125 protein-coding genes, 3 tRNA genes, 4 rRNA genes and 1 pseudogene (2 of these 133 running past the window's edge) are annotated in these 111,556 nt (G+C 50.8%); 89 read left to right on the top strand and 44 right to left on the bottom strand.

Going from position 1 to position 111,556, the window contains the following annotated elements; all coding sequences use genetic code 11:
- On the bottom strand, positions 1–776 hold the 5' end (the start) of the coding sequence (igaA, locus tag LG381_RS02525) for an intracellular growth attenuator protein IgaA (protein WP_000104495.1). The gene continues 1,360 nt to the left of window position 1, outside the view; only the first 776 of its 2,136 coding nucleotides appear in the window; the start codon lies at positions 774–776; its stop codon lies beyond the left edge, outside the window.
- A gap of 321 nt (positions 777–1,097) precedes the next feature.
- On the opposite strand from igaA, the gene nudE reads away from it, so the two are divergent.
- Positions 1,098–1,658, top strand: coding sequence for an ADP compounds hydrolase NudE (gene nudE / locus LG381_RS02520; protein ID WP_000045734.1), 561 nt, complete (start codon positions 1,098–1,100; stop codon positions 1,656–1,658).
- A gap of 166 nt (positions 1,659–1,824) precedes the next feature.
- Here nudE and mrcA read toward each other — a convergent pair whose 3' ends face one another.
- Positions 1,825–4,377, bottom strand: a complete 2,553-nt coding sequence (mrcA, locus tag LG381_RS02515) for a peptidoglycan glycosyltransferase/peptidoglycan DD-transpeptidase MrcA (RefSeq protein WP_016159535.1) — start codon at positions 4,375–4,377, stop codon at positions 1,825–1,827.
- Positions 4,378–4,496: 119 nt separating this feature from the next.
- On the opposite strand from mrcA, the gene hofM reads away from it, so the two are divergent.
- The 20 genes from hofM (at position 4,497) to LG381_RS02415 (ending at position 22,200) form a co-directional block, all read left to right on the top strand.
- Positions 4,497–5,276: a DNA utilization protein HofM gene (hofM, locus tag LG381_RS02510; RefSeq protein WP_105281184.1), complete on the top strand. Its 780-nt coding sequence runs from the start codon at positions 4,497–4,499 to the stop codon at positions 5,274–5,276.
- Entirely contained in the window at positions 5,276–5,815 is a 540-nt protein-coding gene (locus LG381_RS02505; protein ID WP_222680812.1) for a PilN domain-containing protein, read from the top strand. Before hofM ends, LG381_RS02505 begins: the two co-directional genes overlap by 1 nt.
- On the top strand, positions 5,799–6,239 hold the full coding sequence (gene hofO, locus LG381_RS02500) for a DNA utilization protein HofO (protein WP_001093899.1): 441 nt from the start codon (positions 5,799–5,801) through the stop codon (positions 6,237–6,239). The genes LG381_RS02505 and hofO overlap by 17 nt, the downstream gene beginning before the upstream one ends.
- Positions 6,229–6,633 carry a DUF2531 family protein gene (locus LG381_RS02495; protein ID WP_001264128.1) on the top strand — a complete coding sequence of 135 codons (405 nt, stop codon included), beginning with the start codon at positions 6,229–6,231 and terminating at the stop codon, positions 6,631–6,633. The genes hofO and LG381_RS02495 overlap by 11 nt, the downstream gene beginning before the upstream one ends.
- The gene (gene hofQ, locus LG381_RS02490; RefSeq protein WP_225761982.1) at positions 6,545–7,783 is read left to right on the top strand and encodes a DNA uptake porin HofQ; all 1,239 of its coding nucleotides are present in this window, start codon (positions 6,545–6,547) and stop codon (positions 7,781–7,783) included. The genes LG381_RS02495 and hofQ overlap by 89 nt, the downstream gene beginning before the upstream one ends.
- A 400-nt stretch (positions 7,784–8,183) precedes the next feature.
- Positions 8,184–8,705, top strand: a complete 522-nt coding sequence (gene aroK / locus LG381_RS02485) for a shikimate kinase AroK (protein WP_000818618.1) — start codon at positions 8,184–8,186, stop codon at positions 8,703–8,705.
- Positions 8,706–8,761: 56 nt separating this feature from the next.
- A complete protein-coding gene (aroB, locus tag LG381_RS02480; RefSeq protein ID WP_000439868.1) occupies positions 8,762–9,850 on the top strand; it encodes a 3-dehydroquinate synthase in 1,089 nt (362 codons plus the stop codon).
- A 90-nt stretch (positions 9,851–9,940) separates the two neighbouring features.
- On the top strand, positions 9,941–11,242 hold the full coding sequence (damX, locus tag LG381_RS02475) for a cell division protein DamX (RefSeq protein ID WP_225761981.1): 1,302 nt from the start codon (positions 9,941–9,943) through the stop codon (positions 11,240–11,242).
- 106 nt (positions 11,243–11,348) lie between these two features.
- Positions 11,349–12,185 carry an adenine-specific DNA-methyltransferase gene (dam, locus tag LG381_RS02470; protein WP_000742146.1) on the top strand — a complete coding sequence of 279 codons (837 nt, stop codon included), beginning with the start codon at positions 11,349–11,351 and terminating at the stop codon, positions 12,183–12,185.
- Between the two features lie 17 nt (positions 12,186–12,202).
- Entirely contained in the window at positions 12,203–12,880 is a 678-nt protein-coding gene (gene rpe / locus LG381_RS02465) for a ribulose-phosphate 3-epimerase (protein WP_000816280.1), read from the top strand.
- A complete protein-coding gene (gene gph / locus LG381_RS02460; protein ID WP_000032690.1) occupies positions 12,873–13,631 on the top strand; it encodes a phosphoglycolate phosphatase in 759 nt (252 codons plus the stop codon). The genes rpe and gph overlap by 8 nt, the downstream gene beginning before the upstream one ends.
- Entirely contained in the window at positions 13,624–14,628 is a 1,005-nt protein-coding gene (gene trpS, locus LG381_RS02455; RefSeq protein WP_225761980.1) for a tryptophan--tRNA ligase, read from the top strand. Before gph ends, trpS begins: the two co-directional genes overlap by 8 nt.
- A gap of 161 nt (positions 14,629–14,789) precedes the next feature.
- Positions 14,790–15,695: a GntR family transcriptional regulator YhfZ gene (yhfZ, locus tag LG381_RS02450; RefSeq protein WP_225761979.1), complete on the top strand. Its 906-nt coding sequence runs from the start codon at positions 14,790–14,792 to the stop codon at positions 15,693–15,695.
- Positions 15,696–15,711: 16 nt separating this feature from the next.
- The gene (locus tag LG381_RS02445; protein WP_010348351.1) at positions 15,712–16,074 is read left to right on the top strand and encodes a hypothetical protein; all 363 of its coding nucleotides are present in this window, start codon (positions 15,712–15,714) and stop codon (positions 16,072–16,074) included.
- Positions 16,075–16,157: 83 nt separating this feature from the next.
- Positions 16,158–17,321 carry a YhfX family PLP-dependent enzyme gene (locus tag LG381_RS02440; protein WP_225761978.1) on the top strand — a complete coding sequence of 388 codons (1,164 nt, stop codon included), beginning with the start codon at positions 16,158–16,160 and terminating at the stop codon, positions 17,319–17,321.
- Positions 17,322–18,548, top strand: coding sequence for a phosphopentomutase (locus LG381_RS02435; protein ID WP_225761977.1), 1,227 nt, complete (start codon positions 17,322–17,324; stop codon positions 18,546–18,548). It begins immediately after the preceding gene.
- Positions 18,545–19,423 carry a phosphotriesterase-related protein gene (locus LG381_RS02430; protein ID WP_032226647.1) on the top strand — a complete coding sequence of 293 codons (879 nt, stop codon included), beginning with the start codon at positions 18,545–18,547 and terminating at the stop codon, positions 19,421–19,423. The genes LG381_RS02435 and LG381_RS02430 overlap by 4 nt, the downstream gene beginning before the upstream one ends.
- A 10-nt stretch (positions 19,424–19,433) precedes the next feature.
- Positions 19,434–19,787 carry a DUF2620 domain-containing protein gene (locus tag LG381_RS02425; RefSeq protein WP_024212436.1) on the top strand — a complete coding sequence of 118 codons (354 nt, stop codon included), beginning with the start codon at positions 19,434–19,436 and terminating at the stop codon, positions 19,785–19,787.
- A gap of 11 nt (positions 19,788–19,798) precedes the next feature.
- Entirely contained in the window at positions 19,799–21,103 is a 1,305-nt protein-coding gene (locus tag LG381_RS02420; protein WP_000366826.1) for a YhfT family protein, read from the top strand.
- Positions 21,104–21,114: 11 nt separating this feature from the next.
- Positions 21,115–22,200 carry an aminotransferase class I/II-fold pyridoxal phosphate-dependent enzyme gene (locus tag LG381_RS02415; RefSeq protein WP_000847117.1) on the top strand — a complete coding sequence of 362 codons (1,086 nt, stop codon included), beginning with the start codon at positions 21,115–21,117 and terminating at the stop codon, positions 22,198–22,200.
- Between the two features lie 150 nt (positions 22,201–22,350).
- On the opposite strand, the gene frlR is transcribed toward LG381_RS02415, so the two are convergent.
- From frlR to tsgA, 11 genes are all read right to left on the bottom strand, one after another.
- On the bottom strand, positions 22,351–23,082 hold the full coding sequence (frlR, locus tag LG381_RS02410) for a DNA-binding transcriptional regulator FrlR (RefSeq protein ID WP_225761976.1): 732 nt from the start codon (positions 23,080–23,082) through the stop codon (positions 22,351–22,353).
- Between the two features lie 99 nt (positions 23,083–23,181).
- Entirely contained in the window at positions 23,182–23,967 is a 786-nt protein-coding gene (frlD, locus tag LG381_RS02405; RefSeq protein WP_175119069.1) for a fructoselysine 6-kinase, read from the bottom strand.
- On the bottom strand, positions 23,967–24,794 hold the full coding sequence (gene frlC, locus LG381_RS02400) for a fructoselysine 3-epimerase (RefSeq protein WP_225761975.1): 828 nt from the start codon (positions 24,792–24,794) through the stop codon (positions 23,967–23,969). The genes frlD and frlC overlap by 1 nt, the downstream gene beginning before the upstream one ends.
- A gap of 50 nt (positions 24,795–24,844) precedes the next feature.
- A complete protein-coding gene (gene frlB / locus LG381_RS02395; RefSeq protein ID WP_105290260.1) occupies positions 24,845–25,867 on the bottom strand; it encodes a fructoselysine 6-phosphate deglycase in 1,023 nt (340 codons plus the stop codon).
- Between the two features lie 21 nt (positions 25,868–25,888).
- The gene (gene frlA / locus LG381_RS02390) at positions 25,889–27,226 is read right to left on the bottom strand and encodes a fructoselysine/psicoselysine transporter (protein WP_233074296.1); all 1,338 of its coding nucleotides are present in this window, start codon (positions 27,224–27,226) and stop codon (positions 25,889–25,891) included.
- Between the two features lie 295 nt (positions 27,227–27,521).
- Positions 27,522–27,689, bottom strand: coding sequence for a YhfL family protein (locus LG381_RS02385; protein WP_001031834.1), 168 nt, complete (start codon positions 27,687–27,689; stop codon positions 27,522–27,524).
- Positions 27,690–27,968: 279 nt separating this feature from the next.
- The gene (gene cysG, locus LG381_RS02380) at positions 27,969–29,342 is read right to left on the bottom strand and encodes a siroheme synthase CysG (RefSeq protein WP_105280498.1); all 1,374 of its coding nucleotides are present in this window, start codon (positions 29,340–29,342) and stop codon (positions 27,969–27,971) included.
- A gap of 18 nt (positions 29,343–29,360) precedes the next feature.
- Entirely contained in the window at positions 29,361–30,167 is an 807-nt protein-coding gene (gene nirC, locus LG381_RS02375) for a nitrite transporter NirC (RefSeq protein WP_225761974.1), read from the bottom strand.
- A 125-nt stretch (positions 30,168–30,292) separates the two neighbouring features.
- Positions 30,293–30,619: a nitrite reductase small subunit NirD gene (gene nirD, locus LG381_RS02370; RefSeq protein ID WP_225761973.1), complete on the bottom strand. Its 327-nt coding sequence runs from the start codon at positions 30,617–30,619 to the stop codon at positions 30,293–30,295.
- Entirely contained in the window at positions 30,616–33,159 is a 2,544-nt protein-coding gene (gene nirB, locus LG381_RS02365) for an NADPH-nitrite reductase large subunit (RefSeq protein WP_000049233.1), read from the bottom strand. Before nirB ends, nirD begins: the two co-directional genes overlap by 4 nt.
- Positions 33,160–33,420: 261 nt before the next feature.
- Positions 33,421–34,602 (bottom strand): MFS transporter TsgA, encoded by a 1,182-nt coding sequence (gene tsgA / locus LG381_RS02360; RefSeq protein WP_222680801.1) that lies wholly within the window; start codon positions 34,600–34,602, stop codon positions 33,421–33,423.
- Positions 34,603–34,869: 267 nt separating this feature from the next.
- On the opposite strand from tsgA, the pseudogene ppiA reads away from it, so the two are divergent.
- From ppiA to argD, 5 genes and pseudogenes are all read left to right on the top strand, one after another.
- Positions 34,870–35,441, top strand: a pseudogene (gene ppiA / locus LG381_RS02355) (peptidylprolyl isomerase A).
- A gap of 104 nt (positions 35,442–35,545) precedes the next feature.
- On the top strand, positions 35,546–35,713 hold the full coding sequence (locus LG381_RS02350) for a YhfG family protein (RefSeq protein WP_000736864.1): 168 nt from the start codon (positions 35,546–35,548) through the stop codon (positions 35,711–35,713).
- A complete protein-coding gene (locus LG381_RS02345; protein ID WP_225761972.1) occupies positions 35,703–36,305 on the top strand; it encodes a putative adenosine monophosphate-protein transferase Fic in 603 nt (200 codons plus the stop codon). Before LG381_RS02350 ends, LG381_RS02345 begins: the two co-directional genes overlap by 11 nt.
- A gap of 31 nt (positions 36,306–36,336) precedes the next feature.
- The gene (pabA, locus tag LG381_RS02340) at positions 36,337–36,900 is read left to right on the top strand and encodes an aminodeoxychorismate synthase component 2 (RefSeq protein WP_000601866.1); all 564 of its coding nucleotides are present in this window, start codon (positions 36,337–36,339) and stop codon (positions 36,898–36,900) included.
- 85 nt (positions 36,901–36,985) lie between these two features.
- A complete protein-coding gene (argD, locus tag LG381_RS02335) occupies positions 36,986–38,206 on the top strand; it encodes a bifunctional acetylornithine/succinyldiaminopimelate transaminase (protein ID WP_225761971.1) in 1,221 nt (406 codons plus the stop codon).
- Between the two features lie 91 nt (positions 38,207–38,297).
- Here argD and LG381_RS02330 read toward each other — a convergent pair whose 3' ends face one another.
- Both LG381_RS02330 and crp read right to left on the bottom strand, forming a co-directional pair.
- Positions 38,298–40,388 (bottom strand): YccS/YhfK family putative transporter, encoded by a 2,091-nt coding sequence (locus tag LG381_RS02330; protein ID WP_000269296.1) that lies wholly within the window; start codon positions 40,386–40,388, stop codon positions 38,298–38,300.
- A 50-nt stretch (positions 40,389–40,438) separates the two neighbouring features.
- Positions 40,439–41,071, bottom strand: coding sequence for a cAMP-activated global transcriptional regulator CRP (gene crp / locus LG381_RS02325; RefSeq protein WP_000242755.1), 633 nt, complete (start codon positions 41,069–41,071; stop codon positions 40,439–40,441).
- 301 nt (positions 41,072–41,372) lie between these two features.
- Here crp and LG381_RS02320 point away from each other — a divergent pair, with 301 nt between their 5' ends.
- Complete coding sequence (locus LG381_RS02320) at positions 41,373–41,777, top strand: OsmC family protein (protein ID WP_225761970.1); 405 nt, start codon at positions 41,373–41,375, stop codon at positions 41,775–41,777.
- Positions 41,778–41,831: 54 nt separating this feature from the next.
- On the opposite strand, the gene LG381_RS02315 is transcribed toward LG381_RS02320, so the two are convergent.
- The 4 genes from LG381_RS02315 to LG381_RS02300 are packed head-to-tail and all read right to left on the bottom strand — an operon-like array spanning position 41,832 to position 45,902.
- On the bottom strand, positions 41,832–42,701 hold the full coding sequence (locus tag LG381_RS02315) for a phosphoribulokinase (protein ID WP_222680799.1): 870 nt from the start codon (positions 42,699–42,701) through the stop codon (positions 41,832–41,834).
- Between the two features lie 53 nt (positions 42,702–42,754).
- Entirely contained in the window at positions 42,755–42,973 is a 219-nt protein-coding gene (locus tag LG381_RS02310; protein WP_000907080.1) for a YheU family protein, read from the bottom strand.
- The gene (locus tag LG381_RS02305; RefSeq protein WP_225761969.1) at positions 42,967–43,989 is read right to left on the bottom strand and encodes a hydrolase; all 1,023 of its coding nucleotides are present in this window, start codon (positions 43,987–43,989) and stop codon (positions 42,967–42,969) included. Before LG381_RS02305 ends, LG381_RS02310 begins: the two co-directional genes overlap by 7 nt.
- Entirely contained in the window at positions 43,989–45,902 is a 1,914-nt protein-coding gene (locus LG381_RS02300) for an ABC transporter ATP-binding protein (RefSeq protein ID WP_105280494.1), read from the bottom strand. The genes LG381_RS02305 and LG381_RS02300 overlap by 1 nt, the downstream gene beginning before the upstream one ends.
- A gap of 130 nt (positions 45,903–46,032) precedes the next feature.
- On the opposite strand from LG381_RS02300, the gene kefG reads away from it, so the two are divergent.
- The 4 genes from kefG (at position 46,033) to slyD (ending at position 49,284) form a co-directional block, all read left to right on the top strand.
- Entirely contained in the window at positions 46,033–46,584 is a 552-nt protein-coding gene (kefG, locus tag LG381_RS02295; RefSeq protein ID WP_001411441.1) for a glutathione-regulated potassium-efflux system ancillary protein KefG, read from the top strand.
- On the top strand, positions 46,584–48,389 hold the full coding sequence (gene kefB / locus LG381_RS02290; RefSeq protein ID WP_000399133.1) for a glutathione-regulated potassium-efflux system protein KefB: 1,806 nt from the start codon (positions 46,584–46,586) through the stop codon (positions 48,387–48,389). The genes kefG and kefB overlap by 1 nt, the downstream gene beginning before the upstream one ends.
- A gap of 9 nt (positions 48,390–48,398) precedes the next feature.
- Positions 48,399–48,599: a YheV family putative zinc ribbon protein gene (locus LG381_RS02285; protein WP_001007730.1), complete on the top strand. Its 201-nt coding sequence runs from the start codon at positions 48,399–48,401 to the stop codon at positions 48,597–48,599.
- 94 nt (positions 48,600–48,693) lie between these two features.
- The gene (slyD, locus tag LG381_RS02280) at positions 48,694–49,284 is read left to right on the top strand and encodes a peptidylprolyl isomerase (RefSeq protein WP_000861334.1); all 591 of its coding nucleotides are present in this window, start codon (positions 48,694–48,696) and stop codon (positions 49,282–49,284) included.
- Positions 49,285–49,332: 48 nt separating this feature from the next.
- Here the strand turns inward: slyD and LG381_RS02275 are convergent, their stop codons facing one another.
- Positions 49,333–49,551: a protein SlyX gene (locus tag LG381_RS02275; protein ID WP_001153620.1), complete on the bottom strand. Its 219-nt coding sequence runs from the start codon at positions 49,549–49,551 to the stop codon at positions 49,333–49,335.
- A gap of 219 nt (positions 49,552–49,770) precedes the next feature.
- On the opposite strand from LG381_RS02275, the gene fkpA reads away from it, so the two are divergent.
- The 12 genes from fkpA to bfr all read left to right on the top strand — a co-directional run bounded on the left by fkpA (position 49,771) and on the right by bfr (position 60,959).
- A complete protein-coding gene (fkpA, locus tag LG381_RS02270) occupies positions 49,771–50,583 on the top strand; it encodes an FKBP-type peptidyl-prolyl cis-trans isomerase (protein ID WP_000838278.1) in 813 nt (270 codons plus the stop codon).
- Between the two features lie 167 nt (positions 50,584–50,750).
- A complete protein-coding gene (locus LG381_RS02265; RefSeq protein WP_010348315.1) occupies positions 50,751–51,473 on the top strand; it encodes a transcriptional regulator in 723 nt (240 codons plus the stop codon).
- Positions 51,473–51,859 (top strand): sulfurtransferase complex subunit TusD, encoded by a 387-nt coding sequence (gene tusD, locus LG381_RS02260; protein ID WP_001209695.1) that lies wholly within the window; start codon positions 51,473–51,475, stop codon positions 51,857–51,859. Before LG381_RS02265 ends, tusD begins: the two co-directional genes overlap by 1 nt.
- The gene (gene tusC, locus LG381_RS02255; RefSeq protein ID WP_032226629.1) at positions 51,859–52,218 is read left to right on the top strand and encodes a sulfurtransferase complex subunit TusC; all 360 of its coding nucleotides are present in this window, start codon (positions 51,859–51,861) and stop codon (positions 52,216–52,218) included. Before tusD ends, tusC begins: the two co-directional genes overlap by 1 nt.
- A gap of 7 nt (positions 52,219–52,225) precedes the next feature.
- The gene (tusB, locus tag LG381_RS02250; protein ID WP_000903390.1) at positions 52,226–52,513 is read left to right on the top strand and encodes a sulfurtransferase complex subunit TusB; all 288 of its coding nucleotides are present in this window, start codon (positions 52,226–52,228) and stop codon (positions 52,511–52,513) included.
- A 125-nt stretch (positions 52,514–52,638) separates the two neighbouring features.
- Entirely contained in the window at positions 52,639–53,013 is a 375-nt protein-coding gene (rpsL, locus tag LG381_RS02245) for a 30S ribosomal protein S12 (RefSeq protein WP_000246815.1), read from the top strand.
- Positions 53,014–53,109: 96 nt separating this feature from the next.
- A complete protein-coding gene (gene rpsG, locus LG381_RS02240) occupies positions 53,110–53,580 on the top strand; it encodes a 30S ribosomal protein S7 (RefSeq protein WP_001138043.1) in 471 nt (156 codons plus the stop codon).
- A 96-nt stretch (positions 53,581–53,676) separates the two neighbouring features.
- Positions 53,677–55,791: an elongation factor G gene (gene fusA, locus LG381_RS02235; protein WP_000124700.1), complete on the top strand. Its 2,115-nt coding sequence runs from the start codon at positions 53,677–53,679 to the stop codon at positions 55,789–55,791.
- Positions 55,792–55,861: 70 nt separating this feature from the next.
- Complete coding sequence (gene tuf / locus LG381_RS02230) at positions 55,862–57,046, top strand: elongation factor Tu (protein WP_000031784.1); 1,185 nt, start codon at positions 55,862–55,864, stop codon at positions 57,044–57,046.
- 300 nt (positions 57,047–57,346) lie between these two features.
- Positions 57,347–60,046 carry a bifunctional chitinase/lysozyme gene (chiA, locus tag LG381_RS02225; RefSeq protein ID WP_225761968.1) on the top strand — a complete coding sequence of 900 codons (2,700 nt, stop codon included), beginning with the start codon at positions 57,347–57,349 and terminating at the stop codon, positions 60,044–60,046.
- Positions 60,047–60,215: 169 nt separating this feature from the next.
- Positions 60,216–60,410 (top strand): bacterioferritin-associated ferredoxin, encoded by a 195-nt coding sequence (gene bfd / locus LG381_RS02220; RefSeq protein ID WP_000289085.1) that lies wholly within the window; start codon positions 60,216–60,218, stop codon positions 60,408–60,410.
- Between the two features lie 72 nt (positions 60,411–60,482).
- A complete protein-coding gene (gene bfr, locus LG381_RS02215) occupies positions 60,483–60,959 on the top strand; it encodes a bacterioferritin (RefSeq protein WP_000675504.1) in 477 nt (158 codons plus the stop codon).
- A 28-nt stretch (positions 60,960–60,987) separates the two neighbouring features.
- Here bfr and LG381_RS02210 read toward each other — a convergent pair whose 3' ends face one another.
- From LG381_RS02210 to gspC, 12 genes are read right to left on the bottom strand one after another with little or no spacing between them, the layout of a single operon-like run.
- On the bottom strand, positions 60,988–61,665 hold the full coding sequence (locus LG381_RS02210; RefSeq protein WP_225761967.1) for an A24 family peptidase: 678 nt from the start codon (positions 61,663–61,665) through the stop codon (positions 60,988–60,990).
- Complete coding sequence (locus LG381_RS02205) at positions 61,665–62,126, bottom strand: type II secretion system protein M (protein WP_000594195.1); 462 nt, start codon at positions 62,124–62,126, stop codon at positions 61,665–61,667. The genes LG381_RS02210 and LG381_RS02205 overlap by 1 nt, the downstream gene beginning before the upstream one ends.
- Entirely contained in the window at positions 62,123–63,286 is a 1,164-nt protein-coding gene (gene gspL / locus LG381_RS02200) for a type II secretion system protein GspL (RefSeq protein WP_105280489.1), read from the bottom strand. Before gspL ends, LG381_RS02205 begins: the two co-directional genes overlap by 4 nt.
- Positions 63,287–63,300: 14 nt before the next feature.
- A complete protein-coding gene (gene gspK / locus LG381_RS02195) occupies positions 63,301–64,284 on the bottom strand; it encodes a type II secretion system minor pseudopilin GspK (RefSeq protein WP_225761966.1) in 984 nt (327 codons plus the stop codon).
- A 1-nt stretch (position 64,285) separates the two neighbouring features.
- Positions 64,286–64,864 carry a type II secretion system minor pseudopilin GspJ gene (gene gspJ / locus LG381_RS02190; RefSeq protein WP_225761965.1) on the bottom strand — a complete coding sequence of 193 codons (579 nt, stop codon included), beginning with the start codon at positions 64,862–64,864 and terminating at the stop codon, positions 64,286–64,288.
- Positions 64,857–65,234 carry a type II secretion system minor pseudopilin GspI gene (gene gspI, locus LG381_RS02185; RefSeq protein ID WP_001041751.1) on the bottom strand — a complete coding sequence of 126 codons (378 nt, stop codon included), beginning with the start codon at positions 65,232–65,234 and terminating at the stop codon, positions 64,857–64,859. Before gspI ends, gspJ begins: the two co-directional genes overlap by 8 nt.
- Complete coding sequence (gene gspH, locus LG381_RS02180) at positions 65,231–65,740, bottom strand: type II secretion system minor pseudopilin GspH (protein ID WP_001076041.1); 510 nt, start codon at positions 65,738–65,740, stop codon at positions 65,231–65,233. Before gspH ends, gspI begins: the two co-directional genes overlap by 4 nt.
- Before the next feature lie 7 nt (positions 65,741–65,747).
- Complete coding sequence (gene gspG, locus LG381_RS02175) at positions 65,748–66,185, bottom strand: type II secretion system major pseudopilin GspG (protein WP_000543367.1); 438 nt, start codon at positions 66,183–66,185, stop codon at positions 65,748–65,750.
- Between the two features lie 9 nt (positions 66,186–66,194).
- A complete protein-coding gene (gene gspF / locus LG381_RS02170) occupies positions 66,195–67,391 on the bottom strand; it encodes a type II secretion system inner membrane protein GspF (RefSeq protein ID WP_225761964.1) in 1,197 nt (398 codons plus the stop codon).
- Positions 67,388–68,869: a type II secretion system ATPase GspE gene (gene gspE, locus LG381_RS02165; RefSeq protein WP_225761963.1), complete on the bottom strand. Its 1,482-nt coding sequence runs from the start codon at positions 68,867–68,869 to the stop codon at positions 67,388–67,390. Before gspE ends, gspF begins: the two co-directional genes overlap by 4 nt.
- Before the next feature lie 9 nt (positions 68,870–68,878).
- A complete protein-coding gene (gene gspD / locus LG381_RS02160; RefSeq protein ID WP_085461314.1) occupies positions 68,879–70,831 on the bottom strand; it encodes a type II secretion system secretin GspD in 1,953 nt (650 codons plus the stop codon).
- On the bottom strand, positions 70,815–71,630 hold the full coding sequence (gene gspC / locus LG381_RS02155) for a type II secretion system protein GspC (protein ID WP_001142681.1): 816 nt from the start codon (positions 71,628–71,630) through the stop codon (positions 70,815–70,817). Before gspC ends, gspD begins: the two co-directional genes overlap by 17 nt.
- A 180-nt stretch (positions 71,631–71,810) precedes the next feature.
- Between gspC and LG381_RS02150 the strand changes: the two genes are divergently transcribed.
- From LG381_RS02150 to arfA, 33 genes are all read left to right on the top strand, one after another.
- Positions 71,811–73,280, top strand: coding sequence for a peptidoglycan-binding protein (locus LG381_RS02150; RefSeq protein ID WP_225761962.1), 1,470 nt, complete (start codon positions 71,811–71,813; stop codon positions 73,278–73,280).
- A gap of 1 nt (position 73,281) precedes the next feature.
- Positions 73,282–73,701, top strand: coding sequence for a general secretion pathway protein GspB (locus LG381_RS02145; protein ID WP_105290749.1), 420 nt, complete (start codon positions 73,282–73,284; stop codon positions 73,699–73,701).
- A gap of 237 nt (positions 73,702–73,938) precedes the next feature.
- A complete protein-coding gene (gene rpsJ / locus LG381_RS02140) occupies positions 73,939–74,250 on the top strand; it encodes a 30S ribosomal protein S10 (RefSeq protein WP_001181004.1) in 312 nt (103 codons plus the stop codon).
- 32 nt (positions 74,251–74,282) lie between these two features.
- Positions 74,283–74,912, top strand: a complete 630-nt coding sequence (rplC, locus tag LG381_RS02135; protein ID WP_000579833.1) for a 50S ribosomal protein L3 — start codon at positions 74,283–74,285, stop codon at positions 74,910–74,912.
- Positions 74,913–74,922: 10 nt separating this feature from the next.
- Positions 74,923–75,528 carry a 50S ribosomal protein L4 gene (rplD, locus tag LG381_RS02130; RefSeq protein ID WP_000424395.1) on the top strand — a complete coding sequence of 202 codons (606 nt, stop codon included), beginning with the start codon at positions 74,923–74,925 and terminating at the stop codon, positions 75,526–75,528.
- A complete protein-coding gene (rplW, locus tag LG381_RS02125) occupies positions 75,525–75,827 on the top strand; it encodes a 50S ribosomal protein L23 (protein WP_000617544.1) in 303 nt (100 codons plus the stop codon). Before rplD ends, rplW begins: the two co-directional genes overlap by 4 nt.
- 17 nt (positions 75,828–75,844) lie before the next feature.
- Positions 75,845–76,666 (top strand): 50S ribosomal protein L2, encoded by an 822-nt coding sequence (gene rplB, locus LG381_RS02120; RefSeq protein ID WP_000301864.1) that lies wholly within the window; start codon positions 75,845–75,847, stop codon positions 76,664–76,666.
- A 16-nt stretch (positions 76,667–76,682) separates the two neighbouring features.
- Complete coding sequence (gene rpsS, locus LG381_RS02115) at positions 76,683–76,961, top strand: 30S ribosomal protein S19 (protein WP_001138117.1); 279 nt, start codon at positions 76,683–76,685, stop codon at positions 76,959–76,961.
- Positions 76,962–76,975: 14 nt separating this feature from the next.
- Complete coding sequence (rplV, locus tag LG381_RS02110; RefSeq protein ID WP_000447529.1) at positions 76,976–77,308, top strand: 50S ribosomal protein L22; 333 nt, start codon at positions 76,976–76,978, stop codon at positions 77,306–77,308.
- A gap of 17 nt (positions 77,309–77,325) precedes the next feature.
- Entirely contained in the window at positions 77,326–78,027 is a 702-nt protein-coding gene (gene rpsC / locus LG381_RS02105; RefSeq protein WP_000529945.1) for a 30S ribosomal protein S3, read from the top strand.
- A gap of 12 nt (positions 78,028–78,039) precedes the next feature.
- Positions 78,040–78,450, top strand: a complete 411-nt coding sequence (gene rplP / locus LG381_RS02100; protein ID WP_000941212.1) for a 50S ribosomal protein L16 — start codon at positions 78,040–78,042, stop codon at positions 78,448–78,450.
- Positions 78,450–78,641, top strand: coding sequence for a 50S ribosomal protein L29 (rpmC, locus tag LG381_RS02095; RefSeq protein WP_000644741.1), 192 nt, complete (start codon positions 78,450–78,452; stop codon positions 78,639–78,641). The genes rplP and rpmC overlap by 1 nt, the downstream gene beginning before the upstream one ends.
- On the top strand, positions 78,641–78,895 hold the full coding sequence (rpsQ, locus tag LG381_RS02090) for a 30S ribosomal protein S17 (protein WP_000130100.1): 255 nt from the start codon (positions 78,641–78,643) through the stop codon (positions 78,893–78,895). Before rpmC ends, rpsQ begins: the two co-directional genes overlap by 1 nt.
- Positions 78,896–79,059: 164 nt before the next feature.
- Positions 79,060–79,431, top strand: coding sequence for a 50S ribosomal protein L14 (gene rplN / locus LG381_RS02085; protein ID WP_000613955.1), 372 nt, complete (start codon positions 79,060–79,062; stop codon positions 79,429–79,431).
- Between the two features lie 10 nt (positions 79,432–79,441).
- Complete coding sequence (gene rplX, locus LG381_RS02080; protein ID WP_000729185.1) at positions 79,442–79,756, top strand: 50S ribosomal protein L24; 315 nt, start codon at positions 79,442–79,444, stop codon at positions 79,754–79,756.
- A 14-nt stretch (positions 79,757–79,770) separates the two neighbouring features.
- Positions 79,771–80,310, top strand: a complete 540-nt coding sequence (rplE, locus tag LG381_RS02075) for a 50S ribosomal protein L5 (protein ID WP_001096200.1) — start codon at positions 79,771–79,773, stop codon at positions 80,308–80,310.
- 14 nt (positions 80,311–80,324) lie between these two features.
- The gene (gene rpsN, locus LG381_RS02070; protein ID WP_001118930.1) at positions 80,325–80,630 is read left to right on the top strand and encodes a 30S ribosomal protein S14; all 306 of its coding nucleotides are present in this window, start codon (positions 80,325–80,327) and stop codon (positions 80,628–80,630) included.
- Between the two features lie 33 nt (positions 80,631–80,663).
- Entirely contained in the window at positions 80,664–81,056 is a 393-nt protein-coding gene (gene rpsH / locus LG381_RS02065) for a 30S ribosomal protein S8 (RefSeq protein ID WP_000062611.1), read from the top strand.
- Between the two features lie 12 nt (positions 81,057–81,068).
- The gene (rplF, locus tag LG381_RS02060; protein ID WP_000091945.1) at positions 81,069–81,602 is read left to right on the top strand and encodes a 50S ribosomal protein L6; all 534 of its coding nucleotides are present in this window, start codon (positions 81,069–81,071) and stop codon (positions 81,600–81,602) included.
- A gap of 9 nt (positions 81,603–81,611) precedes the next feature.
- Complete coding sequence (gene rplR, locus LG381_RS02055; protein ID WP_000358960.1) at positions 81,612–81,965, top strand: 50S ribosomal protein L18; 354 nt, start codon at positions 81,612–81,614, stop codon at positions 81,963–81,965.
- Positions 81,966–81,979: 14 nt separating this feature from the next.
- Entirely contained in the window at positions 81,980–82,483 is a 504-nt protein-coding gene (gene rpsE, locus LG381_RS02050; RefSeq protein ID WP_000940122.1) for a 30S ribosomal protein S5, read from the top strand.
- 3 nt (positions 82,484–82,486) lie between these two features.
- A complete protein-coding gene (gene rpmD, locus LG381_RS02045) occupies positions 82,487–82,666 on the top strand; it encodes a 50S ribosomal protein L30 (protein WP_001140433.1) in 180 nt (59 codons plus the stop codon).
- 3 nt (positions 82,667–82,669) lie between these two features.
- Positions 82,670–83,104, top strand: a complete 435-nt coding sequence (rplO, locus tag LG381_RS02040; RefSeq protein ID WP_001238917.1) for a 50S ribosomal protein L15 — start codon at positions 82,670–82,672, stop codon at positions 83,102–83,104.
- A gap of 7 nt (positions 83,105–83,111) precedes the next feature.
- A complete protein-coding gene (gene secY, locus LG381_RS02035) occupies positions 83,112–84,443 on the top strand; it encodes a preprotein translocase subunit SecY (protein WP_001118861.1) in 1,332 nt (443 codons plus the stop codon).
- A gap of 31 nt (positions 84,444–84,474) precedes the next feature.
- The gene (gene rpmJ, locus LG381_RS02030; RefSeq protein WP_000868187.1) at positions 84,475–84,591 is read left to right on the top strand and encodes a 50S ribosomal protein L36; all 117 of its coding nucleotides are present in this window, start codon (positions 84,475–84,477) and stop codon (positions 84,589–84,591) included.
- Positions 84,592–84,737: 146 nt separating this feature from the next.
- Positions 84,738–85,094 carry a 30S ribosomal protein S13 gene (rpsM, locus tag LG381_RS02025; RefSeq protein WP_000090775.1) on the top strand — a complete coding sequence of 119 codons (357 nt, stop codon included), beginning with the start codon at positions 84,738–84,740 and terminating at the stop codon, positions 85,092–85,094.
- A gap of 16 nt (positions 85,095–85,110) precedes the next feature.
- Positions 85,111–85,500, top strand: coding sequence for a 30S ribosomal protein S11 (gene rpsK, locus LG381_RS02020; RefSeq protein WP_001029684.1), 390 nt, complete (start codon positions 85,111–85,113; stop codon positions 85,498–85,500).
- A gap of 33 nt (positions 85,501–85,533) precedes the next feature.
- Complete coding sequence (rpsD, locus tag LG381_RS02015; RefSeq protein WP_000135224.1) at positions 85,534–86,154, top strand: 30S ribosomal protein S4; 621 nt, start codon at positions 85,534–85,536, stop codon at positions 86,152–86,154.
- A gap of 25 nt (positions 86,155–86,179) precedes the next feature.
- Positions 86,180–87,169 carry a DNA-directed RNA polymerase subunit alpha gene (gene rpoA / locus LG381_RS02010; RefSeq protein WP_001162094.1) on the top strand — a complete coding sequence of 330 codons (990 nt, stop codon included), beginning with the start codon at positions 86,180–86,182 and terminating at the stop codon, positions 87,167–87,169.
- Between the two features lie 40 nt (positions 87,170–87,209).
- Complete coding sequence (gene rplQ / locus LG381_RS02005) at positions 87,210–87,593, top strand: 50S ribosomal protein L17 (RefSeq protein ID WP_001216368.1); 384 nt, start codon at positions 87,210–87,212, stop codon at positions 87,591–87,593.
- Between the two features lie 106 nt (positions 87,594–87,699).
- The gene (locus LG381_RS02000) at positions 87,700–88,068 is read left to right on the top strand and encodes a DUF1992 domain-containing protein (protein ID WP_137326182.1); all 369 of its coding nucleotides are present in this window, start codon (positions 87,700–87,702) and stop codon (positions 88,066–88,068) included.
- A 10-nt stretch (positions 88,069–88,078) separates the two neighbouring features.
- Entirely contained in the window at positions 88,079–88,504 is a 426-nt protein-coding gene (gene zntR / locus LG381_RS01995; RefSeq protein ID WP_000285607.1) for a Zn(2+)-responsive transcriptional regulator, read from the top strand.
- 55 nt (positions 88,505–88,559) lie between these two features.
- On the top strand, positions 88,560–88,778 hold the full coding sequence (gene arfA, locus LG381_RS01990) for an alternative ribosome-rescue factor ArfA (RefSeq protein WP_000092696.1): 219 nt from the start codon (positions 88,560–88,562) through the stop codon (positions 88,776–88,778).
- Here arfA and mscL read toward each other — a convergent pair.
- The 5 genes from mscL to def form a co-directional block, all read right to left on the bottom strand.
- Positions 88,775–89,185: a large-conductance mechanosensitive channel protein MscL gene (gene mscL / locus LG381_RS01985; RefSeq protein ID WP_000022446.1), complete on the bottom strand. Its 411-nt coding sequence runs from the start codon at positions 89,183–89,185 to the stop codon at positions 88,775–88,777. The genes arfA and mscL overlap by 4 nt on opposite strands.
- Before the next feature lie 129 nt (positions 89,186–89,314).
- Positions 89,315–90,691: a Trk system potassium transporter TrkA gene (gene trkA / locus LG381_RS01980; protein ID WP_000691382.1), complete on the bottom strand. Its 1,377-nt coding sequence runs from the start codon at positions 90,689–90,691 to the stop codon at positions 89,315–89,317.
- Between the two features lie 21 nt (positions 90,692–90,712).
- Positions 90,713–92,002 (bottom strand): 16S rRNA (cytosine(967)-C(5))-methyltransferase RsmB, encoded by a 1,290-nt coding sequence (gene rsmB, locus LG381_RS01975; RefSeq protein ID WP_085461313.1) that lies wholly within the window; start codon positions 92,000–92,002, stop codon positions 90,713–90,715.
- 51 nt (positions 92,003–92,053) lie between these two features.
- Positions 92,054–93,001 (bottom strand): methionyl-tRNA formyltransferase, encoded by a 948-nt coding sequence (fmt, locus tag LG381_RS01970; RefSeq protein ID WP_225761961.1) that lies wholly within the window; start codon positions 92,999–93,001, stop codon positions 92,054–92,056.
- Positions 93,002–93,015: 14 nt separating this feature from the next.
- Positions 93,016–93,525 (bottom strand): peptide deformylase, encoded by a 510-nt coding sequence (gene def, locus LG381_RS01965; protein ID WP_000114984.1) that lies wholly within the window; start codon positions 93,523–93,525, stop codon positions 93,016–93,018.
- Between the two features lie 129 nt (positions 93,526–93,654).
- Between def and dprA the strand changes: the two genes are divergently transcribed.
- From dprA to LG381_RS01935, 6 genes are read left to right on the top strand one after another with little or no spacing between them, the layout of a single operon-like run.
- A complete protein-coding gene (dprA, locus tag LG381_RS01960; protein ID WP_000228513.1) occupies positions 93,655–94,779 on the top strand; it encodes a DNA-protecting protein DprA in 1,125 nt (374 codons plus the stop codon).
- Entirely contained in the window at positions 94,751–95,224 is a 474-nt protein-coding gene (gene smg, locus LG381_RS01955) for a DUF494 family protein Smg (RefSeq protein WP_000460672.1), read from the top strand. Before dprA ends, smg begins: the two co-directional genes overlap by 29 nt.
- Positions 95,225–95,252: 28 nt before the next feature.
- Positions 95,253–95,795: a type I DNA topoisomerase gene (locus LG381_RS01950; RefSeq protein ID WP_010346159.1), complete on the top strand. Its 543-nt coding sequence runs from the start codon at positions 95,253–95,255 to the stop codon at positions 95,793–95,795.
- Between the two features lie 4 nt (positions 95,796–95,799).
- The gene (tsaC, locus tag LG381_RS01945) at positions 95,800–96,372 is read left to right on the top strand and encodes an L-threonylcarbamoyladenylate synthase type 1 TsaC (RefSeq protein WP_010346162.1); all 573 of its coding nucleotides are present in this window, start codon (positions 95,800–95,802) and stop codon (positions 96,370–96,372) included.
- A 4-nt stretch (positions 96,373–96,376) separates the two neighbouring features.
- The gene (gene aroE / locus LG381_RS01940; RefSeq protein ID WP_000409178.1) at positions 96,377–97,195 is read left to right on the top strand and encodes a shikimate dehydrogenase; all 819 of its coding nucleotides are present in this window, start codon (positions 96,377–96,379) and stop codon (positions 97,193–97,195) included.
- A complete protein-coding gene (locus LG381_RS01935; RefSeq protein WP_001070563.1) occupies positions 97,192–97,449 on the top strand; it encodes a DUF1488 domain-containing protein in 258 nt (85 codons plus the stop codon). Before aroE ends, LG381_RS01935 begins: the two co-directional genes overlap by 4 nt.
- Here the strand turns inward: LG381_RS01935 and LG381_RS01930 are convergent.
- The gene (locus tag LG381_RS01930) at positions 97,425–97,979 is read right to left on the bottom strand and encodes a gamma carbonic anhydrase family protein (protein WP_225761960.1); all 555 of its coding nucleotides are present in this window, start codon (positions 97,977–97,979) and stop codon (positions 97,425–97,427) included. The genes LG381_RS01935 and LG381_RS01930 overlap by 25 nt on opposite strands.
- A gap of 471 nt (positions 97,980–98,450) precedes the next feature.
- Here LG381_RS01930 and LG381_RS01925 point away from each other — a divergent pair.
- The 7 genes from LG381_RS01925 to rrf (LG381_RS01895) all read left to right on the top strand — a co-directional run bounded on the left by LG381_RS01925 (position 98,451) and on the right by rrf (LG381_RS01895) (position 103,799).
- A 16S ribosomal RNA gene (locus LG381_RS01925) occupies positions 98,451–99,992 on the top strand.
- A 68-nt stretch (positions 99,993–100,060) separates the two neighbouring features.
- Positions 100,061–100,137 (top strand) — tRNA-Ile (locus tag LG381_RS01920).
- A 42-nt stretch (positions 100,138–100,179) separates the two neighbouring features.
- Positions 100,180–100,255, top strand: a tRNA-Ala gene (locus tag LG381_RS01915).
- 181 nt (positions 100,256–100,436) lie between these two features.
- Positions 100,437–103,339: ribosomal RNA gene (locus tag LG381_RS01910) — 23S ribosomal RNA — on the top strand.
- A 99-nt stretch (positions 103,340–103,438) separates the two neighbouring features.
- A 5S ribosomal RNA gene (rrf, locus tag LG381_RS01905) occupies positions 103,439–103,554 on the top strand.
- A 14-nt stretch (positions 103,555–103,568) separates the two neighbouring features.
- Positions 103,569–103,644, top strand: a tRNA-Thr gene (locus LG381_RS01900).
- A gap of 39 nt (positions 103,645–103,683) precedes the next feature.
- Positions 103,684–103,799, top strand: a 5S ribosomal RNA gene (gene rrf / locus LG381_RS01895).
- The 16S, 23S and 5S rRNA genes sit together here with 3 tRNA genes alongside, the layout of an rRNA operon.
- Positions 103,800–104,060: 261 nt before the next feature.
- Here rrf (LG381_RS01895) and LG381_RS01890 read toward each other — a convergent pair.
- The 6 genes from LG381_RS01890 to acrF form a co-directional block, all read right to left on the bottom strand.
- Positions 104,061–104,819, bottom strand: coding sequence for an amino acid ABC transporter ATP-binding protein (locus LG381_RS01890; protein ID WP_000078344.1), 759 nt, complete (start codon positions 104,817–104,819; stop codon positions 104,061–104,063).
- A gap of 7 nt (positions 104,820–104,826) precedes the next feature.
- Positions 104,827–105,930: an amino acid ABC transporter permease gene (locus tag LG381_RS01885; RefSeq protein WP_032226589.1), complete on the bottom strand. Its 1,104-nt coding sequence runs from the start codon at positions 105,928–105,930 to the stop codon at positions 104,827–104,829.
- Positions 105,931–105,939: 9 nt separating this feature from the next.
- On the bottom strand, positions 105,940–107,121 hold the full coding sequence (locus LG381_RS01880) for an amino acid ABC transporter permease (protein ID WP_010345327.1): 1,182 nt from the start codon (positions 107,119–107,121) through the stop codon (positions 105,940–105,942).
- A gap of 67 nt (positions 107,122–107,188) precedes the next feature.
- The gene (locus LG381_RS01875; protein ID WP_225761959.1) at positions 107,189–108,214 is read right to left on the bottom strand and encodes an amino acid ABC transporter substrate-binding protein; all 1,026 of its coding nucleotides are present in this window, start codon (positions 108,212–108,214) and stop codon (positions 107,189–107,191) included.
- A 430-nt stretch (positions 108,215–108,644) separates the two neighbouring features.
- The gene (locus LG381_RS01870) at positions 108,645–108,866 is read right to left on the bottom strand and encodes a membrane protein (RefSeq protein ID WP_000825639.1); all 222 of its coding nucleotides are present in this window, start codon (positions 108,864–108,866) and stop codon (positions 108,645–108,647) included.
- A gap of 251 nt (positions 108,867–109,117) precedes the next feature.
- On the bottom strand, positions 109,118–111,556 hold the 3' portion of the coding sequence (gene acrF, locus LG381_RS01865; protein WP_225761958.1) for a multidrug efflux RND transporter permease subunit AcrF. 666 nt of this gene lie beyond the right edge of the window; only the last 2,439 of its 3,105 coding nucleotides appear in the window; the start codon falls outside the window, past its right edge; the stop codon is at positions 109,118–109,120.

Raw genomic sequence — 111,556 nt, 5'->3', positions numbered from 1 at the left:
CAGTGGATCTCCCGCAGGGATGATTTTGCCGGTGGCGCAAATAGCCCCCACAGACCTGCGCCCAACAGCAATAACGCGCCGCCAGCCAGCCACGGGACAAATACATCCGGAGTAATCAGGCAGAAAAAGAACATCAGGAAGGAGGCGACAATCAGCAACGCTTCACGCAGCCCACGTGGGCGACTAAGCGCATACTCTTCGTGTGTTTCTTTGCGAATATTGAGCAGTTCGATTTGTTCGCTTTCTTCGCCGCGAATCGACGCCTGCGTTGACGGAACAGGCTGCAACGCATAGCCACGAGTTTCCTGAATGTACTCTTGCAGCGTATGACCGTTGAGAGAAATAACCAGCGGCAGCGAATCGGTATGGATCAGTTCAACGCTATTTTCATCGTTGATGTACTGCTCCCAGAACGGGGGCAGGTGGACTTCCACCGAATCGAGATAATAACGCCATTTGTTAGGATCGTCGGTTGAAATGCCATAACGCGTGATGGCATGTGTCAGCATCATGACGTTGTTGCTTTCCGCGTTCAGCGTCAGTGATACGGGGGCCGTGCTGGCGCCCGTCGGACCAGGAACCTGCAAAACCTGCGTCAGGCTGTCGAGATAATTTTCAACGGCGTTACGTTCTTCAGGCATGAGTTTGCGCGTTTGCGCATCAGCGAAGGCGTTAGTCCAGGGCAGTTGACGCCGCCTGGAGCGCACTTTTATCAGCCATCCCGCAAGTAGTGAGCAGGCCAGCAAAGCAGCTATAAAAATTACAATGGTGCTCATGCTTTCCCCATCTTACTTAATTTGTCAGGTGTGATTAGTCGCATCCTGGACACAATATAGGATCCTGCGGTTGGCTATCGGCAAGCGTGGAGTTGAACTTGAGCATCATTAAGCGCATCCCAGTAACCGGTGATCATAGCAAACCCTCTGAGGGCGGAATATCAGCAAATTCCTGGAGTTATTTCAACCTATTGACTTTTAATTTGATTTGAGAATGATTATTTATTAAGTTGCGTAAATGTAAATAACATGCAATTCACATTGCCGAATGCGTGTCCGATATCGCACAATAACTGCTGATTTCACAGCATAGATTCCACGATGAGCAAATCATTACAAAAACCCACCATTCTGAATGTTGAAACTGTAGCCCGTTCCCGATTGTTTACCATCGAAAGCGTGGATCTGGAGTTCAGCAACGGCGTGCGGCGTGTTTATGAACGAATGCGTCCAACCAACCGGGAAGCCGTGATGATTGTGCCGATTGTGGACGATCACCTGATTTTGATCCGCGAATACGCGGTGGGAACTGAATCCTACGAATTAGGTTTTTCGAAAGGATTAATTGATCCCGGTGAAAGTGTTTATGAAGCAGCAAACCGCGAACTCAAAGAAGAAGTGGGATTTGGCGCAAGGGATCTGACTTTTTTGAAGAAACTCAGCATGGCACCGTCTTACTTTTCCAGCAAAATGAATATCGTGGTGGCGCAAGATCTCTACCCTGAATCGCTGGAAGGCGATGAACCAGAGCCACTACCTCAGGTGCGCTGGCCACTGACACATATGATGGATTTGCTCGAAGATCCTGACTTCAACGAAGCGCGTAATGTCAGCGCGTTGTTCCTGGTGCGCGAGTGGTTGAAGGGGCAGGGGCGGTTGTAAATACGTGGAGCTTGCCTGATGCGCTACGCTTATCAGGCCTACGTGGTTCCTGCAATGTATTGAGTTTCGACGATTTTGTTGGCTGGATAAGGCGTTCACGCCGCATCCAGCATGAACAACGCGCACTTTGTCTGCAAACTGAAAAGGCGCCGAAGCGCCTTTTTAATCAGAACAATTCCTGAGCCTCACCATTATCGATAATGGTTGTCCCTACCTCGCGTACCGCTTGCTGTGTAGGCTGCGTACCTTCGATGAAATACTCTTCGCGGCTGTTACCACCGTTGGCCAGTTGCCCGGTGCTGCGATCGATATTCACCGTCACAATACCCGGCGGCGGCGTCAGCGGTTGTTCCGGTACACCTTCCAGAACGGCTTTCATATAAGCATCCCAGGCTGGCTGGGCGCTCTTCGCACCGCCTTCGTAACCGGAGATCTGATCTTTAATCGCCCCGGAAGCCGTAGTGTGACCGAGATTACGGCGGTGATCGTCAAAGCCAATCCATACCGAGGTCACAACGCCCGGACCGTAACCCGAAAACCACGCATCTTTCGAACTGTTGGTCGTCCCGGTTTTCCCGCCGATATCATGACGTTGCAAATCACGACCTGCGCGCCAGCCAGTGCCCTGCCAGCCAGGTTCACCAAAGATATTGGTGTTCAGGGCGCTCTTAATCAGGAACGCCAGCGGTGTGCTGATGACGTGTGGTGCGTATTCTGGCGCACCAGTCTTCGCCACTAATGCCTGATTAGCCTGCTCCAGTTGTGGCATTGGCACAGAAACATTCTGCTGTTCGCGAGAGATAGCCACGTCTTCAACGTCGCTGTTTTCCAGCACGTTTGATTTTTGCGTATCACCGTAAATCACCGGAATATCACATTCCGGGCAGGCTACTTTCGGTTTCGCTTCGAAAATCACGCCGCCCTGGTCGTTTTCAATTTTGCTGATAAACCAGGGGTCGACCAGGAATCCACCATTAGCCATTACTGCGTACCCGCGCGCCACCTGTAACGGCGTGAAGGAAGCGGAACCCAGTGCCAGCGATTCAGTGTGGACAATGTTTTGTGCCGGGAAGCCGAAGCGTTGCAAATACTCTGCGGCATAGTCCACGCCCATTGCTCGCATTGCGCGTACCATTACCACGTTTTTCGACTGGCCCAACCCCTGACGTAAACGGATTGGACCGGCGTACTGCGGCGGTGAGTTTTTCGGCTGCCAGTCAGAACCCGCGCCTGCGTCCCAGCGGGAAATTGGCACATCGTTCAGCATACTTGCCAGCGTCAGACCTTTATCCATCGCTGCGGTGTAGAGGAACGGCTTGATATTCGAACCCACCTGACGTAGTGCCTGGGTGGCGCGGTTAAACTTGCTCTGATTGAAATCAAAACCACCGACCAGCGCCATAACTGCGCCGTTTTGCGGATTGATCGATACCAGCGCCGAGTTCACTTCCGGCACCTGTGCCAGCCACCAGGCATCGCCCACCTGGCGAACCCAGATTTGCTGACCTGTTTGCACAACATCGGTCACTTTACGCGGCGTCGGTCCCTGCTGAGTATCGGAGCGATAAGGCCGTGCCCAGCGAATCCCTTCCATACGCAGCGTCACAGATGTTCCGTCCGCCAGCATTGCTGTTGCTTCCTGCGGGTTGGCGCGGGTGACTGCGGCAGGTAGCAGCGGACCATAGGTTGGCAGCGCCTTCAGCGTATCGGTAATCTTTTTGTCATCCCACGCTGATTCACCTACTTTCCACAGCACATTGGCCGGGCCGCGATAGCCGTGACGCATGTCGTAGTCCAGTACGTTATTACGCACGGCTTGCTGTGCGGCCTGCTGCACTTTGCGGGTAATGGTAGTGTAAATGCGATAGCCGTCTTCATAAGCGTTTTCGCCGTAACGGTTATACATCTCCTGACGTACCATTTCGGTGAGATATGGCGCTGAGAAGGCGATCTCCGGTGCGTGATAGTTGGCGTTAATCGCTTCGGTGCGTGTCTCATCGAGCTGCTGTTGGGTGATATACCCTTCGTCCAGCATTCGCGACAGCACGACGTTACGCCGCGCGACGGCTCGATCCATTGAATAGAGCGGGTTGAAGGTGGAAGGGGCTTTAGGCAGCCCGGCAATCACCGCCATTTCGTTCAGTGTCAATTGGTCGACGGTTTTACCGAAATAGACTTGTGCCGCAGCACCGACACCATAGGCACGGTAACCGAGATAAATCTTGTTCAGATAAAGCTCGAGGATCTCGTCTTTCGTCAGCAACTGTTCAATACGAATCGCGAGGAAGACTTCCTTAATTTTACGCATTAGCGTGCGTTCTGGACTCAGGAAGAAGTTTCTCGCCAGTTGTTGGGTGATGGTGCTCGCCCCTTGCGATGCGTGACCGGAGAACAGCGCCACGCTTGCCGCACGGAAGATCCCCACTGGGTCAACGCCGTGATGCTCGTAGAAGCGGCTGTCTTCCGTCGCAATAAAGGCTTTCACCATTTCCGGCGGGATTTGATCCAATGTAACCGGAATACGACGTTTTTCACCATATTGAGCAATTAGCTCGCCATCGGCGCTGTAAATCTGCATCGGAATTTGCAGGCGAACATCTTTTAATGTTGCCACATCCGGCAGTTGTGGCTCGATGTAGCGGTATAGGCCATAAATCGAGCCTGCTCCCAGCAGAATGCAACAGACTGCAAGGATCAATAAATACTTTACGAACTTCACTGGAAATTTCCCATTTAGTTTCATTTGGGCAGTTTATAAACAAACGCGCGGTAGTATAAAGGCAAGCCAGACGCATTGATATACCCGTCAGAGTGACGGGGGATAAGGAGATCATCACAATGGCATTTAAGACCTGGCAAATTGGTTTGCATTTACAACAGCAAGAAGCGGTGGCGGTTGCTATCGTGCGTGGCGCGAAAGAATGCTTTTTGCAACGCTGGTGGCGTTTGCCGCTGGCGACCGACATTATCAAAGATGGGCGCATTATTGACGCGGAACGGCTGACTAAAACGTTGTTACCGTGGAGTCGTGAACTGCCACACCGTCATCACATTATGTTGGCATTTCCCGCTAGCCGAACGTTACAAAGGGCATTTCCGCGTCCGGCAATGTCCCTGGGCGAACGGGAGCAAATGGCCTGGTTGACAGGTACGATGGCTCGCGAGCTGGATATGGAACCGGACTCCCTGCGCTTTGATTACAGCGAAGATTCGCTAAGTCCCGCTTATAACGTGACCGCCGCGCAAAGCAAAGAGCTGGCAACGCTGCTTAGCCTGGCAGAAAGATTGCGTATTCACGTTAGTGCGATTACCCCAGACGCCTGCGCTTTGCAGCGATTCCTGCCTTTTTTACCTTCTCATCAGCAATGTCTGGCCTGGCGTGATAACGAACAGTGGTTATGGGCGACGCGTTATAGCTGGGGACGCAAACTGGCGGTGGGGATGACAAGCGCGAATGAACTGGCCGCGACGTTAGCCATTAATTCTGAAAGTCTCGCGATATGCGGCGAAGGCGGATTTGACCCCTGGAATGCGGTTTCTGTGCGTCAGCCGCCACTACCGCCACCAGGTGGAAACTTTGCTATCGCGCTGGGGCTGGCGCTTGGGGAGGGGTACTGATGAATCCGCCAATCAATTTTTTGCCCTGGCGAGAGCAACGCCGGACGGCCTTTCTTCGCTTCTGGTTGCTGATGTTCGTTGCTCCTCTGCTGCTGGCTGTCGGGATAACGCTCATGCTGCGTTTGACAACCAACGCTGAAGTACGCGTTGACGCTGTTTTGCTTCAGGCGGAACAACAACGCGCCAGCACCCTACAAACCAGTAAACCACGTTTGCTGGAACGCCAACAATTACGCGAACAGCGTTTGCAACGTCAGCGCCAGCGACAATTTACCCGCGACTGGCAATCTGCGCTGGAGTCACTGGCGGTACTTTTACCAGAACATGCCTGGCTGACAACGATACGCTGGCAGCAGGGAACGCTGGAGGTAAAGGGACTTGCGACGAACATTACTGTGTTAAACGCACTGGAAAAAGCACTCCGCCAGGATACTTCTTTTCAACTCAACCAGCGTGGAGCCACGCAGCAAGATGCACAAGGACGCTGGCAATTTGAGTATCAGTTAACAAGGACGGTTAGCGATGAACACTCTCTTTGATTGGTGGTTCGCGACATCACTCCGTATCCGCCAGTTTTGCTGGGCAGTCTGGTTGCTGATGTTAGTTACGCTCATTTTTCTTTCCTCGGCACACCAGGAAGAGAGTGACGCATTAATTCGACTGCGGGCAAGTCATCACCAGCAATGGACTGCACTTTATCGCCTGGTAGACACCACTCCCATCAGCGAAGAAAAAACGCTGTCCTTTTCGCCACTGGATTTTCAGTTGCCCGGCGCGCAACTGCTTTACTGGCATCCATCCGCTCAGGGAGGCGAGTTGGCGTTGAAAACGTTCTGGGAAGCGGTGCCGTCGGCATTTACACGGCTGGCAGAGCGCAACGTCAGCGTGAGCCGTTTTTCATTAAGCGTGGAAGGTGATGATCTTTTGTTCACGCTACAACTGGAGATGCCGCATGAGGGTTAAACGCGGGTTGTTGGCAGGTATTGCCTTGTGCCTTTTAACCGGTATGCGTGACCCTTTTAAGCCGCCGGAAGATCTATGCCGGATTAGCGAACTTACCCAGTGGCGTTATCAGGGGATGGTAGGGCGAGGCGAGCGCGTTATTGGCGTAATAAAAGATGGGCAAAAAAAATGGCGACGGGTGGAGCAAAACGATGTGCTGGAGAATGGCTGGACAATTTTACAACTGACGCCAGAAACATTAACGCTGGGAACTGGAAAAAACTGCGAACCGCCACAGTGGTTGTGGCAACGGCAAGGAGATAAAAATGAAGCAATGGATAGCCGCACTACTGTTGATGATGATACCCAGCGTACAGGCGGCAAAGCCGCAAAAAGTGACGCTGATGGTGGATGACGTTCCGGTGGCTCAGGTGTTACAGGCGCTGGCTGAACAGGAGAAGTTAAACCTGGTGGTTTCGCCAGACGTCAATGGTACGGTGTCGTTACATCTCACTGACGTTCCCTGGAAACAGGCACTACAAACCGTAGTGAAAAGCGCCGGGCTGATAACGCGCCAGGAAGGCAACATTCTTTCAGTGCATTCCGTTGCCTGGCAGAATGACAATATCGCCCGTCAGGAGGCTGAACAGGCGCGGGTGCAGGCAAATCTGCCGCTGGAAAATCGCAATATTACTCTGCAATACGCCGACGCCGTAGAGCTGGCGAAAGCAGGAGAAAAGCTACTTAGCGCCAAAGGCAGCATGACTGTCGATAAACGTACTAATCGCCTTTTGCTGCGTGATAACAAAACGGCGTTAAGCGCACTGGAGCAGTGGGTAGCGCAAATGGATTTGCCGGTCGGGCAGGTTGAACTGTTGGCGCACATTGTCACCATTAATGAAAAAAGTCTGCGCGAGTTAGGCGTGAAATGGACGCTGGCCGATGCGCAACAAACCGGCGGCGTTGGGCAAGTGACCACGCTCGGCGGCGATCTCTCTGTGGCAACGGCAACGACGCATATCGGTTTTAACATTGGGCGTATCAACGGGCGTTTACTGGATCTGGAGCTTTCCGCGCTCGAACAAAAACAGCAACTGGATATTATCGCCAGCCCGCGTCTGCTGGCCTCACATCTCCAGCCTGCCAGCATTAAACAGGGAAGCGAGATCCCGTATCAGGTTTCCAGTGGTGAAAGCGGCGCGACGTCGGTGGAATTTAAAGAGGCCGTACTGGGAATGGAAGTCACGCCCACGGTGTTACAAAAAGGTCGCATCCGACTGAAATTACACATCAGCCAGAACGTTCCGGGACAGGTGCTACAACAAGCTGATGGCGAAGTGCTGGCGATTGATAAGCAGGAGATCGAAACGCAGGTTGAAGTAAAAAGCGGAGAAACGCTGGCACTGGGTGGTATTTTTACCCGTAAAAATAAATCGGGTCAGGATAGCGTACCGCTGTTGGGCGACATCCCCTGGTTCGGGCAATTATTTCGTCATGACGGAAAAGAAGATGAACGACGCGAGTTAGTGGTATTTATCACGCCACGGTTGGTTTCCAGTGAGTAAACTGCCGCAAAAACGGCGATGTTTTCATGCTGAACATGTTTCATCTATTTGACGTGCGCAGGTATTTAGCATACAAGGAGTACCGATTTGAGAGTCGGTGCTCTTTGTTACCTGCGTTTTATGATGGTGATTTATCTTTCACGCGGCATTTTGCTGTCTTTTTTACGCTAATCTTACCCGGTGATTTATCGCCAGAGCGGTGATAGCAAGGCAGTGCACCTGCAGCGACCAGATATGCAGAGGGATGGGCAATTTATTCAGTTGCCAAACCCGCTGGAGTATTGAGATAATTTTCAGTCTGACTCTCGCAATATTTTATGAGGTTTCAGTTCATGTCCTGCGGCGCTCTCTGAGCGAAGCGGGTTTATCATTAACGAATAGTCTTAGTAGTACCGAAAAAATGGCAGAGAAACGCAATATCTTTCTGGTTGGGCCTATGGGTGCCGGAAAAAGCACTATTGGGCGCCAGTTAGCTCAACAACTCAATATGGAATTTTACGATTCCGATCAAGAGATTGAGAAACGAACCGGAGCTGATGTGGGCTGGGTTTTCGATTTAGAAGGCGAAGAAGGCTTCCGCGATCGCGAAGAAAAGGTCATCAATGAGTTGACCGAGAAACAGGGTATTGTGCTGGCTACTGGCGGCGGCTCTGTGAAATCCCGCGAAACGCGTAACCGTCTTTCCGCACGTGGCGTTGTCGTTTATCTTGAAACGACCATCGAAAAGCAACTTGCGCGCACGCAGCGTGATAAAAAACGCCCGTTGCTGCACGTTGAAACACCGCCGCGTGAAGTTCTGGAAGCATTGGCTAATGAACGCAATCCGCTGTATGAAGAGATTGCCGACGTGACCATTCGTACTGATGATCAAAGCGCCAAAGTGGTCGCAAACCAGATTATTCACATGCTGGAAAGCAACTAATTCTGGCTTTATATACACTCGTCTGCGGGTACAGTAATTAAGGTGGATGTCGCGTTATGGAGAGGATAGTCGTCACTCTCGGGGAACGTAGTTACCCAATTACCATCGCATCTGGTTTGTTTAACGAACCAGCTTCATTCTTACCGCTGAAATCGGGTGAGCAGGTGATGTTGGTCACCAACGAAACCCTGGCTCCTCTGTATCTCGATAAGGTTCGCAGCGTACTTGAACAGGCGGGTGTTAACGTCGATAGCGTTATCCTCCCTGACGGCGAGCAGTATAAAAGCCTGGCAGTACTCGACACCGTTTTTACGGCGTTGTTGCAAAAACCGCACGGTCGCGATACGACGCTGGTGGCGCTTGGCGGCGGCGTAGTAGGCGATCTTACCGGTTTTGCAGCGGCGAGCTATCAGCGCGGCGTTCGCTTCATTCAAGTCCCGACGACATTGCTGTCGCAGGTGGACTCTTCCGTTGGCGGAAAAACCGCAGTCAACCATCCCCTCGGTAAAAATATGATTGGCGCTTTTTATCAGCCAGCATCAGTGGTGGTGGATCTCGACTGTCTGAAAACGCTTCCTCCGAGAGAGTTAGCTTCGGGGCTGGCGGAAGTCATCAAATACGGCATTATTCTTGACGGTGAGTTTTTCAACTGGCTGGAAGATAATCTGGATGCGCTGCTCAATCTGGATGGTCCGGCAATGGCGTACTGTATTCGTCGTTGCTGTGAGCTGAAAGCAGAAGTTGTCGCTGCCGACGAGCGCGAATCCGGCTTACGTGCTTTACTGAATCTGGGACATACCTTTGGTCATGCTATTGAAGCGGAAATGGGGTATGGCAATTGGTTGCACGGTGAAGCAGTCGCGGCGGGTATGGTGATGGCGGCGCGGACGTCGGAACGTCTCGGGCAGTTTAGTTCTGCCGAAACGCAGCGTATTATTACCCTGCTTACGCGGGCTGGATTACCGGTTAATGGGCCGCGCGAAATGTCCGCGCAGGCGTATTTACCGCATATGCTGCGTGACAAGAAAGTCCTTGCGGGAGAGATGCGCTTAATTCTTCCGCTGGCAATTGGTAAGAGTGAAGTTCGCGGCGGCGTATCGCACGAACTTGTTCTTAACGCTATTACCGATTGTCAATCAGCGTAACAACAAGAAAGGTCCGGCCGCTTATCAGCGGTCTATTAGCTTCAGGTTAATTGCAACGTGGTAAGCATTAACCTTTTAGTGGGGTGTTAAATGGATGAATTCAAACCAGAAGACGAGCTGAAACCCGATCCCAGCGATCGTCGTACTGGTCGTTCTCGTCAATTTTCTGAGCGTTCAGAACGTACTGAACGTGGCGAACCGCAGATCAATTTTGATGATATTGAACTTGATGAAACTGACGATCGCCGTCCGACTCGTGCGCAAAAAGAGCGCAATGAGGAACCGGAAATCGAAGAAGAAATTGATGATTCCGAAGATGACGCTGTGGATGAAGAGCGTGTAGAGCGTCGTCCGCGTAAGCGCAAAAAAGCAGCCAGCAAACCGGCTTCTCGTCAGTATATGATGATGGGCGTCGGTATTCTGGTTCTGCTGCTGTTGATCATCGGTATCGGTTCTGCGCTAAAAGCCCCCTCGACCTCTTCCAGCGATCAAACCGCGTCTGGTGAGAAGAGTATTGATCTTGCTGGCAATGCGACTGATCAGGCAAATGGCGTGCAGCCAGCGCCGGGAACCACGTCTGCGGAAAATACCCAGCAGGATGTTTCTCTGCCGCCGATTTCTTCTACGCCGACCCAGGGGCAAACCCCGGCGGCAACGGATGGTCAACAACGTGTTGAAGTGCAGGGTGACCTGAATAACGCGCTGACCCAGCCGCAAAATCAGCAGCAGTTGAACAATGTGGCGGTCAACTCCACGCTGCCAACCGAACCCGCGACTGTAGCGCCAGTTCGTAATGGCAACGCATCGCGTGATACGGCGAAAGCGCAAACCGCTGAACGGCCGACCACTACGCGTCCGGCACGTCAGCAGGCGGTGATTGAACCGAAAAAACCACAAGCAACTGTGAAAACGGAACCGAAGCCGGTAGCACAGACGCCGAAGCGTACTGAACCGGCTGCACCTGTGGCGAGCACAAAGGCACCGGCTGCGACTTCTACGCAAGCCACAACGCCAGCAGCACCAAAAGAGACGGCGACTACGGCTCCAGTACAGACGGCATCTCCGGCGCAAACCACGGCAACACCAGCCGCTGGAGCGAAGACCGCAGGTAATGTTGGTTCGTTGAAATCGGCACCGTCCAGCCATTACACTCTGCAGCTGAGCAGTTCTTCTAACTACGACAACCTGAACGGTTGGGCGAAGAAAGAGAATCTGAAAAACTACGTTGTCTATGAAACGACGCGTAATGGTCAGCCGTGGTATGTACTGGTTTCTGGCGTGTACGCTTCAAAAGAAGAAGCGAAAAAAGCGGTATCTACATTGCCAGCAGATGTCCAGGCCAAAAACCCGTGGGCGAAACCGCTGCGTCAGGTACAGGCCGATCTGAAGTAATCAAGGTTATCTCCCGCAATGGTTTATCGTTGCGGGAGTTGCCTGAAGCGCTGGATGCTGTCGGAGCTTTCTCCACAGCCGGAGAAGGTGTAATTAGTTAGTCAGCATGAAGAAAAATCGCGCTTTTTTGAAGTGGGCAGGGGGCAAATATCCCTTGCTTGATGATATTAAACGGCATTTGCCTAAGGGTGAATGTCTGGTTGAACCTTTTGTGGGTGCCGGGTCGGTGTTTCTCAACACCGACTTTTCTCGTTATATCCTTGCCGATATCAATAGCGACCTGATTAGTCTCTACAACATTGTGAAGATGCGTACTGATGAGTACGTACAGGCTGCCCGCGAGCTGTTTGTTCCTGAGACAAATTGCGCCGAGGTTTACTATCAGTTCCGCGAAGAGTTCAACAAAAGCCAGGATCCGTTCCGTCGGGCGGTACTGTTTTTATATTTGAACCGCTACGGTTACAACGGCCTGTGTCGTTACAATCTGCGCGGTGAGTTTAACGTGCCGTTTGGCCGCTACAAAAAACCCTATTTCCCGGAAGCTGAGTTGTATCACTTCGCTGAAAAAGCGCAGAATGCCTTTTTCTATTGTGAGTCTTATGCCGATAGCATGGCGCGCGCAGATGATGCATCTGTCGTCTATTGCGATCCGCCTTATGCACCACTATCTGCGACCGCCAACTTTACGGCGTATCACACAAACAGTTTTACTCTTGAACAACAGGCGCATCTGGCGGAGATCGCCGAAGGTCTGGTTAACCGTCAGATCCCGGTACTGATTTCTAACCATGATACGGCGCTAACGCGCGAGTGGTATCAGCGCGCAAAATTGCATGTCGTCAAAGTTCGACGCAGTATAAGCAGCAACGGCGGCACACGTAAAAAGGTGGACGAACTGCTGGCTTTGTACAAACCAGGAGTCGTTTCACCCGCGAAAAAATAATTCTCAAGGAGAAGCGGATGAAACAGTATTTGATTGCCCCCTCAATTCTGTCGGCTGATTTTGCCCGCCTGGGTGAAGATACCGCAAAGGCCCTGGCAGCTGGCGCTGATGTCGTGCATTTTGACGTCATGGATAACCACTATGTTCCCAACCTGACGATTGGACCAATGGTGCTGAAATCCTTGCGTAATTACGGCATTACCGCCCCTATCGATGTACATCTGATGGTGAAACCGGTTGATCGCATTGTGCCGGATTTCGCTGCCGCAGGTGCCAGCATCATTACCTTTCATCCTGAAGCCTCCGAGCATGTTGATCGCACGCTGCAACTGATTAAAGAAAATGGCTGTAAAGCGGGGCTGGTATTTAACCCGGCGACACCGCTGAGCTATCTGGATTACGTGATGGACAAACTGGATGTGATCCTGCTGATGTCCGTCAACCCTGGTTTCGGCGGTCAGTCTTTCATTCCACAAACGTTAGATAAACTGCGCGAAGTACGTCGTCGTATCGACGAGTCTGGCTTCGACATTCGACTGGAAGTGGACGGTGGCGTGAAGGTGAACAATATTGGCGAAATCGCTGCGGCGGGCGCGGATATGTTTGTCGCTGGCTCCGCTATTTTCGACCAGCCAGACTATAAAAAAGTCATTGATGAAATGCGCAGTGAACTGGCAAAGGTAAGTCATGAGTAAGTTTGAAGATATTCGCGGCGTTGCCTTCGATCTCGATGGCACGCTGGTTGACAGTGCTCCCGGTCTGGCTGCTGCGGTAGATATGGCGCTGTATGCGCTGGAGTTGCCCGTTGCAGGCGAAGAGCGTGTTATTACCTGGATTGGTAATGGCGCAGATGTGCTGATGGAGCGGGCATTGACCTGGGCGCGTCAGGAACGTGCGACGCTGCGTAAAACGATGGGCAAACCGCCCGTTGATGACGATATTCCGGCAGAAGAACAAGTACGTATTCTGCGTAAGCTGTTTGATCGTTACTATGGCGAAGTTGCTGAAGAAGGCACGTTTTTGTTCCCGCACGTTGCCGATACGCTGGGCGCATTGCAGGCTAAAGGCCTGCCGCTAGGTCTGGTTACCAACAAACCAACTCCGTTCGTCGCCCCGCTGCTGGAAGCCTTAGATATCGCAAAATACTTTAGCGTGGTTATCGGCGGCGATGACGTACAAAACAAAAAACCCCACCCGGACCCGCTGCTACTGGTGGCTGAACGTATGGGCATTGCCCCGCAACAGATGCTGTTTGTCGGCGATTCTCGCAATGATATTCAGGCAGCAAAAGCAGCCGGTTGCCCTTCAGTTGGCTTAACCTACGGATATAACTACGGCGAGGCTATCGATCTCAGCCAGCCTGATGTAATTTATCACTCTATAAATGACCTTCTGCCCGCATTAGGGCTTCCGCAAAGCGAAAATCAGGAATCGAAAAATGACTAAGCCCATCGTTTTTAGTGGCGCACAGCCTTCAGGTGAATTGACCATTGGTAACTACATGGGTGCGCTGCGTCAGTGGGTAAACATGCAGGATGATTACCATTGCATTTACTGCATCGTTGACCAACACGCCATCACCGTGCGCCAGGATGCGCAGAAGCTGCGTAAAGCGACGCTGGATACGCTGGCGTTGTACCTGGCTTGCGGTATCGATCCTGAGAAAAGCACTATTTTTGTTCAGTCTCACGTGCCGGAACATGCGCAGTTAGGCTGGGCACTGAACTGCTATACCTACTTCGGCGAACTGAGCCGCATGACGCAGTTTAAAGATAAATCTGCGCGTTATGCCGAGAACATTAACGCTGGTCTGTTTGACTATCCGGTGCTGATGGCTGCGGACATCCTGCTGTATCAAACCAATCTGGTGCCGGTCGGCGAAGACCAGAAACAGCACCTGGAACTGAGCCGCGATATCGCCCAGCGTTTCAACGCGCTGTATGGCGATATCTTTAAAGTACCGGAGCCGTTTATTCCGAAATCTGGCGCGCGCGTAATGTCACTGCTGGAGCCGACCAAGAAGATGTCCAAGTCTGACGATAACCGCAATAACGTTATCGGTCTGCTGGAAGATCCGAAATCGGTAGTGAAGAAAATCAAACGTGCGGTCACTGACTCCGACGAGCCGCCGGTAGTTCGCTACGACGTGCAGAACAAAGCGGGCGTTTCTAACCTGCTGGATATCCTTTCTGCTGTAACGGGCCAAAGCATTCAGGAACTGGAAAAACAGTTCGAAGGCAAGATGTATGGTCACCTGAAAGGCGAAGTAGCTGAAGCGGTTTCCGGTATGCTGACTGAATTGCAGGAGCGTTATCACCGTTTCCGCAATGATGAAGCCTTCTTGCAACAGGTAATGAAAGACGGCGCAGAAAAAGCCAGCGCACACGCTTCCCGCACGTTGAAAGCGGTTTACGAAGCGATTGGTTTTGTGGCGAAGCCTTAATTCACTATTGATACCAAAAACCGGGGAAACCCGGTTTTTTTACGTCGTTATTTGCAATAACCCAAAAAAATGTGAAGCATCTCGCCGTTTCCACATCTGCTTGTTGCGCCTTATCTTCATTTTCATGAAGATATAAATATTCATTTTATTGAAAATTTATTATGCGTCGAACGTTTATCAAAAAAGAAGGCGTCGTCATCACGACGCTGGCTCGTTATTTGTTAGGTGAAAAGTGTGGTAATCGCCTGAAAACTATAGATGAACTGGCAACTGAATGCCGTTCATCCGTTGGCCTGACGCAGGCAGCGTTGAAAACGCTGGAATCAAGCGGAGCGATACGGATTGAACGCCGTGGGCGCAATGGCAGTTATCTGGTAGAGATGGATAACAAAGAACTGCTGACCCATGTTGATATCAACAATGTGGTATGTGCGATGCCCTTGCCCTATACCCGCTTGTACGAAGGTTTAGCGAGCGGATTAAAAGCTCAGTTTGATGGCATTCCTTTTTACTATGCGCATATGCGTGGTGCGGATATTCGCGTGGAGTGTTTGCTTAACGGTGTCTATGACATGGCGGTAGTTTCGCGACTGGCGGCAGAAAGTTATCTCACGCAAAAAGGATTATGTCTTGCGCTGGAGTTGGGGCCGCATACCTACGTTGGCGAGCACCAGTTGATTTGCCGTAAAGGGGAGTCCGGTAACGTGAAGCGCGTGGGGCTGGATAACCGTTCGGCAGATCAGAAAATCATGACCGATGTCTTTTTTGGCAGTAGCGATGTGGAGCGAGTCGATCTCTCTTATCACGAGAGTTTACAGCGCATTGTTAAAGGCGATGTCGATGCGGTTATCTGGAACGTGGTGGCGGAAAACGAACTGACCATGCTGGGATTAGAAGCCACGCCGCTCACAGACGATCCGCGATTTTTACAGGCTACTGAAGCCGTGGTTTTGACGCGAGCCGATGATTACCCGATGCAACAATTGCTGCGTGCGGTTGTTGATAAACACGCCCTGCTTGCCCATCAACAGCGAGTGGTCAGTGGGGAACAGGAACCCAGTTATTAAACGAAAGGCATCTAAAATGGAAACCAGACTCAACCTGCTTTGCGATGCAGGGGTCATCGATAAGGACATCTGCAAAGGCATGATGCAGGTCGTCAACGTACTGGAAACAGAATGCCATCTACCAGTGCGCAGTGAGCAGGGAACGATGGCAATGATACATATGGCGAGTGCGCTGATGCGCAGTCGTCGCGGCGAACAGATCCAGCCACTGGATGACGAGTTGCTGGCTGAACTGTCGCAATGTCGCCACTGGCCAGCGATCATGCAGTTGCACCAGGTGTTATTGCAGGGATTCGCGCTGGAAGTTAACCCGTGTGAAGAAGGCTATTTGCTGGCCAACCTTTATGGATTATGGATGGCCGCTAACGAAGAGGTCTGAAGCCCACAACAAATCCACGTCGCATATCTTAAATATTCAAAAAAATGAATATTTGATTCAAGGAACAGAAACGAGGCAACAAGATGTTTGTAGAAGCATTGAAACGCCAGAACCCGGCACTGATTTCTGCCGCACTAAACCTGTGGCAGCAGGGCAAGATAGCCCCGGACAGTTGGGTTATCGACGTGGATCAGGTACTGGAAAACGGTAAGCGGTTGATTGAGACGGCTCGGCTTTATGGTATTGAGCTGTATCTGATGACCAAACAGTTCGGTCGCAATCCGTGGCTGGCGGAAAAACTGCTGGCGCTGGGATACAGCGGTATTGTGGCGGTGGATTACAAAGAGGCGCGAGTGATGCGCCGCGCAGGTTTGCCGGTGGCGCATCAGGGGCATCTGGTGCAAATCCCTTGTCACCAGGTCGCTGATGCCGTTGAACAGGGCACCGACGTCATCACCGTGTTTACCCTTGCCAAAGCGCGGGAAGTGTCTGCGGCAGCGGTGAAAGCGGGGCGGATTCAGTCTGTGCTGCTCAAAGTTTATAGCGACGATGATTTTCTTTATCCGGGACAGGAAAGTGGTTTTGCTCAACATTCGTTGCAGGAAATTGTCGCTGAAATCCAAAAACTGTCAGGACTCCATTTAGCGGGACTTACCCATTTCCCTTGCCTGCTATGGAATGAGAGTGCCGGGAAAGTTTTGCCGACGCCGAACCTCCAGACGTTGGTCAATGCCCGCAACCAGCTGGCGGAATCTGGTGTTGCTGTTGAGCAATTAAACGCACCTTCAGCAACCAGCTGTACTTCGCTGCCATTGCTGGCGGAATACGGTGTTACTCATGCCGAACCTGGTCATGCGCTGACGGGCACCATTCCGGCAAACCAACAGGGTGACCAGCCTGAACGCGTAGCCATGCTCTGGTTAAGCGAAATATCCCATCATTTTCGTGGCGATAGCTACTGCTATGGCGGCGGCTATTACCGTCGTGGTCATGCGCAACATGCGCTGGTGTTTACGCCAGAAAATCAAAGCATTACTGAAACATATCTCAAAGCTGTGGATGACAGCAGCATCGACTACACCTTGCCTTTGGCGGGTGAGTTTCCGGTGAGTAGCGCGGTGGTGCTCTGTTTTCGTACACAAATTTTTGTTACCCGCAGTGATGTCGTGCTGGTGTCCGGTATTCAGCACAGAGCGCCGGAAATCGTAGGCCGTTATGACAGCCTCGGCAACCTTCTGGAGGCGTAAATGGCGCGATTTGTGGTGTTAGTGATTGATAGCTTCGGCGTGGGAGCAATGAAAGATGTCACGCGGGTACGCCCGCAGGATGCCGGAGCCAATACTTGCGGTCACATTCTTTGTGAGTTACCGCATTTACAACTGCCAATGCTGGAGAAGTTAGGGCTTATTAATGCTCTGGGCTATGCCCCCGGAGATATGCAGCCATCGGATTCCGCAGTCTGGGGTGTGGCGGAACTGCAACATGAAGGTGGCGATACCTTTATGGGACATCAGGAAATTTTAGGTACGCGACCACTGCCGCCGCTGCGGATGCCCTTTCGTGATGTTATTGACCGTGTTGAGCAAGCATTAATTACTGCGGGCTGGCAAGTAGAGCGCCGTGGCGATGAGTTGCAGTTTCTGTGGGTTAACCAGGCCGTGGCAGTTGGTGACAATCTCGAAGCGGATTTAGGCCAGGTCTATAACGTTACCGCCAATCTCTCCGTAATACCGTTCGATGAAGTCATCAAAATAGGTCGTGTGGTGCGTGAGCAAGTTCAGGTTGGCAGAGTGATCACATTTGGGGGGCTGTTAGCGGACAGCCAGCGCATTCTCGATGCCGTAGAAAGCAAAGAAGGACGTTTTATTGGCATCAATGCGCCGCGTTCTGGCGCTTATGACAACGGCTTCCAGGTCGTGCATATGGGCTACGGCGTTGATGAAAAAGTGCAGGTGCCGCAACAGTTGTATCAGGCGGGCATACCTACGGTTCTGGTGGGAAAGGTAGCGGATATCGTCAGTAATCCTTATGGCGTGAGCTGGCAAAATCTGGTGGATAGCCAGCAGATTATGGATATCACCCTCGACGAGTTTAACGCTCATCAGACCGCGTTTATTTGCACCAATATCCAGGAAACCGATCTTGCCGGTCATGCAGAAGACGTCGCACGTTATGCCGAACGTTTGCAGGTCGTTGACCGTAACCTTACTCGCCTTGTTGAGGCGATGCAGCCGGATGATTGCCTGATCGTGATGGCTGATCACGGTAACGACCCGACCATTGGACATAGCCACCATACCCGCGAAGTGGTGCCGGTACTGGTTTATCAGCAAGGGCTGGTTGCAACTCGTCTGGGGGTTTGTTCCACGCTCTCTGACGTAGGAGCCACTGTATGTGAATTTTTCCGCGCATCGCCGCCACAAAACGGCACTTCCTTTTTATCGTCCTTTCGCTTTCAGGGTGACTCTTTATGACCATCGACTCGACCGGCTACACCCTTGCCCATGAGCATCTGCATATTGATCTCTCCGGCTTTAAAAACAACGTAGATTGCCGCCTTGATCAATATGCGTTCATTTGTCAGGAGATGAACGACCTGATGGCGCAGGGCGTGCGTAATGTGATTGAGATGACCAACCGCTACATGGGGCGCAATGCGCAATTCATGCTTGATGTGATGCGCGAGACGGGGATCAACGTGGTGGTCTGTACCGGTTATTACCAGGACGCGTTTTTCCCGGAACATGTGGCGACCCGCAGCGTGCAGGAACTGGCGCAAGAGATGGTCGATGAAATTGAACAGGGTATCGATGGCACCGACCTGAAAGCCGGGATCATCGCAGAGATTGGTTCCAGCGAAGGAAAGATTACGCCGCTGGAAGAGAAGGTGTTTATTGCCGCCGCGCTGGCGCATAACCAGACCGGATGTCCGATCTCCACGCATACCTCTTTTAGCACGATGGGGCTGGAGCAACTGGCGCTACTGCAAGCCCACGGAGTTGATCTTTCGCGTGTCACCGTCGGGCACTGCGATCTGAAAGACAACCTCGACAACATTTTGAAGATGATCGAACTCGGCGCGTATGTGCAGTTCGACACCATTGGCAAGAACAGTTACTACCCGGACGAAAAGCGTATTGCGATGCTTCATGCGCTACGCGACCGTGGGTTGCTGAACCGCGTCATGCTGTCGATGGATATCACGCGTCGCTCTCATTTAAAAGCCAACGGTGGTTATGGCTATGACTATTTATTTACCACCTTTATTCCACAACTGCGCCAGTCAGGATTCAGTCAGGCCGATGTGGATGTGATGTTACGTGAAAATCCCTCTCAATTTTTCCAATAAGGACAGACTCATGAAAAAGATTGGCGTTGCAGGCTTACAGCGTGAGCAGATTAAAAAAACCATTGAAGCGACGGCTCCTGGCTGTTTTGAAGTTTTCATTCATAACGACATGGAAGCGGCAATGAAAGTGAAATCCGGGCAACTGGATTACTACATCGGCGCGTGTAATACCGGTGCGGGTGCGGCATTGTCGATTGCCATCGCGGTGATTGGCTATAACAAAAGTTGCACTATTGCCAGGCCGGGCATTAAAGCGAAAGACGAACATATCGCCAAAATGATCGCCGAAGGGAAAGTGGCGTTTGGGCTTTCCGTTGAGCACGTCGAACATGCGATTCCGATGCTGATTAACCATCTGAAATAAAAGGCACGACTATGGATCTGTATATCCAGATTATCCTGGTGGCGTGCCTGACCGGTATGACATCATTTCTGGCGCATCGCTCGGCGGCTGTTTTCCATGATGGTATTCGCCCGATCCTGCCACAACTGATTGAAGGCTATATGAACCGTCGCGAGGCGGGGAGTATCGCTTTTGGTCTGAGCATTGGTTTTGTGGCCTCGGTGGGGATCTCTTTTACCCTGAAAACCGGCTTGCTCAATGCATGGCTGCTTTTTCTTCCTACCGATATTCTCGGCGTACTGGCGATAAACAGCCTGATGGCGTTTGGTCTTGGCGCTATCTGGGGCGTGTTGATCCTTACCTGCCTGTTGCCAGTAAACCAGCTGCTGACCGCGCTACCGGTGGATGTATTAGGTAGTCTGGGGGAACTTAGCTCGCCGGTGGTTTCAGCTTTTGCACTGTTCCCACTGGTGGCGATTTTCTACCAGTTTGGCTGGAAGCAAAGTCTGATCGCCGCTGCCGTCGTGTTGATGACCCGTGTGGTGGTGGTGCGTTTTTTCCCGCATCTTAATCCGGAATCCATCGAAATCTTTATTGGCATGGTAATGCTGCTGGGGATCGCCATTACTCACGACCTGCGTCATCGTGATGAAAATGACATCGATGCCAGCGGGCTTTCGGTGTTTGAAGAGCGCACGTCGCGGATTATCAAAAACTTACCGTATATCGCCATCGTGGGAGCATTGATTGCTGCCGTTGCCAGCATGAAGATTTTTGCCGGTAGCGAAGTGTCTATTTTCACCCTTGAGAAAGCGTACTCCGCAGGCGTAACGCCGGAACAATCGCAAACGCTGATTAATCAGGCGGCTCTGGCGGAATTTATGCGCGGGCTGGGTTTTGTACCGTTGATTGCCACCACCGCGTTAGCCACTGGTGTGTATGCGGTTGCGGGCTTTACCTTTGTTTATGCGGTGGGCTATCTCTCGCCGAATCCGATGATTGCGGCGGTATTAGGCGCCGTAGTTATTTCGGCGGAAGTCCTGTTACTTCGTTCGATCGGCAAATGGCTGGGACGCTACCCGTCAGTGCGTAATGCGTCGGATAACATCCGTAACGCCATGAATATGTTGATGGAAGTGGCGCTGCTGGTCGGCTCGATTTTCGCGGCAATCAAAATGGCAGGCTATACCGGATTCTCCATCGCGGTTGCCATTTACTTCCTCAACGAATCTCTCGGTCGTCCGGTACAAAAAATGGCGGCACCAGTGGTGGCAGTAATGATTACCGGTATTCTGCTGAATGTACTTTACTGGCTTGGCCTGTTTGTTCCGGCTTAAGGAATGCACTTATGAAGACGTTTCCTCTGAAAAGTCTGACCATTGCTGAAGCGCAGCAGAAGCAGTTTGCGCTGGTGGATAGCATTTGTCGCCATTTTCCTGGTAGCGAATTTCTTACCTGCGGTGATTTGGGATTAACGCCGGGGCTGAATCAGCCTCGCATTACCCAGCGTGTGGAGCAGGTGCTGGCAGATGCGTTTCATGCGCCAGCGGCGGTGCTGGTGCAAGGCGCTGGCACAGGAGCGATTCGTGCCGGGCTGGCGGCTTTGCTTAAACCAGGGCAGCGTCTTCTGGTGCATGACGCGCCCGTTTATCCGACGACACGCGTCATCATTGAACAGATGGGGCTGACGCTTATTACTGTTGATTTCAATGACCTGTCGGCACTTAAGCAGGTCGTAGACGAGCAACAACCTGATGCGGCGCTGGTGCAGCATACGCGCCAGCAGCCGCAGGATCGCTACATTCTGGCAGAGGTGCTGGCAACGTTGCGCTCGGCTGGCGTTCCTGCGTTAACCGATGATAACTATGCGGTAATGAAGGTGGCGCGAATCGGCTGCGAATGCGGGGCGAATGTCTCGACATTTTCCTGCTTCAAGCTATTTGGGCCAGAGGGTGTTGGTGCGGTGGTAGGCGATGCCGACGTTATCAACCGTATTCGCGCTACGCTCTATTCCGGCGGTAGTCAGATCCAGGGCTCTCAGGCGCAGGAAGTCTTGCGTGGGCTGGTTTTCGCGCCGGTGATGCATGCGGTACAGGCGGGCGTTTCTGAACGGCTGCTGGCTTTACTTAACGGCGGCGCAGTGCCGGAAGTTAAAAGTGCCGTCATTGCCAATGCGCAGTCGAAGGTGTTGATTGTGGAGTTTCATCAGCCGATTGCCGCCAGGGTGCTGGAAGAAGCGCAGAAACGCGGTGCGTTACCGTATCCGGTGGGCGCGGAGTCGAAATATGAGATCCCGCCGCTCTTTTATCGCCTTTCCGGAACGTTTCGCCAGGCGAATCCGCAATTAGAACATTGTGCGATTCGCATTAATCCGAATCGTAGTGGTGAAGAGACGGTGCTGCGGATTTTGCGTGAGAGTATTGCCAGTATTTAATGCTGGATAGCACCGTCAGCTAAATTCCGCACCGCACATTCCCCTCGCCCCTCTGGGGAGAGGGGGAGGATGAGGGGAATGTGCGGGATGTAAAATTCAGTGCGCCAGCATCGCCGGATGCGATGCTGGCGCATCTTATCCGGCCTACGGTTAATGTCGTTGGTTATCAATCGTTAAGGTGATGCGATTGGCGCGGCAGAAGAGTTCCGAAACGTGCACTGGTTTGTCATTCTGATCAAAGGCGATTTTGCTGATGCGAAACAAGGGTTCGCCCAGTTCACACTTCAGCCATTTTGCCTGCGCGCGCGTAGCGGCAAAGATATCAATGGTCTTTTTGTCGCTGACCACTCGCGTGTCAAAACGCTCCTGAAATAACTGATAGGTGGAGCTGCCTTCGACATAAATCGCATCAAAATCAGGATAACGTGACAATGGGATCCACGAGCTATCAATAAACAGCGGCTCTTTATCAAGATACATCACCCGGCTGAGACGGAACACTTTGCTGTTGCCAGGAATATTCAGCTTCTCGCAAAACGGCGCGGCGCTGACCTGCTCTTGCTCGATCACTTTCTCTTTCGTCGGTTTACCTTGCGAAACACCAAAGTCGGTAAAGCCGCTAACGGTCAGCAGGGCGTTTTCAACTTTCTGACTTTGCACAAAGGTGCCTTTACCCTGCCAGCGGATCAGTACACCGTCCGCCACTAAGTCGCTGATGGCTTTACGAATGGTGATGCGGCTGACGTTGTACTGCGTACACAGCTCGTTTTCGGTAGGGATCTGTTGCCCAGCCTGGTAAACTCCCTGCGCGATATCATCCAGCAGCCGCTGGCGGACGGTGGCATAGAGCAGTTGATGAGAGTAGCGGTCCGTAGCTGACATAATCGACCCTGAAATAAAGAATGAATTACACGGATTATAGGGTCGTTTTCCGGCAAGTAACAGCACGTTGGCGTGAAGATCCTCACGCCAACGTTATGCCTACCAGGCACCGTGATACTGAATGGTTTGCGCTGCACACGCCGTTCCCTGCGCCATCGCCTGTGGTAATGTCATCCCCGCAGACCAGCCGCAAAGGAATCCGGCAATGAACGAATCTCCGGCACCCATGGTGTCGATAACCGTCACCGGTTCAGGAGACTGACGCCAGAACTGTTCGCCATCCCAGGCAATGCTGCCGTTTTCGCCCAGCGTGACAATCACTGTTCCTGCGCCACGGGCAACAATCGCCTTCATCTTCAGACGCAGCGCCTCGTCTTCTTGCGGCGCGGAGGCAAAGGCAAAATCGAGATGCGGCACCAGTGTCTGCCAGAGCGGGCTGTCCCACTTGTCGGAGAAGTCGAAAGCGGTAAGTTTGCCCGCTGCGTGCAGGTGCGGGAATGCGTCCTCCGCATGTCCCCAGATTGCCGCGTGCACAATGTCATACTGCGCCAGCCAGGCGTAATCCTCTTCGCTCAGGGCAAAGTCGGCCATCACGCCTTCGGTGTAGTCGCCAAAAACGCGATCGTTGTCGTGCAGTTCCACCTGAGTTTGTGCGGTAACGCCGTGTTTCGTATGGACATGGCTGATATCGACGCCCATGCGGGCAAGATCCTGCTTAAGCGTCGTGCCGTAGTCATCGTCACCCACCCAGGTAATGCATCCTGGCTTTATGCCGTAGCGAGTGCAATACACTGCCACGTTCACCGCATTACCGCCAGAAAATGCTTTATTCAGTTGCGGGTAAATGTCGACGCAGTTATCGCCGATTGTCGCCAGGGTTTTCATCACGCATCCTCCGGCAGCAGCGTGCGAAAGCGTTCCAGCGCCTGGCGGGCGTAGAGTCTGGGTTCGTTCATATACATCGTCACCAGTTCCACCGTACAGTAACCGTCATAACCTCTGTCGATGATATCGCGCATCAGCTCCCGCAACGGCATTTTGCCTTCACCGGGGATGTAATGGGTGTCGCTGGCTCCGTCGCTGTCGACAATATGCAGATGACGCAGTTTATCGCCCAGTTTGTCGAAATAACTCATCACCGGCTCTGCCTGGACATACGGCGCGCAGATGTCGACCATGCTGAACAGACGCGGCGAAGGCACCAGCGCCAGCGCATGAAGCACATCGTTGGCGTTACACACGACGTTCGATTCATACGGCGTTAACGGTTCGAGGATCAAATCCATACCGATATTTTCCGCGTACTCGCACAATTCGCTTAAGTTCTCTGCCAGCCGCCCCCAGATAACATCAGGCGGCGTGAGATAACCCGCGTGAGCCGCAGAAATCAGCGTATAACCGGCGTTCATCTCTTTCGCCATATCCATCGCCAGCTTGATCATGTCGAGGCTTTCGCGACGCATATGCTCATCGCCCAGCATCATGTTATACGGATAACCATTGGTTTCTGGCGTGTAACCGATAATCGGCATCTGATACGTCTGCGCCAGTGCCTTAATGTGTTTGAGGCCGCCTGCTTTTAAGTCCGGCGCGAAGGCATGCGGACGCCCGCCCCAAATTTCAATGCCATCGTAACCCAGCTCGCTTGCGTCACGGAATGCGTGTTCAATAGGCAGCCGCTGGTGGCCGCAGGTAAACATACCTGTTTTCATCGGATAACTCCTTGCGTAAATCCGGCCCGTTGCCAGGCCGGGAGAGGGGATTAATATTCCACCAGACCACCGTAATAGCGGCGTTCATCCGGGTTGTGATCTTTGTAAATTGACAGGTAGTAGCAGAGCCACTCCATCGGCACGAACATCAGGAACGGCGCCAGCCACGGATGTAGCCCTTGCGAAATTTCGGCGTAATCGATGACGATCACGTTGTCGGTACGCTGTTTGACAAAGTTAATGGCGCGTTCGGTGGTATGGCGGCTTTCGTCATTGCCGAGCAGGAACAGGAATGGAACGCCCGGTTCAACAATCTCCAGCGGGCCGTGGCGGAACTCACCGCTCTCAATCACACAGCCGTGGGTCCAGGTAAATTCCATCAGCGTTACAATGCCTTCTTTGTAACCCAGCGGACGCAGCGGTCCCGCAGAAACCGTGTAAATCATCGGCCACTGGCTGGCCTGTTCACCGAGCTGGCGACCTTTCTCTTCCCATGTACGCACCAGATGACCGAGCGCATCCGGCAATTGCTTAAGATCGTTTTTGATCTTGCCGATTTCCGCGTTTGGCGCGAGGCGGGTGATCATCTCCAGCACCACGCTGTAGCAGAGCAGCAGGTGAATTTCCCAGATGCAGTCGGCCTGATAATCAATGGTAAACTCTGCCGCCGAAGTAATCGGGCTGTCCGCGCGTTTGGTGAACGCCGCAGTGAGTGCACCGCAGGCCCGGCCCAGTTCCAGCGCCTTGATTACCTCTTCGGTTTTACCGTAGTCAGAAACGCCAATCACTGCACAACGATCGTCGAGGCGATGCGGGGTGTTATCGCAGAACTCCCAGCCGGAAATAGCGTAGACCTGAAGATCGGAAAAACGATCCGCCAGATGTTTCGCCGTTTGCGCCGCGTTGAGCGGCGATCCGCAGGCAACGAAATAAATACGATCAATGTCGCGCTTCACCATCTCTTCCACGATGGTATGCACCAGCGGAACGTCATGGGTGAGTACTTTTTCTACTTCCTGAACCATATTTTCGGTGACCAGAAAGTCCACGGTGCTTTTATCAATATCTAACATTTCACTTTTCTCCAGATAACATTACGACAAAGCGTTGAGCTGGCTGCTCCGCTTCGCCCAGAAGGCGTAAGCAGGCAGACCAGTAGCAATAACGATGACGGCGCAGATAAGGCCGGGAATAGGTGCCCAGACAAAAGTTGAGGCAACCAGAATGAGGCTTGATGCAATGGCGAGGGTAGTCATCAGCCCGAAAGCCGGAGTACGCCACAGCGGTTTGTAATCGTCGCGTTTACGACACCAGATGATGGAGCCGAAGGTGAGGGTGTTTTTGAAACACATCACCAGCGTGAAGTAGCCCAGCAGGCTGGTGAGATCGGAAACGAAGATGAAGAAGATCCCAAGCGCCCCTTGCAGGATGATGGAAACATCTGGCGTGTTGTATTTCGGATGCACATGCCCGAAGCATTTGAAGAACAAATTGTCTTTCGCCATCGCGTATTCCAGGCGCGGCTGGTACATCACGCAACTGGAAAGCGAGCCGAGAATGACGATCATCGCCGTGACGGCAACGAAGATCCCGGCGGTGCTGCCGAGTGCGGGGATCCAGGTCAGGGCGTCGGAAATCGGCGTTTCAGAGTTGGCGAGTTTATCGAAGGGCATCAGCCCGGAAATCACCAGCGCCAGCAGGGTGTAAAGCACTAAAACCAGCAGGCAGGAGCCAATCAGCGCTCGCGGCATGGTTTTGCCGGGGTTTTTGATTTCACCAGTCATATAGCAGATGGAGGCCATGCCGGTATACGACCAACTGGTGGCAGAGATCCCCGCCAGTAGCGCCATAAAGCTGCCCGTCGCGCCAATCGAGGTGGTGGAAGGGGCGGTAAAATTCTCCGCTTTAAACCAGAAGATCCCAAGGCCAATGACGATAGTGAACGGGATAATTTTGGCGATGGTAATCAGCGTCTGAAACGCTGCGCCGCCTTCGACGGATCGCAGATGCAGCAGCATAAAGGCGATAATTAACCCGGCGGCGATAAATTTACCGAGCAGAGGATCGATAGGCGTTAAAAAGCCAAGATTGCTGACAATCGCCAGCGCCATGATTGACAGTGAAGGCGCATCGTTGGCCCAGAAGCTGGCCCAGCCGGAGAGAAAAGCCAGCGGTCGGCTACCGGCATTTTTTAAATAAACATAATCTGCGCCATTTTCCGGATAAGCGGTTGATAGCTCCGCATAGACGCACATTTGCGGGATCACAATTAACCCGCCGATGACAAAAGCGAGCACCGTCAGCCACGGCGTTCCCGCCGCTTTAGCGACTTCACCCACGGAGACGAAAATACCGGAGCCGACGGTTGTCCCGACGGCGATTGCAAGAACGGCCCAAAATCCGAGCTTGCGTTGGAGTTCCTGGCTTCCCATAGCGATACCTTTTTCTTGTCCAACACGTTGTAGGGGAGAGTTTGCAGTCATTTAAAAGGTAACATGACAATGCATGATGAATATAACAACATATAATGTTATGTGTTGTGGAGGAAGATCACAAAATTTTGCACAGGATCGTGTTGTGGCGGGAGTGAATGACTATCGCATTGAAATTAAAATGAAATTATTTTTACAGGCAGGGGGAAAGAAGGGCATAGAAACAAATACGCCCTCGGGGGATCCAGAGGGCGTCAGGCAATTAAACCGACATTAACCGATTTCTATTAAGAGATTACTGTGCAGTAGGACCGCAGCCGCCAATGATTTTAGAAATAGAAATTGCCGGGTGCAGCAGGTAGTCGTAAGAGCAGTTTTTATCACGGTTTTCGATATGACCGGTACATGCAGTCAATGTAGCCAGTACCGCACCTACCAGTGCTACTTTAATAAATTTGTTCATTTTCATTCCCTATGTAAAATATATCGAGTAATATTCATTAATTATATGAATATAAGCAAACAGCTCGTTAGAGACAATACAGGAATATCTATTACACGTCAGTGAGTGGGCTATTAATATTTCGATTATATTTGTAAGCCCCTGTAACTGTAGGTGGTTATTAAAATAAGGAATTAGTTAAAAAGTTGTTTTATGTCTAATGAAGATAAAAATTAATATGGTGATTATTGTAAATAAAAAAAGGTCAGAAATATCTGACCTTAATTAAATTTGTTTAAATTAATGGTTTGAGAACCAGTTTAATTTATCGCGCAAACCAACAACCCGGCCAATAATAATTAATGATGGACTGTTCATTTGCTGCGCCAGATCGCCCAGCTGCGCGAGCGTACCGTCAATCACGCGTTGCGTTACCGCCGTCCCGTTTTCGACAATCGCCACTGGCATTTCGCCTGGCATTCCGTGTTCAATCAATTTTTGCTGAATGGTCGCAGCCTGATTTAGTCCCATATAGAATACCAGCGTCTGTTTTTCTGCTGCCAGGTTTTCCCAGTCCAGCTCACCACCGGTTTTTAAGTGTCCGGTAATTAAGCGTACGCTCTGAGCATAATCGCGATGCGTAAGTGGAATACCCGAATAAGCAGAGCAACCAGAAGCTGCGGTAATACCCGGAACTACCGAGAACGGAATACCCGCGTTGCACAGTGTTTCCAGCTCTTCGCCACCACGGCCAAAAATAAACGGATCGCCGCCTTTCAGACGCACCACGCGTTTGCCTTTTTGCGCTTCCCGCAGCAGGATCTGGTTAATCTCTTCCTGTGGTACGCAGTGGTATCCCGCGCGTTTACCGACGAAAACGCGGTCAGCATCGCGCCGTACCAGATTCATAATATCGTCAGAAACCAGACGGTCGTAGACCACCACATCAGCCTGCTGAATTTGTTGCAGACCTTTCAGCGTCAGTAGCCCGGCATCGCCAGGGCCGGCGCCAACCAGCACCACTTCACCGCGATGGTCAAGCGGCTCGTTGATTAACTGTTCGGTCGTTTCAGTAATGGCTTTCTGATCGTTATTCGCCAGCGACTGCGCCAGGCGGTCATTAACGAACAGTTTTTCCCAGAAACGGCGACGCTCGCCCATTGTCGCGAACTGTTGTTTCACCCGACCGCGTAACTGCCCGGCGTATTTCGCTACCTGGCCCAGATGTAGCGGCAGCAGTGATTCGAGTTTTTCGCGCAGCAGTCGCGCCAGAACCGGCGAGGTGCCGCCAGAGGAGACCGCTACCATCAACGGTGAGCGGTCAATAATCGACGGCATAATGAAGCTGGCGGCTTTCGGCGCATCGACCACGTTACAGAAGATGCGGCGAGCTTCGGCGGCTTCGCTGACGCGCTGGTTAAGCGCGTCATCATCCGTCGCGGCAATCGCCAGCCAGCAGGGGTCGAGAAGGCTTTCATCAAATGGCCCTTCGACGAGGGTTAACATGCCAGCATCTGCCCATGCGGTGAACTGTGGAATAAACGCTAATGCATTCACCGTTAAGCGAGCGCCCGCGTCTAACAGCAACCTTGCTTTGCGTTCCGCAACATCACCACCGCCGACAATCAGACAGTCGCGATCGCGTAATTGGCAAAATATAGGCAAATGATCCACGTAAAAACCCCTTACTGATTAACCTGCAGCCGTTTCAGTTTGATTAAATTTGTCCGCAACCGGACGATTCGCTTTCGGCGTAGCATACCAATAACCCAATCCCATGAATACGGCGCCCGATAAAGTATTACCCAGCGTCACCCACAGCAGGTTATGCCCAATACCTGCCAGCGTGTAGGCTTCGCTGTGGTTGCCGAACCAGGAGAGCGCGAACAGCGTCATGTTAGCGATGGAGTGCTCATAGCCAGACGCGATAAATGCCAGCAGACACCACCAGATAGCGATAAATTTCGCCGCCCCTTCAGTGCGCAGCGCCATCCAGATAGCCAGGCAAACCAGCCAGTTACACAATGCGCCTTTGAAGAACAGTACCATTGCCGGTGCAGTGGTTTTAGCCAGCGCGACGGAGTGAACGATGCTGGTATCTACCGGCAGCAGGCTACCGCCGCCCCAGCTATAAAGCATGGCAACGAAGACGGAACCTACCAGGTTACCCAGCCAGGTTTGCGGCAGGATTGCCCACATTTGCCCGTGGCTAATGGTGCCCGCTTTCACCCCAAAGGTGAGGAACATGGTGTGTCCGGTGAACAGTTCAGAACCGGCGATAATTACCAGCGTTAAGGCGATACCAAAGGTCGCGCCCATCACCAGAGGACGGACGGATGGATCGAGCAGGTTACCGAGCGTGAAAATCAGGATGATCCCAAGACCCACATACGCGCCCGCCATGGCGGAGCTGACCCAAAAGCCGAGCGGGTTATTTGCCGACAGGCGTGCAATGCGCGCAGCGTTAGCCGCACACTTATTAATAGTGTTTGTAAACATTTGATTATCCTTTAAAAAATAAAAACAAAAAATAAAACAAAAAGTTTAAAAAATGTCCTGCAATATACCGAAGGTTATTACAGGACCATGCAAAAAGGGGAGGCATTGCGCCTCCCGTTAAAACATTAACCGCGTAGCTGTACCACGCCGTTTTTCACTCGCGCTTCGTAATGCTTGACGGAAAACTGTTCGTCTTCCATGCACAAGCCGTCGCTTAAGCGAAAACGCTGTTTTTTCAGCGGGCTGGCAACCCACAGCTCACCCTGATGCTCCGCAATCAGCCCGCGTGACAGCACGCTGGATTCGAAGAACGGATCGATGTTGCTGATCGCAAACACCTGGTCGCTGTGATACGGGCGGAAAATTGCAACCTGCTCGTCACCTAACAGCGCGCAGACGCCGGTTTCAGGCAGGATGTCATCGATTTTGCAGATGTCTTTCCACTGGCTCATGCGTTGTCCTCCACCAGAGTTACCGGGATACGTTCATACGGCGTTGCCGGACGGTGCTGTTCGCGCTCTGGCACCATCTGCACGTTCGGGTCACGCTTGTCGCTGTTGATGAAGTGTTTGAAGCGAGTCTGCGCAGACGGCGTATTAACCGTTTCAGTCCACTCACACACTACCGCTTCACGCAGGCGCGCCATCTCCTCTTCCAGATGTGCGTTCAGCCCCAGTTTGTCGTCAATGATCACCGCTTTCAGGTAATCAATACCGCCTTCGAGGTTTTCTAACCACGGCGCGGTACGCGTCAGTTTGTCGGCGGTACGGATGTAGAACATCATGAAACGGTCGAGATATTTGATCAGCGTTTCGCGATCGATATCCGCCGCCAGCAGATCCGCATGACGCGGTTTCATGCCGCCGTTACCGCAAACGTACAGGTTCCAGCCTTTTTCGGTGGCGATGATACCCACGTCTTTACCCTGAGCTTCTGAACATTCACGGGTACAGCCAGAGACACCGAACTTCATTTTGTGCGGAGTACGGATGCCTTTGTAGCGGTTTTCCAGTTCCACGCCGAGGCCGACGCTGTCGCCAACGCCGTAGCGGCACCAGGTGCTACCCACGCAGGTTTTCGCCATACGCAGTGCTTTCGCATAGGCATGACCGGTTTCGAAGCCGGCTTCAATCAGCTGACGCCAGATCTCCGGCAGATCGTCTTTCTGTGCGCCAAACATCGCCAGGCGCTGGGAGCCGGTGATTTTGGTGTAGAGATTAAATTCACGCGCGATACGACCTACCGCCATCAGCCCTTCCGGGGTGATTTCACCGCCCGGAGAACGCGGGATCACCGAGTAGGTGCCGTCTTTCTGGATGTTAGCGAGGAAGTTGTCGTTAGAATCCTGCAGCGGAGTATGTTCCGGCTTCAGAATGTATTCGTTCCAGCAGGAGGCCAGCAGCGAACCGACGGTCGGTTTACAAACTTCACAACCGTAGCCTTTGCCGTGTTTCGCCAGCAGTTCTTCGAAGGTTTTAATGCCTTCAACGCGGATCAAATGGAACAGTTCCTGACGCGAATAAGCAAAGTGTTCGCACAGGTTGTTGTTAACTTCGATACCCTGTTTCGCCAGTTCCGCATTCAGTACCTGAGTGACCAGCGGGATACAGCCGCCGCAGCCAGTACCGGCTTTGGTTTCGGCTTTCAGCGCCGCAACGGTGTGGCAGCCTTTGTTGATAGCAGCAATCAGGTCGCCTTTGGTGACGTCGAAGCAGGAGCAGATTTGTGCGCTGTCCGGCAGTTTATCTACACCGATAGATGGCTTACCGCTACCGGAGTGCGCTGGCAGGATCAGGGAATCTGGGTTTTCTGGCAGTTCGATAGCGTTCAGCACCAGTTGCAGCAGGTTGCCGTAATCGCTGGTATCGCCCACCAGTACCGCACCGAGCAGGGTTTTGTTGTCTTCGCTGACAACCAGGCGTTTGTAGATCTCTTTGCTTTCGTCGAGGTAAACATAGCTACGAGCGCCTGGTGTACGGCCATGCGCATCGCCAATACCGCCAACGTCCACGCCCAGTAGTTTCAGCTTGGCGCTAAGGTCAGCGCCTTCAAAGGCGTTTTCGCTACCGAGAATGTGGTCAACGGCGACCTGCGCCATTTTGTAACCTGGTGCGACCAGACCAAAGACACGGTTGTTCCAGCTTGCGCATTCACCGATAGCGTAGATATCCGGATCGGAAGTCTGGCAGGAATCATTGATTACGATACCCCCACGCGGAGCAACGTCCAGACCACACTGGGTCGCCAGCTTATCGCGCGGACGGATACCGGTAGAGAAGACGATAAAGTCAACTTCCAGCTCGCTACCGTCGGCAAAACGCATGGTTTTACGCGCTTCGACACCTTCCTGCACAATTTCAAGGGTGTTTTTGCTGGTGTGAACGCGCACGCCCATACTTTCGATTTTGCGACGCAGCTGCTCGCCGCCCATCTGATCAAGCTGTTCCGCCATCAGCATAGGGGCAAATTCGATAACGTGGGTTTCAATGCCTAAGTTTTTCAGCGCGCCAGCGGCTTCCAGACCTAACAGGCCACCGCCAACAACGGCACCGCGCTTGCTGCGACGGGCGCAGGATTCAATCGCGTTGAGGTCTTCAATGGTGCGATAGACAAAGCAATCCTGGGTATCAGAACCTTTGATCGGCGGGATCCACGGGTAGGAACCGGTCGCCATGATCAGCTTGTCATAATAAACGGTACGCCCGGCGCTGGAGTGAATCACCTTCTCCTGACGGTTGATGGTGATAGCGCGTTCGCCGACCAGAACTTTAATGCCGTGTTTCTCGTAAAAGCCTTCGCGCACCAGCGACAGCTCTTCGGCGGTGTGGTGAGAGAAGTAAGACGAGAGGTGTACGCGGTCATAAGCGATGCGCGGTTCTTCACAGAAAACGGTAATATCAAAGTTGGCCGCATCAGATTTATCAAGAAGATCTTCGATAAAGCGATGGCCGACCATACCGTTACCGATAATTGCGAGTCTGACTTTGCTCATTTTTGCCTCGATTTCTTTTCTATTACCGCCTACCTTAACGATTCAGCAACCCCACTTATTGATGCAAATCAAATTCACCTTTATATACTCCTTAAGAGGTATATTGCTGATTTGTATAAATATTCTTAAGTCACGGAATTGTCTGATATTTCATGTTTGTGCAAAAAACAGACAAAATAAAAGCATTTATAGAGATGAAGGCACGTTGCGGGAGAAGAGCTGAATAAGCCGGACGACAAAAGTGCCGCCCGGCATTGGCAATTAATGAGAGGTCAGGGTGTTGTGCTGACGGTGACGGCTGACAAAACCTAACAGGAAGCACATCACGAATACCACAGCGTACAGACCGTTTGCAGTGAGCAGTGCCGCCTGTGGACCGCTATGTTCTACGATCGGACCGGTAACCACAAAGGTCAGCATGGTGCCGATGGTTCCACAGGTGAGTACGAAGTTAACCAGTTTTGGCGATGGTACTTTTGTCTGCTGGGAACCCAGCGTGATGATGGTGGTATAGATTGCGCTGGAGAAGAAGCCCAGAGCAAGAATAGACCATGCCATATGCGCTGGTGTTCCGGTGTTAAAGACGTACATCAGAATCGCAGCCAGGCCTGCCAGCACGGTCAGAATACGTTGCAGGTCAAAGAAACGCAGAATAAAGCTGAACGCCCACATGCCGACCATGTACGACATCCAGAAGTTGCTTACCAGCGTACCCGCGTCGTTCAGGCTCATGCCCAGACCTTTGGCGTACTCTGGCACCCAGGAGATAAAACCTAGCTGACCGAGGATGTAGCACAGCGCAGCAATCGAGAGAAACAGCACGCCGATCCCCCACTTTTCTTTCGCTACCGGGGCGTCAGCTTTTGACGCATGTTTGCCCAGCGCCGGGAACTCACAGCCGAAGGTCAGAATAAAAATAGCGACGTACACCAACCCGATGCAGGCATAAACCCAGTACCACTCAATGCTGCGCGCCAGCAGAAATGCGGCGATCATCGGGAAAATCATCCCGGCCATACTGAAGAAGGAGTCGGTAAACAGCAGACGGGAACCGCGCTGGCGCCCTTCATACATTTGCGTTACCAGGAATGTACCAATCGACATGGTGATACCGCTGACCACCCCAAGGATGAACATCGCCGCCGAGAACAGCGCCAGGCTGTGGCTGAACATCAAACCGGCAACCGCCAGCACCATCAGGAGAAAGCCAAAACGTAACTGCGTTTTCAACGGGACGATTTCCATCAGCCATGCGTTGAGGAAGATAGAGATTAAAATGCCGGCGTTGAGGAAGGTGAAGGTATTACTCATACTGGAAACGGGCAGATTGAAATAATCGGCGATATTTCCCATCACCATCCCGGTGACAATAACCAACGCACCGGTCAGTGCGTAGGAAAGAAAGCTAATCCATGTGAGCTTGATGCGATTGCTGTTAGTCATGATTGGCCTGCGTTAAAAGATAAATGGCATAGTGGATATGCTGTGAGCGGGCGATTTTAGGTGATTTTGTGATCTGATTAAATATTTAATTGCAAACGGTTGCTAATTTGCAAACATTAAAGTGATTCTGATCACGAAATAAAAGTGATCATCAGGTTACATATATTTCAAGTACGTAAAATTAGGTAAAGGAATGGCCTTGTTATTGAAGGCTATTTAGAATCTCTCCACTTGCTTTTTTTCTGCTCTGTTTGTTAAGGAAATCTCATGTTCAAATCGACCCTGGCGGCGATGGCTGCTGTTTTCGCTCTTTCTGCTCTCTCACCCGTAGCAATGGCAGCGAAAGGGGATCCGCACGTATTGTTAACAACCTCTGCTGGTAATATCGAACTGGAGCTGGATAGCCAGAAAGCGCCGGTATCAGTGCAAAACTTTGTCGATTATGTGAACAGTGGTTTTTATAACAACACCACCTTTCACCGCGTTACCCCTGGCTTTATGATTCAGGGCGGCGGATTTACCGAGCAGATGCAGAAAAAAAACCAAACCCGCCAATCAAAAATGAAGCCGATAACGGCCTGCGCAATACGCGCGGCACTATTGCTATGGCGCGAACTGCGGACAAAGACAGCGCAACCAGTCAGTTCTTTATCAACGTAGCCGACAATGCCTTCCTTGACCACGGTCAGCGTGATTTCGGCTACGCCGTCTTTGGTAAAGTGGTGAAAGGTATGGACGTTGCCGATAAGATTTCCCAGGTGCCGACTCATGACGTTGGTCCATACCAGAATGTGCCGTCAAAGCCGGTCGTTATCCTTTCCGCTAAAGTCCTGCCGTAACGATTTCTCGCGCGGGCAAAATTGTCCGCGCATCTGCTCTTCCGGCGTAACCCGGATTTGCCGCTTATACTTGTGGCAAATGGACACGTTCAGGGAGGCATCCAGTGAAGAAACTCACCGATAAGCAAAAGTCCCGTCTCTGGGAGCTTCAGCGTAATCGTAATTTCCAGGCCAGTCGCCGTCTTGAAGGCGTCGAGATGCCATTAGTCACTCTTACTGCCGCTGAGGCTTTGGTGCGCCTTGAAGAGCTAAGGAGGCACTATGAGCGATAAATTCGGCGAAGGGCGCGACCCGTATCTCTATCCTGGCCTCGATATCATGCGTAATCGGCTGGATATCCGCCAACAGCAGCGGCTGGAGCAGGCGGCTTACGAAATGACGGCGCTGCGTGCCGCGACCATTGAGCTTGGTCCGTTGGTGCGTGGTTTACCGCATTTGCGCGCTATTCATCGCCAGCTGTATCAGGATATTTTCGACTGGGCGGGGCAACTGCGTGAAGTCGATATTTATCAGGGGGATACACCGTTCTGCCACTTTGCCTATATTGAAAAAGAGGGCAATGCCCTGATGCAGGCTCTGGAGGAAGAAGGTTACCTGGTCGGCCTTGAGAAAGCGAAGTTCGTCGAGCGGCTGGCGCACTACTATTGTGAAATCAATGTCCTGCATCCATTCCGTGCGGGAAGTGGCCTGGCACAGCGGATCTTCTTCGAGCAACTGGCTGTTCATGCGGGCTATCAACTGAGCTGGCAGGGTATCGAAAAAGAGACCTGGAATCAGGCAAATCAGAGCGGGGCTATGGGCGATCTCTCTGCGCTGCAGACGATATTTAGCAAAGTGGTAAGCGAAGCCGGGGAATCTGAGTAAAATAGCGCGGTTCTTTCGTACCGGAGCCGCCATGATCCTGCTTATTGATAACTACGATTCTTTCACCTGGAACCTCTACCAGTACTTTTGTGAACTGGGGGCGGATGTGCTGGTTAAGCGCAACGATGCGTTGACGCTGGCGGATATCGACGCCCTTAAACCGCAGAAAATTGTCATCTCACCTGGCCCCTGTACGCCCAATGAAGCCGGGATCTCCCTTGAGACTATTCGTCACTATGCCGGACGCTTGCCGATTCTTGGCGTCTGCCTCGGTCATCAGGCGATGGCGCAGGCTTTTGGCGGCAAAGTCGTGCGCGCCGCAAAGGTCATGCACGGCAAAACTTCACCGATTACGCATAACGGCCAGGGGGTATTTCGCGGTCTGGCAAATCCACTCACCGTGACGCGCTACCATTCGCTGGTGGTAGAACCTGACTCATTGCCAGCGTGCTTTGACGTGACTGCCTGGAGCGAAACCCGCGAGATTATGGGGATTCGCCATCGCCAGTGGGATCTTGAAGGTGTGCAGTTCCACCCGGAAAGCATTCTCAGCGAACAGGGGCATCAATTGCTGGCGAATTTCCTGCATCGCTGATTTCTGGTTGCTATCTAGTGATTTTTTATGCATATTTTGTGATTATAATTTCACATTGATTTATGCGTAACAGGGTGATCATGAGATGGCAACTGAACAAGCAGCAATTACACGCGCGACTTTCGATGAAGTGATCCTGCCGATTTATGCACCGGCAGAGTTTATTCCGGTAAAAGGTCAGGGCAGCCGAGTCTGGGATCAGCAAGGCAAAGAGTACGTCGATTTCGCGGGTGGCATTGCGGTTACGGCATTAGGCCATTGCCATCCGGCGCTGGTGGAAGCGTTAAAAACCCAGGGGGAAACGCTATGGCATATCAGCAACGTTTTCACCAATGAACCGGCGCTGCGTCTCGGGCGTAAGCTGATCGAGGCAACCTTTGCCGAACGCGTGGTGTTTATGAACTCCGGGACGGAAGCCAACGAAACGGCCTTTAAACTGGCGCGTCATTACGCTTGCGTGCGCCATAGCCCGTTCAAAACCAAAATTATTGCCTTCCATAACGCCTTTCATGGACGCTCGCTGTTTACCGTCTCGGTAGGCGGGCAGCCGAAATATTCCGACGGCTTTGGGCCAAAACCGGCAGACATCATTCACGTTCCCTTTAACGATCTCCACGCAGTGAAAGCAGTGATGGATGATCACACCTGCGCGGTGGTGGTTGAGCCGATTCAGGGCGAGGGGGGCGTGACGGCGGCGACGCCAGCGTTTTTGCAGGGCTTGCGCGAACTGTGCGATCAGCATCAGGCATTGCTGGTATTTGATGAAGTGCAGTGTGGGATGGGGCGCACCGGCGATCTGTTTGCTTATATGCACTATGGCGTGACGCCGGATATTCTGACTTCCGCGAAAGCGTTAGGTGGTGGCTTTCCGATTAGCGCCATGCTGACTACGGCGGAGATTGCTTCTGCGTTTCATCCTGGTTCGCATGGTTCCACCTACGGCGGTAATCCGCTGGCCTGTGCAGTAGCTGGCGCGGCCTTTGATATCATCAATACCCCTGAAGTGCTGGAAGGCATTCAGGCGAAACGCCAGCGTTTTGTTGACCATTTGCAGAAGATAGATCAGCAGTTTGATGTGTTTAGCGATATTCGCGGTATGGGGTTGTTGATTGGTGCCGAGCTTAAGCCACAGTACAAAGGTCGGGCGCGCGATTTCCTTTATGCGGGCGCCGAGGCTGGCGTAATGGTGCTGAACGCCGGGACAGATGTGATGCGTTTTGCACCATCGCTGGTGGTGGAAGATGCGGATATCGATGAAGGGATGCAACGTTTTGCCCGCGCGGTGGCGAAGGTGGTTGAGGCGTAATAAGACGTGTCATCGTCGCATCAGGCAAAGCATGTCGGATGCGGCGTGAACGCCTAATCCGACCTACGGTTTGCTTCTGGCAATAATGATATTACGCCTTCGAATCCCGTAACTTCCGACTCAACCAAATCCCGTGATGCGGTCGCTGCCGCCAGGCCATCGCTGAAATGGTGTGCATTGTATTCAGATGGCCAATAACGCGTTGTAAATGCTGCTCCAGCGTGCCAGACGCGCCTTCGTGTGGCAGCATCTCTGGCGAGTCTATGATATTGGCGTCACCAGAACTCCCCGGTTCATCATATTCCAGCCGCTGCTGACAGCGTTGAATAGCGATTTCACAAGACTGCAAATACTCCTGCGCCAGTTCCGGCGGCAATGCCCGGTGCTCCCGCGCCAGCGTGGTCATGGCATTAATATGCTCAACAATAAACTGACTATGCGTAACCCACAGTTTCATATCTGCCAGATAATGGCTGTTAAACGCCGGTTCCTGCATCGCCTGGTTCAATGAGTTATACAAGGTGTTATGCGCCTGATTAACCCGCATTCGTTGCCAGGCTAGTGGCGTAGGTTGCGGATCTTTACTGAGGATCAGACGAATGGCCTCCTGGTAAGTTTCTAAGGCGTCATGGGCGTTCTTGCGCAATAAGCCGCTCTGCCACTGCGGCCACAGCCAAACTGTGCCGCCGAAGGCAATCAGACAACCGATGATAGTATCGATTAGACGGGGGATGATGTACTGCTCGCCATTCAGCCATAACAGTTGCAGGGTATATACAGCGGTAATGGTAAAACCGACCGTCGCCCAGCCGTAGTTTTTGCGCAATATCAGGTAACTGGCGAGCGTGGTGAAAAGCATCAGCGTCAGGGTGTAACCTTCAGGGATTTTAAAGTGCAGTGCAACACCTGCAATAATTAATCCAACCACGGTTCCGACAGAACGATTCACAATTCGCAGACGAGTCGCGCCATAACCATTTTGCGTCACCAGCAATACCGTCATTAGTATCCAATAGGATTTCGGCAGATGCAGCGCGGTGCCCATCAGGCTGGCAACGCTTAACATCACACTCAGTCGTCCTGCATTACGCAGTGCTGGCGATTTCAGGGAAAGATAGCTTTTCAGCGCCGGGAGTAACGGCATTCGGCGCTGTTTATCGGCCAGTAAGTCACGGGTATAGAGTGGTTTTTGCGTTCGCAGCACGCGGGCGATGCGGCTGAAATGCCAGTAGCAGAATTGCCCTACAGGGTTATCCGGATGCTGGCGGGCGATTTTTTCCAGTGCGCCAATTTGCTTATCCATCGTAAAACGCGTCGGCAGGCGATGGTAAAGAATGTCATCAGCCAGCACGCGCAGGCGAGTGGCGACGGTTTGCGCATTCCAGCGGATAACCTCCTCCGCATGGCTACGCTCGACCAGCTTTTGCACCTCTTCTGGCTGATGCAAACTGACCGAGATGTGTTCCTGTAAATCCAGCGCCTCCTGGAAAATGCGCAGCATCCGCTTGTAATCGGTATTATTTTGCGCGGAAAGCATATGCATTTGCTGATAGCACTGAGTAATTAAATCGACCGCTTTTTGCTGGCGTTCCAGCAGCGGTGGCAACGCTTTTTCAGGATCGGTGTGCTGGGTAAGCAGGCTGTATTTGGCTTCGCAATAATCTGCCAGTTCACGGTACAGCAGGCTAAGTGACTCGCGTAGCGGTTGTTCGCGCCAGAGCCAGAACCAAAACCAGTTAAACAGCCCATACCAGAGTGTACCCAACGCATAGATGAGCAACGGTTCCCAGACGGGCATGTATCCCGCCAGACTTAAGGTAAAAATAGCTGCCAGCAGCGATGCGGGAAGTAATTTTGCGTGTAATGGCCCTAACTCGGCAGTAACGCCAAGTATCAACGTTAACCCTGTCAGCAGAAATGGCAGGGGGATATCTTTTTCCAGCAGCAGTTGTGTTAGCAAGCTGCAGGTGGCAAACAGCGACGCACCAATAATTAAACGTTTGAAAAAGCGTTTATGGGGCGTATCAAGCCCCGCAATATTGCAACAGGCGGGGACGAGGGAAAAGAGCAGCCCAAGCCTTAATTCGCCAAGCAATAGACCAACGGCCACGGGCAAACATAGCACCAGCGTTTGTCGTAGTGCATAGTTGATATCAGGATGGTAAATCAGTCTGCGCCACATCGGGTTAAACAAAATGGCGCGCTACTCAGTAACGCGCCACTCCGACGGGATTAACGAGTGCCGTAAACGACGATGGTTTTACCGTGTGCGGAGATCAGGTTCTGATCTTCCAGCATCTTCAGAATGCGCCCCACGGTTTCACGAGAACAGCCGACAATCTGACCGATTTCCTGACGGGTAATTTTGATTTGCATACCGTCCGGGTGAGTCATGGCATCCGGTTGTTTTGCCAGGTTCAGCAGAGTCTGTGCAATGCGGCCTGTTACATCGAGGAATGCCAGGTTGCCCACTTTCTCTGAAGTGACTTGCAGGCGACGTGCCATCTGTGCGGAGAGACGCATCAGAATATCCGGGTTTACCTGAATTAATTGGCGGAATTTTTTGTAGGAAATTTCAGCCACTTCACAGGCGGTTTTCGCACGTACCCATGCGCTACGTTCCTGGCCTTCTTCAAACAGGCCCAATTCGCCAATAAAATCACCCTGATTCAGATAAGAGAGGATCATTTCTTTACCCTCCTCGTCTTTGATCAGCACTGCCACAGAGCCTTTAACGATGTAGTACAGCGTTTCCGCTTTTTCACCCTGGTGAATAAGCGTGCTCTTGGATGGGTACTTATGAATGTGGCAATGAGACAAGAACCATTCGAGAGTCGGGTCTGTTTGCGGTTTGCCAAGCACCATGCGCGGTTATCCTCTGTTATAAGCTTTCTCCAGAGCCAGAAAACGCCGCTGTCTCTGGATTGCCGAAATGTGCTTCCCGCTACCTGGGAAGGGGCTATCAACTGAACTGCACGGTAATGTGACGTCCTTTACATACATGCAGTACATCAATGTATTACTGTAGCATCCTGACTGTTTTAGCATAGCTTTCGCGTTGTGTCTCCTGGTGTCTCGCTTCAGCATGACCCAGGTCGCCTTCCGTTGCGCGATTTGGTCAGTACGCGTACTCTGTCAGGAAAATTGACGCAATGGAGTTTCGATTATGCAAGCGCGTGTGAAGTGGGTCGAAGGGTTAACCTTTCTGGGCGAATCCGCCTCTGGTCACCAGATTTTAATGGACGGCAACTCAGGCGATAAAGCGCCAAGTCCGATGGAAATGGTGTTGATGGCGGCGGGTGGTTGCAGCGCCATTGATGTGGTTTCTATCCTGCAAAAAGGGCGTCAGGATGTGGTCGATTGTGAAGTAAAATTGACCTCTGAACGCCGCGAAGAGGCACCACGCCTGTTTACGCACATTAATCTGCATTTTATCGTCACCGGTCGCAACCTGAAGGATGCAGCGGTTGCGCGTGCGGTTGATCTCTCAGCCGAGAAGTATTGCTCAGTCGCGTTGATGCTGGAAAAAGCGGTAAATATTACTCACTCGTATGAAGTGGTTGCCGCGTGATTTAACTATCCCGTTGTGAAGCCGGAGAGTATTTTATCCGGCTTAATAGCAGAGTTACTCGATTTTCTTCCCTTCCATCAGTCGTTGCACCAGCGGCAGCATAATTAACTCCATTGCCAGACCCATTTTGCCGCCCGGCACCACTAATGTATTGATGTGGGAAATGAACGAGCCTTGCAGCATCGCCAACAGCCAGGGGAAATCGATTCCTTCCAGATTTCGAAAATGGATTACCACAAAGCTTTCATCCAGCGATGGGATGCCTTTTGCGGCGAAGGGGTTTGAGGTGTCAACGGTGGGGACGCGCTGGAAGTTAATGTGGGTGCGAGAAAACTGCGGTGTGATGTAGTTGATATAGTCTTCCATTGAGCGAACTACCGAGTCCATCACCGCTTCTCGCGAGTGCCCGCGCTCGCCGGTATCGCGAATGAGTTTTTGAATCCACTCCAGGTTAACGATAGGCACTACACCAACCAGTAAATCCACATGCTGCGCGACGTTATGTTGTGGTGTGACCACGCCGCCGTGCAAACCTTCATAAAACAGCACATCGGTGGGTTCTGGCAGCGCCTGCCACGGGGTAAACGTACCTGGCACCTGATTCCACGGTACGGCTTCGTCGTAGGTATGCAGATATTTGCGAGATTTCCCTTTGCCGCTCAGGCCGTATTCAATGAAGGTTTGTTCCAGCAGGCCGAAGTCGTTAGCTTCGGGGCCGAAGTAACTGATATGCCGCCCGGCGTCGCGCGCTTTGCGGATCGCCATGTCCATTTCCGGGCGGGTGTAACGGTGAAAACTGTCGCCTTCTACCTCGGCTGAGCGCAGATTTAACTGCGCGAAGATTTTTCGAAACGCGAGGCTGGTAGTGGTGGTTCCCGCGCCGCTGGATCCTGTTACCGCAATGACCGGATGTTTGGCAGACATAGTAACTCCATGACTTAGCTATCATTATTATCTCGTCCGCCGACGGTTGCAGGTTATTCGCGAAACTGACTGCGCGGCATGATATTGACCGTTTCGTGCAGCTCCGACCATACCAGCACCGCTTCTCCGCACTGTAGCTGGCGTTTGACGTCGGCGACTTTCTGTTCAAGTGTACGCTCATGTTCACCATAATCGGTGCCTTCACGTAACACAAAGCTTTCAATTAAATTTTCCAGCGTTTCGGGGGAGATGTCTTGCCACGGAATCAACATGATTTCGCCTCCAGATACGTTGATAACCAGTCAGGAATGCGTGACTCCAGCCACATTTGCGGATGAAGTAATGTACCGCCAATAAAGCCAACATGACCGCCATGTTCCGTCAGTTGATACTCCACCTGTGGTGGGAGATTTTCCGGTTTCGGGATCACCTGATGATCCATAAACGGATCGTCTTTGGCGTGAATAATCAGCGTGGGTTTGGCGATCCGATTGAGCATCGGCATGGCGCTACACTGACGATAATAGTCGATAGCGTCGGCGTAGCCGTGAATTTTGGCGGTGATCAGATCGTCAAATTCGCGGATGCGGCGTACCGATTTCAACTGTGCGAGATTAATCGGCAGCGTTCCGGGGTAGGCCGCCAGTTTGCGCGCAGCATTGGCTTTTAACAAGTTCAGCAAGTAACGCTGATAAACGCGGGAGAAGCCTTTATCCATGTGATAACTACAGGCTTCCAGCATAAACGGTGCAGAGACAATCGCCGCCGCATCAATCGGGAGGTCATTGCCTTCTTTGGCCAGCAAACAGGCCAGCATATTACCGCCGAGCGAATAGCCGACGGCAGCCGTTGGCGCATGACCAAATTCGCGTTGCAGCCAGCGTAAAAACCAACTGGCATCTTCGGTTTCGCCCGAATGGTAAATGCGGTGCATCCGGTTTGGTTCACCGCTGCACCCGCGAAAATGCATCACCACGCCCAGCCAGCCGCGCTTTTGCACTGCCTCAACCAGACCATGTGCATAAGGACTATTGAGGCTGCCTTCGAGACCGTGGAAGACCACCAGACGCGGTTTATGCTTCGCTTGTGTGGGGTCTTCACTCCACGCGAGATCGACAAAGTCGCCGTCGGGCAACTCCAGCCGCTGCCAGTGCGGGATGAATTTCACCTGACGACGAAACAGACGCGGTAGCATGGTTTGGAGATGACAATTGCTAAAGCCGCGCATAGGGGTAAATTCAGCACTGCTGCTGAATACATTGGCATCGGTCGTCGTTATCTGCGCCATCAGTTGCTTTGGCCTTCCAGGAGCATCTGTTCCAGTTGCTCCTGGGCTTCCAGCCACGCCATTTCGCACTCTTCCAGCCCGGATTTGGCGCTGGCTTGTTGTTGCAGGCAGGCGGTCAGTTCTGCTTTACGGCTCTGGTCATACAGCTCGCTGTCGCCAAGTTTCTCTTCCGCCTGCGCCAGTTGCGCGTTCAGCTTCTCCATCTCTTTTTCCAGACGGGCGATCTCTTTACGCAGCGGCTGGGTTTGCGCACGCAACTCTGCTTCCCGACGCTTTTGATCTTTACGTGCCTGGGCGCTGTTCGCGTTCTCTTTTGGCGCTTCGTCGGTCTGGTTTTCCTGCTTTTGTACGTCGCTCAACCACTGTTGATAATCTTCCAGATCGCCGTCGAACGGTTCGACTTTACGATCGTGAACCAGGTAGAGATCGTCAGTGGTGGAACGCAGCAAATGACGGTCGTGCGAGACGACAACCAGCGCGCCTTCAAACTCGATCAATGCTTCGGTGAGTGCCTGGCGCATGTCGAGGTCAAGGTGGTTGGTTGGTTCGTCGAGCAGCAGCAGATTCGGGCGCTGCCAGACAATTAAAGCCAGCACCAGGCGCGCTTTTTCGCCACCGGAGAAGCGGCGCGTTTCTTCCGTCACTTTATCGCCCTGGAAACCAAAACCGCCGAGATAGTCACGCAGTTTTTGCTCCAGTTCCTGCGGTGCTAAACGCGCCAGATGCTGAATAGGCGATTCGTCAGCGCGCAGGTATTCCAGTTGATGCTGGGCGAAGTAGCCGAGTTTGATCCCTTTCGCCAGGCCAATTTCTCCGCTGACTGGCGCAAGTTCACCGGCTAACAGTTTGATTAATGTCGATTTACCCGCGCCGTTTCGGCCTAACAGACCAATGCGCGAACCCGGCACCAGATTCAGTTTTATCGAGTCGAGAATAATGCGATCGCCATAGCCCGCACTGACTTTTTCCATCTTCAACAACGGATTAGGCAGGCTTTCCGGCGCGCGGAAGCTAAAGCGGAACGGGTTATCGACGTGCGCGGGGGCAATCAGCTCCATGCGCTCAAGCATCTTAATGCGGCTCTGTGCCTGCTTCGCTTTAGTGGCTTTGGCACGGAAACGGTCGATATAGCTTTGCAGATGCGCTACACGTTCTTGTTGGCTTTCGTACATCGCCTGTTGCTGCGCCAGGCGGGTGGCGCGCTGCACTTCAAACGAGCTGTAGTTACCGGTGTACTCGAACATGCTTTGCTGTTCGATATGAATAATTTTATCGACGATCGGATCGAGGAAGTCGCGGTCGTGAGAGATCAGGATCAGCGTGCCCTGATAGCTCTTTAACCATTTTTCCAGCCAGATAACGGCATCGAGATCGAGGTGGTTAGTCGGTTCGTCGAGCAGCAGCAAGTCTGAACGGCAAATCAGCGCCTGGGCGAGGTTAAGACGCATACGCCAGCCACCGGAGAAATCACTCACCGGGCGCTCCAGTTGTTCGTTGCTGAAACCGAGGCCGTGCAGCAGGCTGGCGGCGCGGGAGCGAATACTCCACGCGTCGATAGCATCCAGCTTGCCATGAATGGTGGCGATGGCGTGCCCGTCGTTACGTTCGTTGGCGTCGTGCAGCTGCGCTTCCAGTTGGCGATATTCGCGGTCGCCATCAATGACATATTCCAGCGCAGGTTGCGGTAGCGCCGGCGTTTCCTGATTCACCCACGCCAGTTGCCAGTTACCAGGAAAGGTGTAGCTGCCGCCGTCGGCGCTGATTTCATTTTTCAGCAATGCCAGCAGGGTAGATTTACCACAGCCGTTTTTACCCACCAGGCCGACTTTCTGCCCAGGGTTGATGGTGGCGGTGGCATTATCCAGCAGGACGCGCACGCCGCGACGAATTTGTAACGAGGAGAAAACAATCATAAGGCGCCGTATGTTCAGACTATGTTAACTTATCATTATGATAATGTAATGTATGGGCGAGCTGCCGCACCGGGCGCAATGGTAGCCCAAAACAGCGACTATACACAAAAACCATACCGGGAGGGGGATGATGTCTCAGCCAGCGAAAGTTTTGCTGCTGTATGCCCATCCGGAATCTCAGGACTCGGTGGCAAACCGGGTACTGCTTAAACCGGCCACGCAGCTCAGCAATGTTACCGTGCACGACCTTTACGCGCACTATCCCGATTTTTTTATTGATATCCCCCGTGAGCAGGCATTACTGCGCGAGCACGAGGTGATTGTCTTTCAGCATCCTCTTTATACCTATAGCTGCCCGGCGCTACTGAAAGAGTGGCTGGACCGGGTATTAAGCCGTGGTTTTGCCAGCGGGCCGGGGGGAAACCAACTGGCGGGAAAGTACTGGCGTAGCGTGATCACCACTGGCGAGCCGGAAAGTGCTTACCGTTATGACGCGTTGAATCGCTACCCGATGAGCGATGTTCTGCGCCCCTTTGAACTGGCGGCGGGCATGTGCCGGATGCATTGGTTAAGCCCCATTATTATTTACTGGGCGAGACGGCAAAGCGCACAGGAGCTGGCGAGTCACGCCAGAGCCTACGGCGACTGGCTGGCAAATCCACTGCCCCCAGGAGGCCGCTGATGGAAGGTTCCGATTTTTTACTCGCGGGAGTGCTGTTTCTCTTCGCGGCGGTGGCTGCGGTGCCGCTGGCATCGCGGCTGGGTATTGGCGCTGTGTTGGGATATTTGCTGGCAGGGATTGCGATTGGCCCATGGGGGCTTGGGTTTATTAGCGACGTCGATGAGATCCTCCACTTTTCGGAACTCGGCGTGGTGTTCCTGATGTTTATCATTGGGCTGGAGTTGAATCCCTCCAAGCTTTGGCAATTGCGACGCTCGATTTTTGGCGTAGGCGCGGCACAGGTACTGTTAAGCGCGGCGTTGCTGGCGGGATTATTGATGCTGACGGATTTCGCCTGGCAGGCGGCGGTGGTAGGTGGCATTGGTCTGGCGATGTCTTCAACCGCAATGGCGTTGCAACTGATGCGTGAGAAAGGGATGAATCGAAGCGAATCCGGGCAGCTCGGGTTTTCGGTTCTGCTATTTCAGGATCTGGCGGTGATCCCGGCGCTGGCGTTAGTGCCATTGTTGGCGGGTTCGGCAGACGAACATTTCGACTGGATGAAGATCGGCATGAAGGTGCTGGCATTTGTCGGTATGTTGATTGGTGGGCGCTATTTACTGCGCCCGGTATTCCGTTTTATTGCAGCTTCTGGCGTGCGGGAAGTGTTCACCGCCGCGACGCTGCTGCTGGTGCTGGGTTCCGCATTGTTTATGGATGCGCTGGGGCTGTCGATGGCGCTCGGTACGTTTATTGCGGGCGTGCTGCTGGCGGAAAGTGAATATCGCCATGAACTGGAAACGGCTATCGATCCGTTTAAAGGCTTACTGCTCGGGCTATTTTTTATCTCCGTCGGGATGTCGCTAAACCTCGGGGTGCTTTATACCCATCTGTTGTGGGTAGTGATAAGCGTGGTCGTGCTGGTGGCGGTGAAAATTCTTGTGCTGTATCTGTTAGCGCGCCTGTATGGCGTGCGCAGTTCTGAGCGGATGCAGTTTGCTGGCGTGCTGAGCCAGGGCGGTGAATTTGCCTTTGTGCTCTTTTCTACCGCTTCTTCACAACGCTTATTCCAGGGCGACCAGATGGCGCTGTTACTGGTGACGGTCACGCTTTCCATGATGACCACGCCGCTGCTGATGAAGCTGGTGGATAAATGGCTATCCCGCCAGTTTAACGGAACGGAAGAAGAAGATGAAAAACCGTGGGTCAACGATGATAAACCGCAGGTCATTGTCGTGGGCTTTGGGCGTTTTGGTCAGGTGATTGGTCGTTTACTGATGGCGAATAAAATGCGCATTACCGTGCTGGAGCGGGACATCAGCGCCGTGAACCTGATGCGCAAATATGGCTACAAAGTTTATTACGGCGACGCTACGCAGGTAGATCTTTTACGTTCTGCGGGTGCAGAGGCCGCTGAGTCTATCGTCATTACCTGTAACGAGCCGGAAGACACCATGAAGCTGGTGGAAATATGCCAGCAGCACTTCCCGCATTTGCATATTCTTGCGCGAGCGCGCGGACGTGTCGAAGCACATGAGTTATTACAAGCAGGGGTGACACAGTTTTCCCGTGAAACATTCTCCAGTGCGTTAGAGCTGGGGCGCAAGACGTTAGTGTCGCTAGGTATGCATCCACACCAGGCGCAGCGGGCGCAACTGCATTTTCGTCGCCTGGATATGCGAATGCTGCGGGAACTTATCCCGATGCACGCTGATACCGTACAAATTTCTCGCGCCAGGGAAGCCCGACGCGAACTGGAAGAGATTTTCCAGCGTGAAATGCAACAAGAACGACGCCAAATGGATGGCTGGGATGAATTTGAGTAGAGGGCGAAGATGGCAATCCGAAAACGTTTTATTGCTGGCGCGAAATGTCCAGCCTGTCAGGCGCAAGACTCAATGGCGATGTGGCGCGAAAATAATATTGATATTGTTGAATGTGTTAAGTGTGGGCATCAGATGCGTGAAGCCGATAAAGAAGCCCGCGATCACGTTCGCAAAGATGAGCAAGTGATTGGGATTTTTCATCCGGACTAGCGATATGCGCCGAGTTTTTTTAAGCTAGTGAGTACACGGCAGCAGAATTCCGATACAATCTGCGCCACTATTCTTCCCATGCTCAGGAGATATCATGAAAGTAGCAAAAGACCTGGTGGTCAGCCTGGCCTATCAGGTACGTACAGAAGACGGTGTGTTGGTTGATGAGTCTCCGGTGAGTGCGCCGCTGGACTACCTGCATGGTCACGGTTCCCTGATCTCTGGCCTGGAAACGGCGCTGGAAGGTCATGAAGTTGGCGACAAATTTGATGTAGCTGTTGGCGCGAACGACGCTTACGGCCAGTACGACGAAAACCTGGTGCAGCGCGTTCCTAAAGACGTATTTATGGGCGTTGATGAACTGCAGGTAGGTATGCGTTTCCTGGCTGAAACCGACCAGGGCCCGGTGCCGGTTGAGATCACTGCTGTTGAAGACGATCACGTCGTGGTTGATGGTAACCACATGCTGGCGGGTCAGAACCTGAAATTCAACGTTGAAGTTGTGGCGATTCGCGAAGCGACTGAAGAAGAACTGGCTCATGGTCACGTTCATGGCGCGCACGATCATCACCACGATCACGACCATGACGGTTGCTGCGGTGGCCATGGCCACGATCACGGTCATGAACACGGTGGCGAAGGCTGCTGTGGTGGTAAAGGTAACGGCGGTTGCGGTTGCCACTAATACCGTAACGGTATCAAAAAAGCGGGAATTACCCGCTTTTTTTTCGCCTCAGTAATGTGGCGGTGGCGTTTCTTCAGCCTGCGACGCGATGTTCGACGGCTGGCTGGCTTTTAACTTCTCAGTAAGCAGACGCAGATGATCGCGCAGTTTTGCCATCTCCATTTCATGAGCGGTCACCGTGACGTTCAGTTCTTCAATGGTGATTTCCTGAAAAGCCAGTCGGCTCTCCAGCTCTGCCAGGCGTGCTTCCATCGATAAATCCTGCATGGTTCACCTCTTTGGTCGAATGATCGCTGCGGATTCTACTTAACTTTGCTGCCAGAGACAGCACTCATTTCGTGACATCGAAACTAATTTAAACAAAAAGAGTCTGAAAATAGATGATAATAGGGCGTGTCTGTATGTAGATTTATCCGACAACGCTTTATAGTACCCTTCTGATAATAGTTAACCCTGGGGTGAGATGCCCCGAGCCTGGAGATATGGATGAAATCACTGTTTAAAGTAACGCTGCTGGCGACCACAATGGCCGTTGCCCTGCATACACCAATTACTTTTGCTGCCGAAGCGGCGAAACCTGCCACAACTGCTGACAGCAAAGCAGCGTTCAAAAATGACGATCAGAAATCAGCTTACGCACTGGGTGCTTCGCTGGGTCGTTACATGGAAAATTCTCTGCAAGAACAAGAAAAGTTGGGCATTAAGCTGGATAAAGATCAGCTGATCGCCGGTGTCCAGGATGCGTTTGCCGATAAGAGCAAACTTTCCGATCAAGAGATCGAACAGACTCTGCAAGCATTCGAAGCTCGCGTGAAGTCTTCTGCTCAGGCGAAGATGGAAAAAGACGCGGCTGATAACGAAGCTAAAGGCAAAGAGTACCGCGAGAAATTTGCTAAAGAGAAAGGTGTGAAAACCTCTTCGACTGGCCTGGTTTATCAGGTAGTAGAAGCCGGTAAAGGTGAAGCACCGAAAGACAGCGATACTGTTGTAGTGAACTACAAGGGTACGCTGATCGACGGTAAAGAGTTCGATAACTCTTACACCCGTGGTGAACCGCTCTCTTTCCGTCTGGACGGCGTTATCCCCGGCTGGACCGAAGGCCTGAAGAACATCAAGAAAGGTGGCAAGATCAAATTGGTTATTCCACCAGAGTTGGCTTACGGTAAAGCGGGTGTTCCGGGGATCCCACCAAACTCTACTCTGGTATTTGACGTAGAGTTGCTGGATGTGAAACCAGCGCCGAAGGCTGATGCGAAGCCAGAAGCCGATGCGAAAGCCGCAGATTCTGCTAAAAAATAAGCATTAAGAACCGCCGCCTGACCAGGCGGCGGTTTTTTTTATTACAGGCCGGATATAATTAGTGCTGGAAAGCGGAACCTCCGCTGTATTAATTTAGTTACCCGCATCATTAATGAGCCTGCCCTGAAAAGTTAACGACAGGCTCCTGAAAAGGAGTGTTTTTTTTCATGTCCAGGTCGCTTTTAACCAATGAAACCAGTGAGTTGGATTTACTGGATCAACGTCCTTTCGACCAGACCGATTTTGATATTCTGAAATCCTACGAAGCTGTGGTGGACGGGTTAGCGATGCTCATTGGCTCCCACTGTGAAATCGTTTTGCACTCTTTGCAGGATTTGAAATGTTCAGCCATTCGTATTGCCAACGGTGAACATACAGGCCGGAAGATTGGTTCGCCGATTACCGATCTGGCGCTGCGTATGCTGCACGATATGACGGGGGCGGATAGCAGCGTTTCTAAATGCTATTTTACTCGCGCCAAAAGCGGTGTATTAATGAAGTCCCTGACTATCGCCATTCGTAACCGCGAACAGCGTGTAATTGGTCTGCTGTGCATCAATATGAATCTTGATGTTCCCTTCTCGCAGATCATGAGTACCTTTGTGCCGCCAGAAACCCCGGATGTCGGTTCAAGCGTCAACTTTGCCTCTTCTGTTGAAGATCTGGTTACCCAAACGCTGGAGTTCACCATCGAAGAAGTGAATGCCGATCGCAATGTTGCCAATAACGCCAAAAATCGTCAGATCGTGCTGAATCTCTACGAGAAAGGGATCTTCGATATTAAAGACGCGATCAACCAGGTTGCAGATCGTCTGAACATCTCCAAGCACACTGTTTATCTCTATATCCGTCAGTTCAAGAGCGGTGATTTCCAGGGGCAAGAGAAGTAATGCGTTTTGCCATCGTGGTAACCGGGCCAGCATACGGTACGCAACAGGCGAGTAGTGCTTTTCAGTTTGCACAGGCGCTGATAGCAGAAGGCCATGAGTTAAGCAGCGTCTTTTTCTATCGTGAAGGGGTCTATAACGCTAACCAATTGACCTCACCGGCAAGCGATGAATTTGACCTTGTGCGTGGCTGGCAACAACTGAATACACAACATGGTGTGGCGCTGAACATTTGCGTGGCGGCAGCATTACGTCGCGGTATCGTCGATGAAACTGAAGCTGGAAGACTCGGTCTGGCATCTGTAAATCTCCAGCCGGGCTTTACATTAAGTGGTCTTGGCGCTCTGGCTGAAGCCTCGCTGACTTGCGACAGGGTGGTACAGTTCTGATGAAACGAATTGCGTTTGTTTTTTCTACTGCACCTCATGGTACAGCTGCTGGCCGTGAAGGATTAGATGCTTTATTGGCGACTTCCGCATTAACTGACGAGCTCGCCGTCTTCTTTATTGCCGATGGCGTTTTTCAGCTTCTGCCTGGGCAAAAGCCCGATGCGGTGCTGGCGCGTGATTATATCGCAACCTTTAAACTGCTGGGGCTGTATGATATTGAACAGTGCTGGGTTTGTGCGGCTTCACTACGTGAACGTGGGTTAGATCCGCAGACACCCTTTGTTGTCGACGTCACTCCGCTCGAAGCAGAAGCATTACGTCGGGAACTCGGCAACTACGATGTTATTTTGAGATTTTGAGGCTTACATGCTGCATACATTACATCGCTCACCCTGGCTGACGGATTTTCCTGCGCTGCTGCGTCTGCTCAGCGAGGGGGATGAACTGCTGTTATTGCAGGATGGCGTAACTGCCGCAGCTGATGGTAACCGCTACCTTGAAAGTTTGCGTAATGCCCCCATTAAGGTCTATGCCCTGAACGAAGACCTCATCGCTCGTGGTTTGGTTGGTCGAATTTCGAACGATATCACTCCCATTGACTATACTGATTTCGTCAGACTTACGGTTAAGCACACCAGCCAGGTCGCCTGGTAACGGTGGGATCGTTGTATATTTCTTGACACCTTTTCGGCATCGCCCTAAAATTCGGCGTCCTCATATTGTGTGAGGACGTTTTATTACGTGTTTACGAAGCAAAAGCTAAAACCAGGAGCTATTTAATGGCAACAGTTAACCAGCTGGTACGCAAACCACGTGCTCGCAAAGTTGCGAAAAGCAACGTGCCTGCGCTGGAAGCATGCCCGCAAAAACGTGGCGTATGTACTCGTGTATATACTACCACTCCTAAAAAACCGAACTCCGCACTGCGTAAAGTATGCCGTGTTCGTCTGACTAACGGTTTCGAAGTGACTTCCTACATCGGTGGTGAAGGTCACAACCTGCAGGAGCACTCCGTGATCCTGATCCGTGGCGGTCGTGTTAAAGACCTCCCGGGTGTTCGTTACCACACCGTACGTGGTGCGCTTGACTGCTCCGGCGTTAAAGACCGTAAGCAGGCTCGTTCCAAGTATGGCGTGAAGCGTCCTAAGGCTTAATGGTTCTCCGTTAAGTAAGGCCAAACGTTTTAACTTAAATGTCAAACTAAACTCGTAGAGTTTTGGACAATCCTGAATTAACAACGGAGTATTTCCATGCCACGTCGTCGCGTCATTGGTCAGCGTAAAATTCTGCCGGATCCGAAGTTCGGATCAGAACTGCTGGCTAAATTTGTAAATATCCTGATGGTAGATGGTAAAAAATCTACTGCCGAATCTATCGTATACAGCGCGCTGGAGACCCTGGCTCAGCGTTCTGGTAAATCTGAACTGGAAGCATTCGAAGTAGCTCTCGAAAACGTGCGCCCGACTGTCGAAGTTAAGTCTCGCCGCGTTGGTGGTTCTACTTATCAGGTACCAGTTGAAGTCCGTCCGGTTCGTCGTAATGCTCTGGCAATGCGTTGGATCGTTGAAGCTGCTCGTAAACGCGGTGATAAATCCATGGCTCTGCGCCTGGCGAACGAACTTTCCGATGCTGCAGAAAACAAAGGTACTGCAGTTAAGAAACGTGAAGACGTTCACCGTATGGCCGAAGCCAACAAGGCGTTCGCACACTACCGTTGGTAATCCCTTCGGAGTTTTAGTCACCAGGCGGGCGCTTCCAGTAAGCAGCCCGCTTTGGGCTACTTAAATTGAACGCCTAAAAGATAAACGAGGAAACAAATGGCTCGTACAACACCCATCGCACGCTACCGTAACATCGGTATCAGTGCGCACATCGACGCCGGTAAAACCACTACTACCGAACGTATTCTGTTCTACACCGGTGTAAACCATAAAATCGGTGAAGTTCATGACGGCGCTGCAACCATGGACTGGATGGAGCAGGAGCAGGAACGTGGTATTACCATCACTTCCGCTGCGACTACTGCATTCTGGTCTGGTATGGCTAAGCAGTATGAGCCGCATCGCATCAACATCATCGACACCCCGGGGCACGTTGACTTCACAATCGAAGTAGAACGTTCCATGCGTGTTCTCGATGGTGCGGTAATGGTTTACTGCGCAGTTGGTGGTGTTCAGCCGCAGTCTGAAACCGTATGGCGTCAGGCAAACAAATATAAAGTTCCGCGCATTGCGTTCGTTAACAAAATGGACCGCATGGGTGCGAACTTCCTGAAAGTTGTTAACCAGATCAAAACCCGTCTGGGCGCGAACCCGGTTCCGCTGCAGCTGGCGATTGGTGCTGAAGAACATTTCACCGGTGTTGTTGACCTGGTGAAAATGAAAGCTATCAACTGGAACGACGCTGACCAGGGCGTAACCTTCGAATACGAAGATATCCCGGCAGACATGGTTGAACTGGCTAACGAATGGCACCAGAACCTGATCGAATCCGCAGCTGAAGCTTCTGAAGAGCTGATGGAAAAATACCTGGGTGGTGAAGAACTGACTGAAGCAGAAATCAAAGGTGCTCTGCGTCAGCGCGTTCTGAACAACGAAATCATCCTGGTAACCTGTGGTTCCGCGTTCAAGAACAAAGGTGTTCAGGCGATGCTGGATGCGGTAATTGATTACCTGCCATCCCCGGTTGACGTACCTGCGATCAACGGTATCCTGGACGACGGTAAAGACACTCCGGCTGAGCGTCACGCAAGTGATGACGAGCCGTTCTCTGCACTGGCGTTCAAAATCGCTACCGACCCGTTTGTTGGTAACCTGACCTTCTTCCGTGTGTACTCCGGTGTGGTTAACTCTGGTGATACCGTACTGAACTCCGTGAAAGCTGCACGTGAGCGTTTCGGTCGTATCGTTCAGATGCACGCTAACAAACGTGAAGAGATCAAAGAAGTTCGCGCGGGCGACATCGCTGCTGCAATCGGTCTGAAAGACGTAACTACTGGTGACACCCTGTGTGACCCGGATGCGCCGATCATTCTGGAACGTATGGAATTCCCTGAGCCGGTAATCTCCATCGCAGTTGAACCGAAAACCAAAGCTGACCAGGAAAAAATGGGTCTGGCTCTGGGCCGTCTGGCTAAAGAAGACCCGTCTTTCCGTGTATGGACTGACGAAGAATCTAACCAGACCATCATCGCGGGTATGGGTGAGCTGCACCTCGACATCATCGTTGACCGTATGAAGCGTGAATTCAACGTTGAAGCGAACGTAGGTAAACCGCAGGTTGCTTACCGTGAAACTATCCGCCAGAAAGTTACCGATGTTGAAGGTAAACACGCGAAACAGTCTGGTGGTCGTGGTCAGTATGGTCATGTTGTTATCGACATGTACCCGCTGGAGCCGGGTTCTAACCCGAAAGGCTACGAGTTCATCAACGACATTAAAGGTGGTGTAATCCCTGGCGAATACATCCCGGCCGTTGATAAAGGTATCCAGGAACAGCTGAAAGCAGGTCCGCTGGCAGGCTACCCGGTAGTAGACATGGGTATTCGTCTGCACTTCGGTTCTTACCATGACGTTGACTCCTCTGAACTGGCGTTTAAACTGGCTGCTTCTATCGCCTTTAAAGAAGGCTTTAAGAAAGCGAAACCAGTTCTGCTTGAGCCGATCATGAAGGTTGAAGTAGAAACTCCGGAAGAGAACACCGGTGACGTTATCGGTGACTTGAGCCGTCGTCGTGGTATGCTCAAAGGTCAGGAATCTGAAGTTACTGGCGTTAAGATCCACGCTGAAGTACCGCTGTCTGAAATGTTCGGATATGCAACTCAGCTGCGTTCTCTGACCAAAGGTCGCGCATCATACACTATGGAATTCCTGAAGTATGATGAAGCGCCGAGTAACGTTGCTCAGGCCGTAATTGAAGCCCGTGGTAAATAAGCCTCAGGGTTAATACCAAAGTCCCGTGCTCTCTCCTGAAGGGGAGAGCACTATAGTAAGGAATATAGCCGTGTCTAAAGAAAAATTTGAACGTACAAAACCGCACGTTAACGTTGGTACTATCGGCCACGTTGACCACGGTAAAACTACTCTGACCGCTGCAATCACCACCGTACTGGCTAAAACCTACGGCGGTGCTGCTCGTGCATTCGACCAGATCGATAACGCGCCGGAAGAAAAAGCTCGTGGTATCACCATCAACACTTCTCACGTTGAATACGACACCCCGACCCGTCACTACGCACACGTAGACTGCCCGGGGCACGCCGACTATGTTAAAAACATGATCACCGGTGCTGCTCAGATGGACGGCGCGATCCTGGTAGTTGCTGCGACTGACGGCCCGATGCCGCAGACTCGTGAGCACATCCTGCTGGGTCGTCAGGTAGGCGTTCCGTACATCATCGTGTTCCTGAACAAATGTGACATGGTTGATGACGAAGAGCTGCTGGAACTGGTTGAAATGGAAGTTCGTGAACTTCTGTCTCAGTACGACTTCCCGGGCGACGACACTCCGATCGTTCGTGGTTCTGCTCTGAAAGCGCTGGAAGGCGACGCAGAGTGGGAAGCGAAAATCCTGGAACTGGCTGGCTTCCTGGATTCTTACATTCCGGAACCAGAGCGTGCGATTGACAAGCCGTTCCTGCTGCCGATCGAAGACGTATTCTCCATCTCCGGTCGTGGTACTGTTGTTACCGGTCGTGTAGAACGCGGTATCATCAAAGTTGGTGAAGAAGTTGAAATCGTTGGTATCAAAGAGACTCAGAAGTCTACCTGTACTGGCGTTGAAATGTTCCGCAAACTGCTGGACGAAGGCCGTGCTGGTGAGAACGTAGGTGTTCTGCTGCGTGGTATCAAACGTGAAGAAATCGAACGTGGTCAGGTACTGGCTAAGCCGGGCACCATCAAGCCGCACACCAAGTTCGAATCTGAAGTGTACATTCTGTCCAAAGATGAAGGCGGCCGTCATACTCCGTTCTTCAAAGGCTACCGTCCGCAGTTCTACTTCCGTACTACTGACGTGACTGGTACTATCGAACTGCCGGAAGGCGTAGAGATGGTAATGCCGGGCGACAACATCAAAATGGTTGTTACCCTGATCCACCCGATCGCGATGGACGACGGTCTGCGTTTCGCAATCCGTGAAGGCGGCCGTACCGTTGGCGCGGGCGTTGTAGCTAAAGTTCTGAGCTAATTACTCGTTAATTAGTTTTGAATTGAAAAGGGCGCTTCGGCGCCCTTTTTGCATATGAAAGCTGGGACGCGAATATTCGTAATTTTATCTGTGCTAAATATCTAATTCATAAATATTACCAGATACACATATTTTTAATGCAAATATATTAAATTTAATAAAACTTTATTTATTCAGGCTTTTTTCTGATTTTTATTTCTTTGTTTTATTCTATGTTGAAGCGTTCCATTAAAAAGTAAATAATTTCATTGAAGGACTTAATGTCTTGAAGTATTTTTTAATACGTCAAAAGGGATAATAATGAAATTAAATACATTTACCAAATCAATGATTGGTATGGGGTTGATTTGCTCCTCTTTACCAGCATTTGCTTTGGAAGCATGGAATAACCAACAAGGTGGAAGTAAATATCAGGTTATTTTCGATGGTAAGGTTTATGAAAATGCCTGGTGGGTTTCTTCTACAAATTGCCCCGGTAAAGCGAAAGCAAATGATGCAACTAACCCGTGGCGTTTAAAGCGTACGGCAACGGCTGCTGAAATTAGCCAGTTTGGCAATACGCTTTCCTGCGAAAAGAGCAGTAGCTCATCTTCTTCAACTTCAAATACGCCTGCATCCAATACGCCAACTAATGGTGGTTCAACTACACCAGCACAAGGTACTGTTCCATCAAATTCATCTGTTGTTGCCTGGAATAAACAGCAGGGCGGTCAGACCTGGTATGTCGTCTTTAATGGCGCGGTATATAAAAATGCCTGGTGGGTAGCTTCTTCTAACTGTCCGGGCGATGCGAAAGGCAATGATGCCAGCAATCCATGGCGTTATGTCCGTGCCGCTACGGCAACGGAAATCACGCAAACCAGTAATCCACAGTCCTGTACTTCAGCATCACAGCCTGCACCGGATGTGAAACCAGCACCGGACGTTAAACCGGCTCCTGATGTTCAGCCAGCCCCAGCTGATAAGTCAAACGACAACTATGCTGTCGTAGCCTGGAAAGGTCAGGAAGGTTCTTCTACATGGTACGTTATCTACAACGGCGGCATTTATAAGAACGCCTGGTGGGTAGGCGCGGCAAATTGCCCAGGCGATGCGAAAGAAAACGACGCCAGCAATCCATGGCGCTATGTTCGTGCGGCAACGGCAACAGAAATCACTCAGTATGGCAATCCAGGCTCCTGCTCTGTTAAGCCGGACAATGGTGGTGCTGTGACTCCGGTTGATCCGGCGCCGGTAACACCAGATACTCCGGTTACCCCAACTCCGGATAACAACGAGCCATCAACACCAGCGGATAGCAGTAACGATTACTCATTACAGGCATGGAGTGGTCAGGAAGGTAGCGAAATTTACCATGTTATCTTCAATGGTAATGTCTATCAGAATGCCTGGTGGGTTGGTTCTAAAGATTGCCCGCGTGGCACCAGCGCTGAGAACTCCAATAACCCATGGCGTCTCGTGCGTACAGCTACCGCTGCGGAAATGAGTCAGTACGGTAACCCGACTACCTGTGAAATTGATAACGGCGGCGTTATCGTTGCAGATGGCTTCCAGGCCAGTAAAGCGTACAGTGCGAACAGCATTGTAGATTATAACGATGCGCATTATAAAACGTCAGTGGATCAGGACGCGTGGGGCTTTGTTCCTGGCGGCGATAACCCGTGGAAGAAATACGAATCGGCAAAAGCGTGGTCTGCATCGACAGTCTACGTGAAAGGCGATCGTGTGGTGGTTGATGGTCAGGCATATGAAGCCTTGTTCTGGACACAAAATGATAACCCTGCGCTGGTTGCGAACCAGAACGCCACCGGTAGCAATAGCCGCCCGTGGAAGCCATTGGGTAAAGCACAGAGCTATAGCAGCGACGAGCTGAAAAATGCGCCAGAGTTTAATCCAGCGACGCTTTATGCCAGCGATACGCTGATTCGCTTCAATGGCGTGAACTATATTTCTCAAAGTAAAGTGCAGAAGGTTTCACCATCTGACAGCAACCCGTGGCGTGTCTTTGTTGACTGGACCGGAACCAAAGAGCGCGTAGGTACGCCGAAGAAAGCGTGGCCGAAACACGTATATGCACCGTATGTCGACTTTACGCTGAATACAATCCCGGATCTGGCTGCGCTGGCTAAGAATCATAACGTCAACCACTTCACGCTGGCGTTTGTGGTGAGTAAAGATGCGAACACCTGTCTGCCGACATGGGGTACTGCTTACGGTATGCAGAATTACGCTCAGTACAGCAAAATTAAAGCTCTGCGTGAAGCAGGCGGCGATGTGATGCTGTCTATCGGTGGTGCTAATAACGCTCCGCTGGCGGCTTCCTGTAAGAACGTTGACGATCTGATGCAGCATTATTATGACATCGTTGATAACCTGAATCTCAGAGTCCTGGACTTCGATATCGAAGGCACCTGGGTTGCGGATCAGGCATCTATTGAACGTCGTAACCTTGCCGTGAAGAAGGTGCAGGATAAATGGAAGTCAGAAGGCAAAGATATTGCTATCTGGTACACCTTGCCAATTCTGCCGACTGGCTTGACGCCGGAAGGGATGAACGTCCTGAGCGATGCCAAAGCGAAAGGTGTTGAGCTGGCGGGTGTGAACGTGATGACGATGGACTACGGTAACGCAATTTGTCAGTCTGCAAATACCGAAGGCCAGAACATCCACGGTAAGTGTGCAACGTCGGCGATTGCCAATCTGCATTCACAATTGAAAGGCCTCCATCCCAACAAGAGCGATGCAGAAATTGACGCCATGATGGGCACCACGCCGATGGTTGGCGTGAACGACGTTCAGGGTGAAGTTTTCTATCTCTCTGATGCTCGTCTGGTCATGCAGGATGCGCAAACTCGCAACCTCGGCATGGTGGGTATCTGGTCAATCGCGCGTGATCTGCCGGGCGGCACTAACCTGTCTCCGGAATTCCACGGTCTGACTAAAGAACAAGCTCCGAAGTACGCATTCAGTGCGATCTTCGCGCCGTTTACTAAGCAGTAAATTTGCTGGCGATACTTTCTGGTATCGCCGCATTTTTTGTCAATGGGCTACATTTTTGTAGCCCATTATTTTTATTCATATTTCTATTTTTTGATTAAAAAAGAGTCTTTTCGTAATTGAAATAAGAACTATTTTCATTTATTTTTGAAGAAAGTATACGGGAGTCTCTATGTACGTTTGTCTTTGTAATGGTATCAGTGATAAAAAAATTCGTCAGGCTGTGCGCCAGTTTTCTCCCCACTCGTTCCAGCAATTAAAAAAATTTATTCCGGTTGGAAACCAGTGCGGTAAATGTGTCAGAGCCGCACGTGAGGTGATGGAGGATGAATTAATGCAGCTGCCGGAGTTTAAGGAGTCCGCATAAAACGGAGTGTGTTTTTTGACTTACTCGTAAGCCGTTCTACGCTTCAAAGAGTGGAAGCGAAGGAGTCAAAAAATGAAAGGTGATACTAAAGTTATAAATTATCTCAACAAACTGTTGGGAAATGAGCTTGTCGCAATCAATCAGTACTTTCTCCATGCCCGGATGTTTAAAAACTGGGGGCTCAAACGTCTCAATGATGTGGAGTACCATGAATCCATTGATGAGATGAAACACGCCGATCGTTATATAGAGCGCATTCTTTTTCTGGAAGGTCTTCCAAATTTACAGGATCTGGGAAAACTAAACATTGGTGAAGATGTTGAGGAAATGCTGCGTTCTGATCTGGCACTTGAGCTGGATGGCGCGAAGAATTTACGCGAGGCAATTGGTTATGCCGATAGCGTTCATGATTACGTCAGCCGCGATATGATGATAGAAATTCTGCGTGATGAAGAAGGCCATATTGACTGGCTGGAAACGGAACTTGATTTGATTCAGAAAATGGGCCTGCAAAATTATTTGCAAGCACAGATTCGTGAAGAAGGCTAAGCCATGTCGGGAGGGACATTCCTCCCGGTTAATAAGAGATCCAGACCAGATACGTCAGGTTTATCATACTACCGAGCGCAAGCCACGGGCCGAATGCAATTGTGGTGATGGTCTGACGCTGCCACAGTTGTGATGCGATGGCGTAAAAAATGCCTCCCAGCGAGGCAATAAGTAATATCATTGGTAGCGTTTGCCAACCACACCACGCCCCTGCTGCGGCCAGTAGCTTGAAATCACCGTAACCTAATCCCTCTTTGTGGCATACAAACCACACCCCCCAGAAAACACACCACAGTACCCCATATCCAGCTACCGCGCCGTAAATCGCATCATGTAAATCAACTAATCCAGACTGCGCATTAAATAACAAGCCAAGCCAGAGCAGTGGCAAGGTGAGTTTGTCGGGCAGGAGCTGGGTACGAAAATCAATAACACTGAGCGTGATTGCAAAGCAGAAGTAGAGAAAGAGTGCGCCAGTCACGATCGGCATGAAAGGTGCCAGGGCGCAGGCGATTGCCGCAACCACGCAAAGTGCCATAGGCAACGTGTCATGCCAGACATATTTTTTTTGCCTGAAATGAACCAAAACCTGGCGAAAAGTTAACGCCGTTTTATCCTCCAAAGGCGAGAGGTGATAGGCCACGGCATTCACCAGGTAACCAGCAATAAAGCCAGCCAGAATGAAGAGCGGCAGTAGCATTGTCATTATTGTTGCCCTCTGAAGGATAAATGCTTGAGGGTGATCTCTTCGTTTCCGGCAAGGGTAAATTGAAGATCCTCAATAACAATACCGTATGTTATCTGTGCCGTAGTCAGCCAGCGGGAGACGTTTTCGAGGGGGAATGTGGCAGGATGAATTGTCAGCGTATCGTCCGGGCCATTCTCTAGCGTAATAGCTAAATTCTCACGCTTTGCTTCCTCAAGAAGGATATTTTTGACCGGTTGCCTGAGCGTGGGATGGTCAAGTAATCCATGTGCACTCGCCTGGTCTTGCATCCATTTAATATCCTTTTTAATTTTTTGTATGCGGGATTGATGATCCGCAATGTAGTTATCGATAGGTTTTATTACCGCAAGCCAGCAGAAAACGCAGAGCGAGAGAATCGCCAGCCCTATAATAATTTGTTTTTCCGATGGGGATTTTTCAGTCCACCATAATTTAATCATTTCCCTGTACTCCTTACTGTCCATACACCACTGACCGGATCTTTTTCTGTTTTTTCCATCGGAAGCCAGGACTGTGTTAACTCACAGAAACGATCAATATTGCCTTCGTTTTTCGAACTTATTTTCAAAATCAGTGATTTTTGCTTCTGACTGTAATTGGCTTCCATTAATTGCAGTTCAGGATGTTCCAGTAAGAGTGTTTGCAAATGATGGAGCAATGGCACCGCTTCAGGATATTGCTGGGCGAGTTGCTGCTTGAAGTAAAAACGAAAGTTGTGCGTTCGTTTGATCTGCGGGAAATATTGTTGCCAGGTTTCCTGCTGTTGTTGCTGAAGCTGGTCTTCAATCCCAAGCGTCTGCCAGAGTACGATTCCCCGACTACCAGCAAAAGAGAGAATGGCAAAAATGAGACTGCTTACTGCCAGCCTGGCGAGCCATTTTCCCGATCTGCTGACAGTTTTCTGTTTGCGAAAAACACCATGCAGCATGTCGTAGTGCTGGAGAGAATGATTGGCAGAATAAAAACGTAATGCTGGAGATTCTGCATGTTGGATAAGCGAATCGACCGGCACGATATCTGGAGCCGCTGTGCCAAAACAGATGACATTTTCAGGAGAAAACTGGGTGGCAAGATGCTGTAACCAGCGTTCATCAAGCTCGTTGAAGGCATGTGCAGCACTGCGAATCAGCCAGCTCGTTTGCTGGTTAACCAGAGTCCAGGAGCCTTCTTTCCAGGGAAGGTAACAACCATCTGGCAAAACCCGCGTCACGTTTAGTCCGGCAGTGTGTAAACGGTCAAGATAACGACTGAGTTTTTCCGACTGGATACCTATCACTTCCACTCGGTCATTTTGTTTATCAACAACCGTCCAGTGCCAGTTTTGGCTGGCGTCGGGTAACGTCTCCTCCGCCAGCCACTGTAATGTTTGCGCGGTGAGTTTGTATTTGGCGTTGGGCAACGTGAGTGAACGATATAAAAGACCTTCCGGTGGGATCAGAAGATGAACATTTCCTGCACCGGGCTGATCGGCCAGCGACTCCAGCGGAAGATCGTCTGTGAGCGTATGTACTGAAGATACGCTATCTGCGGAGTATGTCATCCACTCCCATTGCTTACGTAGCGTCGAGGAAGAACGTATTACCATCAACGATTCAGGCATCACGATCCTTATGATTAATAGAGTTGCAGCGTACGCCGATAGATTTGGGCGCTCTGCTGTTTACGGTTGAAGAAAATATGGCTCTGCCATCCTTGGGATTGCTCGTCGCTGATACTTTCCGTATTCAGCGTAAAATAGCGGCTATAGGGAAAGAGATGTTCTTTCACCTGAGAAACCAAGGGCTTCACGCCGGAGAAATCCTGCTGTGCCCAGTAGAGAAATGCATCTGTGGTTAACCAGCCTTCCTTTGGTCGCTTTTGTAATAAGACCTGTGCGTCCGCGTCCGTGATATTGTTGAGAAATAATGCTCTTAATAACGGGATATCATTCTCAGTTAACATATTAAGATTAATGTTGAGTTCAGTGGTTGGGAGGACGCAGACATAAGGAATAATTCGCTGGTAGGCGTTCTCGGTTATTCCTTTTATCTGACGGAGTTCACCAGTCAGAAAAAGCATCTGATTGGCACTATGCCGGGGCGGCGTCTGGCTTTGGTAAAAGTTATCTTCTGCGCCGTGAAAGCGTGGTGAATCATCAGCGTCGATATAGTCAGCGATTGATTGCACGATCTCATCGGTGTTTCCGCGATCGATACCGGCGTTAATCAGCAGCGCACTGAATACCTGGGCGGGGAAATCAGGGGAAGCCAGCGGGTCGTCAGAGATTTTTGCTAACGCATTGAGATTAAAACAGTGCTGGGCATCGCGTAACTGCCACTTCACTGTATTGCCATTTTCCAGCTGCAACTGTTGCGGTTGTGCCCAGTACTGCTGCAACGTGGTTTGTCTGTCGTTATCTTTAACGTCCTGGGTGAGGCTGGCAAGCGCAAGTTTCTCCGCCAGTTCAATATCATATTGCCGTTGCAAATGATGGTTTACCTGGCGGGTTCGCTGAAGCTGGTTGTGAAAACTCAGTGTCATATCCGCAGCCAGAGCGGACATGAGCGCCAGTAACATGAGTACGATGAGCAGCGCGACGCCACGTTGTTCAATATTCATGTTATTCGCCCCTGGCCTGGTTTTGCTGCGGAGACTCTTCTCTTGTTAATAGCTCCGGCAAAGCAAAACGACGCTGTAACGCGCCATACTGCGGGGTATTCAGATGAAGAGTGACGGAGAGGGGAAGCTCCTCGCTTTCCCCGCTGTTACTTTCCAGAAGGAAGCCTTCGACATTTTCCAGCATTGCCTGGGCGGGTTGATCCTTCATGCTATCGACAGAGGTACGAACCGCGCGGTAGAGCGTATGATTTCGTAGATACCAGTGAACTGTTTGTAAGGTTTGCGCTTCATTGAGAGGAGCCTGTGGATCGCGACTCTGCGTGGTGAAAATGGCCTCTTCACCCAAAACTATGCTTTTGTCCGTTCCCCGATTCCGGCGAATGACAAGTTGCAGGAGATCGTTATCAAGAATGGTGATGGCGCGCTGAAGCTGATTGAACTGCTGGATTTCTTTCTGTGAGCGTTGATGCAACTCGGAAGCTTGCGAAAAAATCATAAACGCCAGCACGCTAAGCATTGAGAAAATCGCCAGCGCCGCCATGACTTCCAGCAATGTGAAACCCTGCTGGCGATTAATCATCTTGCGCCTGCCCGGATTTATTATCGATATTTTGATAACGCGTAAGAGAGGTTGTCTGACCGCTGGGTAATGTAACGGTTATGGTGCGTTCCAGAAGCGTACCATCTTTGCTTGAGTGGATATCGCTGCGCCAGTTCCACTCTTCGCCATTTATTATCTCTTTGCCAGAACTGGACGTGTTTTCCTCGTCGAATGTATCTTGCAACTGAAGTTGGTTATCCGCTATCCACAACGCCAGCGTCTCGTTACGCATCCGCTCGATGGCATTTCTTTGCCCTTGCATACTGCTCATTAAGGTCAAAGCAACTGTGGTGAAAATGCTCATCGCCAGTAAGACTTCAAGTAATGTCATCCCTGATTGTTTGTTCATGGCCGGGTATCTCTGGCAAGCGTTTGATCCAGTGGCCATGTCCCTGAGCATACCAGTGTCAGGAGTGGCTCACCGGTCTCCTGGTTAGCAATCAATATGGAGAATGGGGTGATTTGCCCATCGGCCAGAATCACCACCTGCGGTTGGCTGCTGTCATCCGATTTAAATGGCTGGGTGTGAATCGCAATTTCATCACTCCAGTGATTTTCGCTATCGTCATCCGCATCCTCTTTGAGCGGGATCCAGAGCCAACTTGACGAATTTCTGGTTGGTGCCATAAGACGCCAGCCTGAATCAGAGAAATGGATACCGACCGGCTGCCCGTGAAGCGTGGCGCGGTCGACGGCCAGTTCAAGCGCAGCGGTAAATTGCGCTGCTGTTTCGCGCGCACGGGTGCTGGCGGTATCTTCCCGACCATATGTGAAGAGCACCACGCTTGCCGTGATAGCGACCAGCGCCAGCACCAGCATCATTTCCAGCAGGGTAAACCCGCGTTGCTGATTCATCGCTGACTTATTTTTTCTTCTTGCTCAAACCCCAGTTGGTAATGTCGTCCTCGGTTCCCATTTCACCGTCCGGTCCAGCGGAAAGGAGATCGTATGCACCGTGTTCACCAGGATTAACAAGGACATAATCATTGCCCCAGGGATCGGCAGGCAGACGCTTGATATAACCTTCTTTGTTATAGTTTGCAGCCAGCGGTGGTAGTGTCGGTGCTTCGACTAAGGATTCAAGCCCCTGATTTGTGGTTGGATAGCGATGATTGTCGAGTTTGTACATATCCAGGGCGTTTTCCAGTGCCACGATATCGCTGACGGCTTTTTGTTTATCCGCCTTTTCTTTATTGCCCATCAGGTTGGGAACTACCAGGCTGGCAAGTACGCCAATGATGACAATAACCACCATAATTTCCAGTAATGTAAAACCGCGTTGCTTATCCGTTGCGTGCATATATTTTCCTTAATTAATCATTGAGTTAAGTTGAAGAAGAGGTTGGAGTACCGAGACGACGATAAACAGGACGATCAGTGCCATCGTAATAATGAGTGCAGGTTCGAAGATGGAGAGCGTTAAGGCGATTCGGTTTTGTTGCAGCGTCTCCTGGTTGTCCGCTGCCCTGACCATTAATGTGCCGAGCTGCCCGCTTTTTTCGCCAGAGGCCACCATGTAGAGCATCATTGGCGGGAAGATTGCGGTTTGCTCCAGCGAAAGATGAATGCTGTTACCCTGGCGAACGTTCTCTGCCGCATTTGCTAGGCGTCGGCGAATTTCGAGGTTGCTGAGGCTTTCGGTGGATAAATTCATCCCATCAAGCAGAGGGACTCCGCTGGATTGTAAAATACTTAAGGTGCGGAGATAGCGTGCACTGTTTATGGCGCAAATCAGTGGACCAATGAGCGCAACACGCAGCAGCATGGCATGAAAACGATGGCGGTTATTGCCGTGTTTTAACCAGAGCCAGAAACCTACAGCGACAATAAACACCGTCGCTAATAATGTCGGGCCGGTACGTTGCAACGTGTCGCTCAGACCTAAAAGAATGCGTGTACTCAGCGGCAGTTGCTGCTTCATATGCACGAACTGTTCGGTAATTTTGGGCACGACAGCAGTGAGGAGAATAATCACGACCACAATCGCCACCGTGGTGAGCATGCAGGGGTAGATCAGCGACTGAATGAGTTTGCTGCGGATTTTCTGCCGGTTTTCATTGTAATCAGCCAGTTTTTCCAACACCGGAGCCAGAAGCCCGCTCTTTTCGCCCGCTTTGACCAGGGTACGGTAGAGCGAATCGAAAAGCGTGGGAAAATGCTGTAATGCATCGGAAAGGGGATGCCCTTCAAGGATGGCGCTACGTACCTGATTTAACACGTCAGTCAGTCGTTTATTACTGCTTTGCTGACCGATTACGGCAAGGCTCTCTTCCAGGGGGAATGCCGCCGCGCTTAAGGTTGCCAACTGCCGGGTGAAAAGCGTCAGTTCACTATGGCTAATCCTCGGGCGACGCGTTTTTACACCCGAACTTTTTTGGGGGCGAATATCCAGCAGGAAAAGCCCTTCTTCACGCAGCCGCAGCCGCGCCTGACGTTCATCGTTAGCATCAATGATCCCCTGCAATTTTTGACCATCCTGGGTCATGGCGCGATAGCGATAATTCATGCTTCACTCTCCAGCGTGACGCTGGCGACGCGCATCACTTCATCCCAGGAGGTGTCTCCACTTATCACTTTGTGCAGGCCATTTTTGATTAAGGCATTGTGTTGCTGCCGAACCAGTCGCTCCAGAGCTTGTTCATCCACATTTTCATGAACAGCAGCTCGTAATTCCGGTGTAATAACCATCATTTCGTGGATCGCCATGCGCCCCAGATAGCCGGATTGATGGCAGTGAGGACAGCCAACGGGAGTGCCAATCGTAGTAACAGTTAGCTGGTGATGTGTAAACATCTGCGCTTGTTGGGGGGATACAGGAGTGAATTGTCGGCATTGCGGACAAAGACGACGAACCAGCCGTTGCGCGGTAATTCCTGCCAGGGAAGACGAAAGTAGAAATGATTCGACGCCCATGTCGCGGAGCCGGGTCACTGCGCCTGATGCGCTGTTAGTGTGGAGTGTTGAGAGCACCAGATGGCCGGTGAGCGAAGCCTGAACAGCAATCTGCGCGGTTTCTGTATCACGAATTTCCCCAACCATCACAACATCCGGATCCTGGCGAAGAATGGCGCGCAAGCCGCGAGCGAAAGACATATCCACTCGGGTATTCACCTGCGTTTGTCCTATGCCTTCCAGTTCATATTCCACGGGATCTTCTACCGTCAGAATATTGCGGCCAGGGGTATTAAGCGCCGAAAGAATGGCGTAGAGCGTGGTGCTTTTACCGGAACCTGTCGGCCCGGTCACCAGGATAATACCGTGCGGAAGCTGAATGAGATTTTCTAAATCCTGCTTATCCGCAGCCGTCATCCCCAGATTGTTCAATGAAAGCTGGAGGCTGTTTTTATCCAGCAGGCGGAGCACGGCGCGTTCACCATAGATGGACGGCAGTGTGGATACGCGGACATCTATGTTACGTCGCCCGATACGCAAACTGATTCTTCCATCCTGCGGAATACGTTTTTCGGCGATATCAAGCCGAGCCATGACCTTTATTCGGGAGATAAGCAACGCTGCCAGTTTTTTGTTTGGCTGTAAAATTGTCCGCAGAACGCCGTCAATGCGAAAACGGATCGACATTGTTTTTTCATAGGTTTCAATGTGGATGTCGGAGGCGGTTTCTTTAATAGCCTCACTTAAAATGGCGTTGATTAAACGGATAACCGGTGCGGCTGAATCTTCATTCAGTAGATCTTCATTCGCAGGCATTTCTTCTGAGAGGGAGAGGAGATCGACGGATTGATCAATATCCTGCGCAATCTGTTGCGACTCACCAGTGTTCTGATGGAATACCGCTTCCAGCCGTGCTTCAAAATCAGCCTGCGACAAGCGGGTCATGGTATGGCACTGACCAACCTGGCGCTGAATATCGAGTAACTGCTCGAATGGTGTACCGGCGAGATAAATAATCTCCCCCTCTGAATAGAGATAACCGACTCTTTGTGCCATTGCCCAACTGGCAGGGTATGGTGAGTGAATTCTCATGTGAATGCCTCACCGCGACGATGACACAGGGGGGTGGCTGTTGAACGTGTTTTCATCCAGCACCGGTAAATCTTCAGAGCCAACCAATGCTTTTGATTTCGCGTCTATTCGTTGTTGTTGCTCCTGACGGTAGCGGGTGTATTTATCTTTCGACAGTGAGCGATAAACATCATCGTCACGGATAATCGTCGGTCGGATAAATACCATCAGGTTGCGTTTGGCGCGCTCGGTCGAGGTATAGCGGAAGAGTTGCCCCACTAAAGGAATATCGCCAAGTAAAGGAACCTTTGACACTTGCTCTTTAGAAAAATCATCCAGCAATCCGCCCAGGACTACCGTTTCACCGGTTTTAACCAGCACGGCGTTTTGAATAGTTCGGGTGTTAAATGTCGGGCCGAGCGTCGAATTAGACGAAGAGTCAACGCTGGAAACCTCCTGCTCTATTTCGAGCAGTACCGCGTCGCCTTCATTGACCTGCGGAGTGACTTTGAGTTTTGTGCCCACCGTTTTGCGTTCGACGGTATTAAAGACGTTATCCCCAGAAGTGGTCTGGGAGCCGGATAGCACCGGCACATCCTGACCAACGTTGAAGGACGCGAGTTTATTATCCAGCGTTACGATGCTCGGGGTGGCGAGGATATCATTTTTATTGTTACTAGCCAGCGCAGTCAGCAATACGCCCCAGTCGCCATTGAAGAAGCCTGCGGCCATGCCATTGTAGGCGCTAAACATATCCCAGGCAGGATTCGCGCTGGTGATCCCGCCATTCTTTTTATAATCAGCCACACCTTGCGCAGCGTTAAATATCGGTAATCCTGTATTGGTAAATTGCTGTGCGCCAACGTTTTTATTCGCCCATTGCACGCCGAGGTTAAGTCCATTTCCATCCTGAACTTCGACGATGATCGCCTCAACCAGCACCTGTGCACGACGAATATCCAGACGCGCAATTACCGTGGCGAGTTTTTCCTGGACGGACTGGTCAGCGGTAATGACCAACGAGTTGGTCTGTTCATCGGCGGTAATGGCAACATTATCCATCGCAGAAGAAGACGAAGGCTTACGCGCATTTCCTTTTTCATCTTTCAGCTTTTCGGAAACGCCGGTCAATACTTCGACCAGATTTGTGGCTTTAGCATATTTCAGGTAATAGACCCGGGTATTTCCTTCCTCGCTCTCTTCTACATCAAGTGTTTTCAGTAATGAGGTGATGCGCTGACGTGCTTTTTCCGGCCCGCTGATGATAAGAGAGTTGGTTCGCTTATCCGCCACAATCTTCGCGGAAAGGAGGGCAGGCATCTGGCTTTTACCGTGGCTTTCGCTGATTAATTGATTAAGAATCTCGGCGAGATCTTCCGCTGACGCGTATTCCAGATGAATAATTTGCTGCTTCTCTGTGCCGATGACATCAACGCGCTTTATCACTTCAATCAGTTTATTAATGGTGGAGGCACGACCGGTCAGAATGAGAACGTTGGAGGGTTCATAATGCACAACGTTACCGACGCTGCCGCCATCCATCATTTGACGCAGCAGGGGAGCCAGGTCACGAGCAGGAACGTTCTCAAGCGGTACGATTCGGGTGACCAACTCATCACCTATGCCTGGACGATAACTGTCAGCAATCATTCCTGGCGATGTTTTTACATTAGCTGAGCGCACCACTTTCAGAAAACCATTGTCCAGCGTGATGACGGAATAGCCGTAAAGATCAAGAATGCTCAAAAAGAACTGGTAGTACTCTTGCTGACTAAACGTATCATTACTGCGTACGGAAATGGTTCCTTGAACCGAGGGATCAATCAGAATTGTTTTACCCAGATGCTGGCTTACAATTTCCACGAACTGACGGATATCAGCATTATTGAAATTGGCCCCGTATTGTTCGTTCTCAGTATGCCCGACGGAAGGCATAAGTAGCGCCGCCAACAGGCAACATGTGATTTTATTTAATCCCTTCATCACTCTGTCCATTCATTCCAGTAAGTTCCCTGACGGAAACATTTATCAAGCGGGGTACGCCGTTGCGACGAATTGTAAACTGCGCGCTCTGTTGGGTTAGCAGTAAACTTAATGCCTGGGAAACCTCATCAGGGAGGGTCAGTGAAAGATTGTTGATTCTAAGGGCGACATCGCCAGGTTGCAGTAAGCTGGTAGCAAATGCATCGCGCCCTTTACGCGGATTCAATCGAAGGCCAAATAATTGATCCCCGTCACGAATAGGCGTCGCGATAATAAAATCTGCGAGCACACTTTGAGTATCAGAGTCAGGTTGCTCGATAACGTCCGGTAATCCCGGATGAAGCGTGACTTTTTCGAACTGTCCGTGAGTTTCAAAAACCACGCTGGTTTTATTTATTTTTCGGATGAATGTTGCCGGTGCTGACTCCAGGGCATCGTTCAGGGCATATCGCTTTTGTTCTGCGCCTTCATTAACTAAAACATAAGATGTCTCATCATTAGACGTCAGAATGATACCACTGAGTACGACAGAAAGCTTTGGCGTTTCTTGTTGGGCAGAAATCAGATGTGTGTCTTTTATACCCGCGTTACTGCCATTACGCCATAAACCCGCAAGGTTGAAATCAGATTTAAATGCGCCACCTGGTTGGTTAATGATTTGTGCATTTTTGACCAGGTTTGTGTGGAAATAATTTATATTAAAAATAACCGCCACCACACTTATGGATATCATCAATATATAAATGACTGTGCGTCTATTATGAATTGCCAGATGGAAGGAGAAAGGTAGGGTTGGCACGATATATATTCTAATAAAATAAATTGGGTGGGTTGTATATTGACGTTACTATAAATAGTATTAATGCTGGTTGAATGAATCAAGCAAAATTTATTTATATTCAGTTAACGCATTAATATCAATAAATGCATTCGATATTTTTATGATTAAGGATAATCGATTATTATTACAGGAAGTATTATGTCTACAAGAAGAGAAGTTATCCTTGCCTGGCTTCGTGAGGAGAATCGATCCTGGCGGATATGCTATCTGTCGGGCGAGGCCGGAAGTGGAAAATCCTGGTTAGCGAAGCAATTGCAAAATGATACCCATCGTCGAGTGATTACTTTAAGCCTTGTCGTGTCCTGGCAAGGTAAAGCTGCATGGGTTGTTATTGACGATAGCGCAAATAAAGAAGGAAGCCGCGATCTCGCCTGGAGGCGAGATGAGATGGGCGTGGAATTACTGCGGACGTTCCAGCAAGTGGAAAGCCGTAATCCTCTTATTATTGTTGAAAATGCTCATCTGAATCACCGCTGTGTTCTCGATGATATCCAACGCGCGAGGAGCCTTATTCCCGATTGTCAGTTTTTGCTCGTTGGCAGATCAAATCGAAAAGTTGAACGTTACGTTGAAGCCAGAGGCATTGAAATAATTACGTCAGGAGCACTGACAGAACACGAACTTCGACAAAGTATCCTTGAAGGACACCACATCGACCAGCCCGATGCCCTGTTAACAAGTAAGGTACTGAAGCGGATCGCTGCACTTTGCAAAGGCGATCGCAGAAGGCTGGCGCAGGCAGGCGAAACAATTTGCTTATTACAACAAAGCGAGCAGACCAGCGCATTCACGGCAAAACAATGGCGAACAATTTACCGGGCATTGGGTGATAAGCGGAGCCGGAAAATGTGTTGGGCTGGGGGGATGAGTGGAACCGTAATTGCTCTTGTCGGTGGTTGGCTGATGCTGTCCTCGTTTATATCTCCCTTACCGATTCCTTCGTGGTTGATGCCAGTAGCGCCATCAATAAAAGAAGAGATGACACAGGATATTTTCCGTACAGTGATGCGCGATAGTGATGCGCTAAGCGTGTTATATGGTGTGTGGGGGTACGATGTTCCGGCCGATTCAGCCTGGTGCGACCACGCTGTTAGAGCAGGCCTGACTTGTAAAAGTGGTAAGGCGTCACTTCAGGCGTTAATAGATCAGAACCTGCCCTGGATAGCGTCGCTTAATGTCGCAAATAAAAAATTGCCCGTCGTCGTCATTCGGGTCGGCGATGACTCTATAGATGTACTTATAGGGCAGCAGACCTGGACGTTAACGCGTAAATGGTTTGAGACGGTGTGGGCGGGTGATTATCTCCTGCTATTGAAAATGTCTCCGAAAGGTGAAAGCACAATTACGCGCGACAGTAGCGAGGAAGAGATTCTTTGGCTGGAAACAATGTTGAATCGTGCTCTCCATATTTCGACTGAACCCTCGACAGAATGGCGACCGCTGCTGGTAGAAAAAATTAAGCAATTTCAGAAGATTAATCACTTAAAAGCTGACGGCGTTGTTGGCTCTTCAACATTGGTGCATCTCTGGCAGGTGGCAGGGGAGAGCGCGTATCTATATCGGGATGAAGTCAATATTTCCCCGGACGAAACAGGGAAGGGAAAATAAGATGTTTGAATTCTATTTTGCCGCACATCAGCAGCGAGAAAGTGGTCAGCGAGTGACTGTCCAGCTACAAAAACATGGCAAAACGAAGTATGCCATTTGGGCGCTGGTGACAAGCCTTTGGTTCGCAGGAATGGTGTTGGCTGGGGGGTATGCCCAGCAGTTATGGGCGATATGGATAGTTAAAACGGAAAATTCAGTAGAAGAAGCACCACCTTATAAACAATCAACACAACATTATTTCTTCAAAAAACAGCCATTGCCTATCGTCGTCGAACCTGCCGAGGATGACGCGGACGAAGATGCCACGATAGAAAATGAGGCGTCGTCTTCAGAGGATGAAGGTACAGCTACAGGAGAAAGCGAGGAAAAAGCCGGTTTAAGAGAGCGAGTGAAAAATGCACTCAATGAGTTACAGCAATAATCTGCCCGTTGTTTACTTTACTAGCAATACGCTTGCGTTCGATGGTTAAGTATGTATAATGCGCGGGCTTGTCGTAGTTGACAGCAGGTTCAATCTGAACCTCAGTTAGCCGAATTTGGCTACCTAACAATGCTCCCAATCGGGGAGCTACGTAAGAACGGTTACACTCTCCCATCAATCGTAATGGGTCTGAGGAGTAATCATTTTCGTTTATAAAATAATTGGAGCTCTGGTCTCATGCAGAACCAAAGAATCCGTATCCGCCTGAAAGCGTTTGATCATCGTCTGATCGATCAAGCAACCGCGGAAATCGTCGAGACTGCCAAGCGCACTGGTGCGCAGGTCCGTGGTCCGATCCCGCTGCCGACACGCAAAGAGCGCTTCACTGTTCTGATCTCTCCGCACGTCAACAAAGACGCGCGCGATCAGTACGAAATCCGTACTCACTTGCGTCTGGTTGACATCGTTGAGCCAACCGAGAAAACCGTTGATGCTCTGATGCGTCTGGATCTGGCTGCCGGTGTAGACGTGCAGATCAGCCTGGGTTAATCAGGTCATTGAGCGATTGAGAGGTTGAAACAATGATTGGTTTAGTCGGTAAAAAAGTGGGTATGACCCGTATCTTCACAGAAGACGGCGTTTCTATCCCAGTAACCGTAATCGAAGTTGAAGCAAACCGCGTTACTCAGGTTAAAGACCTGGCTAACGATGGCTACCGTGCTATTCAGGTAACCACCGGTGCTAAAAAAGCTAACCGTGTGACCAAGCCTGAAGCTGGCCACTTCGCTAAAGCTGGCGTAGAAGCTGGCCGTGGTCTGTGGGAATTCCGCCTGGCTGAAGGCGAAGAGTTCACTGTAGGTCAGAGCATTAGCGTTGAACTGTTTGCTGACGTTAAAAAAGTTGACGTAACTGGCACCTCTAAAGGTAAAGGTTTCGCAGGTACCGTTAAGCGCTGGAACTTCCGTACCCAGGACGCTACTCACGGTAACTCCTTGTCTCACCGCGTTCCGGGTTCTATCGGTCAGAACCAGACTCCGGGCAAAGTGTTCAAAGGCAAGAAAATGGCAGGTCAGATGGGTAACGAACGTGTAACCGTTCAGAGCCTTGACGTAGTACGCGTTGACGCTGAGCGCAACCTGCTGCTGGTTAAAGGTGCTGTCCCGGGTGCAACCGGTAGCGACCTGATCGTTAAACCAGCTGTGAAGGCGTAAGGAGATAGCAATGGAATTAGTATTGAAAGACGCGCAGAGCGCGCTGACTGTTTCCGAAACTACCTTCGGTCGTGATTTCAACGAAGCGCTGGTTCACCAGGTTGTTGTTGCTTATGCAGCTGGTGCTCGTCAGGGTACTCGTGCTCAGAAGACTCGTGCTGAAGTAACTGGTTCCGGTAAAAAACCGTGGCGCCAGAAAGGCACCGGCCGTGCGCGTTCTGGTTCTATCAAGAGCCCGATTTGGCGTTCTGGTGGCGTGACCTTCGCTGCTCGTCCGCAGGACCACAGTCAAAAAGTTAACAAGAAGATGTACCGCGGCGCGCTGAAAAGCATCCTGTCCGAACTGGTACGTCAGGATCGTCTGATCGTTGTCGAGAAGTTCTCTGTAGAAGCGCCGAAAACTAAGCTGCTGGCACAGAAACTGAAAGACATGGCTCTGGAAGATGTGCTGATCATCACCGGTGAGCTGGACGAAAACCTGTTCCTGGCTGCGCGCAACCTGCACAAGGTTGACGTACGCGATGCAACTGGTATCGACCCGGTTAGCCTGATCGCCTTCGACAAAGTCGTAATGACTGCTGATGCTGTTAAGCAAGTTGAGGAGATGCTGGCATGATTCGTGAAGAACGTCTGCTGAAGGTGCTGCGTGCACCGCACGTTTCTGAAAAAGCGTCTACTGCGATGGAAAAATCCAACACCATCGTACTCAAAGTTGCTAAAGACGCGACCAAAGCAGAAATCAAAGCTGCTGTGCAGAAACTGTTTGAAGTCGAAGTCGAAGTCGTTAACACCCTGGTAGTTAAAGGGAAAGTTAAACGTCACGGACAGCGTATCGGTCGTCGTAGCGACTGGAAAAAAGCTTACGTCACCCTGAAAGAAGGCCAGAATCTGGACTTCGTTGGCGGCGCTGAGTAAGTCGGAGGAGTAATACAATGGCAGTTGTTAAATGTAAACCGACATCTCCGGGTCGTCGCCACGTTGTTAAAGTGGTTAACCCTGAGCTGCACAAGGGCAAACCTTTTGCTCCGTTGCTGGAAAAAAACAGCAAATCCGGTGGTCGTAACAACAATGGCCGTATCACCACTCGTCATATCGGTGGTGGCCACAAGCAGGCTTACCGTATTGTTGACTTCAAACGCAACAAAGACGGTATCCCGGCAGTTGTTGAACGTCTTGAGTACGATCCGAACCGCTCCGCGAACATCGCGCTGGTTCTGTACAAAGACGGTGAACGCCGTTACATCCTGGCCCCTAAAGGCCTGAAAGCTGGCGACCAGATTCAGTCTGGCGTTGATGCTGCAATCAAACCAGGTAACACCCTGCCGATGCGCAACATCCCGGTTGGTTCTACTGTTCACAACGTAGAAATGAAACCAGGTAAAGGCGGTCAGCTGGCACGTTCCGCTGGTACTTACGTTCAGATCGTTGCTCGTGATGGTGCATATGTCACCCTGCGTCTGCGTTCTGGTGAAATGCGTAAAGTCGAAGCAGACTGCCGTGCAACTCTGGGCGAAGTTGGCAATGCTGAGCATATGCTGCGCGTTCTGGGTAAAGCAGGTGCTGCACGCTGGCGTGGTGTTCGTCCGACCGTTCGCGGTACCGCGATGAACCCGGTAGACCACCCACATGGTGGTGGTGAAGGTCGTAACTTTGGTAAGCACCCGGTAACCCCGTGGGGCGTTCAGACCAAAGGTAAGAAGACCCGCAGCAACAAGCGTACTGATAAATTTATCGTACGTCGCCGTAGCAAATAATTTTAGAGGATAAGCCATGCCACGTTCTCTCAAGAAAGGTCCTTTTATTGACCTGCACTTGCTGAAGAAGGTAGAGAAAGCGGTGGAAAGCGGAGACAAGAAGCCCCTGCGCACTTGGTCCCGTCGTTCAACGATCTTTCCTAACATGATCGGTTTGACCATCGCTGTCCATAATGGTCGTCAGCACGTTCCGGTATTTGTAACCGACGAAATGGTTGGTCACAAACTGGGTGAATTCGCACCGACTCGTACTTATCGCGGCCATGCTGCTGATAAAAAAGCGAAAAAGAAATAAGGTAGGAGGAAGAGATGGAAACTATCGCTAAACATCGCCATGCTCGTTCTTCTGCTCAGAAGGTTCGCCTTGTTGCTGACCTGATTCGCGGTAAGAAAGTGTCGCAGGCTCTGGATATTCTGACCTACACCAACAAGAAAGCGGCTGTACTGGTTAAGAAAGTTCTGGAATCTGCCATTGCTAACGCTGAACACAACGATGGCGCTGACATTGACGATCTGAAAGTTACGAAAATTTTCGTAGACGAAGGCCCGAGCATGAAGCGCATTATGCCGCGTGCAAAAGGTCGTGCAGATCGCATCCTGAAGCGCACCAGCCACATCACTGTGGTTGTGTCCGATCGCTGAGACTCTGGAGACTAGCAATGGGTCAGAAAGTACATCCTAATGGTATTCGCCTGGGTATTGTAAAACCATGGAACTCTACCTGGTTTGCGAACACCAAAGAATTCGCTGACAACCTGGACAGCGATTTTAAAGTACGTCAGTACCTGACTAAGGAACTGGCTAAAGCGTCCGTATCTCGTATCGTTATCGAGCGTCCGGCTAAGAGCATCCGTGTAACCATTCACACTGCTCGCCCGGGTATCGTTATCGGTAAAAAAGGTGAAGACGTAGAAAAACTGCGTAAGGTCGTAGCGGACATCGCTGGCGTTCCTGCACAGATCAACATCGCCGAAGTTCGTAAGCCTGAACTGGACGCAAAACTGGTTGCTGACAGCATCACTTCTCAGCTGGAACGTCGCGTTATGTTCCGTCGTGCTATGAAGCGTGCTGTACAGAACGCAATGCGTCTGGGCGCTAAAGGTATTAAAGTTGAAGTTAGCGGCCGTCTGGGCGGCGCGGAAATCGCACGTACCGAATGGTACCGCGAAGGTCGCGTACCGCTGCACACTCTGCGTGCTGACATCGACTACAACACCTCTGAAGCGCACACCACTTACGGTGTAATCGGCGTTAAAGTGTGGATCTTCAAAGGCGAGATCCTGGGTGGTATGGCTGCTGTTGAACAACCGGAAAAACCGGCTGCTCAGCCTAAAAAGCAGCAGCGTAAAGGCCGTAAATAAGGAGCGTCGCTGATGTTACAACCAAAGCGTACAAAATTCCGTAAAATGCACAAAGGCCGTAACCGCGGTCTGGCGCAGGGTACGGATGTTAGCTTCGGCAGCTTCGGTCTGAAAGCTGTTGGCCGTGGTCGTCTGACTGCCCGTCAGATCGAAGCAGCACGTCGTGCTATGACCCGTGCAGTTAAGCGTCAAGGTAAGATCTGGATCCGTGTGTTCCCGGACAAACCGATCACTGAAAAGCCGCTGGCAGTGCGTATGGGTAAAGGTAAAGGTAACGTGGAGTATTGGGTTGCCTTGATTCAGCCGGGTAAAGTCCTGTATGAAATGGACGGTGTTCCGGAAGAGCTGGCCCGTGAAGCATTCAAGCTGGCAGCAGCGAAACTGCCGATTAAAACCACCTTTGTAACTAAGACGGTGATGTAATGAAAGCAAAAGAGCTGCGTGAGAAGAGCGTTGAAGAGCTGAACACCGAGCTGCTGAACCTGCTGCGTGAGCAGTTCAACCTGCGTATGCAGGCTGCAAGTGGCCAGCTGCAACAGTCTCACCTGTTGAAGCAAGTGCGTCGCGATGTCGCACGCGTTAAGACTTTACTGAACGAGAAGGCGGGTGCGTAATGACCGATAAAATCCGTACTCTGCAAGGTCGCGTTGTTAGCGACAAAATGGAGAAATCCATTGTTGTTGCTATCGAACGTTTTGTGAAACACCCGATCTACGGTAAATTCATCAAGCGTACGACCAAACTGCACGTACATGACGAGAACAACGAATGCGGTATCGGTGACGTGGTTGAAATCCGCGAATGCCGTCCGCTGTCCAAGACTAAATCCTGGACGCTGGTTCGCGTTGTAGAGAAAGCGGTTCTGTAATACAGTACACTCTCTCGATACGAATAAACGGCTCAGAAATGAGCCGTTTATTTTTTCTACCCATATCCTTGAAGCGGTGTTATAATGCCGCGCCCTCGATATGGGGATTTTTAACGACCTGATTTTCGGGTCTCAGTAGTAGTTGACATTAGCGGAGCACTAAAATGATCCAAGAACAGACTATGCTGAACGTCGCCGACAACTCCGGTGCACGTCGCGTAATGTGTATCAAGGTTCTGGGTGGCTCGCACCGTCGCTACGCAGGCGTAGGCGACATCATCAAGATCACCATCAAAGAAGCAATTCCGCGTGGTAAGGTCAAAAAAGGTGATGTGCTGAAGGCGGTAGTGGTGCGCACCAAGAAGGGTGTTCGTCGCCCGGACGGTTCTGTCATTCGCTTCGATGGTAATGCTTGTGTTCTTCTGAACAACAACAGCGAGCAGCCTATCGGTACGCGTATTTTTGGGCCGGTAACTCGTGAGCTTCGTAGTGAGAAGTTCATGAAAATTATCTCTCTGGCACCAGAAGTACTCTAAGGAGCGAATCATGGCAGCGAAAATCCGTCGTGATGACGAAGTTATCGTGTTAACCGGTAAAGATAAAGGTAAACGCGGTAAAGTTAAGAATGTCCTGTCTTCCGGCAAGGTCATTGTTGAAGGTATCAACCTGGTTAAGAAACATCAGAAGCCGGTTCCGGCCCTGAACCAACCGGGTGGCATCGTTGAAAAAGAAGCCGCTATTCAGGTTTCCAACGTAGCAATCTTCAATGCGGCAACCGGCAAGGCTGACCGTGTAGGCTTTAGATTCGAAGACGGTAAAAAAGTCCGTTTCTTCAAGTCTAACAGCGAAACTATCAAGTAATTTGGAGTAGTACGATGGCGAAACTGCATGATTACTACAAAGACGAAGTAGTTAAAAAACTCATGACTGAGTTTAACTACAATTCTGTCATGCAAGTCCCTCGGGTCGAGAAGATCACCCTGAACATGGGTGTTGGTGAAGCGATCGCTGACAAAAAACTGCTGGATAACGCAGCAGCAGACCTGGCAGCAATCTCCGGTCAAAAACCGCTGATCACCAAAGCACGCAAATCTGTTGCAGGCTTCAAAATCCGTCAGGGCTATCCGATCGGCTGTAAAGTAACTCTGCGTGGCGAACGCATGTGGGAGTTCTTTGAGCGCCTGATCACTATTGCTGTACCTCGTATCCGTGACTTCCGTGGCCTGTCCGCTAAGTCTTTCGACGGTCGTGGTAACTACAGCATGGGTGTCCGTGAGCAGATCATCTTCCCAGAAATCGACTACGATAAAGTCGACCGCGTTCGTGGTTTGGATATTACCATTACCACTACTGCGAAATCTGACGAAGAAGGCCGTGCTCTGCTGGCTGCCTTTGACTTCCCGTTCCGCAAGTAAGGTAGGGTTACTAAATGGCTAAGCAATCAATGAAAGCACGCGAAGTAAAACGCGTAGCTTTAGCTGATAAATACTTCGCGAAACGCGCTGAACTGAAAGCGATCATCTCTGATGTGAACGCTTCCGACGAAGATCGTTGGAATGCTGTTCTCAAGCTGCAGACTCTGCCGCGTGATTCCAGCCCGTCTCGTCAGCGTAACCGCTGCCGTCAAACAGGTCGTCCGCATGGTTTCCTGCGGAAGTTCGGGTTGAGCCGTATTAAGGTCCGTGAAGCCGCTATGCGCGGTGAAATCCCGGGTCTGAAAAAGGCTAGCTGGTAATTGTCACCAATTGAATCACGGGAGTAAAGACAGATGAGCATGCAAGATCCGATCGCGGATATGCTGACCCGTATCCGTAACGGTCAGGCCGCGAACAAAGCTGCGGTCACCATGCCTTCCTCCAAGCTGAAAGTGGCAATCGCCAACGTGCTGAAGGAAGAAGGTTTTATTGAAGATTTTAAAGTTGAAGGCGACACCAAGCCTGAACTGGAACTGACTCTTAAGTATTTCCAGGGCAAAGCTGTTGTAGAAAGCATTCAGCGTGTCAGCCGCCCAGGTCTGCGCATCTATAAACGTAAAGATGAGCTGCCGAAAGTTATGGCGGGTCTGGGTATCGCAGTTGTTTCTACCTCTAAAGGTGTTATGACTGATCGTGCAGCGCGCCAGGCTGGTCTTGGTGGCGAAATTATCTGCTACGTAGCCTAATCGGAGGAAAAAATGTCTCGTGTTGCTAAAGCACCGGTCGTTGTTCCTGCCGGCGTTGACGTAAAAATCAACGGTCAGGTTATTACGATCAAAGGTAAAAACGGCGAGCTGACTCGTACTCTCAACGATGCTGTTGAAGTTAAACATGCAGATAATACCCTGACCTTCGGTCCGCGTGATGGTTACGCAGACGGTTGGGCTCAGGCTGGTACCGCGCGTGCCCTGCTGAACTCAATGGTTATCGGTGTTACCGAAGGCTTCACTAAGAAGCTGCAGCTGGTTGGTGTAGGTTACCGTGCAGCGGTTAAAGGCAATGTGATTAACCTGTCTCTGGGTTTCTCTCATCCTGTTGACCATCAGCTGCCTGCGGGTATCACTGCTGAATGTCCGACTCAGACTGAAATCGTGCTGAAAGGCGCTGATAAGCAGGTGATCGGCCAGGTTGCAGCGGATCTGCGCGCCTACCGTCGTCCTGAGCCTTATAAAGGCAAGGGTGTTCGTTACGCCGACGAAGTCGTGCGTACCAAAGAGGCTAAGAAGAAGTAAGGTAACACTATGGATAAGAAATCTGCTCGTATCCGTCGTGCGACCCGCGCACGCCGCAAGCTCCAGGAGCTGGGCGCAACTCGCCTGGTGGTACATCGTACCCCGCGTCACATTTACGCACAGGTAATTGCACCGAACGGTTCTGAAGTTCTGGTAGCTGCTTCTACTGTAGAAAAAGCTATCGCTGAACAACTGAAGTACACCGGTAACAAAGACGCGGCTGCAGCTGTGGGTAAAGCTGTCGCTGAACGCGCTCTGGAAAAAGGCATCAAAGATGTATCCTTTGACCGTTCCGGGTTCCAATATCATGGTCGTGTCCAGGCACTGGCAGATGCTGCCCGTGAAGCTGGCCTTCAGTTCTAAGGTAGAGGTGTAAGATGGCTCACATCGAAAAACAAGCTGGCGAACTGCAGGAAAAGCTGATCGCGGTAAACCGCGTATCTAAAACCGTTAAAGGTGGTCGTATTTTCTCCTTCACAGCTCTGACTGTAGTTGGCGATGGTAACGGTCGCGTTGGTTTTGGTTACGGTAAAGCGCGTGAAGTTCCAGCAGCGATCCAGAAAGCGATGGAAAAAGCCCGTCGCAATATGATTAACGTCGCGCTGAATAACGGCACTCTGCAACACCCTGTTAAAGGTGTTCACACGGGTTCTCGCGTATTCATGCAGCCGGCTTCCGAAGGTACCGGTATCATCGCCGGTGGTGCAATGCGCGCCGTTCTGGAAGTCGCTGGGGTTCATAACGTTCTGGCTAAAGCATATGGTTCCACCAACCCGATCAACGTGGTTCGTGCAACTATTGATGGCCTGGAAAATATGAGTTCTCCAGAAATGGTCGCTGCCAAGCGTGGTAAATCCGTTGAAGAAATTCTGGGGAAATAAACCATGGCAAAGACTATTAAAATTACTCAAACCCGCAGTGCAATCGGTCGTCTGCCGAAACACAAGGCAACGCTGCTTGGCCTGGGTCTGCGTCGTATTGGTCACACCGTAGAGCGCGAGGATACTCCTGCTATTCGCGGTATGATCAACGCGGTTTCCTTCATGGTTAAAGTTGAGGAGTAAGAGATGCGTTTAAATACTCTGTCTCCGGCCGAAGGCTCCAAAAAGGCGGGTAAACGCCTGGGTCGTGGTATCGGTTCTGGCCTCGGTAAAACCGGTGGTCGTGGTCACAAAGGTCAGAAGTCTCGTTCTGGCGGTGGCGTACGTCGCGGTTTCGAAGGTGGTCAGATGCCTCTGTACCGTCGTTTGCCGAAATTCGGCTTCACTTCTCGTAAAGCTGCGATTACAGCCGAAGTTCGTCTGTCTGACCTGGCTAAAGTAGAAGGCGGTGTTGTAGACCTGAACACGCTGAAAGCGGCTAACATTATCGGTATCCAGATCGAGTTCGCGAAAGTGATCCTGGCTGGCGAAGTAACTACTCCGGTAACTGTTCGTGGCCTGCGTGTTACTAAAGGCGCTCGTGCTGCTATCGAAGCTGCTGGCGGTAAAATCGAGGAATAAGTAGCAGATGGCTAAACAACCGGGATTAGATTTTCAAAGTGCCAAAGGTGGCTTAGGCGAGCTGAAACGCAGACTGCTGTTTGTTATCGGTGCGCTGATTGTGTTCCGTATTGGCTCTTTTATTCCGATCCCTGGTATTGATGCCGCTGTACTTGCCAAACTGCTTGAGCAACAGCGAGGCACCATCATTGAAATGTTTAACATGTTCTCTGGTGGTGCTCTCAGCCGTGCTTCTATCTTTGCTCTGGGGATCATGCCGTATATTTCGGCGTCGATCATTATCCAGCTGCTGACGGTGGTTCACCCAACGCTGGCAGAAATTAAGAAAGAAGGGGAGTCTGGTCGTCGTAAGATCAGCCAGTACACCCGTTACGGTACTCTGGTGCTGGCAATATTCCAGTCGATCGGTATTGCTACCGGTCTGCCGAATATGCCTGGTATGCAAGGCCTGGTGATTAACCCGGGCTTTGCATTCTACTTCACCGCTGTTGTAAGTCTGGTCACAGGAACGATGTTCCTGATGTGGTTGGGCGAACAGATCACTGAACGAGGTATCGGCAACGGTATTTCAATCATTATCTTCGCCGGTATTGTTGCGGGACTCCCGCCAGCCATTGCCCATACTATCGAGCAAGCGCGTCAAGGCGACCTGCACTTCCTCGTGTTGCTGTTGGTTGCAGTATTAGTATTTGCAGTGACGTTCTTTGTTGTTTTTGTTGAGCGTGGTCAACGCCGCATTGTGGTAAACTACGCAAAACGTCAACAAGGTCGTCGTGTCTATGCTGCACAGAGCACACATTTACCGCTGAAAGTGAATATGGCGGGGGTAATCCCGGCAATCTTCGCTTCCAGTATTATTCTGTTCCCGGCGACCATCGCGTCATGGTTCGGGGGCGGTACTGGTTGGAACTGGCTGACAACAATTTCGCTGTATTTGCAGCCTGGGCAACCGCTTTATGTGTTACTCTATGCGTCTGCAATCATCTTCTTCTGTTTCTTCTACACGGCGTTGGTTTTCAACCCGCGTGAAACAGCAGATAACCTGAAGAAGTCCGGTGCATTTGTACCAGGAATTCGTCCGGGAGAGCAAACGGCGAAGTATATCGATAAAGTAATGACCCGCCTGACCCTGGTTGGTGCGCTGTACATTACCTTTATCTGCCTGATCCCGGAGTTCATGCGTGATGCAATGAAAGTACCGTTCTACTTCGGTGGGACCTCACTGCTTATCGTTGTTGTCGTGATTATGGACTTTATGGCTCAAGTGCAAACTCTGATGATGTCTAGTCAGTATGAGTCTGCATTGAAGAAGGCGAACCTGAAAGGCTACGGCCGATAATTGGTCGCCCGAGAAGTTACGGAGAGTAAAAATGAAAGTTCGTGCTTCCGTCAAGAAATTATGCCGTAACTGCAAAATCGTTAAGCGTGATGGTGTCATCCGTGTGATTTGCAGTGCCGAGCCGAAGCATAAACAGCGCCAAGGCTGATTTATTCGCATATTTTTCTTGCAAAGTTGGGTTGAGCTGGCTAGATTAGCCAGCCAATCTTTTGTATGTCTGTGCGTTTCCATTTGAGTATCCTGAAAACGGGCTTTTCAGCATGGAACGTACATATTAAATAGTAGGAGTGCATAGTGGCCCGTATAGCAGGCATTAACATTCCTGATCATAAGCATGCCGTAATCGCATTAACTTCGATTTATGGCGTCGGCAAGACCCGTTCCAAAGCCATCCTGGCTGCAGCGGGTATCGCTGAAGATGTTAAGATCAGTGAGCTGTCTGAAGGACAAATCGACACGCTGCGTGACGAAGTTGCCAAATTTGTCGTTGAAGGTGATCTGCGCCGTGAAATCAGCATGAGCATCAAGCGCCTGATGGATCTTGGTTGCTATCGCGGTTTGCGTCATCGTCGTGGTCTCCCGGTTCGCGGTCAGCGTACCAAGACCAACGCACGTACCCGTAAGGGTCCGCGCAAACCGATCAAGAAATAATCGGGGTGATTGAATAATGGCAAAGGCACCAATTCGTGCACGTAAACGTGTAAGAAAACAAGTCTCTGACGGCGTGGCTCATATCCATGCTTCTTTCAACAACACCATCGTGACTATCACTGATCGTCAGGGTAACGCGTTGGGTTGGGCAACTGCCGGTGGTTCCGGTTTCCGTGGTTCTCGCAAATCCACTCCGTTTGCAGCTCAGGTTGCAGCAGAGCGTTGCGCTGACGCCGTGAAAGAATACGGCATCAAGAATCTGGAAGTTATGGTTAAAGGTCCGGGTCCAGGCCGCGAATCTACTATTCGTGCTCTGAACGCCGCAGGTTTCCGCATCACTAACATTACTGATGTGACTCCGATCCCTCATAACGGTTGTCGTCCGCCGAAAAAACGTCGCGTATAACGCTTCGTTTTCCAGGTTTGTTGGAGAAAGAAAATGGCAAGATATTTGGGTCCTAAGCTCAAGCTGAGCCGTCGTGAGGGCACCGACTTATTCCTTAAGTCTGGCGTTCGCGCGATCGATACCAAGTGTAAAATTGAACAAGCTCCTGGCCAGCACGGTGCGCGTAAACCGCGTCTGTCTGACTATGGTGTGCAGTTGCGTGAAAAGCAAAAAGTTCGCCGTATCTATGGTGTGCTGGAGCGTCAGTTCCGTAACTACTATAAAGAAGCAGCACGTCTGAAAGGCAACACCGGTGAAAACCTGTTGGCTCTGCTGGAAGGTCGTCTGGACAACGTTGTATACCGTATGGGCTTCGGTGCCACTCGTGCAGAAGCACGTCAGCTGGTTAGCCATAAAGCAATTATGGTAAACGGTCGTGTTGTTAACATCGCTTCTTATCAGGTTAGTCCGAATGACGTTGTAAGCATTCGTGAGAAAGCGAAGAAGCAGTCTCGCGTGAAAGCCGCTCTGGAGCTGGCTGAGCAGCGTGAAAAGCCAACCTGGCTGGAAGTTGATGCTGGCAAGATGGAAGGTACGTTTAAGCGTAAGCCGGAGCGTTCTGATCTGTCTGCGGACATTAACGAACACCTGATCGTCGAGCTTTACTCCAAGTAAAGCTTAGTACCAAAGAGAGGACACAATGCAGGGTTCTGTGACAGAGTTTCTAAAACCGCGCCTGGTTGATATCGAGCAAGTGAGTTCGACGCACGCCAAGGTGACCCTTGAGCCTTTAGAGCGTGGCTTTGGCCATACTCTGGGTAACGCACTGCGCCGTATTCTGCTCTCATCGATGCCGGGTTGCGCGGTGACCGAGGTTGAGATTGATGGTGTACTACATGAGTACAGCACCAAAGAAGGCGTTCAGGAAGATATCCTGGAAATCCTGCTCAACCTGAAAGGGCTGGCGGTGAGAGTTCAGGGCAAAGATGAAGTTATTCTTACCTTGAATAAATCTGGCATTGGCCCTGTGACTGCAGCCGATATCACCCACGACGGTGATGTCGAAATCGTCAAGCCGCAGCACGTGATCTGCCACCTGACCGATGAGAACGCGTCTATTAGCATGCGTATCAAAGTTCAGCGCGGTCGTGGTTATGTGCCGGCTTCTACCCGAATTCATTCGGAAGAAGATGAGCGCCCAATCGGCCGTCTGCTGGTCGACGCATGCTATAGCCCTGTAGAGCGTATTGCCTACAATGTTGAAGCAGCGCGTGTAGAACAGCGTACCGACCTGGACAAGCTGGTCATCGAGATGGAAACCAACGGCACAATCGATCCTGAAGAGGCGATTCGTCGTGCGGCAACCATTCTGGCTGAACAACTGGAAGCTTTCGTTGACTTACGTGATGTACGTCAGCCGGAAGTGAAAGAAGAGAAACCAGAGTTCGATCCGATCCTGCTGCGCCCTGTTGACGATCTGGAATTGACTGTCCGCTCTGCTAACTGCCTTAAAGCAGAAGCTATCCACTATATCGGTGATCTGGTACAGCGTACCGAGGTTGAGCTCCTTAAAACGCCTAACCTTGGTAAAAAATCTCTTACTGAGATTAAAGACGTGCTGGCTTCCCGTGGACTGTCTCTGGGTATGCGCCTGGAAAACTGGCCACCGGCAAGCATCGCTGACGAGTAACCGGATCACAGGTTAAGGTTTTACTGAGAAGGATAAGGTCATGCGCCATCGTAAGAGTGGTCGTCAACTGAACCGCAACAGCAGCCATCGCCAGGCTATGTTCCGCAATATGGCAGGTTCACTGGTTCGTCATGAAATCATCAAGACGACTCTGCCTAAAGCGAAAGAGCTGCGCCGCGTAGTTGAGCCGCTGATTACTCTTGCCAAGACTGATAGCGTTGCTAATCGTCGTCTGGCATTCGCCCGTACTCGTGATAACGAGATCGTGGCAAAACTGTTTAACGAACTGGGCCCGCGTTTCGCGAGCCGTGCCGGTGGTTACACTCGTATTCTGAAGTGTGGTTTCCGTGCAGGCGACAACGCGCCGATGGCTTACATCGAGCTGGTTGATCGTTCAGAGAAAGCAGAAGCTGCTGCAGAGTAATCTGAAGCAACGTAAAAAAACCCGCCCCGGCGGGTTTTTTTATACCCGCAGTATCCCCACTTATCTACAATAGCTGTACTCTTTTTGTTCATCCCCTGGAGTATTTATGTGGTTACTTGACCAGTGGGCAGAGCGCCATATATCAGAAGCGCAAGCGAAAGGTGAGTTTGATAATCTGCCCGGTAGCGGCGAGCCATTGATACTTGATGATGATTCCCACGTGCCACCGGAATTACGTGCGGGGTATCGCTTGTTGAAGAATGCAGGTTGCTTACCGCCAGAACTTGAGCAACGAAAGGAGGCAATTCAACTTCTGGATATCCTCAAAGGTATTCATCATGACGATCCGCAATATCATGAAGTTAGTCGTCGGTTGTTATTACTGGAGTTAAAGCTGCGACAAGCAGGATTGAGCACCGAGTTTTTACGTGGTGAGTATGCTGAAAAATTGTTGAATAAAATCAATGAGAACTAATGGAGTAAATATGTATCGTATTGGTGAGCTGGCAAAAATGGCGGAAGTGACGCCTGACACGATTCGTTATTACGAAAAGCAACAAATGATGGAGCATGAAGTGCGTACCGAAGGTGGTTTTCGTCTTTATACCGAAAGCGATCTCCAACGTTTGAAGTTTATTCGTCACGCCAGACAGCTTGGTTTCAGCCTTGAGTCGATCCGAGAATTACTGTCGATCCGTATCGATCCTGAACACCATACCTGTCAGGAATCAAAAGGCATTGTGCAGGAAAGATTACAGGAAGTGGAAGCGCGGATAGCCGAGTTGCAGAGTATGCAACGTTCCCTGCAACGGCTTAATGATGCCTGTTGTGGGACAGCCCATAGCAGCGTTTATTGTTCAATTCTTGAAGCTCTTGAACAAGGAGCGAGTGGCGTTAAGAGTGGCTGTTGATTTATTACCCTGGCGGTATTACACTCGCGCCGTTAAATAACCAACTGGAGTTTTTATGAGCCGATATCAGCATACAAAAGGGCAGATAAAGGATAATGCGATAGAAGCATTACTGCATGACCCCTTATTCCGACAGCGTGTAGAGAAAAATAAAAAAGGGAAAGGCAGCTATATGCGAAAAGGAAAACATGGCAATCGGGGGAACTGGGAGGCCAGTGGCAAGAAAGTAAATCACTTTTTTACCACTGGCCTTCTGCTTTCTGGCGCTTGTTAAGAGCGGTTATTCTGCTCTTTCAGCAAATCACGAATTTCTGTCAGTAATACTTCTTCTTTAGTTGGTGCTGGAGCCGCCGCCGGTTCTTCTTTTTTCCGATTCAGTTTGTTGATTAGCTTAATCGCCATAAAGATGGCAAAGGCAACAATCAGAAAATCAAATACGTTTTGAATGAAGACGCCGTAATGCATAACAACAGCGGGTACATCCCCCTGCGCATCGCGTAATGTGACAGCAAACTGTTTAAAGTCGATCCCGCCAATTAATAAACCCAGTGGCGGCATGATGATATCAGCAACCAGTGAAGAGACGATCTTACCGAATGCGGCGCCGATAATGACACCTACAGCCAAATCCACTACATTCCCGCGCATCGCAAATTCGCGAAATTCTTTAATAATGCTCATGTTTTTCTCCCTATGAAGCTAACATTTATAAGTCTAACAAATGTTAAGCCATTTTCCTGCCAGGAATGAATTTAATTAATCCTTGATAATCAAAGGGAAATAATAAGGCGTCATTAGACGCCTTATTAATTACAAAAAGAAAGGGCTTGGCTGGAAGAGTCTTTCGACGTCGGTAATAAACTTTTTATCTGTGAGGAACATAATTACGTGATCGCCTTGCTCAATGCGTAAATTATCATTAGCAATCATCACGTCGTTTCCACGTACCACCGCACCGATAATTGTCCCAGGCGGCAGTTTAATTTCATCAATAACCCGACCAACAACACGAGAAGTGCTCTCATCACCGTGAGCAACAGCTTCAATAGCTTCAGCCACACCGCGACGGAGTGAGGAAACACCAACAATATCAGCTTTTCGCACATGACTAAGCAACGCAGAAATAGTTGCCTGTTGCGGTGAAATCGCAATATCGATCACGCTTCCTTGAACCAGATCCACATAAGCGCGACGCTGGATCAACACCATCACCTTTTTCGCCCCCATACGTTTGGCAAGCATGGCGGACATGATATTGGCTTCGTCATCGTTGGTGACGGCAATAAACAGATCAACTTGATCAATATGTTCTTCAGCCAGCAGTTCCTGATCCGACGCATCGCCAAAAAAGACGATCGTATTCTGCAACTTTTCCGCCAGTTCGGCAGCGCGCTGCTGATTACGTTCGATGAGTTTGACGCTGTAATCTTTTTCCAGACGACGCGCCAGCCCAGCGCCGATATTGCCGCCGCCTACCAGCATAATCCGCTTATACGGTTTTTCCAGACGTTGTAATTCGCTCATCACCGCGCGGATATGCTGTGAAGCGGCAATAAAGAACACTTCATCACCAGCTTCAACGATGGTCGAACCTTGCGGACGAATGGGGCGATCGTGGCGGAAAATTGCTGCAACACGAGTATCGATATGTGGCATATGTTCGCGCATGGTCGAAAGTGCATTACCAATCAGCGGGCCACCATAATAGGCTTTAACCACAGCCAGACTGACTTTACCCTCAGCGAAGTTCACCACCTGCAATGCGCCGGGATACTCAATCAGTCGGTAAATATTATCGATAACCAACTGCTCTGGCGCGATCAGATGATCAATCGGTACGGCATCAGAATGGAATAGCTTATCAGCATCTCGAACGTAGTCCGGCGAGCGGATACGAGCGATGCGATTAGGGGTGTTGAAAAGTGAGTAGGCTACCTGGCAGGCAACCATATTAGTTTCATCTGAACTGGTTACAGCAACCAGCATATCGGCGTCGTCGGCACCTGCCTCTCGCAATACGCGTGGATGAGAGCCATGCCCCTGCACAACACGCAGATCAAATTTATCCTGCAAGGTCCGCAGACGCTCACCATTAGTATCGACAACGGTAATATCGTTGTTCTCGCCAACCAGGTTTTCCGCCAGCGTGCCGCCAACCTGACCGGCACCCAGAATGATAATTTTCATCAGTCGCGACCCGTTATCTCATCACTTTTTGATTAGCTTAGCGTAAAAGAAGCCGTCACCGTCTTCGGCGCCTGGAAGATTTTGCTTACCAGGTTGCTCAGGTGTTCCTGTTTCGCAAAGTACGGCATCATCAGTACGTTGCAAAAAGGCTTTAATCTGCTGGCTATTCTCTTCCGGCAACACCGAACAGGTAGCATAAACCAGGGTTCCACCGGATTTTAAATGTGGCCAGATGGCGTCAAGGATTTCAGACTGCAACTGAGCGAGTTCCGGGATATCGCGATCGCGACGCAACCATTTAATATCCGGATGGCGACGAATCACACCGGTTGCCGAACAAGGCGCATCTAATAAAATGCGATCAAACTGTTGCTCGCCACACCATTGGGAAGGGTAACGGCCATCACCTTGTTTCACGATTGCCTTCATACCAAGGCGTTTTAAATTGTCGTAAACGCGAGAGAGCCGTTGCTCATCAATATCGACCGCCAGCACTTGCGCTTCTGGTGCCACTTCAAGGATATGCGTTGTTTTACCGCCGGGGGCGGCACAAAGATCCAGAATGTATTCACCATTTTGTGGAGCAAGCCAGGTCATGCAACCTTGTGCTGATGCATCCTGAACGGTAACCCATCCTTCTTCAAAACCGGGTAGCGCATGAACAGGTGCGGGTGTTTCCAGGCGTACAGCATCCGGGTAATCCGCATGTGGGAAGCCTTGCATACCAGCCTCTTCCAGAAGTGCAATCCAGTTATCGCGGGAATTATGCATACGATTAACGCGCAGCCACATTGGCGGACGCTGGTTATTGGCTTCGACGATGGATTGCCACTGCTCTGGATACGCTTTTTGCAGACGCTTCAGCAACCAGGAAGGATGTAGATAACGTGCATCACTGGCATTAAACTCGGCTAATAACTCTTCTTGCTGACGCTGGAACTGGCGTAACACGCCGTTAATCAGCCCCTTAAGTTGCGGGCGCTTAATTGCGACAGCACCTTCAACCGTTTCAGCCAGCGCAGCATGAGGTGGAATGCGGGTATAAAGCAGTTGATACAAACCAACCATAATCAGGTAATGCACAGTACGCTGTTTGCCAGTCATCGGACGGGCCATTAACTTATTAATCAGCCAGTCTAGCTGTGAGAGCGTACGCAATACGCCAAAGCACAACTCTTGAAGAAGGGCTTTGTCTTTATCGGAAACTTTTTGCTGTAGCGGTGGCAGAATGTTGCTTAATGATTGCCCTTGTTCGACGACTTGTTCAACGGCCTGGGCCGCCATGCTACGTAAATTACGTTGTTTTTTCATAAGTATAAAAATAAAAATGCCCGGCAAGACCGGGCTTAGAAGAGTGGACTATCAGGCCAGACGGTTGCCCGGAACAAACCATTCCCGACGAGAATTCAGGAGGTCTTGCGCGCTCATCGCTTTCTTACCCGCAGGTTGTAACGAGAGCAGGTTCAGGATGCCATCACCAGTCGCAACCTGAATGCCTTGTTTGTTGGCTTCAAGGATCGTTCCTGGGGCAGCGTTGGTTACCGTATCAATGACCGACGCTTTCCAGACTTTAACCGGCTGTCCTTCAATTTCCAGCCAGCTCATTGGCCATGGATTGAAAGCGCGAATGCAGCGTTCAAGCTGCGCTGCCGAAAGTGACCAGTCAATACGCGCTTCTTCTTTACTCAACTTTTCGGCGTAAGTAACAAGAGTTTCGTCCTGAATTTCTGGTTTCGCCGTGCAGTCTGCCAGTTGTTTCAATGTGGCGATAAGCCCTTGTGGGCCAAGCTCTGCCAGCTTGTCGTACAGCGTACCACTGGTATCTTCTGCAGTAATCGGGCAGGAGAGCTTATAGAGCATGTCACCGGTGTCTAAACCAACATCCATTTGCATAATGGTCACACCAGTTTCTGCATCACCCGCCCATAGTGAGCGTTGGATTGGTGCAGCACCGCGCCAGCGAGGCAGCAGTGAACCATGAACATTGATACAGCCGAGACGTGGCATCTCCAGCACAGCTTTAGGCAGAATCAGCCCATAGGCGACGACAACCATAACATCAGCTTGCAGGTCAGCGACCAGTTGCTGGTTTTCTTGTGGACGCAAAGAAACAGGCTGAAAAACGGGTAAGCCTTTTTCTTCAGCCAGCATTTTGACCGGACTTGGCATCAGCTTTTTGCCGCGCCCTGCTGGTCGGTCGGGTTGGGTAAACACGCCAACAACGTTATGTCCAGAAGACAACAGCGCGTCAAGATGACGCGCTGCAAAGTCAGGTGTACCCGCAAAAATAATACGTAGTGATTCTGACACGTTAGTTCTTATCCTTAAGCCCGGGCTTTCAGACGATCCAGTTTTTCAACTTTCTGACGAATACGTTGTTGTTTCAGCGGTGACAGATAATCCATAAACAGTTTGCCGACCAGGTGATCCATCTCATGCTGAATACAGATGGCTAACAGGCCGTCTGCTTCCAGTTCAAATGGTTTACCGTCGCGGTCCAGGGCGCGAATTTTAACTTTCTCAGCGCGTGGCACTAAAGCACGTTGTTCAGGGATCGACAGGCAACCTTCTTCAATGCCTGTTTCGCCGCTTTTTTCTAAAAGCTCCGGATTGATTAGCACCAGCCGTTCGTCACGGTTTTCCGAAACATCAATAACAATAATACGTTGATGGATATCAACCTGGGTTGCAGCCAGGCCAATACCTTCTTCTGCGTACATCGTCTCGAACATATCATCGACGATACGCTGAATTTCTGCATTCACTTCTTCTACCGGTTTAGCAACTTTGCGAAGCCGCTCGTCCGGAATATGTAACACTTGCAAAACTGACATAAATCTCCAGAGATGTGTTCAGGAGTTAGAAAGATTATTTCTTCTATTCTAGACAAATCCCCCTCTGATTGACAGCATCACTGACCAATCGCAAAGATTGCTAAGGCTGCTTATGGCAGGGAGATAAGGATGGTCGATACAGAAATTTGGCTGCGTCTGATGGGCATCAGCAGCTTGTACGGCGATGATATGGTTCGTATCGCTCACTGGCTGGCAAAACAGTCGTATATTGATGCGGTTGTATTGCAGCAAACAGGGCTTACATTGCGGCAGGCACAACGCTTTCTTTCATTTCCGCAAAAGAGTATTGAAAGCTCACTTTGTTGGCTTGAACAACCCAATCATCATTTAATCCCTGCGGATAGCGAATTTTATCCTCCTCAACTTCTCGCAACGGTTGATTATCCCGGTGCTCTGTTTGTTGCCGGGGGGCTTCCCGCATTGCGATCATTTCAGCTTGCCGTCGTGGGAAGTCGTGCTCATTCATGGTATGGCGAGCGATGGGGACGATTATTTTGCGAATCGCTGGCGACACGTGGCGTAACGATTACCAGTGGGCTGGCGCGTGGAATCGACGGTGTGGCACATAAAGCGGCGGTACAGGTAAATGGCGTTAGTATTGCGGTCTTGGGAAATGGACTCAATACCATCCATCCGCGTCGCCATGCTCAACTCGCCGCTAGTCTGCTTGAACAGGGAGGCGCTATCGTTTCCGAATTTCCGCTGGATGTTCCGCCACTGTCTTACAATTTCCCGCGAAGAAATCGCATTATCAGTGGTCTAAGTAAAGGTGTACTGGTGGTAGAAGCTGCTTTACGTAGTGGTTCTTTGGTGACAGCACGTTGTGCGCTTGAACAGGGGCGAGAAGTTTTTGCCCTGCCCGGTCCATTAGGGAGTCCGGGAAGCGAAGGACCTCACTGGTTAATAAAACAAGGTGCGACTCTTGTGACGGAACCGGAAGAAATCCTGGAAAATTTGCAATACGGATTGCACTGGTTGCCAGATGCCCCTGAAAATTCATTTTATTCACCGGATCAGGAAGACGTGGCATTGCCATTTCCTGAGCTCCTGGCTAACGTAGGAGATGAGGTAACACCTGTTGACGTCGTCGCTGAACGTGCCGGCCAACCTGTGCCAGAGGTAGTTACTCAACTACTAGAACTGGAGTTAGCAGGGTGGATCGCAGCAGTACCCGGCGGCTATGTCCGATTGAGGAGGGCATGCCATGTTCGACGTACTAATGTATTTGTTTGAAACCTATATTCACACAGAAGCTGAGTTGCGTGTGGATCAAGACAAACTTGAACAGGATCTTACCGATGCAGGATTTGATCGAGAAGATATCTACAATGCCCTGCTTTGGCTGGAAAAGCTTGCGGATTATCAGGAAGGACTGGCAGAGCCAATGCAACTGGCCTCTGATCCACTCTCCATGCGTATTTATACCCCGGAAGAGTGTGAAAGACTGGATGCCAGTTGTCGTGGTTTTCTGCTTTTCCTTGAGCAAATTCAGGTGCTTAACCTTGAAACCCGTGAAATGGTGATAGAGCGAGTGCTCGCGCTGGATACCGCAGAGTTCGACCTGGAAGATCTAAAATGGGTGATCCTGATGGTGTTGTTCAATATTCCGGGTTGCGAAAATGCGTACCAGCAAATGGAAGAATTACTCTTTGAAGTGAATGAAGGTATGCTGCATTAATCATTTCTTTAATTCAGCATAAGTTGTTATGGCGAAATCAGCACTGTTCACGGTGCGTAATAATGAGTCCTGCCCAAAGTGCGGGGCTGATCTGGTTATTCGATCCGGGAAACACGGTCCGTTTCTTGGGTGCTCACAGTATCCGGCGTGTGACTACGTCCGTCCTCTGAAATCTTCAGCGGATGGGCATATCGTCAAAGTTCTGGAGGGGCAAGTTTGCCCTGCATGTAGCGCAAATCTGGTATTACGCCAGGGACGCTTTGGTATGTTTATTGGCTGCAGTAACTACCCTGAATGCGAACATACTGAACTTATCGATAAACCGGACGAAACGGCAATTACATGTCCCCAATGTCGGACGGGTCATCTGGTCCAGCGCCGCTCCCGTTATGGCAAAACATTCCACTCCTGTGATCGCTACCCGGAGTGTCAATTTGCTATTAACTTCAAACCCATAGCCGGAGAGTGCCCTGAGTGTCACTATCCGCTACTCATCGAAAAGAAAACCGCGCAGGGTGTTAAACATTTCTGTGCCAGTAAACAATGTGGAAAGCCGGTTTCGGCGGAATAATAACGTGAATAATAACCTGCAAGGAGACGCTATCGCGGCTGCGGTAGATGTCCTCAATGAAGAACGTGTCATCGCCTATCCAACGGAAGCTGTTTTCGGTGTCGGGTGCGATCCTGATAGCGAAACTGCAGTGATGCGACTGTTGGAGTTAAAACAGCGTCCGGTTGATAAGGGGCTGATTTTAATCGCAGCAAATTACGAGCAGCTCAAACCTTATATCGATGACAGCATGCTGACGGACGCGCAGCGTGAAACCATTTTTTCCCGCTGGCCAGGTCCTGTCACCTTTGTCTTTCCCGCGCCTGCGACAACACCGCGCTGGTTGACGGGGCGCTTTGATTCGCTTGCTGTACGAGTCACCGACCATCCGTTGGTGATTGCTTTGTGCCAGGCTTATGGTAAACCGCTGGTTTCTACTAGTGCCAACTTGAGTGGATTGCCACCTTGCCGGACAGTAGACGAAGTTCGCGCACAATTTGGCGCGGCGTTCCCGGTTGTGCCTGGTGAAACGGGGGGGCGTTTAAATCCTTCAGAAATCCGCGATGCCCTGACGGGTGAACTGTTTCGACAGGGGTAACATAATGGAAATCTATGCTGTTTTTGGTAATCCGATAGCCCACAGCAAATCGCCATTCATTCATCAGCAATTTGCTCAGCAACTGAATATTGAACATCCCTATGGGCGCGTGTTGGCACCCATCAATGATTTCATCAACACACTGAACGCTTTCTTTAGTGCTGGTGGTAAAGGTGCGAATGTGACGGTGCCTTTTAAAGAAGAGGCTTTTGCCAGAGCGGATGAACTCACTGAACGGGCAGCGTTGGCTGGTGCTGTTAATACCCTCAAGCAGTTAGAAGATGGGCGCCTGCTGGGTGACAATACCGATGGCGTAGGTTTGTTAAGCGATCTGGAACGTCTCTCTTTTATCCGCCCCGGGTTACGTATCCTGCTCATTGGTGCTGGCGGGGCATCTCGCGGTGTACTACTGCCACTTCTTTCCCTGGACTGTGCGGTGACAATCACTAATCGGACGGTTTCCCGCGCGGAAGAGTTGGCTAAATTGTTTGCGCATACTGGCAGTATTCAGGCGTTGGGTATGGATGAACTGGAAAGTCATGAGTTCGATCTCATTATTAATGCAACATCCAGTGGCATCAGTGGTGATATTCCCGCGATCCCAGCATCGCTCATCCATCCAGGTATTTGTTGTTATGACATGTTCTATCAGAAAGGAAAAACACCTTTTCTGGCATGGTGTGAGCAGCGAGGCTCAAAGCGTAATGCTGATGGTTTAGGGATGCTGGTGGCACAGGCGGCTCATGCCTTCCTTCTTTGGCATGGCGTTCTGCCTGATGTAGAACCGGTCATCAAACAATTGCAACAGGAGCTGGCGGTGTGAATCAGGCCATCCAGTTTCCAGACAGGGAAGAGTGGGACGAGAATAAAAAATGTGTATGTTTTCCCGCTCTGGTGAATGGTATGCAACTGACATGTGCGATCTCTGGCGAGAGCCTGGCGTATCGCTTTACTGGAGATACGCCAGAACAGTGGTTAGCGAGTTTTCGTCAGCATCGCTGGGACCTGGAAGAAGAAGCGGAAAACTTAATTCAGGAACAAAGTGAAGATGATCAAGGCTGGGTCTGGTTACCCTGATCCAGATATTCGTCCTTCCATTTCACGTAATTATTCGCGGAATAGCGTAACCCAGCCTTCTCTTCATCACTTAACGGGCGGATCTGTTTGACGGGGCTACCGAGATACAGATATCCGCTCTCCAGCCGTTTATTTTGTGGGACCAGGCTACCCGCCCCAATCATCACATCATCTTCTACTACTGCGCCATCAAGTAAAATTGAGCCCATCCCAACCAACACTCGATTGCCAATGGTGCAGCCGTGGAGCATCACTTTATGTCCAACCGTAACGTCTTCGCCGACGATTAACGGATTGCCTTGTGGATTAGCCGTTGATTTATGGGTCACGTGTAAGACGCTGCCATCCTGGATATTGGTTCGGGCGCCGATCTGAACATAATTAACATCACCACGAATTACAACAAGTGGCCAGATCCCCACATCATCGGCCAACCGAACATCACCAATAATCACACTGCTACTGTCAATCATGACTCGCGAACCGATTTGTGGAAAAAGATCCCGGTATGGGCGTAGAGTGTCTGACATACTTACCTCAACGAAAAATGATTTATCTATGACTTTGGGTGCTTTATTAGCCTTGCGCAAGTGTTTTGCTATGTAAAAATGCGCCATTTTGCATGTGAATGCAGCAAAGAGGCTGAAAAAAGAACAAACAGAAAAAAAGATCAAAAAAGTACTTGTGCAAAAAATTGGGATCCCTATAATGCGCCTCCGTTGAGACGACAACGTGAAACACTTCACAAGATGGTCGTAACAACGAAGAGAAAAATCCTGAAATTCAGGGTTGACTCTGAAAGAGGAAAGCGTAATATACGCCACCTCGCGACAGTGAGCTGAAAGCCGCGTCGCAACTGCTCTTTAACAATTTATCAGACAATCTGTGTGGGCACTCGAAGATACGGATTCTTAACGTCGCAAGACGATAAATGAATACCAAGTCTCAAGAGTGAACACGTAATTCATTACGAAGTTTAATTCTTTGAGCATCAAGCTTTTAAATTGAAGAGTTTGATCATGGCTCAGATTGAACGCTGGCGGCAGGCCTAACACATGCAAGTCGAACGGTAACAGGAAACAGCTTGCTGTTTCGCTGACGAGTGGCGGACGGGTGAGTAATGTCTGGGAAACTGCCTGATGGAGGGGGATAACTACTGGAAACGGTAGCTAATACCGCATAACGTCGCAAGACCAAAGAGGGGGACCTTCGGGCCTCTTGCCATCGGATGTGCCCAGATGGGATTAGCTAGTAGGTGGGGTAACGGCTCACCTAGGCGACGATCCCTAGCTGGTCTGAGAGGATGACCAGCCACACTGGAACTGAGACACGGTCCAGACTCCTACGGGAGGCAGCAGTGGGGAATATTGCACAATGGGCGCAAGTCTGATGCAGCCATGCCCCGTGTATGAAGAAGGCCTTCGGGTTGTAAAGTACTTTCAGCGGGGAGGAAGGGAGTAAAGTTAATACCTTTGCTCATTGACGTTACCCGCAGAAGAAGCACCGGCTAACTCCGTGCCAGCAGCCGCGGTAATACGGAGGGTGCAAGCGTTAATCGGAATTACTGGGCGTAAAGCGCACGCAGGCGGTCTGTTAAGTCAGATGTGAAATCCCCGGGCTCAACCTGGGAACTGCATCTGATACTGGCAGGCTTGAGTCTCGTAGAGGGGGGTAGAATTCCAGGTGTAGCGGTGAAATGCGTAGAGATCTGGAGGAATACCGGTGGCGAAGGCGGCCCCCTGGACGAAGACTGACGCTCAGGTGCGAAAGCGTGGGGAGCAAACAGGATTAGATACCCTGGTAGTCCACGCCGTAAACGATGTCGACTTGGAGGTTGTGCCCTTGAGGCGTGGCTTCCGGAGCTAACGCGTTAAGTCGACCGCCTGGGGAGTACGGCCGCAAGGTTAAAACTCAAATGAATTGACGGGGGCCCGCACAAGCGGTGGAGCATGTGGTTTAATTCGATGCAACGCGAAGAACCTTACCTGGTCTTGACATCCACAGAACTTTCCAGAGATGGATTGGTGCCTTCGGGAACTGTGAGACAGGTGCTGCATGGCTGTCGTCAGCTCGTGTTGTGAAATGTTGGGTTAAGTCCCGCAACGAGCGCAACCCTTATCCTTTGTTGCCAGCGGTTTGGCCGGGAACTCAAAGGAGACTGCCAGTGATAAACTGGAGGAAGGTGGGGATGACGTCAAGTCATCATGGCCCTTACGACCAGGGCTACACACGTGCTACAATGGCGCATACAAAGAGAAGCGACCTCGCGAGAGCAAGCGGACCTCATAAAGTGCGTCGTAGTCCGGATTGGAGTCTGCAACTCGACTCCATGAAGTCGGAATCGCTAGTAATCGTGGATCAGAATGCCACGGTGAATACGTTCCCGGGCCTTGTACACACCGCCCGTCACACCATGGGAGTGGGTTGCAAAAGAAGTAGGTAGCTTAACCTTCGGGAGGGCGCTTACCACTTTGTGATTCATGACTGGGGTGAAGTCGTAACAAGGTAACCGTAGGGGAACCTGCGGTTGGATCACCTCCTTACCTTAAAGAAGCGTTCTTTGAAGTGCTCACACAGATTGTCTGATGAAAATGAGCAGTAAAACCTCTACAGGCTTGTAGCTCAGGTGGTTAGAGCGCACCCCTGATAAGGGTGAGGTCGGTGGTTCAAGTCCACTCAGGCCTACCAAATTTGCACCGCAAATTTGAAGAGGTTTTAACTACATGTTATGGGGCTATAGCTCAGCTGGGAGAGCGCCTGCTTTGCACGCAGGAGGTCTGCGGTTCGATCCCGCATAGCTCCACCATCTCTGTAGTGATTAAATAAAAAATACTTCAGAGTGTACCTGCAAGGGTTCACTGCGAAGTTTTGCTCTTTAAAAATCTGGATCAAGCTGAAAATTGAAACACTGAACAACGAAAGTTGTTCGTGAGTCTCTCAAATTTTCGCAACACGATGGTGTTTTACGAAACATCTTCGGGTTGTGAGGTTAAGCGACTAAGCGTACACGGTGGATGCCCTGGCAGTCAGAGGCGATGAAGGACGTGCTAATCTGCGATAAGCGTCGGTAAGGTGATATGAACCGTTATAACCGGCGATTTCCGAATGGGGAAACCCAGTGTGATTCGTCACACTATCATTAACTGAATCCATAGGTTAATGAAGCGAACCGGGGGAACTGAAACATCTAAGTACCCCGAGGAAAAGAAATCAACCGAGATTCCCCCAGTAGCGGCGAGCGAACGGGGAGCAGCCCAGAGCCTGAATCAGTGTGTGTGTTAGTGGAAGCGTCTGGAAAGGCGCGCGATACAGGGTGACAGCCCCGTACACAAAAATGCACATACTGTGAGCTCGATGAGTAGGGCGGGACACGTGGTATCCTGTCTGAATATGGGGGGACCATCCTCCAAGGCTAAATACTCCTGACTGACCGATAGTGAACCAGTACCGTGAGGGAAAGGCGAAAAGAACCCCGGCGAGGGGAGTGAAAAAGAACCTGAAACCGTGTACGTACAAGCAGTGGGAGCCTCTTTTATGGGGTGACTGCGTACCTTTTGTATAATGGGTCAGCGACTTATATTCTGTAGCAAGGTTAACCGAATAGGGGAGCCGAAGGGAAACCGAGTCTTAACTGGGCGTTAAGTTGCAGGGTATAGACCCGAAACCCGGTGATCTAGCCATGGGCAGGTTGAAGGTTGGGTAACACTAACTGGAGGACCGAACCGACTAATGTTGAAAAATTAGCGGATGACTTGTGGCTGGGGGTGAAAGGCCAATCAAACCGGGAGATAGCTGGTTCTCCCCGAAAGCTATTTAGGTAGCGCCTCGTGAATTCATCTCCGGGGGTAGAGCACTGTTTCGGCAAGGGGGTCATCCCGACTTACCAACCCGATGCAAACTGCGAATACCGGAGAATGTTATCACGGGAGACACACGGCGGGTGCTAACGTCCGTCGTGAAGAGGGAAACAACCCAGACCGCCAGCTAAGGTCCCAAAGTCATGGTTAAGTGGGAAACGATGTGGGAAGGCCCAGACAGCCAGGATGTTGGCTTAGAAGCAGCCATCATTTAAAGAAAGCGTAATAGCTCACTGGTCGAGTCGGCCTGCGCGGAAGATGTAACGGGGCTAAACCATGCACCGAAGCTGCGGCAGCGACACTATGTGTTGTTGGGTAGGGGAGCGTTCTGTAAGCCTGTGAAGGTGTGCTGTGAGGCATGCTGGAGGTATCAGAAGTGCGAATGCTGACATAAGTAACGATAAAGCGGGTGAAAAGCCCGCTCGCCGGAAGACCAAGGGTTCCTGTCCAACGTTAATCGGGGCAGGGTGAGTCGACCCCTAAGGCGAGGCCGAAAGGCGTAGTCGATGGGAAACAGGTTAATATTCCTGTACTTGGTGTTACTGCGAAGGGGGGACGGAGAAGGCTATGTTGGCCGGGCGACGGTTGTCCCGGTTTAAGCGTGTAGGCTGGTTTTCCAGGCAAATCCGGAAAATCAAGGCTGAGGCGTGATGACGAGGCACTACGGTGCTGAAGCAACAAATGCCCTGCTTCCAGGAAAAGCCTCTAAGCATCAGGTAACATCAAATCGTACCCCAAACCGACACAGGTGGTCAGGTAGAGAATACCAAGGCGCTTGAGAGAACTCGGGTGAAGGAACTAGGCAAAATGGTGCCGTAACTTCGGGAGAAGGCACGCTGATATGTAGGTGAAGTGATTTACTCATGGAGCTGAAATCAGTCGAAGATACCAGCTGGCTGCAACTGTTTATTAAAAACACAGCACTGTGCAAACACGAAAGTGGACGTATACGGTGTGACGCCTGCCCGGTGCCGGAAGGTTAATTGATGGGGTCAGCGCAAGCGAAGCTCTTGATCGAAGCCCCGGTAAACGGCGGCCGTAACTATAACGGTCCTAAGGTAGCGAAATTCCTTGTCGGGTAAGTTCCGACCTGCACGAATGGCGTAATGATGGCCAGGCTGTCTCCACCCGAGACTCAGTGAAATTGAACTCGCTGTGAAGATGCAGTGTACCCGCGGCAAGACGGAAAGACCCCGTGAACCTTTACTATAGCTTGACACTGAACATTGAGCCTTGATGTGTAGGATAGGTGGGAGGCTTTGAAGTGTGGACGCCAGTCTGCATGGAGCCGACCTTGAAATACCACCCTTTAATGTTTGATGTTCTAACGTTGACCCGTGATCCGGGTTGCGGACAGTGTCTGGTGGGTAGTTTGACTGGGGCGGTCTCCTCCTAAAGAGTAACGGAGGAGCACGAAGGTTGGCTAATCCTGGTCGGACATCAGGAGGTTAGTGCAATGGCATAAGCCAGCTTGACTGCGAGCGTGACGGCGCGAGCAGGTGCGAAAGCAGGTCATAGTGATCCGGTGGTTCTGAATGGAAGGGCCATCGCTCAACGGATAAAAGGTACTCCGGGGATAACAGGCTGATACCGCCCAAGAGTTCATATCGACGGCGGTGTTTGGCACCTCGATGTCGGCTCATCACATCCTGGGGCTGAAGTAGGTCCCAAGGGTATGGCTGTTCGCCATTTAAAGTGGTACGCGAGCTGGGTTTAGAACGTCGTGAGACAGTTCGGTCCCTATCTGCCGTGGGCGCTGGAGAACTGAGGGGGGCTGCTCCTAGTACGAGAGGACCGGAGTGGACGCATCACTGGTGTTCGGGTTGTCATGCCAATGGCACTGCCCGGTAGCTAAATGCGGAAGAGATAAGTGCTGAAAGCATCTAAGCACGAAACTTGCCCCGAGATGAGTTCTCCCTGACTCCCTGAGAGTCCTGAAGGAACGTTGAAGACGACGACGTTGATAGGCCGGGTGTGTAAGCGCAGCGATGCGTTGAGCTAACCGGTACTAATGAACCGTGAGGCTTAACCTTACAACGCCGAAGCTGTTTTGGCGGATGAGAGAAGATTTTCAGCCTGATACAGATTAAATCGACATGTTGAAGAACGACGTGTTGATAAAACAGAATTTGCCTGGCGGCCGTAGCGCGGTGGTCCCACCTGACCCCATGCCGAACTCAGAAGTGAAACGCCGTAGCGCCGATGGTAGTGTGGGGTCTCCCCATGCGAGAGTAGGGAACTGCCAGGCATCAAATTTAGCGTGCTGATATGGCTCAGTTGGTAGAGCGCACCCTTGGTAAGGGTGAGGTCCCCAGTTCGACTCTGGGTATCAGCACCACTTTTTAGGTTAAAGTTCGGCAGATTAGAAAAGAATTTGTCTGGCGGCAGTAGCGCGGTGGTCCCACCTGACCCCATGCCGAACTCAGAAGTGAAACGCCGTAGCGCCGATGGTAGTGTGGGGTCTCCCCATGCGAGAGTAGGGAACTGCCAGACATCAAATAAAACAAAAGGCTCAGTCGGAAGACTGGGCCTTTTGTTTTATCTGTTGTTTGTCGGTGAACACTCTCCCGAGTAGGACAAATCCGCCGGGAGCGGATTTGAACGTTGCGAAGCAACGGCCCGGAGGGTGGCGGGCAGGACGCCCGCCATAAACTGCCAGACATCAAATCAGGCGAAAGGCCATCCGAAAGGATGGCCTTTTTGCATTGTGCGAAAAAAAAGTTGGATTCACCTTTTCAGTCCAGGAAACGCAACTTAATGGATTACCTGCGATAAAAATGCCCTAGTACGCTCTGATTTAGGATGCGCAAAAAACTCATCTGGTGCAGCTTGTTCCACTATCTCTCCGCGATCCATAAAAATCACCCGGTCAGCGACGGTTCGCGCAAATCCCATCTCATGCGTTACGCACAACATCGTCATACCCGATTGCGCCAGCCCAATCATCGTATCCAGCACTTCTTTTACCATCTCCGGATCGAGCGCGGATGTTGGTTCATCAAACAGCATAATCTTGGGCTTCATACAAAGTGAACGTGCTATAGCAACGCGTTGCTGCTGACCACCGGAGATCTGTCCGGGAAACTTCTGTGCATGTTCGGCAATTCTCACCCGCTCAAGGTAATGCATCGCCAGAGCTTCAGCCTCTTTCTTTGGCATCTTGCGTACCCAAATAGGTGCAAGGGTACAGTTCTGTAAAACGGTCAGATGTGGGAAAAGATTAAAATGCTGAAAGACCATTCCCACTTCCTGTCTGACACGCTCAATATTGCGGATATCTTCGTTAAGTTCGATCCCATCCACCACGATCCGTCCCTGTTGATGTTCTTCCAGATGATTAATACAACGAATGGTTGTCGATTTCCCGGAACCAGATGGGCCACACAGAACGATTCGTTCTCCCGGTTGCACGGTTAAATTTATATTTTTCAGTACATGGAATTGCCCATACCACTTGTTAACATTTTCAAGCGTAATCATCGCGTTAGCAGGTTGCAGTAAAATTTGGCTCATAGTGTCCTCAATGCGGTGTACGCCCGGTGTTAAAACGTTTTTCCAGATGCTGGCTATAACGTGACATGCTGAAACAGAAGATCCAGTAGATCAGCGCGGCGAAAACATACCCTTCCGTCGACATACCCAACCAGGCGGGATCAACGGTTGCCTGCTGAACGCTACTGAAAAGATCGAACAACCCGATGATGATCACCAGGCTGGTATCTTTGAAGAGTGCGATGATGGTATTTACCAGCCCAGGAATTACCAGCTTCAACGCCTGTGGCAGAATAACCAGCCCCTGAGTTTTCCAGTAACCCAACGCCAGTGATTCCGCCGCTTCATATTGCCCTTTAGGCAGTGCCTGTAATCCGCCTCGCACGACTTCCGCAACATATGCTGACTGAAACAGGATCACTCCAACCAGTGCGCGGATCAGTTTGTCGATACTGGTGCCTTCTGCCATAAACAGCGGCAGCATTACCGAAGACATAAACAAGACGGTGATTAGCGGTACGCCGCGCCAGAACTCGATAAAAATGACCGATAAGATACGCACAATCGGCATATGGGAGCGGCGGCCTAACGCCAGTAAGATCCCCCACGGTAGCGCCCCCGCAATTCCAACTGATGCAATAATTAAAGTTAGCGTCAGCCCGCCCCATTGCCGGGTTTCAACCCGCTCAAGACCAAGAAAACCGCCATACATCAGCCACCAGACGATAAGTGGATAAATCACCGCCCAGACCGCAATATAGCGACCGCGATGTGGGAATATTTTCCAGAACATCGGCGCAATCGAAACCAGGCCAATCAGTAATGCCAGATTAATTCGCCAGCGTTGGTCGTGTGGGTAAAGCCCATACATAAATTGACCAAATCGTTCGTGGATGAAAACCCAACAGGCACCGGCTTTTGTGCAGTCGGCACGCGTTGAGCCAACCCAGTTAGCCTGCAAAAATGCCCAGTTCAGCAACGGTGGAATCAATTCCCACATCAACCACAAGCAGCCAATAGTCAGCAGGCTATTGCCCCAGCTGGAGAACAGATTTTTTCGCACCCACACCATAGCGCGGCTTGAGTTATGGCTCGCCGGGCGCGGGGGATGAGCCAGTAATACTTTTGTCATCATGACTCCTTAGCGTTCAACGATCGCGATGCGGCGGTTATAGATATTCATCAGCAGCGAGATAGTCAGGCTGATAATCAGATATACCGACATGGTCATGGCTATCGTTTCGATGGCTTGCCCCGTCTGGTTCAGCACGGTGCCAGCAAACAGCGAAACCATATCCGGATAGCCAATAGCGGCGGCAAGAGAGGAGTTTTTGACGATGTTGAGATACTGGCTGGTAAGTGGTGGAATAATCACCCGCAGCGCCTGGGGAATAATCACCTGGCGTAGCGTAACCGGGTTGGGTAATCCCAGCGAGCGGGCAGCTTCATGTTGACCATAAGGCACTGCCTGAATCCCGGCGCGGATAATCTCAGCGATAAATGCAGAGGTATAAACCGAAAGAGCCAGCGTTAAGGCTGCCAGTTCGGGTATGAGAACCATACCGCCACGGAAGTTAAACCCTTGTAGCGCCGGGATATTCCAGTGCACTGCTGCACCGAAAAGCCAGTGTGCCAGTAAAGGCAAACCAATGATCAACCCAACGGCGACAGGCCAGGTTCGGCGTAGTTGTCCGGTCTTTATCTGGTGTGTTTTATTAAAGCGGAATAGCCTAACAGAAAGGGCTATAGCCATAACAACAGCCAGGATAAATGCAAGAAACCCATCTCCCAGCTGCGGTGACGGAATATAAAGCCCACGATTGCTCAAAAAGATCAGATCTAACGCACTCACCGCCTGGCGTGGTCCGGGTAAATTGCGCAACACGGCAAAATACCAGAAGAAGATTTGCAGCAGCGGCGGAATATTACGGAAGATCTCAATATAAATAGTGGAAAGCTTTCGTAGTAGCCAGTTATCCGAAAGTCTCGCCAGACCGATAAAGAAGCCCAGAACAGAAGCGAACACAATACACAATGCTGAAACCAGTAACGTGTTGAGCAAGCCGACAATAAAAACGCGTCCGTAGGTATCGCCCTGCTGGTAATCGATCAAATGCTGGACGATACCGAAGCCAGCGCCGCGATCCAGGAAGGCAAAACCTGAAGTAATGCCGCGATTACTGAGATTCGTTACGGTGTTATGGAATAGCCAGCCTACAATACCGACGACGGCGACAACGGCAAGGATCTGGAAAAGCCAGGCGCGCACTGTAGGATTGGCAAATGAAAGTGAACCTTTAACGGTTGTGCGGCGATGAGACATAGGAACCTCGGAAACCATAACGCTAAAGAGAGCGCCGCCGTGGCGACGCTCGTTACCTCATATCGACTTAACGCACGGGCGGCGCATACTGAATACCGCCGTTATTCCAGAGATTATTTTGCCCACGTTTAATTTTCAGCGGGCTTTCTGAACCTACGTTACGCTCAAAAATTTCCGAGTAGTTACCCACCTGTTTGATGATGTTGTAAGCCCATTTATTATCCAGCTTCAGATCCTTGCCGTAATCGCCCTCTTTACCCAGTAGATGCGCCATATCAGGCGTTGCCGGATTCGCCGCTTTTTCATCGACGTTCTGGGAATTGATGCCCATCTCTTCAGCATTCAGCATGGCGAAAAGCGTCCAGCGCACAATAGAGAACCATTCGTCATCGCCACGGCGGACTACCGGCCCGAGCGGTTCTTTAGAGATAACTTCTGGCAGCACGATCCATTCGGCTGGGTTGCTTAATTTGATTCGCAATGCATACAGTTGTGACTGATCCGAGGCCAGCGTATCGCAGCGACCAGATTCCAGTGCCTTCGCGGATTCGTCAGAGCGATCGAAGGTCACGGGCGTGTACTTCATTTTGTTCGCTTTGAAGTAATCGGCGACGTTGAGCTCGGTGTCTGTACCAGCCTGAATACAGACCGTTGCGCCATCCAGCTCTTTTGCGCTTTTTAGCCCCGCTTTATCGTGCGTCAGGAAACCAATGCCATCGTAATAAGTGACACCAGTAAATGCCATTCCCATGCCTGCGTCACGAGATGAAGTCCAGGTTGTATTACGAGAGAGCAAATCCACTTCGCCAGATTGCAATGCAGTGAAACGTTCTTTTGCGGTGAGCGGGGTGTATTTCACTTTTGTGTCGTCGCCAAATACAGCGGCGGCAACGCCACGACAAACATCAACATCAATACCAGAAAACTTGCCATCTGCATCGGCATAAGAGAATCCAGGCAATCCGTCACTGATCCCGCATTGTACAAAACCTTTTTTCTTTACGGCATCGAGTGTCGCGCCAGCCTGTGCCTGATTTGCAACGGCAAGCAGCACGCTGGCGGCAGCCAGTGTGGCTATCATCATCTTTTTCATAATGCTTCCTGTGAGGCGAAAATTATCGTTATAGGACGTTTGGGAAACGCCTTTTACCTGTCTGTGGCCATCCTCTTATAAGCAAAAGTAGTGCCAGCTTTTGCGCACGATTTCGCGTCGCAATAAGCTGAGTGTAGACAGGAAATAATAAAAACAGCGCCCCGCAATGGTGCGAAAATGAAACATGCGCCACATTTTGGCGCAAAATATTTACTCGTATTTTGCTAAGCAGAATAATGATTATTGGCGTGAGTATCGGTGGGGAGGATGTGATTAAAAAATAAATTAATGCGTTATTTCGACATTGAGATAATGCTGCGAGATAAAATGCTTAATTAAAATGGGATTAGCCAGCGAAATATAGCGGTGTTTAACGTATTGGTAGATTCTGTATCGTTAAACAGAGCGCGAAAGTCCGCGCTCTGTTCAGTTATTTTGACAGAGCAATGATCCCCATCGTAAGGCCGGCGACAGCCGCTGCTCCGCCAGCAATAGCCCCGGCAGTTTCCCAGTTATCCTGTGTTGTACCTTTCATACAGGTATTGGTGTGAACCAGGCGTCCCTGATCGTCATAAACCGGAACGCAGGGGGAATCGTGAGCACAGCCCGCCAGCAATGCGGTGAGCAATGCCACAGGAATTAATCTTTTCATGGTGTTACCTCAGTAATAACGCTAACGCTTAATAAGTTAACTCTCTTATTAACGAGCTGAGTACCATTTTATCACTGGAGGTTATAAATCTTGCGGAATGAATAATGACAAATTATGTGAATTGTAAAAATAGTGAAGGGAACATGGGCTACGAAAAGTTTTTAAAGAGTGAGCAGAAGATTATCTTATTAATTTTTATGGTTTTCACTAAAAATAATAAAGGCGCCCGAAAGCGCCTTTATGTTTCTGATTTATCCTTTAAAGCAACGGCGGATCACCACAAAGAACACCGGTACGAAGAAGATTGCCAGCAACGTTGCAGAGACCATTCCTCCCATTACCCCGATACCCACTGCGTTCTGCGCGCCACTGCCGGCACCGTTACTGATAGCTAGCGGTAATACGCCGAGAATAAAGGCGAGAGAGGTCATCAGGATAGGACGCAGACGCATACGTACTGCCATCAGTGTCGCTTCAACAACACCTTTACCCTCTTTCTCCATGAGATCTTTAGCGAACTCAACAATCAAAATAGCGTTTTTGGCCGACAAGCCAATTGTCGTTAGCAAGCCCACCATAAAGTAGACGTCATTTTTTTGATTAAAGAGTGTCGCCGCCAGCAGCACGCCGACAATCCCTAACGGCACGACCAACATAACCGATACAGGTATTGACCAGCTTTCATAGAGCGCAGCAAGGCACAGGAAAACAACCACGAAGGAGATTGCCACCAAAGCAGGAGCCTGGTTGCCCGATAAGCGTTCCTGGTACGACATACCTGTCCAGTCATAACCAATGCCTGCAGGTAATTTTGACGCAAGGTTTTCCATCAACGCCATGGCATCGCCGGAACTGGTTCCTGGCGCAGCTTCCCCCTGAATCTCCATTGACGGCAGACCGTTGTAGCGTTCCAGTCGTGGAGAACCATACACCCAATGTGAAGTGGTAAAGGAAGAGAATGGCACCATTTCACCATTGGCGCTGCGGACGTAAAGTTTATCGACATCTTCTGGCAGCATACGGAATTTGGCATCCGCCTGAACATAAACCTTTTTCACACGGCCACGGTCGATGAAGTCGTTAACATAAGTCCCGCCCAACGCCGTAGAAATGGTCTGATTGATGTCAGAAAGCGAAACGCCTAATGCCTGCGCCTTTTCCTGGTCAACTTCAAGTTTGAATTGCGCGGTATCTTCCAGGCCATTAGGGCGCACACTGACTAAGCTGCCAGGATGTTGCGCCGCCATGCCAAGCAGCTGGTTACGAGCCTGGGTTAGGGCATCGTGACCCAGCCCTGCCTGATCAATTAACTCAAAGTCAAAACCCGTTGCCGTGCCCAGTTCAACAATAGCAGGCATATTAAACGGAATGACAAAACCGTCGCGGATCTTACCCAATTCCATTTTGGCGCGATGGATAACCGCTTCCGCGCTGTTTTCATCACCATTACGCTCTTCCCACGGTTTCAGGCTGACGAAGGCCATCCCGGCGTTTTGCGCCTGGCCGCTGAAGCTAAACCCGTTAACCGTAAAGACACTTTCAACGTTTGCTTTTTCATTGTGCAGGTAGTAATCCGTCACCTGATCCAACACTTTTTGCGTCCGCTCTTGCGTCGCGCCAGCGGGCAACTGAATCATGGTCAGAAAGACACCCTGATCCTCTTCAGGCAAGAAGGAAGAGGGAAGACGTAAAAACAACACCACCATTCCAGCAACAATCAGCGCATAGATCAGTAAATATCGTCCTGTGGAACCGAGGATTTTGCCGACGCTGTTGGTGTAGTGATTAACGCTATGATCGAAGGTAGTATTAAACCAGCCGAAGAAACCGCCCTTATTTTCGTGATGCTCAGCAGAGACGGGTTTGAGCAGCGTTGCACATAACGCCGGGGTGAGAATCAATGCCACCAGAACAGAAAGCGCCATTGCCGAAACGATGGTGATAGAGAACTGGCGATAAATTGCCCCGGTAGAGCCGCCGAAGAATGCCATCGGAATAAATACCGCTGACAGCACCATCGCGATACCCACCAGTGCGCCCTGAATTTGCGACATTGATTTTTCCGTCGCTTCTTTTGGCGGGAGCTTATCCTCCATCATTACGCGCTCGACGTTCTCCACCACCACTATCGCATCATCGACGAGTAGTCCAATGGCAAGCACCATCCCGAACATCGTTAGTGTGTTGATGGAGTAACCAAAAGCGGCGAGGATGGCAAACGTCCCTAACAACACCACGGGCACAGCAATGGTGGGGATCAGCGTTGCTCGCATATTCTGCAAGAACAGATACATCACCAGGAATACCAGCATAATGGCTTCGAACAGCGTTTTTACCACTTCGTGAATAGAAAGCTGGACGAATGGCGTGGTGTCATAAGGGTAGAGAACCTTCATTCCCTGCGGGAAGAATGGCTGTAATTCCGCCAGTTTTGCCTTAATGGCTTTCGCGGTATCGAGAGCGTTCGCACCGGTTGCCAGCTTAATACCCAGACCCGCCGCCGGTTTACCGTTGATGCGAGCGATAACGTTATAGTTTTCACCGCCAAGTTCAACCCGTGCGACATCTTTCAGGTGCACAACCGAACCGTCGCTGTTCACGCGCAGGGTAACTTTGCCGAACTCTTCCGGATTTTTTAATCGCGTCTGAGCAATAATTGAGGCGTTCAACTGTTGCCCTGGTAAAGCAGG

Source organism: Escherichia sp. Marseille-Q3837 (assembly GCF_916618735.1).
In the GTDB taxonomy this organism is placed as follows: domain Bacteria; phylum Pseudomonadota; class Gammaproteobacteria; order Enterobacterales; family Enterobacteriaceae; genus Escherichia; species Escherichia ruysiae.
Note: the sequence above shows the minus strand (reverse complement) of the source record. Positions and strands in the feature narration are given on the sequence as shown.

What these genes read in the sequence shown, in the direction of transcription:
- rsmB (WP_085461313.1), bottom strand. Translation starts at nt 92,002, where the DNA reads ATGAAAAAACAACGTAATTTACGTAGCATGGCGGCCCAGGCCGTTGAA.
- LG381_RS02420 (WP_000366826.1), top strand. Translation starts at nt 19,799, where the DNA reads ATGGATCTGTATATCCAGATTATCCTGGTGGCGTGCCTGACCGGTATG.
- frlD (WP_175119069.1), bottom strand. Translation starts at nt 23,967, where the DNA reads ATGAAAACCCTGGCGACAATCGGCGATAACTGCGTCGACATTTACCCG.
- frlA (WP_233074296.1), bottom strand. Translation starts at nt 27,226, where the DNA reads ATGGGAAGCCAGGAACTCCAACGCAAGCTCGGATTTTGGGCCGTTCTT.
- frlC (WP_225761975.1), bottom strand. Translation starts at nt 24,794, where the DNA reads ATGAAAACAGGTATGTTTACCTGCGGCCACCAGCGGCTGCCTATTGAA.
- LG381_RS02330 (WP_000269296.1), bottom strand. Translation starts at nt 40,388, where the DNA reads ATGTGGCGCAGACTGATTTACCATCCTGATATCAACTATGCACTACGA.
- nudE (WP_000045734.1), top strand. Translation starts at nt 1,098, where the DNA reads ATGAGCAAATCATTACAAAAACCCACCATTCTGAATGTTGAAACTGTA.
- rplW (WP_000617544.1), top strand. Translation starts at nt 75,525, where the DNA reads ATGATTCGTGAAGAACGTCTGCTGAAGGTGCTGCGTGCACCGCACGTT.
- rpsJ (WP_001181004.1), top strand. Translation starts at nt 73,939, where the DNA reads ATGCAGAACCAAAGAATCCGTATCCGCCTGAAAGCGTTTGATCATCGT.
- nirC (WP_225761974.1), bottom strand. Translation starts at nt 30,167, where the DNA reads ATGTTTACAAACACTATTAATAAGTGTGCGGCTAACGCTGCGCGCATT.
- LG381_RS01890 (WP_000078344.1), bottom strand. Translation starts at nt 104,819, where the DNA reads ATGAGCCAAATTTTACTGCAACCTGCTAACGCGATGATTACGCTTGAA.
- LG381_RS02265 (WP_010348315.1), top strand. Translation starts at nt 50,751, where the DNA reads ATGTCCAGGTCGCTTTTAACCAATGAAACCAGTGAGTTGGATTTACTG.
- LG381_RS02320 (WP_225761970.1), top strand. Translation starts at nt 41,373, where the DNA reads ATGCAAGCGCGTGTGAAGTGGGTCGAAGGGTTAACCTTTCTGGGCGAA.
- LG381_RS02445 (WP_010348351.1), top strand. Translation starts at nt 15,712, where the DNA reads ATGGAAACCAGACTCAACCTGCTTTGCGATGCAGGGGTCATCGATAAG.
- dam (WP_000742146.1), top strand. Translation starts at nt 11,349, where the DNA reads ATGAAGAAAAATCGCGCTTTTTTGAAGTGGGCAGGGGGCAAATATCCC.
- LG381_RS01880 (WP_010345327.1), bottom strand. Translation starts at nt 107,121, where the DNA reads ATGTCTCATCGCCGCACAACCGTTAAAGGTTCACTTTCATTTGCCAAT.
- rpsD (WP_000135224.1), top strand. Translation starts at nt 85,534, where the DNA reads ATGGCAAGATATTTGGGTCCTAAGCTCAAGCTGAGCCGTCGTGAGGGC.
- tusB (WP_000903390.1), top strand. Translation starts at nt 52,226, where the DNA reads ATGCTGCATACATTACATCGCTCACCCTGGCTGACGGATTTTCCTGCG.
- gspG (WP_000543367.1), bottom strand. Translation starts at nt 66,185, where the DNA reads ATGCACGCAACGGATAAGCAACGCGGTTTTACATTACTGGAAATTATG.
- gspH (WP_001076041.1), bottom strand. Translation starts at nt 65,740, where the DNA reads ATGAATCAGCAACGCGGGTTTACCCTGCTGGAAATGATGCTGGTGCTG.
- gspE (WP_225761963.1), bottom strand. Translation starts at nt 68,869, where the DNA reads ATGAGAATTCACTCACCATACCCTGCCAGTTGGGCAATGGCACAAAGA.
- mscL (WP_000022446.1), bottom strand. Translation starts at nt 89,185, where the DNA reads ATGAGCATTATTAAAGAATTTCGCGAATTTGCGATGCGCGGGAATGTA.
- frlR (WP_225761976.1), bottom strand. Translation starts at nt 23,082, where the DNA reads ATGTCAGCTACGGACCGCTACTCTCATCAACTGCTCTATGCCACCGTC.
- rplP (WP_000941212.1), top strand. Translation starts at nt 78,040, where the DNA reads ATGTTACAACCAAAGCGTACAAAATTCCGTAAAATGCACAAAGGCCGT.
- rpsL (WP_000246815.1), top strand. Translation starts at nt 52,639, where the DNA reads ATGGCAACAGTTAACCAGCTGGTACGCAAACCACGTGCTCGCAAAGTT.
- rpmD (WP_001140433.1), top strand. Translation starts at nt 82,487, where the DNA reads ATGGCAAAGACTATTAAAATTACTCAAACCCGCAGTGCAATCGGTCGT.
- aroB (WP_000439868.1), top strand. Translation starts at nt 8,762, where the DNA reads ATGGAGAGGATAGTCGTCACTCTCGGGGAACGTAGTTACCCAATTACC.
- rpsK (WP_001029684.1), top strand. Translation starts at nt 85,111, where the DNA reads ATGGCAAAGGCACCAATTCGTGCACGTAAACGTGTAAGAAAACAAGTC.
- dprA (WP_000228513.1), top strand. Translation starts at nt 93,655, where the DNA reads ATGGTCGATACAGAAATTTGGCTGCGTCTGATGGGCATCAGCAGCTTG.
- LG381_RS02505 (WP_222680812.1), top strand. Translation starts at nt 5,276, where the DNA reads ATGAATCCGCCAATCAATTTTTTGCCCTGGCGAGAGCAACGCCGGACG.
- bfd (WP_000289085.1), top strand. Translation starts at nt 60,216, where the DNA reads ATGTACGTTTGTCTTTGTAATGGTATCAGTGATAAAAAAATTCGTCAG.
- LG381_RS02425 (WP_024212436.1), top strand. Translation starts at nt 19,434, where the DNA reads ATGAAAAAGATTGGCGTTGCAGGCTTACAGCGTGAGCAGATTAAAAAA.
- LG381_RS02275 (WP_001153620.1), bottom strand. Translation starts at nt 49,551, where the DNA reads ATGCAGGATTTATCGATGGAAGCACGCCTGGCAGAGCTGGAGAGCCGA.
- LG381_RS01930 (WP_225761960.1), bottom strand. Translation starts at nt 97,979, where the DNA reads ATGTCAGACACTCTACGCCCATACCGGGATCTTTTTCCACAAATCGGT.
- argD (WP_225761971.1), top strand. Translation starts at nt 36,986, where the DNA reads ATGGCAACTGAACAAGCAGCAATTACACGCGCGACTTTCGATGAAGTG.
- rpsN (WP_001118930.1), top strand. Translation starts at nt 80,325, where the DNA reads ATGGCTAAGCAATCAATGAAAGCACGCGAAGTAAAACGCGTAGCTTTA.
- rplQ (WP_001216368.1), top strand. Translation starts at nt 87,210, where the DNA reads ATGCGCCATCGTAAGAGTGGTCGTCAACTGAACCGCAACAGCAGCCAT.
- LG381_RS02310 (WP_000907080.1), bottom strand. Translation starts at nt 42,973, where the DNA reads ATGTTGATTCCGTGGCAAGACATCTCCCCCGAAACGCTGGAAAATTTA.
- LG381_RS02385 (WP_001031834.1), bottom strand. Translation starts at nt 27,689, where the DNA reads ATGAACAAATTTATTAAAGTAGCACTGGTAGGTGCGGTACTGGCTACA.
- rplB (WP_000301864.1), top strand. Translation starts at nt 75,845, where the DNA reads ATGGCAGTTGTTAAATGTAAACCGACATCTCCGGGTCGTCGCCACGTT.
- gph (WP_000032690.1), top strand. Translation starts at nt 12,873, where the DNA reads ATGAGTAAGTTTGAAGATATTCGCGGCGTTGCCTTCGATCTCGATGGC.
- LG381_RS01870 (WP_000825639.1), bottom strand. Translation starts at nt 108,866, where the DNA reads ATGAAAAGATTAATTCCTGTGGCATTGCTCACCGCATTGCTGGCGGGC.
- tsgA (WP_222680801.1), bottom strand. Translation starts at nt 34,602, where the DNA reads ATGACTAACAGCAATCGCATCAAGCTCACATGGATTAGCTTTCTTTCC.
- rpsS (WP_001138117.1), top strand. Translation starts at nt 76,683, where the DNA reads ATGCCACGTTCTCTCAAGAAAGGTCCTTTTATTGACCTGCACTTGCTG.
- LG381_RS02210 (WP_225761967.1), bottom strand. Translation starts at nt 61,665, where the DNA reads ATGACAATGCTACTGCCGCTCTTCATTCTGGCTGGCTTTATTGCTGGT.
- secY (WP_001118861.1), top strand. Translation starts at nt 83,112, where the DNA reads ATGGCTAAACAACCGGGATTAGATTTTCAAAGTGCCAAAGGTGGCTTA.
- hofM (WP_105281184.1), top strand. Translation starts at nt 4,497, where the DNA reads ATGGCATTTAAGACCTGGCAAATTGGTTTGCATTTACAACAGCAAGAA.
- LG381_RS02345 (WP_225761972.1), top strand. Translation starts at nt 35,703, where the DNA reads ATGAGCGATAAATTCGGCGAAGGGCGCGACCCGTATCTCTATCCTGGC.
- LG381_RS01875 (WP_225761959.1), bottom strand. Translation starts at nt 108,214, where the DNA reads ATGAAAAAGATGATGATAGCCACACTGGCTGCCGCCAGCGTGCTGCTT.
- LG381_RS02205 (WP_000594195.1), bottom strand. Translation starts at nt 62,126, where the DNA reads ATGATTAAATTATGGTGGACTGAAAAATCCCCATCGGAAAAACAAATT.
- fusA (WP_000124700.1), top strand. Translation starts at nt 53,677, where the DNA reads ATGGCTCGTACAACACCCATCGCACGCTACCGTAACATCGGTATCAGT.
- tusD (WP_001209695.1), top strand. Translation starts at nt 51,473, where the DNA reads ATGCGTTTTGCCATCGTGGTAACCGGGCCAGCATACGGTACGCAACAG.
- rpmJ (WP_000868187.1), top strand. Translation starts at nt 84,475, where the DNA reads ATGAAAGTTCGTGCTTCCGTCAAGAAATTATGCCGTAACTGCAAAATC.
- rplF (WP_000091945.1), top strand. Translation starts at nt 81,069, where the DNA reads ATGTCTCGTGTTGCTAAAGCACCGGTCGTTGTTCCTGCCGGCGTTGAC.
- LG381_RS02145 (WP_105290749.1), top strand. Translation starts at nt 73,282, where the DNA reads ATGTTTGAATTCTATTTTGCCGCACATCAGCAGCGAGAAAGTGGTCAG.
- trpS (WP_225761980.1), top strand. Translation starts at nt 13,624, where the DNA reads ATGACTAAGCCCATCGTTTTTAGTGGCGCACAGCCTTCAGGTGAATTG.
- LG381_RS02435 (WP_225761977.1), top strand. Translation starts at nt 17,322, where the DNA reads ATGGCGCGATTTGTGGTGTTAGTGATTGATAGCTTCGGCGTGGGAGCA.
- pabA (WP_000601866.1), top strand. Translation starts at nt 36,337, where the DNA reads ATGATCCTGCTTATTGATAACTACGATTCTTTCACCTGGAACCTCTAC.
- gspL (WP_105280489.1), bottom strand. Translation starts at nt 63,286, where the DNA reads ATGCCTGAATCGTTGATGGTAATACGTTCTTCCTCGACGCTACGTAAG.
- rplO (WP_001238917.1), top strand. Translation starts at nt 82,670, where the DNA reads ATGCGTTTAAATACTCTGTCTCCGGCCGAAGGCTCCAAAAAGGCGGGT.
- def (WP_000114984.1), bottom strand. Translation starts at nt 93,525, where the DNA reads ATGTCAGTTTTGCAAGTGTTACATATTCCGGACGAGCGGCTTCGCAAA.
- gspK (WP_225761966.1), bottom strand. Translation starts at nt 64,284, where the DNA reads ATGAATATTGAACAACGTGGCGTCGCGCTGCTCATCGTACTCATGTTA.
- rpsC (WP_000529945.1), top strand. Translation starts at nt 77,326, where the DNA reads ATGGGTCAGAAAGTACATCCTAATGGTATTCGCCTGGGTATTGTAAAA.
- rpsQ (WP_000130100.1), top strand. Translation starts at nt 78,641, where the DNA reads ATGACCGATAAAATCCGTACTCTGCAAGGTCGCGTTGTTAGCGACAAA.
- rpe (WP_000816280.1), top strand. Translation starts at nt 12,203, where the DNA reads ATGAAACAGTATTTGATTGCCCCCTCAATTCTGTCGGCTGATTTTGCC.
- LG381_RS02305 (WP_225761969.1), bottom strand. Translation starts at nt 43,989, where the DNA reads ATGGCGCAGATAACGACGACCGATGCCAATGTATTCAGCAGCAGTGCT.
- frlB (WP_105290260.1), bottom strand. Translation starts at nt 25,867, where the DNA reads ATGTTAGATATTGATAAAAGCACCGTGGACTTTCTGGTCACCGAAAAT.
- nirB (WP_000049233.1), bottom strand. Translation starts at nt 33,159, where the DNA reads ATGAGCAAAGTCAGACTCGCAATTATCGGTAACGGTATGGTCGGCCAT.
- rpsG (WP_001138043.1), top strand. Translation starts at nt 53,110, where the DNA reads ATGCCACGTCGTCGCGTCATTGGTCAGCGTAAAATTCTGCCGGATCCG.
- rpoA (WP_001162094.1), top strand. Translation starts at nt 86,180, where the DNA reads ATGCAGGGTTCTGTGACAGAGTTTCTAAAACCGCGCCTGGTTGATATC.
- LG381_RS02000 (WP_137326182.1), top strand. Translation starts at nt 87,700, where the DNA reads ATGTGGTTACTTGACCAGTGGGCAGAGCGCCATATATCAGAAGCGCAA.
- LG381_RS02430 (WP_032226647.1), top strand. Translation starts at nt 18,545, where the DNA reads ATGACCATCGACTCGACCGGCTACACCCTTGCCCATGAGCATCTGCAT.
- rplC (WP_000579833.1), top strand. Translation starts at nt 74,283, where the DNA reads ATGATTGGTTTAGTCGGTAAAAAAGTGGGTATGACCCGTATCTTCACA.
- hofQ (WP_225761982.1), top strand. Translation starts at nt 6,545, where the DNA reads ATGAAGCAATGGATAGCCGCACTACTGTTGATGATGATACCCAGCGTA.
- gspI (WP_001041751.1), bottom strand. Translation starts at nt 65,234, where the DNA reads ATGAACAAACAATCAGGGATGACATTACTTGAAGTCTTACTGGCGATG.
- tusC (WP_032226629.1), top strand. Translation starts at nt 51,859, where the DNA reads ATGAAACGAATTGCGTTTGTTTTTTCTACTGCACCTCATGGTACAGCT.
- LG381_RS01885 (WP_032226589.1), bottom strand. Translation starts at nt 105,930, where the DNA reads ATGACAAAAGTATTACTGGCTCATCCCCCGCGCCCGGCGAGCCATAAC.
- rpsE (WP_000940122.1), top strand. Translation starts at nt 81,980, where the DNA reads ATGGCTCACATCGAAAAACAAGCTGGCGAACTGCAGGAAAAGCTGATC.
- LG381_RS02285 (WP_001007730.1), top strand. Translation starts at nt 48,399, where the DNA reads ATGGCAATCCGAAAACGTTTTATTGCTGGCGCGAAATGTCCAGCCTGT.
- yhfZ (WP_225761979.1), top strand. Translation starts at nt 14,790, where the DNA reads ATGCGTCGAACGTTTATCAAAAAAGAAGGCGTCGTCATCACGACGCTG.
- gspF (WP_225761964.1), bottom strand. Translation starts at nt 67,391, where the DNA reads ATGAATTATCGCTATCGCGCCATGACCCAGGATGGTCAAAAATTGCAG.
- hofO (WP_001093899.1), top strand. Translation starts at nt 5,799, where the DNA reads ATGAACACTCTCTTTGATTGGTGGTTCGCGACATCACTCCGTATCCGC.
- LG381_RS02495 (WP_001264128.1), top strand. Translation starts at nt 6,229, where the DNA reads ATGAGGGTTAAACGCGGGTTGTTGGCAGGTATTGCCTTGTGCCTTTTA.
- trkA (WP_000691382.1), bottom strand. Translation starts at nt 90,691, where the DNA reads ATGAAAATTATCATTCTGGGTGCCGGTCAGGTTGGCGGCACGCTGGCG.
- arfA (WP_000092696.1), top strand. Translation starts at nt 88,560, where the DNA reads ATGAGCCGATATCAGCATACAAAAGGGCAGATAAAGGATAATGCGATA.
- rplR (WP_000358960.1), top strand. Translation starts at nt 81,612, where the DNA reads ATGGATAAGAAATCTGCTCGTATCCGTCGTGCGACCCGCGCACGCCGC.
- gspJ (WP_225761965.1), bottom strand. Translation starts at nt 64,864, where the DNA reads ATGATTAATCGCCAGCAGGGTTTCACATTGCTGGAAGTCATGGCGGCG.
- rplX (WP_000729185.1), top strand. Translation starts at nt 79,442, where the DNA reads ATGGCAGCGAAAATCCGTCGTGATGACGAAGTTATCGTGTTAACCGGT.
- aroK (WP_000818618.1), top strand. Translation starts at nt 8,184, where the DNA reads ATGGCAGAGAAACGCAATATCTTTCTGGTTGGGCCTATGGGTGCCGGA.
- kefG (WP_001411441.1), top strand. Translation starts at nt 46,033, where the DNA reads ATGTCTCAGCCAGCGAAAGTTTTGCTGCTGTATGCCCATCCGGAATCT.
- LG381_RS02440 (WP_225761978.1), top strand. Translation starts at nt 16,158, where the DNA reads ATGTTTGTAGAAGCATTGAAACGCCAGAACCCGGCACTGATTTCTGCC.
- chiA (WP_225761968.1), top strand. Translation starts at nt 57,347, where the DNA reads ATGAAATTAAATACATTTACCAAATCAATGATTGGTATGGGGTTGATT.
- LG381_RS02315 (WP_222680799.1), bottom strand. Translation starts at nt 42,701, where the DNA reads ATGTCTGCCAAACATCCGGTCATTGCGGTAACAGGATCCAGCGGCGCG.
- crp (WP_000242755.1), bottom strand. Translation starts at nt 41,071, where the DNA reads ATGGTGCTTGGCAAACCGCAAACAGACCCGACTCTCGAATGGTTCTTG.
- rplV (WP_000447529.1), top strand. Translation starts at nt 76,976, where the DNA reads ATGGAAACTATCGCTAAACATCGCCATGCTCGTTCTTCTGCTCAGAAG.
- LG381_RS02150 (WP_225761962.1), top strand. Translation starts at nt 71,811, where the DNA reads ATGTCTACAAGAAGAGAAGTTATCCTTGCCTGGCTTCGTGAGGAGAAT.
- smg (WP_000460672.1), top strand. Translation starts at nt 94,751, where the DNA reads ATGTTCGACGTACTAATGTATTTGTTTGAAACCTATATTCACACAGAA.
- nirD (WP_225761973.1), bottom strand. Translation starts at nt 30,619, where the DNA reads ATGAGCCAGTGGAAAGACATCTGCAAAATCGATGACATCCTGCCTGAA.
- aroE (WP_000409178.1), top strand. Translation starts at nt 96,377, where the DNA reads ATGGAAATCTATGCTGTTTTTGGTAATCCGATAGCCCACAGCAAATCG.
- slyD (WP_000861334.1), top strand. Translation starts at nt 48,694, where the DNA reads ATGAAAGTAGCAAAAGACCTGGTGGTCAGCCTGGCCTATCAGGTACGT.
- LG381_RS02300 (WP_105280494.1), bottom strand. Translation starts at nt 45,902, where the DNA reads ATGATTGTTTTCTCCTCGTTACAAATTCGTCGCGGCGTGCGCGTCCTG.
- rplD (WP_000424395.1), top strand. Translation starts at nt 74,923, where the DNA reads ATGGAATTAGTATTGAAAGACGCGCAGAGCGCGCTGACTGTTTCCGAA.
- LG381_RS02415 (WP_000847117.1), top strand. Translation starts at nt 21,115, where the DNA reads ATGAAGACGTTTCCTCTGAAAAGTCTGACCATTGCTGAAGCGCAGCAG.
- rpmC (WP_000644741.1), top strand. Translation starts at nt 78,450, where the DNA reads ATGAAAGCAAAAGAGCTGCGTGAGAAGAGCGTTGAAGAGCTGAACACC.
- gspD (WP_085461314.1), bottom strand. Translation starts at nt 70,831, where the DNA reads ATGAAGGGATTAAATAAAATCACATGTTGCCTGTTGGCGGCGCTACTT.
- rpsH (WP_000062611.1), top strand. Translation starts at nt 80,664, where the DNA reads ATGAGCATGCAAGATCCGATCGCGGATATGCTGACCCGTATCCGTAAC.
- rplN (WP_000613955.1), top strand. Translation starts at nt 79,060, where the DNA reads ATGATCCAAGAACAGACTATGCTGAACGTCGCCGACAACTCCGGTGCA.
- rplE (WP_001096200.1), top strand. Translation starts at nt 79,771, where the DNA reads ATGGCGAAACTGCATGATTACTACAAAGACGAAGTAGTTAAAAAACTC.
- fkpA (WP_000838278.1), top strand. Translation starts at nt 49,771, where the DNA reads ATGAAATCACTGTTTAAAGTAACGCTGCTGGCGACCACAATGGCCGTT.
- kefB (WP_000399133.1), top strand. Translation starts at nt 46,584, where the DNA reads ATGGAAGGTTCCGATTTTTTACTCGCGGGAGTGCTGTTTCTCTTCGCG.
- bfr (WP_000675504.1), top strand. Translation starts at nt 60,483, where the DNA reads ATGAAAGGTGATACTAAAGTTATAAATTATCTCAACAAACTGTTGGGA.
- LG381_RS01950 (WP_010346159.1), top strand. Translation starts at nt 95,253, where the DNA reads ATGGCGAAATCAGCACTGTTCACGGTGCGTAATAATGAGTCCTGCCCA.
- zntR (WP_000285607.1), top strand. Translation starts at nt 88,079, where the DNA reads ATGTATCGTATTGGTGAGCTGGCAAAAATGGCGGAAGTGACGCCTGAC.
- damX (WP_225761981.1), top strand. Translation starts at nt 9,941, where the DNA reads ATGGATGAATTCAAACCAGAAGACGAGCTGAAACCCGATCCCAGCGAT.